The sequence below is a fragment of the Micromonospora haikouensis genome (assembly GCF_900091595.1).
GTDB lineage: Bacteria > Actinomycetota > Actinomycetes > Mycobacteriales > Micromonosporaceae > Micromonospora > Micromonospora haikouensis.
The window spans coordinates 252680-365133 of sequence record NZ_FMCW01000002.1 but is presented as its reverse complement, the minus strand read 5'-3'; the positions used below and the strand labels follow the sequence as shown (position 1 = coordinate 365133).

The following is a 112454-nucleotide window of genomic DNA, read 5'->3' as shown; positions in this document are numbered from 1 at the left end:
GTGATCCTGCTGGCCGAGGGGCACCCGCAGCGGGTCCGCGGTCTGCTGGGGCAGGAGAAGCGGCGGCTGGCCAAGGTGATCGGCTCCGCGCCGCTGCACGACTACGTGATCGGCCAGGGCGAGGGTGAGCTGCCGATCCGCAAGCTGCGGATGACGCTGATGCGGCTGCCGCGCGCCCTCAGCGGCAAGGACGTCAACGCCCTCGACAAGCGGCTCAAGGCGCTCACCGCCCGCCCGCAGATGCCCAAGGGCGCGATCCCGAAGAACATGCGCCCGCCGCGTGGCGCGTTCCGGCAGACCCGGGGCCGCTGACGCCCTACCCGCGCGGCGCGGCGGCGATCACCGAGCCGGTGAGGCGGTCGTGCAGGCCGCGGCGGTGCTCGTCCATGATCAGGGCTGGGACGACCAGGGCGAGCAGGAGGCCGCGCAGCAGCGCCCGGGCCAGGCCGATCCGGCCGCCGTCGGCCCAGGACAGGCAGCGGATCCGGGTGACGTACATGCCGGGGGTCTGCGCGAACAGGCCCAGGAAGAAGCCGTACTCGACGATCAGCACCGCGACGGGGGCCCAGCCGTCGCGGACCGGGTCGGCGAAGAAGTTGGACACCAGCAGGCAGAGCACCCAGTCGATCACCAGGGCGCCGAACCGGCGGCCCAGGGTGGGCGGCGCGAACGAGGGGTCGGCGGCGGGCGGCGCGGGGGGCTGCGGCATGGTCACGACCGCCAAGGGTAGTCAGGGGCCCGAACGTGGCCGGAAGCACACCCGGCGGCGAACCGGACAAAAGGCGTTAATCTGCGACACTTCGCCGCGCCGGGTATCGTCCGAACGGACATCCGACGGCGACTGACCGGCGCTTATGACGCAGCGCGAGCGACGTAACACGACAGAAACACAGCAGATACGACCGGGCAACCGCACGGCCATAGCGTCGCCAACAGCCAGCCACCCGTGGACGTGCCAGGAGGACGTGTGTTCGCCAATCCCGAGGAACTGCTGCGATACCTCAAGAACGAGGACGTGAAGTTCGTCGACGTACGTTTCTGTGACCTGCCCGGCGTGATGCAGCACTTCAACCTGCCGGTGGAGTCCTTCGACGACAGCGTCTTCAACGACGGTCTCGCCTTCGACGGATCGTCGATCCGCGGCTTCCAGGCGATCCACGAGTCGGACATGCTCCTGCTCCCGGACGTCGCGAGCGCCTTCATCGACCCCTTCCGCGCGCAGAAGACCCTCGCGCTCAACTTCTTCATCCACGACCCGTTCACCCGTGAGGCCTACTCCCGGGACCCGCGGAACGTGGCGAAGAAGGCCGAGGCGTACCTCGCCGCGAGCGGCATCGCCGACACCGCGTACTTCGGCGCCGAGGCGGAGTTCTACATCTTCGACTCGATCCGCCACGAGACCTCGGCCCACCAGTCGTTCTACTACATCGACTCGATCGAGGGCGCCTGGAACACGGGTCGCGAGGAGCCGGGCGGCAACCGCGGCTACAAGACCGCGTACAAGGGCGGGTACTTCCCGGTGCCGCCGGTCGACCACTACGCCGACCTGCGCGACGGCATGGTCCGCCGCCTGGTCGACGCCGGCTTCACCGTGGAGCGCTCGCACCACGAGGTCGGCACCGCCGGCCAGTCGGAGATCAACTACAAGTTCTCCACCCTGCTGCACTCGGCCGACCAGCTCCAGCTCTTCAAGTACCTGATCAAGAACGAGGCCTGGGTCAACGGCAAGACCGCGACGTTCATGCCGAAGCCGCTCTTCGGCGACAACGGCTCGGGCATGCACACCCACCAGAGCCTGTGGCTGAACGGCGAGCCGCTGTTCTACGACGAGACCGGCTACGCCGGCCTGTCGGACACCGCCCGCTGGTACATCGGCGGCCTGCTGCACCACGCGCCGTCGCTGCTGGCGTTCACCAACCCGACGGTCAACTCGTACCGTCGCCTGGTGCCCGGCTACGAGGCCCCGGTGAACCTGGTCTACTCGCAGCGCAACCGCTCCGCCTGCACCCGTATCCCGGTGACCGGCAGCAACGCGAAGGCCAAGCGCGTCGAGTTCCGCGTGCCGGACCCGTCGAGCAACCCGTACCTCGCCTTCTCGGCGATGATGATGGCCGGCCTCGACGGCATCAAGAGCAAGATCGAGCCGCCGGCGCCGATCGACAAGGACCTGTACGACCTGCCGCCGGAGGAGTGGGGCTCGGTCAAGCAGGTTCCGGGCTCGCTGCCCGAGGTGCTCGACGCCCTCGAGGCCGACCACGACTACCTGCTCGACGGCGGCGTCTTCACGCCGGACCTGATCTCCACCTGGGTGGAGTGGAAGCGGGCCAACGAGGTCGACCCGGTGCGCCTGCGCCCGACCCCGCACGAGTTCGCGATGTACTTCGACTGCTGAGCACTGCGGACTGCTGAGCCCTCGGGCCGGCACCTCCTTCAGCACCGGCCGGGCCGGTTCCGCCGCACGCGGAGCCGGCCCGGCCGCTTCGCGTCTGCCTGTGGGACGGGCGGGCGGGGGCACGGCAACCGATCGCCGGGGAGCTCCGGGTGGCACAGGGGCTGAGGCCGCCTAGGGAGCTGAGTCGTTTACGACATCAACCGGCCCCGGGCCCACCCGACGCCGTGATGTCCGAGCCCACCCCCGACGCCGTGATGTCCGAGCCCACCGGACGTCCTTGCTGCCGAGCCCACCCGACCGCGCGCCGGGGTGGCCCTCGCGGCGCTGATCGGGGCCAGCCACGAGGTGGGCACCGACACCGTGATGTCGCCGATGACTCAGCTCCCTAGGGGCCACACGGAGCCTTGCCATCCCCGTCCCCGCCAATCTCGCCCTCGCTGCCCACGCCGCTGTCTCCGCCACCTCCATGTCCGCCACCTCCGCCGCCACGGCCATGTCCGCCACCACGTCCGCCGCGCCGACCGCCGGTGGCACGGACCGCCGCCAGCGTCGCCGCTGCCGCCAACGCCACCAGCAACGCCGTCATCGCGATCGCGCCCGGGGCCTTCGTGGAGCGGGCCAGGTTGGTGCCGTCGGGCAGGGTGAGGACGGCGGCCACCGCGCTGGGCAGCGCGAACCACGTGGTCCGGGCGACCCGGGTGACCGAGACGGCGAGCAGCGTCAGCGGCCAGATGGCGTACCAGGGGTGGAAGACGGGCGAGAGGGCGACGGTGGCGGCCAGCGCCAGCCCCGCGCCGAGCAGGGCCACCCGGGGCCGGGCCGCCGCCGGGGCATCCGTCCCGGCGTCGAGCCGGCGCAGCGACCGCCACGCCCAGCACCACAGGGCCACCAGTGTCGCCGCGAGCAGCAGCAGGCCGGCGGCCCGGGTCACCGGCACGGCGTCGGGCCGCCGCCCGGCCCACTCCCCCACGTAGTCGACGACGAAGCCGACTGCCGTCGGCGGTGACGTCCACTGCGCGGAGTCGCCGCTGCGGGCCAGCCCCTCGACCCAGCCCAGGCCCAGCCCGGACGCCACGGAGGTCGCCAGTAGCGCGGCGAGGACGCCGCCGGCCAGCAGGGCCCCGGCGCGCAGCAGCGCCCGCCAGGTGCACCGGGCCCGTAGGGCGGCCAGCGCCGCGAACGGCAGCACCACCACGGCGGTCGCCTTGACGGCCACGGCCAGCCCGAGCAGCATTCCGGCCAGCAGGAGCACCCCGGCAGTCGGAGCCTGCCCGACCGGCGGCGGCCCGGCCGGCGGGACCAGCCCGGCCGGCCCGCTGACCAGCATGAGCAGGCCGGCCAGCAGCAGGCCGAGGGCCACCGCGTCGTTGTGCGCCCCGGCCACCAGGTGCACCCCGACCAGGGGCACGGCCAGCGCCAGCCAGGCGGCACGCCGGACCGGCACGCCCGCCGCGCGGGCCAGCCCCGGCAGGCAGTACGCGGCCAGCAGCACGCCCGCGACGGCGTACAACCGCAGGACGGCGATGGCACCGACCAGGCTGCCGCCGACGGTCACCGCGAGCGCGGCGAGCAGCACGAACACGGGCCCGTACGGCGCGGGGGTGTCCCGCCAGATCGGGGCGACCGAGTCCAGCCACGGGCAGCCGGCCGCCGCCACCCCCAACCGGTACGGGTCGCGCCCGTGCGCATACGACCAGCCCTGGCAGGCGTACGAGTAGACGTCGCGGCTGCCCAGCGGCGGCGTCGCCAGCAGCGGCAGCAGCCAGAGCCCGGCGGTCGTGTACGCCCACCGGCCCGACGGGGCGCCGTCGCGCAGCGCCCACCACGCCCCGACCATCAGCGCGGTGCCGACCAGCCAGCAGCCCAGCACCGCCGGGCCGTGCGGGCCCCGCCACACCTGGGCGGGAGTGCCGCCGGTCAGGTCGGGCAGCGCCCCGCCCAGCCAGCCGGCGACGGCGAGCAGAGCGGCACCGAGCAGTCCCGCCCAGCGGGCGACGACGGCCACGGCACACCCCTCGCTCAGTCGGCTCCCCGGATGGCGGGGTCCGGCGCGCGGTCCGCCGCGCGGTCCACCCTGGCCGACCGTACCAACCGCACGGCCGCCCAGATCAGCAGAAGCGTCATCAGCGGAGCCCCTGGCAGCTTGGTGTACCGGGCCAGCCCGGTGCCGTCCGGCAGCACCAGGAATGATCCGACCAGCGCGACCGCGGCGAACCAGAGGCCGTCGCGGGCGGTGGCGGCGAGCACCGTGAGCGGCCAGATCCAGTACCAGGGGTGCACGATCGGGGAGAGCGCGACGGTGGCCGCCAGCGCCAGGCCGGCGTGGAAGAACGGGTCGCGGGTGCGGGCCCGCCACCACAGCCACAGCAGCAGCGCGGCGAGCGCGAGCACCCCGATGGCCCGGGCCACCGGCAGGGCGTCGACGTGCAGCCCGAAGAGCAGCGCGACGTACCCGGCGGTCTGTCCCACGGCGGTCGGCGGCGAGGTCCAGGCGATCACCTCGCCCCCGCTCTCCAGCCCGCCGATCCACCCGAAGTCCAGCCCACCGGCGAAGGTCACCCCCATGACGGTGGCGACGGCCCCGGCGACCACCGGGCCACCGTCCCGCAGCAGCGCACGGAAGCGGTACGGCCCGCCGATCGCCGCCAGCGCCGCGAACGGGATCACCACCAGCCCGGTGATCTTGATGGACACGGCCAGCCCGAGCAGCACTCCCCCGGCCAGCAGCGGCACGGGGCGGCCCGGCCGGGCCGCCACCACGGCCAGGCCGGCGACCAGCAGGCCCACCATCAGCGCGTCGTTGTGCGCCCCGGCCACCAGGTGCACGCCGATGAGCGGGCTGGCCAACGCCAGCCACAGCGCCCGCCCGACGGGAACCCCGCAGCGGCGGGCCAGCACCGGCAGGCAGGCGGCGGTCAGCGCCACCCCGGCCACCGCCAGCAGCCGGAACGCGACGACCGCGCCGGTCAGCGACCCGGTCGCCTTGACCACGGCACCGGCGATCAGCACGAACAGCGGTCCGTACGGGGCCGGGGTGTCCCGCCAGATGTACGAGATGGTGTCCAGCCACGGGCAGGGCAGCGCCGACACGCCGTACTCGTACGGGCTGATGCCGTTGGCGAAGCTCGCGCCCTGGCAGGCGTACGCGTAGGCGTCCCGGCTGCCCATCGGTGGCACGAACAGCAGCGGCAGCAGCCAGAGCCCCACCGTCACCAGGGCCCACCGCGCGGACGGCACCCCGTCGCGCAGCGACCACCAGGCCCACGCCATGAGCGCGGTGCCGACCAGCCAGGACGCGATGATCAGCGGCCCGTGCGGGCCCTGCCAGATGCTGACCGGGGTGGGACGCAGGTCCCCGTCCGGGAACACGCCGCCGAGGAACGCGGACACGGCGAGCAGCAGGGAACCGGCCAACCCGGTCCAGCGCGCGAGGTGGTGAGGCACGCCCGCCATGCTGCCAGTACGGTGGTCGCGGTACGGAGGTGGGCATGCGTCGCAGTCGGGTGGTGGCGGTTGCCGCCGCGTCGGCGGCGGCCCTGGGCGTAACGTACCTGCTGCTGCCGAGGATGGGCTCGGACCTGTCCGCCCAGTTGGCCCGGGCCGACTTCTTCGCCGCGCACGGTGCCGCCCTGGTCGACCTCCGGTGGTACGGCGGCATCCACCCGCTCGGCTACAGCCTGGTCTCGCCGCCGGTGATGGCGGTCCTCGGGGTGCAGGGCACCGGCGCCCTCGCGTTGGTGGCCTCGGCGGCGGCCTTCGCGGCCCTGCTGGTGCGCACCGGCGTTCCCCGCCCCCTGCTCGGGAGTCTGGTCGGGGTGCTCACCATCGCCGGAAACCTCGTCTCCGGCCGGGTCACCTACGGCCTCGGCGTGGCGTTCGGGCTGGCCGCGCTGCTGGCCCTCACCATGCCGACGAGCGTGTCCCCTGGCCGGCGACGGCTACGTGTCGGGCTGGCCGTCGCCGCAGTGCTCGTGGCGTCGGCGACCAGCCCGGTGGCCGGCCTGTTCGTCGGGCTCGCCGGGGCCGCGCTGCTGCTCGCCCGCCGCTACGGCGACGGCCTGCTGCTGGGCGTCGGCGCAACCGTTCCCCTGGCGGTCACCGGGTTGTTGTTCGGCGAGGGCGGCTGGATGAACATCAGCCGCACCGACACGGTGCGGGCGGTGCTCGCCAGCCTGCTGGTGGCCGCGTTCGTGGCGTACCGGCCGGTCCGGGTAGGCGCCCTGCTGTCGGCGGGCGGGGTGCTGATCGCCTCCGTCGTGCACACGCCCGTCGGGCTGAACGCGACCCGGCTGGCGGTGATGTTCGCGCTGCCCCTGCTCGCGGCGGCCGCCCGCCTGCCCGATCCGGCGGCCGGGCGGGTGCCGCCGGGACTGCGCCGGGGCGGCGTGGCCGGCGTCGCCCTGGCCGTGCTGCTGGCCGCCGTCTGCTGGTGGCAGCCCCCGGTGGTGCCGGCCGACCTGCGCAGCGTCGGGGATCCGACCAGCGATCCGGCCTACTTCGCGCCGCTGCGTGCCGAACTGGCGCGGCGGGGGCTCACCGGCCGGGTCGAGGTGCCGCCGACCCGGAACTACTGGGAGGCGGCCCTCCTGGGCGACGTGCCGCTGGCGCGGGGCTGGCTGCGGCAGGCGGACGTCGACCGTAATCCCCTCTTCTTCGGCCAGGTGCCCGGCGCGCAGGGGACGGGCGTGCCGCTGACGGCGGCCACCTACCGGGACTGGCTGGCCGACAACGCCGTCCAGTACGTGGCCGTCCCGGACGCCCCGCTGTCCTGGGTCGGCCGGCCGGAGGCTCAGCTCGTCACCGACGGCCTGCCCTATCTCCGGCCGGTCTGGCAGGACGCGCACTGGCGCCTGTTCGCCTTCACCGAGGCCCAGCCTCTCGTCGGACAACCGGCCACTCTCGTCGGCCAGACGGCGTCAACCGTCACCTTCACCACCAGGTCGGACGAACAGGTGTTGATCAGGGTGAGGTACAGCCGGTGGCTGCGGACCACCGCCGGCGTCACGCTGCGGCCGGCGGACGGGTGGACGCTTGCGCATCCGCCAGGACCCGGGACCTTCACGCTGACCGGTTGACGCGGTTCGACGCGGTTAAGAGGGGGCCCCTGCTATGCAGAAAGTGATAAGAAGGGGCCCTTCCTTGCACCTCAGGCATCGAGGACGCGCTCCATGGCCGCGCGGGAGCGGCGGGCGGTGCGCAGGTATTCGTCGAGGAACTCGCCCGGGTCGTCGCGGCCGAGCAGCCGCACCACCCCGGCCAGTTCCACGCCGTGCCGGGGCAGCTGGTCGCCGGAGCGGCCCCGCACCAGCATCAGCGCGTTGCGGACCTGCGCGGCGAGGGTCCAGCCGGCGGCCATCGCGGTGGCGTCCGCCGGGTCGACCAGGTCCGCGTCGGCCGCCGCCGCGAGCGCGTCGAGGGTACGCGTGCCGCGCAGCGCCGGCAGCCGGCCGGCGTGCCGGAGCTGGAGCAGCTGCACCGCCCACTCGACGTCGGCGAGCCCGCCCCGGCCCAGCTTGGTGTGGGTGGCCGGGTCGGCGCCCCGGGGCAGCCGCTCGGTCTCCACCCGCGCCTTGATCCGGCGGATCTCGACGATCTGCTCCCGGGTGAGCCCGTCGGCGGGGTAGCGGACCGGGTCGACCATCGCCTCGAACTCGGCCCCCAGGTCGGCGTCGCCGCAGACGAACCGGGCGCGCAGCAGCGCCTGCGCCTCCCACACCTTCGACCAGCGGGCGTAGTACTGGGCGTAGGCGGCGAGGCTGCGCACGAGGGGTCCCTGCCGGCCCTCGGGGCGCAGGTCGGCGTCGACGCCGAGCGCCGGGTCGGGGGCAGGGGCAGACAGCAGCCGGCGCAGCTCCTCGGCGATGGCGTGGGCGGCGGAGCTGGCCGCGCCCTCGTCCGCCCCGGCGGGCGGGTCGTAGACGAAGAGCACGTCGGCGTCGGAGAGGTAGTTGGACTCGTACCCCCCGAGCCGGCCCATGCCGATCACCGCGAACCGCAGGCCGGGCAGGGCCGGCTGGGCGGCCCGGGCGGCGCGCAGCGCGGCGGCGAGGGTGGCGTCGGTGACGTCGGACAGGGCGGTGCCGACGGCGGTGACGTCGGCGAGGCCGAGCGCGGCCCGCCCGTCGGCGTCGGGGCGGCCACCGGCGGCGTCGGGGTTCCGGCCCGACGCCGCCCGGTCGGGGTTCCGGCCTGCGGCGGCCCGGTCGGCGTCCCGGCCGGGGGTGGGGGCCAGCGACCCGGCGCGGCTCAGCATGTCGGCGCAGGCGATGCGGACCAGTTCCCGGCGGCGCAGCGCGCGTACCGCCCGGGTCGCCTCGACGGGGTCGGCGGCGTGCCGGGCCGCCGCGGCGGCGAAGCCCTCGCAGAGGACGGCGCGCGGACGGGGGGTCAGCTCGTTCTCCTCGGCGAGCAGCCGCAGCGCCTCCGGCTCGCGGGCCAGCAGGTCGGCCGCGTACCGGGAGGAGGACAGGACGCGGGCCAGCCGGCGGGCCACCGGGCCGGAGTCGCGCAGCAGCCGCAGATACCAGGGGGTGCTGCCGAGGGAGTCGGAGACCTGCCGGTAGTTGAGCAGCCCCCGGTCGGGCTCGGGGGCGTCGGCGAACTCGCTGAGCAGCACCGGCAGCAGGGTGCGCTGGATGGCGGCGGTGCGGCTCACCCCGCCGGTGAGGGCCTGGAGGTGCCGCAGCGCCCCGGCCGGGTCGGCGAAGCCGAGGATCTCCAGCCGGTGCCGGGCCGCCTCGGGGGTGAGCCGCAGCCCGTCGGCGGGGACGCGGGCCACCGACTCCAGCAGGGGGCGGTAGAGCAGCTTGGCGTGCAGCCGGCGTACTTCGGTGGCGTGGGTGACCCACTCGGCGCGGAACTCCTCGACGGCGCTGCGGCCCGGCGTGGCCGCGTAGCCGAGGGCGGCGGCGAGCCAGCGCAGCGCGGCCGGTTCGGTCGGCACGGTGTGGGTGCGGCGCAGGCCCTGGAGCTGGAGCCGGTGCTCGACGCCGCGCAGGAAGCGGTAGCCGCGCAGCAGCGCCTCCCCGTCGGCGCGGCCCACGTAGCCGCCGGCGACGAGGGCGCGCAGGGCGGGGATCGTCCCGGGTACGCGCAGCGTCTCGTCGCCGCGGCCGTGCACCAGTTGCAGCAGCTGGACGGCGAACTCGATGTCGCGCAGCCCGCCGGGGCCGCGTTTGATCTCGCGTTCCAGCTCCTTCGGCGGGATGTTGTCGATGATCTTCCGGCGCATCGACCGGACGTCGTCGACGGCCTCGGGCCGCTCGGCGGCGGTCCACACCAGCGGGGCGAGCTGGTCGATCCACTCCTGGCACAGCGCCAGGTCACCGGCCGCCGGGCGGGCCTTGAGCAGCGCCTGGAACTCCCAGGTGCGCGCCCAGCGCCGGTAGTAGGCCAGGTGGCTGGCGAGGGTGCGCACCAGCGGGCCCCGGTTGCCCTCGGGGCGCAGCGCCGCGTCGACGGGCCAGGCGACCAGCCCGCAGACGTGGATCAGCCGGGTGGCGATCGTGGTGGCCGCCGGCAGCTCGTCGTCGTCGGCGCAGACGAAGATCACGTCGACGTCGGAGACGTAGTTGAGCTCGCCGCCGCCGCACTTGCCCATCGCGACCACGGCGAGGCGCGGCACGGCGGTGCCCTCGGGCAGCTCGCCCACCGCGATGTCGTACGCCGCCGCGAGGGTGGCGTCGGCCAGCGCGGACAGCGCGGCCATGGTCTGCTCCAGGGCCCGGCCGCCGGTCAGGTCGGCCGCCGCGATGCGCAGCAGGGCCAGCCGGTACGCCTGCCGCAGCACCGCCACCGGCTGGGTGGACGGGGTGAGGCGGGCGGCGGCGGCCAGGTCGAGCCGGCCCTCGGCGGCGGGGGCGAGCCCGTCGGGGGCGGTGGCGAGCACCGGCCACTGGTGGGGGTTGGCCACCAGGTGGTCGCCGAGGGCCGAGGACGCGCCGAGCACGGCGACCAGCCGGCGGCGCAGCCCCGGGTCGGCGTGCAGGGCGTCCAGCACGGCCGAGCCGGCGGCCCGGTCGCCAGCACCGCCCGCACCGCTGCCGTTGGTGGCGGGCGCGCCGTTGGTGGCGGGTGGGGCGGCGCCCCCGGTGGTGCGGCGCTCGGCCTCGACGAGGCGGTGCAGCTGGCGCAGGGCCAGGTCGGGGTCGGCGGCCCGGGACAGCGCGGCCAGCAGCTCGGCGGCCCGGTCGTCGACCGGCTCCTGCTCCTGCGGGTGCCACAGGTCGAGCCCGGCCGGGCCGAGCAGGTCGGCGGCGCGGGAGCCGTCGTCGGTGCCGAAGCCGTAGCGGGCGAGCCGGCCCCGCGCGGGTCTGCTCATCATCGCCTCAGTGCCCCAGCAGCGGCAGGGGACGCCGGACGCTGTCGTCGCCCAGCTCGCCGAGGGCGAGGGCGGCGAACCGGATCGCGAACGGCTGCCACACCTCCTCGACGTCGGCCATCACCCGGTCGCAGGCGGCGACGACCAGCTCGGTGTCGTAGCCCAGCTCGTCGAGCAGGGCGGAGCCGGCCGCCCAGTCGGCGATCATCGCGGTGTCGCACTCAATGTGGAACTGCAGGCCCCAGGCCCGGTCGCCGAGCCGGAACGCCTGGTGCGGGTAGCGGGTGGACGCGGCCAGCAGCGTCGCCCCGTGCGGCAGCTCGGTGATCTCGTCGGTGTGCCACTGGAGCACGTCGGGGATCAGCGGCACGTACCGGAACAGCGGGTCGGTCTCGGCGGCGTCCCGCCGGCCGACGACGGCCGGGCCGACCTCGGGCCCGGACGGGCTGCGCTCGACCAGGCCGGCGTGGGCGGTGGCGAGCAGCTGCGCGCCGAGGCACACGCCGAGGGTGGGCACCCGGTGCCGGACGGCCTTGCGGAGCAGCCCCTCCAGCTTGCCGAACCAGGGGGCGCCGGGGGTGCCGTCGGGTGTCGGGTAGGCGTGCTGGTCGCCGCCGAGCACCACCAGCGCGACGTACCCGTCGAGGTCGTCGGGGAGGTCGTCGCCGGCGTGCGGGCGCAGCACGCGCAGCTCCAGGCCCCCCTCCACCAGCCACTCCCCCAGGCGGCGGGGGTCGTCGGTCGGGTCGTTCTCGATCACCAGCGCGGTTCCCACGCCGTCGAGGCTATCGGGTGCGTCGACCGCCGCCCGGAACGCCTCGGCCCGCGCGCCGGGCGCGTCCGGTCCCGTGCAGGAGTGCCCGCTGCGGGGAGCCGGCCGGCGGCTAGGCTCTGCGGCTGTGACCGCCGACGACGCCGTGCCGCGCCCGGCCGCCGTGCTGCGTCCACCGGCCCTGCGCCCCGGCGACACGGTGCTGCTGGTGTCGCCGTCCGGGCCGACCCGGCCGGAGCGGGTGGCCCGGGGCGTGGAGCTGCTCACCGGCTGGGGGCTGCGGCCGGTGCCCGCCCCGCACGCGTACGCCCGGCGGGGTTACCTGGCCGGCGCGGACGAGCTGCGCGCCGCCGACCTGAACGCCGCGTTCGCCGACCCGCAGGTGCGCGGGGTGATCTGCACCCGGGGCGGCTACGGCGCGCAACGCGTCGTGGACGCCCTCGACATGGCGGCGGTGCGCCGGGACCCGAAGGTGGTGGCCGGCTTCTCCGACATCACCGCGCTCCAGCTTGCCCTGTGGCGGGGCGCGCGGCTGGCCGGCGTGCACGGCCCCGGGGCGGCCTGGCGGGACGAGCGCACCCCGCTGCGCTCCGCCGAGTCGCTGCACGCGGCGTTGATGACCACCGCGCCGGTCACCGTCGCCGCCGTCCCCGGCGAGGAGACCTTCGGGGTACGGGTGCCCGGTCGCGCCACGGGCACGCTGCTCGGCGGCAACCTGTGCCTGCTCGCCGCCACCCTCGGCACCGCCGACATGCCGGACCTGACGGGGGCGGTCCTGCTGGTCGAGGACGTGCAGGAGCCCCCGTACAAGGTCGACCGGATGCTCACCCAGCTGCGCCGGGCCGGGGCGCTGGACGGCCTGGCCGGGGTGGCCGTCGGCCAGTTCACCGACTGCGCGGACGGCTGGGACACCACGGTCGCCGACGTGCTGACTGACCGCCTCGGCGACCTCGGTGTGCCGGTCCTCGGCGGCCTGCCGATCGGCCACGGCCACGGCCAGCTCACCGTCCCCGTCGGCACGGAGGCCATCCTCGACGCCACCACCGGCACCCTGACCGCCGCCCCCGCCGTCCGCTAGGCCGGGGTGAGGTGGGCGATCGCGCCCGACTCCAGGGCGGCGTGGACCGTGCCGTCGGGCAGGACCGCCAGGCCGTGCGGCTCCGAGCCGGGGGTGGGCAGGTCGTACGCGTCGACGCGGCCGGCGGCCGTGACGTGGCCGATGCGGTTGGCCGCCCACTCGGTGAACCAGCAGCCGCCGGCCGCGTCGGCCACGATCGCGTGCGGGCGGGCGGCGCGGTCGGGCAGCGGGAACTCCTCGATCCGCCCGTCGGTGGTGATCCGGCCGAGCTGACCGGCGGCGATCTCGACGAACCACAGCGCCCCGTCGACGCCGAGGGCGATGCCGACCGGGCCGGCGGCGGCGGTGGGCAGCGGGTGCAGGGCCACCTCGCCGTCGCAGGCGATCCGGCCGACGGCGTTGGCCTGGTGGAGGGTGAACCAGAGGGCCTCGTCGGGCCCCGCCGTGATCATCGACGGGAACCCGCCGGAGGTCGGCAGCGGGTACGCCGTGTGGGCGCCGTCGACGTCGACCCGGCCGACGGTGTCGTTGCTCATCCCCGCGTACCAGAGGGCTCCGTCGGGGCCGGCGGCGATGCCGCCGGGGCCGGTGCCGGCCGGCAGCGCGACGGAGGTCGCCGCCCCGGCGGTGGTGATCCGGCCGAGCCGGTCGTCGCCGGAGCGGGTGAACCAGAGCGCGCCGTCGGGGCCGGCGGTGACGACGAGGGGCCGGCTCGCCGGGTCGCCGGGGTGGACCCGCACGGTGCCGTCGGCGCTCACCCGGGCGATGCCGCCGGAGTGGACCAGCGTCGCCCAGAGCGCGCCGTCGGGGCCGGCGGCGATCCCGTACGGCCCGCAGTCCGGGTCGGGCAGGGCGGTCTCGCGGATGGTGGGCTGCGGCACGGGCGTCCCGCCTCTCTGTGGGTCACGGGCCACCCTGCCGTGCCCGGTGTCCCCCGGCAACCGGTTTGTCCGCCCCCAAATGCCCGATTTTCAGCTCGCTGACAGGGTCGCCACGGCTCCGGCCCAGCTAGATCCGTCACTGTCGGTGACGTCATCGCATCCGAGCAACGAATCTGGAGGACACAGGATGTCCCGCAAGATGTCGAAGAAGCACGTGCTGGCCGGCCTCGCGGCGGCCGGCGTGCTCGGCGTGGGGATCGCGGCGCCGACCATCGCGTTCGCCGAGGAGGGGACTCCGTCGCCGAGCGCCAGCAGCAGCGAGCACACCGATCGGCAGGAGAAGCGGGCCGAGCGGCAGTCGGAGTTCGCCGAGGCGCTCGCCAAGGAGCTGGGCGTCTCCACCGACAAGGTGACCGCCGCCCTGGAGAAGGTCCGGGAGCAGCACAAGGCCGACCGTCCGGGGCTGGGCAAGCTCGGCGAGCGGGGCAAGGTCGGCGAGCGTGGTGAGCGCCCCGACGCCGCCGACCGGCAGGCCGCGCTGAAGGAGCGGCTGGCCCAGGCCGTCAAGGACGGCAAGCTCACCCAGGAGCAGGCCGACGCCATCACCAAGGCCGTCGAGGCCGGCGTCTTCCCCGGCGGGGGCGGCTTCCCCGGCGGCTGGGGCCGGGGCCACGGCGGCCCGGCCGGCGAGTGACGCCGCGCACCTGAGCAACACCAGGTCGCCGACATGGCGGGGTCCGGAGCACTCCGACCCCGCCATGTCGGCGTCATGGCGCGCGGCGCTCACCACCCACGCAAGGCGGCGCTCACCACGTGCGCAAGGCGGCGCTCACCACGTGCGCAAGGCGGCGCTCACCGCCCCGGGGGCGGCGTGAAGACGCCGAAGTGGTTGCCCGACGGGTCGAGCAGGTGGGCGAAGGTGAGCCCGCTCGGTGCGGTGAACGTGGGCACCAGCACCCGGCCGCCGGCCGTCTCCGCCCGCCGGACGGCGTCGGCCACGTCCGCCACCTGCGCGTAGAAGATCGCGTAGTTCGGCGTGCTGCCGTCGGAGGCGCGGATCGCCCCGCCGATCCCCTCGCCGCCCGCCCCGCCGCCGGTCACCCGGTACGACCGGCCCGGCGCGCCCTGCTCGGCGAACTCCCAGCCGAACAGCTCGCCGTAGAAGCGCTCGGCCTCGTCCGGCCGGTCGGTGCCGATCTCGAACCAGGTGATCGCGTTGGTCGTGGTCATGGACTGCCTCCCCTACGTCGCGCCGGCCGGTCGACCGGCGTCGCGGGACCCAGCCTCGCCTCGCGCCGCGACAGCGTCCTGTCGGTGTTTCCGACGGGATCGGGCGGGGGCGCGCGGCGCGGTTCAGGCGAGGGTGAGCTGGCGGACGACCTGACGCGGGATGTCCAGCACGTCGGGGTGCAGCTCCCGGGTCACCGGCTCGGCCAGCACGGTCACCGAGGAGATCCGGTCGAGGCGGAACGCGCGCGGGCCGTCGCGCAGCCGGCACCAGGCCAGCAGATACCAGTGCCAGGGGTTGCCGAGGAAGCCCAGCGGCTCCACGGTGCGCTCGGTGGCGGCGCCGGCCCGGTCCGCGTATCCGATGCGCAGGACCCGGGCGGCGGTGACCGCCCCGGCGACGGCGGCCGGGACGGGCGCGGCCGGCCCGCCCCCGACCAGGTGCACCCGCCCGGCGAGCCGGCGGGCCTCGGCGGCGTCGGCCGGCGGCATGACGGCGAGCAGCTTGCGCAGGGCCGTCGCGCCCGCCTCGGCGAACGGGCCGCCGTCGAGGCGGTGCAGCGCGACGGCCATCGCCACCGCCTCCACGGCGGTGAGGTTCACCGGCGGCAGGGTGTGCGCGCGGTCGACCACGTAGCCGCCGGTGCGGCCCGGCTCGGCCCAGATCGGCACCCCGGCCTGCTGCAACGCGGCGATGTCGCGCTCGATGGTGCGGGAGCTGACCTCGAAGCGGCCGGCGAGCCAGCGGGCGCTGCGCGGCCGGGGCGACACCGCCCGCAGCTCCTCCACCAGGGCGTAGAGGCGGTCGGTGCGGTTCACCCCGCGAAGCTAGCCGCCGGGTGTGACAGGCCGCTCAGGCGATGCAGGCGCAGACGATCAGCGCGGCCCCGAAGTGGGTGGCGGCGCTGACCCGGGCCGCCGGGTGCGGCTCGTCGGAGCAGATGATCTCGCCCAGCCGACCGGGGGTCAGCAGGTCGAGCACGAAGAACGCCAGCGCCATGATCAGCAGGCCGATCAGCCCGAAGACGACCGTGGACGCCAGGCCCTTCGCGAAGTCGCTGTAGCTGGTCAGGATCGCGGTGAACACGATGCCGGCGATGCCGAGCTGGTTCGCGGCGAGCAGCAACGCCGCGTTGCCGTTGCGCCGCACCCAGATCAGCTCGCGCAGCCTCCCGGGGGTGAGCAGGTCGACCAGGCCGAAGCCGGCCGCCATCAGCCCCACCCCGACGACCCCGAACACGACGCTCTGCCATGCTCCGCTGAGCAGGTCCTCCAGCACCGACTGCCTCCCACCACCTGCCGCCCGGCGGGGGTGCCGGCGCGGTGATCGAGACGATAGCGGCCCGCCGCAACTCCCCGACAGACCGCCGGCCTGCGGCGCCTAGAGCGACAGGTAGCGCTGCCGCTCGTAGGGGGTGACCTCGCGGCGGTACTGCTCCCACTCGGCCCGCTTGTTGCGCAGGAAGAAGTCGAAGACGTGCTCGCCGAGCACCTCCGCGACCAGTTCCGAGCCGGCCATCACGTCGATCGCCTCGGCCAGGTTCTCCGGCAGCGCCTCGTAGCCCATCGCCTTGCGCTCGGCGCTGCTCAGCGACCAGACGTCGTCCTCGGCGCCCGGGGGCAGCTCGTAGCCCTCCTCGATGCCCTTGAGGCCGGCGCCGAGCAGCACCGCGAACGCCAGGTAGGGGTTCGTCGCCGAGTCCAGCGAGCGGACCTCCACCCGGGCCGAGTTCGGCTTGCCGTAGGCCGGGACGCGGACCAGCGCCGACCGGTTGAGGTGACCCCAGCAGACGTACGCGGGGCTCTCGGTGATCCGGTCGGGCAGCGCCTGCGGGAACAGCCGCTTGTAGGAGTTGACCCACTGGTTGGTGACCGCCGTGTATTCCCGGGCGTGGGTGAGCAGCCCGGCGATGAACGACTTTGCCACCTTCGACAGCTTCATCGGGTCGCCGCCGTCGTGGAACGCGTTGCGCTCGCCCTCGAACAGCGACAGGTGGGTGTGCATGCCGCTGCCCGGCTGGTCGGTGAACGGCTTCGGCATGAAGCTGGCCTGCACGCCGGTGGAGAGCGCGACCTCCTTGACCACGTGCCGGAAGGTCATGATGTTGTCGGCGGTGGTCAGCGCGTCCGCGTACCGCAGGTCGATCTCCTGCTGGCCGGGGGCGACCTCGTGGTGGCTGAACTCCACCGAGATGCCGATGCGCTCCAGGGCCAGCACGGCCTGGCGGCGGAAGTCCCGCGCCACGGCGTGGGTGGTGTGCTCGAAGTAGCCGCCCGTGTCGACGGGGGTCGGCACCGAGCCGTCCTGCGGGCCGTTCTCCAGCAGGAAGAACTCGATCTCGGGGTGGGTGTAGAAGGTGAAGCCCTTCTCTGCGGCCTTGGACAGCATCCGGCGCAGCACATGCCGGGGGTCGGCCCAGGACGGGCCGCCGTCGGGCAGCAGGATGTCGCAGAACATCCGGGCGCTCTCGCCGCTGACGCCACCCTCGAAGGGGAACACCTGGAAGGTGGTCGGGTCGGGCATGGCCACCATGTCGGACTCGAAGACCCGGGCGAAGCCCTCGATCGCCGAGCCGTCGAACCCGATGCCCTCCTCGAACGCGGCCTCCAGCTCGGCGGGGGCCACCGACACGCTCTTGAGCGTGCCCAGCACGTCGGTGAACCACAGCCGGACGAACCGGATGTCCCGCTCTTCCAGCGTACGGAGGACGAACTCCTGCTGACGGTCCACTTCCACCCCTCGTGCCACTGTCTCCACCACCGGTGGGGCCTGGCCGCCCAGTCTCCACCGGCTCCTTTACGCAGACGTTACGCGACCGGCCCGGACCGCGTCCTGTCGTGTCCCGCCCCCTGGCGGACGGACCCCCGCCGGGCTGCCGGGCGTCGCCGCACGAGTGGCCGCCGTCTCCGCGCCGCCGCCGTGTCGGCGTCGGCCGGCTGGGGCAAGATGTGGACATGCCCACCCTGCGTCTCGCCCTGTCCCAGGTCAACCCGAGCGTCGGCGACCTCGCCGGCAACGCCGGCCTGGTCCGCCGGTGGACCCGCACGGCCGCCGACGCCGGCGCCCAGCTCGTCCTGTTCCCGGAGATGGTGCTCACCGGGTACCCGGTCGAGGACCTGGTGTTCCGCCGGTCCTTCGTCGCCGCGTCGCAGGCCGCGCTGCGCCGCCTCGCCGCCGACCTGGCCGCCGACGGCCTGAGCGGGGTGCCGGTGGTGGTCGGGTACCTCGACGCCGACGGCCCGCCGCAGGTCAGCTCCGACGCCGAGCCGGGCCGGGGGGCCCGCAACGCCGCGGCGGTGCTGCACGGCGGCGAGGTGGTGGCCACCTACTTCAAGCACCACCTGCCCAACTACGGGGTGTTCGACGAGGACCGCTACTTCGTCCCGGGCGACGCGCTGACGGTGGTCCGCGTCGGCGGGGTGGACGTCGCCCTGACCATCTGCGAGGACATGTGGCAGGCCGGGGGTCCGTTCGCGGCGGCCCGGCAGGCCGGCGTCGGCCTGGTCGTCACGATCAACGGCTCGCCGTACGAGCTGAACAAGGACGACATCCGGCTGCCGCTGGTGCGCCGCCGGGCCGCCGAGGCCGGTGCCGCCGTGGCGTACGTCAACATGGTCGGCGGCCAGGACGAGCTGGTCTTCGAGGGCGACTCGCTGATCGTCGGCGCGGACGGGACGCTGCTGGCCCGCGCCCCCCAGTTCGTCGAGCACCTGCTCGTGCACGACGTCGAGCTGCCGGCGGCCGAGGGTCGCGGCGGCGACGCGGCCATGGCCGGCGGGGCGGCGCCGGCCGGCGGCGAGCTGGCCGCGGGCATGCGGATCGTGCGGGCCGCGGTCGGCGACGTCCCGCCGGCACCCGGCGGCGCGGCGGCGGTGGGCGGGATCATCGAGCCGGTGGCCGACGAGGCGGAGGTGTGGCAGGCGCTGGTGCTGGGCCTGCGCGACTACGTCGACAAGAACCGGTTCCCGTCGGTGGTGCTGGGGCTCTCCGGCGGCATCGACTCGGCGGTCGTGGCGGCCCTCGCGGTCGACGCGCTCGGCCCGGACCGGTTGGTCGGCGTCTCGCTGCCCAGCCGGCACTCGTCGGAACACTCCCGGGCCGACGCGGAGGACCTGGCCAAGCGCACCGGCCTGGACTACCGGGTCGAGCCGATCCAGCCGATGGTGGACACGTTCCTGGCGAACATGTCGCTGTCCGGGGTGACGGTGGAGAACCTCCAGGCCCGGGTGCGCGGGGTGATCCTGATGGCGCTGTCGAACCAGGAGGGCCACCTGGTCCTCACCACCGGCAACAAGAGCGAGCTGGCGGTGGGCTACTCCACTCTCTACGGCGACTCGGTCGGCGGCTTCAACCCGGTCAAGGACGTGTGGAAGACGCTGATCTGGCGGCTGGCGAAGTGGCGCAACGCCGACGCCGCCCGCCGGGGCGAGACCCCGCCGATCCCGGAGAACTCGATCGGCAAGCCGCCGAGCGCCGAGCTGAGCCCCGGCCAGCTCGACAGCGACACGCTGCCGGACTACGACGTGCTCGACCCGATCCTGATCGGGTACGTCGACGGCGACCTGGGCCGCACGGGGCTCGTCGAGTCGGGGCACGACCCGGCGGTCGTCGACCGGGTGCTGCGGATGGTGGACACCGCGGAATACAAGCGGCGGCAGTCGGCCCCCGGCACGAAGATCTCGATGAAGGCGTTCGGACGGGACCGGCGGCTGCCGATCACCAACCGCTGGCGCGAGGACGGCTGAGCCCGGCCGGCGCCGGGGGCGCCGCCGGGCGGCGGGGGCGCGCCCGGTCCCGCCGGGGAGTGAAATCCTCCACTGCCTCCTGCCGTCGACCGTCGCGCGGTGCGACGCTTGCGACGGACCCGGGGACCGCGCACGCGGCCTCGAGGAAGGAGACAGTCATGGTGGAGTCCACCCCGACCGAGGTGACCGCCCTCTACGGCGGCCCGGCCACCCGGCGGGTGCGCACCCGCGACCTGCTCGCCGCCAAGGAGCGCGGCGAGAAGTGGTCGATGCTCACCTCGTACGACCAGTACACGGCGTCGATCTTCGACGCCGCCGGGATCCCGGCGCTGCTGGTCGGCGACTCGGCGGCGAACAACGTCTTCGGCTACGAGACGACGCTGCCGGTGACCACCGAGGAGCTGCTGCCGCTGGTGCGGGCGGTGGTGCGGGCGACGAAGCAGGCGCTGGTCGTCGGCGACCTGCCGTTCGGCTCGTACGAGGAGGGGCCGACGCAGGCGCTGCGCACCGCCGTGCGGTTCATGAAGGAGGGCGGCTGCCACGCGGTGAAGCTGGAGGGCGGCCGGCGCTGCGCCGACCAGGTCGCCGCGATCGTCGGGGCCGGCATCCCGGTGATGGCGCACGTCGGCTTCACCCCGCAGAGCGAGCACACCCTCGGCGGATACCGGGTGCAGGGGCGCGGCGACACGGCCGACGAGGTGTTCGCCGACGCCCTCGCGGTGGCCGAGGCGGGCGCGTTCGCGGTGGTGCTGGAGATGGTGCCGGGCGAGGTGGCCAAGCGCATCACCGGGGAACTGGCGATCCCGACGGTCGGCATCGGCGCCGGGCCGGACACCGACGCGCAGGTGCTGGTCTGGCAGGACATGGCCGGCCTGCGCACCGGGAAGGCCCCCCGGTTCGTGAAGCGCTACGCCGACCTGGCCGGGGCGTTGACCGAGGCGACCCGGCGGTTCGCCGACGAGGTCCGGGGCGGCGGGTTCCCGGCCGCCGAGCACACCTTCTGACACGTCCGGGGGCTGCGGTGGGCGGCGCGCCCCGCGTCGTCCACCGGCAGCGCCCCGGCGGCCCGCGTCACCACCCGACGGCGGTGACAGCCGGCGGGTGGTGACGCGGGCGTCCGGCCAGCGGACGCAGCGGCTAAGGTACCCGCTCGTGGATCATGTTCGTATCTCAACCGTTGTCCTGACCTGCGTCTCCGTGCTGGCGCTCGCGGCGTGCGGCGGGGAGGAGCCAGCCCCGACGGCCGCGCCCACCTCGGCCGCCGCCGCTGCCACCACCGCTGCCGCCGCCCCGACCACCGGCGCGGCCGCCCCGACGGCCGCCGCCCCCGCCTCCGCCGACCCGGCCGCCGACAAGAAGCTCTGCGAGACCGCGAAGAAGGTCGCGGACGACTCGAAGAAGGCGCTGATGAAGGCCGTCGTGGACGGCGGAGACCCGGCGGCGGCGATGAAGAAGGCGTTCACCGAGATGTCGGAGGTCGCGCCCGCGACGGGCGGCTCCGGCAGCGAGGTCGCCATCGCGCTGGCCGCGGTCGGCGCGGAGGCCCGCAGGATCGCGAACGCCGCGGACGTCGAGGCCGCGGCCGAGGACAGCGCCGCCCTGGAGAAGGCCGGCGCGAAGGCCAACGCCGCCTGCAAGAAGGTCGGCGTCGACCCGAACCTCTGACCCGAGCGCCGAACTGGGTGTGCCGGCGGCCTGCTACCGCCGCGGTGCCGCCCCGGCGCGGCAGCCCGTCCCACAGGTGGTGATCGACTCCACGTCGGCGACATGGCGCGGCCCGACCCGTCCGCCCGACCCGTCCGCCCGACCTGTCGGGCAGACGCCGGGCCCGGGGCGGGCCGTCGTCGCTCAGAGGTCGGTGACGCGGAGGCCGGCGTGGGCCTTGTAACGCTTGTTGATGGCGATCAGGTTGGCCGTGAACGCCTCGATCTGGTGGGCATTGCGCAGCCGGCCGGCGTAGATGCCCCGCATGCCGGGGATCCGGGCGGCGAGCGCGCCGACGACGTCCACCAGCTCGCGGTCCTCGGTGCAGATCAGCACGTCGAGGTCGATCCGGTCCACCTCCGGGTCGGCCAGCAGGGGGGCGCTGACGTGGTTGAACGCCGCGCAGACCCGCGAGTCGGGCAGCAGGGCGGCGGCCTGCTGGACGGCGCTGCCCTCGGCGACGGTCAACGCGTAGGGGCCCTGCCGGTCGAAGCCGAGCGGGTTGACGCAGTCGACGACGATCTTGCCGGCAAGCGGCCCGGCCAGGGCGCCGACGGTCGCCGCGTGCCCGTCCCACGGCACCGCGATCACGACCACGTCGCTGCGCCGCGCGACCTCCTCGTTGCCCGCGCCCGCCACCTCGGCGTCGGCCGGCACGCCCCGCAGGGCGGCGATTTCGGCGGCGGCCTCGGCGGCGTGCTCGGCCGACCGGGAGCCGATCAGCACGGACTGCCCGGCGCGGGCGAAGCGGTAGGCCAGGCCCCGGCCCTGGTCGCCGGTGCCGCCGATGATGCCGACGGCCAGCCCGGACACGTCGGGCAGCGTGCTCGCGTCGTATGCCATGGGCCCATCCTCGCAAACCAGCCGGTCCGGCAGCAGCGCCGGGCGCGCAGCCGGCCGTCAGGTCAGTGCGAACAGGACCTTCCGGGTGGCCGGGTCGGCGGTGACCAGCCGGACCCGGACCCGCTCGCCCAGCGGCAGCGCCCCCGTGCAGCGGGCCCGCACCGGCGGGGCGTCCAGCGCCACCGTGCCGCCGGGCTGCCGGCCCGGCCTCGGCTCGTCCACCTCCAGCGCCGCCGCGTCGAAGGTCTCGCCGACCCGGTGCGCCAGCAGCACCGCCTCGGCCAGCTCGACGGCGCCCCGGGTCGCCGCGCCGGCAGTCCGGTCGGTCGCGGCCATCACCTGCGGCAGCCTGGGCAGCGCCGCGCGGGCCCAGTCGGGCACCGGCCGGTCGGCGTGCAGGGCCAGGCAGACCTCGGTGGCGTACCGGTCGGCCAGCCGGCGCAGCGGGGCCGTGACGTGGGCGTACGCGGCGGCGACCCCGCCGTGTGCCGGCTGCTCGGGCGGCGCGCCGTCGAACGCCGTGTACGCGGCACCGCGCATCAGCTCGGCCGCCTGGTCGACGAACGCGGCGGCCCTGGGCTCGGAGGCGTCCAGCCCGGCCAGCACCTCACCGACGCCGACGCCGTCGGGCCAGTGCACGCCCAGCGGGGCGGCGGCGGTGCGCAGCCGGGCCACCGCCTCCGGCCTCGGCGGCGGCATCGTCCGCAGCAGGCCGATCCCGCCGGCGAGCATGATGTCGGCGGCGGCCATCCCGGTGAGCAGGGAGATCTGTGCGTTGTGCTCCTCCATCGGGACGGGGCCGCGCAGCACCAGCCGCCAGCCGTCGCCGTCCGGTTCGACGTCCTGCTCGGGCAGCGGCAGGTTGACCGCGCCCCGGCGCAGGCCGCGTGCGGTGAGCAGCGCGCCGAGCTCGGGGAGCAGGGCGATCGGCTCGGGCAGCCGACCGGCGTCGGCGGCGGCCTGGACGCCGACGTAGTCCAGCTTGGCGCGGCTGCGCACCAGGGCGCGTTCCAGCGCGACGGCGACCGTGCCGCCGTCGGCGTCGAGGTCGATCGTCCACACCACGGCCGCCCGGTCCTGGTCGGGCAGCAGGCTGGCCGCGCCCTCGCTGAGCGTCTCCGGGTGCAGGGGGACGTTGCCGTCGGGCAGGTAGACGGTCTGCCCGCGCCGCCAGGTCTCCTCCTCCAGCGCGCCGCCGGGGCGCACGTGGGCGGCGACGTCGGCGATGGCGTACCGGACCCGGAAGCCGCCACTCCGGCGGCGGGCGAGGTGCATCGCCTGGTCGAGGTCCCGTGAGGTGGCCGGGTCGACGGTGACGAACGGGACGTCGGTGCGGTCGACGTCGGGCCGGGGCGGCGCGGCGGCGGCCTCCTCGGCCTCGCGCTGCGCCGCGGGCGGGAACCGATCGGGCAGTTCCAGCTCGCGGCGCAGCGCACCGAAGTCGATGCGGGGCGCGAGGACGCGTCGGATCACCACGGCCCCATCCTGACACCTCCCACCCACCGCACCGCGGCGCCCCGCACCGCGGGGTCGGCCAAGAGGTTCACGTCGCCGGCCGGCGGGCCTTCGGCGCGAACCTCCTGGTCGACGGGGCGGGGTGGGCGGGATCAGGGGTTACGGGAGGGCGTCGACTTCCTCGCCGGGGCCTTCCTGGCGGTGGCCGTGCGGGTGGCGGTGGACCGGGACGACGTGGTCTTCCGTGCCGTGGTCTTCTTGGCGGCCGGGGCCTTCTTCGCGACCGTGGTCTTCCGGGCCGTGGTCTTCTTCGCCGCCGGGGCCTTCTTCGCGGCTGCGGCCGTGCGCTTCGCCGCCGTGGGCGCCTTCTTCGCCGCCGTCGTCGTGCGCTTCGCCGCCGTCGTCGTGCGCTTCGCCGCCGTCGCGCCGGTGCGCTTGGCCGTCGTGGTCGTGCGCTTCGCCGCCGTCGTGGTCGTCCGCTTCGCCGCCGGGGATGCCTTCTTGGTCGCCGCCGTCGTCCGCTTGGTCGCCGCCGCGCCGGTGGCGCTCCTCGCGGTCTTGGTGGCGGTGGTCTTCGCGGCGGTGGTCTTCCTGGCGGTCGTGGTCTTGGCGGCCGGGGCCTTCTTCGCCGACGTCCGCGTCGCGGGTGCCTTCTTCGCCGCGGTCCTGCTGCCGACCGGGGTCCTGCTGGTCGCCACCTTCGTCGCGGCGGCCTTCTTCGCGACCGCCTTCTTCGCCGGCACCCGGCCGGCCCCGGCGCCGGAGGCGTTCGGGGACGCCTTGGTCACGGTCGACCGCCGGGTCGCCGTGGTGGCGGCCCGGGTCGAGCCCGTGGCCCGTCCGGCCGCGGCGGTCTTCTTCGCGGTCGCACGTTGGGCGGCCGGGCGGGTGGTGGCCTTTTGTGCTTCGGCCATCGTGGTTCCCTCCTTGGGGACATGCGCTCGCGTGCCTCCTCTCGGGGCACGGAGTTCCTCGACGCGGGCCGTCCCGCGCCGTTTATCTGTCCTCCCCGGCCCAACGGGCGTCCTCGGCGTCCCACGCGTCGTTGCGCTCCCGCACCTGTTGCAGGGCGTTCTCCGCGTCGGCCGCCGAGGCGTACGGCCCGAGCACGTGCCGCGCCGCGCAGACGTCGGCCTCGGTCTCGACCCGGTGGTGTCGCGTGCACCAGTAGTAGTGCCCACCACTTCCGCTGTCGCTCATGGGATCACTGTGCACCGCGCACCGCCCGGCCGCCACCGGTTCAGGCAAATAGTCGCCGACGTCTTCCACAGTAGACGTGCCGACCGGCCGCCGGGCCGGAATGGCGGAACCCGACGACCGGGAGTCCGCGCCGCCGCGGGGCCCCGCCGGGACGGCCGCCACGACGGCGCGGCCGGCGCGGTGTCGGCGGAGACCGCGCGGCGGTCGGTAAGTGCGCTCCCGTCCCCTACCGCCCACCCTGGGGGGCTTCATATCAGCCTGGACGAGAACGGGCCATCCGTCACCGGGTCCCACTTACGGGACCGGCGAGCCGGCACGCCCCTCCGCTCAGGTCGATACGACTGCTTGCGGGTGCGCCCCGCCGCGCCGTGTGCGAGCCTCTGCGAAACCTTCTGCGCGGCGCGGCGCCCCTGTCACCGACAGGTGACCCACGGCAATGCACAGGCCGCCCGCGCGCCCGACCTGGGGGACAACACCGTGGCGAACCTTGACGTCGCACTCAAGAGCGCGATGAACATCGATGGCGCGATCGGCGCCGCGCTGGTCGACTACAACAGCGGGATGACGCTCGGCGTCGCCGGCGGCACCGGGGAGATCGACCTGACGGTCGCCGCCGCCGGCAACACGGACGTGGTCCGCGCCAAGCTGCGCACCATCGAGATGCTGAACCTGAACGACGAGATCGAGGACATCCTCATCACCCTCGGCTCGCAGTACCACCTGATCCGGCCGGTCACCAGCCGGACGGGCAAGGGCCTGTTCCTGTACCTGATGGTGAGCAAGAGCCGGGCCAACCTGGCGATGGCCCGCCACCAGCTGCGCGTCATCGAGGAGAGCCTGGAGCTGTGAGCGTGGTCGACAGCACCGGAACCGTCCTGCCCCGGCGCACCGCGCGGCAGCCGGGGGACCTGCCGGCGCCCCGGTCGTTCCCGCCCTCGCTGGCGGGCAACCCCGCGCTGCCGTACTCGGCGATCGGGCAGGAGCTGGCCGACCTGCGGTTGCAGATCCCCGGCGTGCACGGCTGCGTCCTCGGCGGCGTGGACGGCCTGCTCATCACCCACAACATGCAGACCGACGTCGACCCGAACGACCTGGCCGCGCTCGCCGCGACCACGTACGGCCTGGGCCGGCAGGTGGGGCTGCGGCTGGGCCAGGGCGAGTTCCAGCAGTCCACCGTCCGCAACGACCGCGGCTACCTGAGCGTCTACGCCGTCAGCCCGCAGGCGCTGCTCGCCGTGGTGGGTCAGGACAGCATCAACGTGGCCCGGTTGCACCTGCACGCGCCGTCGACGGCCGAGCGGCTCGCCGCCCTGCTGGAGCGGGACCGCCCCTGAGCGGGCCGGACCGCCACGATGCGACGGTGGACACGGAGGTGGAGCGCTACCTGACGGAGTTGGTCACCGCGGCCGGCGAGGTGCTCGGCGAGGACCTCGTCGGCGCGTCCGCGGCCGGGTCGGTGGCGCTCGGCGCGTACCAGCCGGGGCGCAGCGACGTGGACGTGGCGTTGCTGTGCGCGCGGGCCCTGCCCGCCGGACGCAAGCGGGAGCTGGTCGCCCGGCTGCGGCACGAGGCGCTGCCCTGCCCGGCGCGCGGGCTGGAGCTGGTCGTCTACCGCCGGGACGTGGCCCGGTCGGGCACCCCGGAGCCGGGCTTCGAGGTGGAGCTGAACACGGGCGCCCGGATGCCGCCCCGGGTGACCTGGTCCGGCGACGAGCGGCCGGCCGCCGACGGCCGGTTCTGGTACGGGCTGGACCGCAGCATCCTGCACGCCGGCGGGTCGGCCCTGCTCGGGCCGCCGGCCGGGGAGGCGTTCGCCGACCTGACGCCGGCCGACCTGCGCCCGGCTGCTGGTGGACGCGCTGACCTGGCGGTTGGCGCTGCCGACCCCGCCCGGCGACGCGCCGGCCGCCGGCGCCGAGGACGCGGTGCTCGGCGCGTGCCGCGCGCTGGTGCGCTGCCGCGACGGCGACTGGCTGCCGAAGGTGGCGGCGGGGCGGCGGCTGGTCGGGCGGGGGCACCCGGCGGCTGGCCTGATCGAGCGGGCGATCGCGGCCCGGGGCGGCGGCCCGCCACCGGGCGGCGTGGCGGCCCGCGCGTTCCAGCGGGGCGTACGCGACGAGATACGCGCGATGCTATGACCCATTCGATATATAGCTCACTGTGGATCTATGGATAGCCTGTCATCACGATCTCAGACCGCGTACCCGCAGCTTGACGCGGTCGACGACAGAGGAGACCGATAGATGACGCTCCCCCGCAAGGCCGCCACCCTCGGCGTGCTGACCGCGTCGGCGCTCGCCGCCACGATGATCGGCAGCCCGGTGTCCGCAGCGCCCGCGACCGGCGAGATCCGCCACGCCGGTGGTGCCACCGCCGTTCCCTCCAGCTACATCGTCGTCCTGAAGGACAGCGCCGTGGGCGGGAAGGCCGGCACCCGGGCCGCCGCCGTCGCCAGCTCCGCCGGCAGCCTGGCCAAGCGCTTCGGCGGCAGCGTCGCCCAGGTGTACGGCGCGGCGCTCAACGGCTTCGAGGTGCGGCTGTCCGAGGCCGCCGCGAAGCGCCTCGCGGCGCACCCGTCCGTCGCCTGGGTCGAGCAGAACCACGAGGTGGGCATCCAGACCACCCAGGCGAACCCGCCGTGGGGGCTGGACCGCACCGACCAGGCCGCCCTGCCGCTGAGCAAGTCCTACAACTACACCAGTGCCGGCACCGGCGTCACGGCGTACGTCATCGACACCGGCATCAACATCAACCACAGCGACTTCGGCGGCCAGGCCGTCGACGGGTACGACGCGGTCGACAACGCCCTACCGGCCGCCGACTGCAACGGCCACGGCACGCACGTCTCCGGCACCGTCGGCGGCACCACGTACGGCGTGGCCAAGGACGTCAAGCTCGTGGCCGTGCGGGTGCTCAACTGCCGGGGCCGGGGCACCAACGCCGGCGTCATCGGCGGCGTCAACTGGGTGACCTCCAACCACCAGGCCGGCCAGCCTGCGGTGGCGAACATGAGCCTCGGCGGCGGCGCGAACTCGTCGCTGGACACGGCCGTGGCGAACTCCATCGCCGACGGGGTCACCTACGCGGTGGCCGCCGGCAACTCCAACGCCAACGCCTGCACCTCCTCGCCGGCCGCCGTGCCCACGGCGATCACCGTCGGGGCGACGCAGAGCAACGACGCGCGCGCCAGCTTCTCCAACTTCGGCACCTGCCTGGACATCTTCGCCCCGGGCGTGGACGTGCTGTCCGCCTGGTACAGCAGCAACACGGCGACCAACACCATCAGCGGCACCTCGATGGCCTCGCCGCACGTGGCCGGCGCCGCCGCCCGCGTCCTGTCCAACAACCCGACCTGGACCCCGGCCCAGGTCGCCTCGTACCTGACCAGCACGGCCACCGCCGGCGTGGTCACCAGCCCCGGCACCGGCTCCCCGAACCGCCTGCTGTACGTCTCCCCCACCAGCTGATCACCCACCCCCAGGTGCGGCCCCGGAGCGCTCGATCGCCCCGGGGCCGCACCGCGTCCGGGCACGGATCACGACAGGACCCACAGCGCGCATTAATCCGTTAAAACGGGCGTAACCGGCAACGCGGGTCGGGAGATCTACGGTGTGGTGGCACGCGGTGTGCGTGCACGCGTACCGGCCTGGGGGTGAGCGGTGCAGCGCAGAACCGTCACCGTTCTCCTCGCCCCGCTGCTCGCCGGCGCGCTCGTGCTGCACCTCGGCCTCGCCTGCCGCTCCCCGCTCGACGCCGTCGCCGTCACCGTCGCGCCGCACCCCGCCGTCGCCACCGCGTCGGCCGCCGACCCGGGCACCCCGGTCCGCGCGACCGCCCGGCGGGTCGCCCTGGAGGCGTACCGCCTGGTGACCACGCTCGCCGCGCACACCGGCCAGCCGCCGGACCCCACCGTCGTGCCCCGCTTCGACGGGAAGGCGTGCGGGTCGGTCAGCCGCTCCGGGCGGGGCAACCAGGGCACCGACCGCCGCGACCCCGGGCCGCAGGCCGGGTCGGCCCTGCCCGACGCCGCCGTCCGCCGGGGCAGCACCGCCGACGGGCGCCCCGCCACCGCCGACGCCGGACCCGACCCGATCCGGCTGAGCGTCCTGCGCTGCTGAGCGCCGCCAGCCGGCACCCGGCCCGCCCGCCGTCGCGGGCGGCGCACGGCCGGCGGACGGCGAGGACGTCCCCCGGCCCGTCGGGCACCTTTCCGTACGCCTGACCACCACGCGTCACCCGCCGGCCACCGCGCCGCCGACACCCGTACCCCCGGCCCGGCCGGCGGTGCGACCAGCCGGCGGCCGGCGTCGGTGGCCGACCCGTCGCCCGCTCGCCCCGCCTTCCCCGGATGTGAACGATGTCGCCTCCCGCCCTGCCCTGGCGCACGCTGCGCGCCGACCTGTCCGCCTCCGTCGTCGTCTTCCTCGTCGCCCTCCCGCTCTGCGTGGGCATCGCCGTCGCCTCCGGCGTGCCGGCCGAACTCGGCCTGGTCACCGGCATCGTCGGTGGCCTCGTCGTGGGGTTCATGCCCGGCAGCAGCATGCAGGTCAGCGGCCCCGCCGCCGGCCTGACCGTGCTGGTCGCCGAGGCCGTGGACCGCTACGGCCTCGCCGGCCTCGGCACGATCGTCCTGGTCGCCGGGCTGCTCCAGATCGGCCTGGGGCTGCTGCGGCTCGGCCGCTGGTTCCGCGCCATCACCGTGGCGGTGGTGCAGGGCATGCTCGCCGGCATCGGCCTGCTGCTCATCGCCGGGCAGCTCTATGTCCTGGCCGGCGTCGCCGCGCCGCACACCGGGCCGGGCAAGTTCACCGGCCTGCCGGGGCTGGTGGGCGAGGTCGCCACGTCCACACCGGCGCGGGTCTCGCTCGCCGTGGGCGTGGCCACCATCGCCGTGATGGTGGGCTGGGACAGGCTGCCCGGTCGGCTGCGGACGGTCCCCGGCGCGCTCGTCGCCGTCGTGGCGGCGGCCGGGGTGACCGCCGCGCTCGGGCTGCCCGTCGACACCATCGAGGTCGAGGGGCTGCTCGCGGCGATGCAGCCGTCGCTCGGGCACTGGGGCACCCTCGCGGACGTCGGGGTGCTGGCCACCATCGCCACGTTCACCCTGGTTGCCTCGGCGGAGAGCCTGTTCAGCGCGGCGGCCGTCGACCGGCTGCACCGGGGCCCCCGCACCGACTTCGACCGGGAACTCGTGGCGCAGGGCACCGGCAACACGATCTGCGGCCTGCTCGGCGCCCTGCCGATGACCGCCGTCATCGTCCGCAGCTCCGCCAACGTGCGGGCCGGCGCGCGGACGAAGGCCTCCCGGGTGCTGCACGGGCTGTGGCTGCTGGTGTTCGCCGCCGCCGCGCCCGGCCTGATCGGGCTGATGCCGCTGCCCGCGCTCGCCGCCGTGCTCGTCCACGCCGGCGTCAAGCTGCTGCCGCTGCGCGCGCTGCCGCAACTGTGGCGGGAACACCGGGGCGAGGCGGCGGTGCTGGCGGTGACGGCCCTGGCCATCCTCACCACCGACATGTTCACCGGTGTGCTCGTCGGCCTCGGTCTGGCCGTGGTGAAGACCGCGTGGGAGACCTCGCACGTCCGGGTCACCGTGCGCGACGTTCCGGTGGCGCGCGACGCCGCGGCGGGCGGCCCCACCGGGCGGGACGCCGGCCCGGGGCCGGTCGAGGTCGCGATCACCGGGAACGCCACCTTCCTCCGGTTGCCCACCATCCTCACCACGCTCAACGACCTGCCGGCCGACCGGACCGTCCGGCTGGACCTGCGCGGGCTGCGGCACGTCGACCACGCCTGCCGCACCGCGCTGGACACCTGGATCGAGACGCACAACCGCAACGCGGGGGTGTCGGTGCACGTCGTCGCCCCGCGTCCGGCGGAGGACGACCGGCCCCGCACGGTCGACGCGACGGACTGACCCCGGTCCGGCCTGGCCCGGCGGGCCGGGTCCGGTTCGCGATGTCGGCGAGATGGGGGTATCCCGAACGGCCGGATGCCCCCATCTCGCCGACATGATCACGGCTGGATGGGTGGTGCTCACCCGCCGGCTGCGGCGGCCCCGCCCCAGCCGGCGGACGAATCCAGCCACGCCATCCGCTCGGTCATCCAGTCCCGCATGTACCGGACCTGCCCCTGCCAGGTGTCGGCGGTCGGGGTGACGATGGGCCCGATCTTCTCGGTGGTCAGGTTCGGCCACCGCTGGAAGTTCCGTTCGGCGGCGTTGACCAGCGGGGCCGTGATGGCGGCGAACCGCGCGTCGAGCTGCGCCCCGGAGAGCGGCCCCCGGCGCAGCTCGGCCCAGCGGGCCCGGACCAGCCCGACGAACGCGGGGTCCGTGACCAGCCGGTTGATCCAGTTGTTGGGCTTCGGCCAGCGCGGCTGCTCGTACTGCCAGCCGGCCGTCTCCAGGTTGTCCCCGCCGCCGACGCCGTAGGTGATGTCGAGGTCCCACAGCGGCCCGGCGGTGATCTTGCCGCCCCGGTCCTTGTAGAAGTAGGAGCTGCGGGCGTAGGCGTCGAAGTTGCGGGTCAGCTCGTTGAGGATCAGCGAGTCGACGAACGATCCGACGTCGATCCAGGCGGGATAGCCCGTCGTCGGGTCGGCGAAGCTTCGGGACTGCATCAGGTCGTTGAACTGCTGGAGGTGGCCGGTGAGCCAGGCCTGCTGCTCCGGTTGCAGCGGCGACGGGTCGACGACCTCCAGGTAGTGCCAGCAGGTCGCGGGCCGCCCCACGCACTCCAGGGTCGGCTCCTCGGCCGTCAGCCACTCGAACTTGAAGATGTACCCGCCGGAGATCGCCGGCAGGGTGACGTCGTCGGGATCGAGCTCCTTCAGGTCGAGCCGGTTCTTCGCGTTCTTGATGGTCTCCACGATCATGTAGACGCCCTGGTAGTCCTCGGCGCCCAACGGCCGGTCCGCGACGTTGAGATAGAACTCGACAAAGGCGTACCGGGGCGCCTGGTACCCCAGCTGGCGGGCCAGGTCGAAGGTCAGCGCCTCCCGGATCAGCGCCTTGTCGGTGTACGGGCCCCGCAGCACCCAGTCGGACTCCGCGGGCATCCCCAGCACCGGATAGTCGGCGTCGTCGTCCTCGTTGTCCCGGAACTCGACCCGGTACGGGGCCTTGTCGAACAGGGAACTCGACGTGCCGCGCAGGTGGTAGCCGATCCGGGTGGCGAGGGTCGGCGTCGCCGAGAGCGACGCGTATCCCCCGGTCGGCTCGAAGAGCAGGGCCGCCGAGTCGACGAAGTCCCGCCCCGGCTTGCCCTTTCCGTACCCGTCGATCACCAGAATCGGCAGGTCGAGGCTCACGTCCATGGCCCGCGCGACGTAGAGCGCCGTGCCGGGATCGCCGGCCGGTGCTCCACCCACGAACGGCCGCGCCCGCAGTTGGGTGGTGCCGGAGAGCAGCAGGGGCGTGTCGTCGTACCGGCGGGAGTCCGGCCCGGGGAGCGTCCCGTCGGTCGTGTAGCGGATCTCGGCACCGGTCACGCTCGTGCCCAGCGAGACGGAGAGCTCGCCCTGGAACGTGCCGCTCGGCACGGAGAAGTCGATGTCGCCGGTCAGGTCGGCAGGCGAGTCCGCCGCGGCGGTCGGCGCGCCCCGCACATCGGCCGCCCCCGCGGGGACCGGCGCGGTGCCGCCGACGGCGGCCAGCGAGATCGCGGTCGCGATGCCCAGCAACTGGGCCAGCAGGTTCCGCACCATCACTCCCATCAGGCCCGCCGAGCAGACCAACCCAAAATATCGAAGTAGTTGGATTTTACGCGCCGGACGGGCTGATCGGGGTGTCCGATGGGCGCACCGGGAACTCCACCGTCAGCGTGCGGGCTCCCGGTTGAACAGCCACCTCGACCAGAGGTAGCCGCCCAGCGCGATGGCCGCGCACCAGGCGAGCGCGAGCCACACGTCGTTGCCGACCGGCTCGTCCATCAGCAGGCCGCGCAGGGTCTCGATGATCGGCGTGAACGGCTGGTACTCGGCGAACCAGCGCAGCCCGGCCGGCATGGAGTCGGTGGGGACGAACCCGCTGCCGAGAAAGGGCAGCAGGACGAGCGGCATGGGCAGGTTGCTGGCGGTCTCGACGCTCCCGCTCACCTGGCCGAGCGCGACGGCCAGCCAGACGAGCGCGAAGGTCACCGCCGCCAGGAAGCCGGCCGCGGCCAGCCACCCGCCCGGCCCGGCGGCGGGCCGGAAGCCGACCAGCACGGCCACTGCGGTCACCACCACCACGCTGAGCATCGCCTGGATCAGGCTACCCAGGACGTGCCCGGTCAGCACCGAGACGCGGGCGATGTGCATCGTGCGGAACCGGGCGATGATCCCCTCGGTCAGGTCCATGGCGATGGTGATCGCCGTCCCCTGGACCGCCGCCGTCACGGTCATCAGGATGATCGCGGGGGCCACGTAGTTGGCGTACGCGGCCCGCCCGCCGGCCGCGCCGCCGGGCACCGCCCCGCCGAGCCCGGCGCCCAGCGTGCCGCCGAACACGTAGACGAACAGCAGCAGGAAGACGACGGGCATCGCGACGAGCGTCACGGTCATCGACGGGTACCGCAGCATGCGCCGGAGGCTGCGGCGCAGCATCGTCGCCGAGTCGCGCAGCGGGTGCAGGCGCAGGGCCGCCGGGGCGGGGCCGCTGAGGGCGGGGGTGCTCATCGGATGGTCACCTTCTCGTCGGTGGGGCCGCCGGTGAGGGCGAGGAAGACGTCGTCGAGGTCGGGGGTGTGCACGGACAACTCGTCGACCTGGACGGCCTGGTCGTCGAGCCGGCCGAGCAGGGTCCTGAGCGAGCGCAGGCTGCCGTCGCTGGGCACCCGCAGGGCGAGGGCGTCGCCGTCGCGCGTCACCTGGCCGAGCACGCGCCGGGCCGCGTCGAGGCCCTGCTCGTCGGCGAACCGCAGGCGGACGTGCCCGCCGGGGATGCGGCGCTTGAGTTCCTCCGCCGTGCCCTCGGCGATCACCCGGCCGCGGTCGAGGACCGCGATCCGGTCGGCCAGCTCGTCGGCCTCCTCCAGGTACTGGGTGGTCAGGAAGATCGTGACGCCGCCGGCCACCAGGTCCCGGACGAGCTGCCACATGTTGCGGCGGCTGCGCGGGTCCAGCCCGGTCGTCGGCTCGTCGAGGAAGATCACTCGCGGGTCGCCGACCAGGGTCATCGCCAGGTCGAGCCGCCGCCGCATGCCCCCGGAGTACGTCGACGCCGGCTTGCGCGCCGCGTCGGTCAGGTCGAACTGTCCGAGCAGCCGGGCGGCGAGCCGCCGGCCCTCGGCCCGGGGCAGGTGGTGCAGGTCCGCCATCAGCAGCAGGTTCTCCTCGCCGGTGAGCAGGTTGTCCACGGCGGAGAACTGGCCGGTGACCCCGATCGCGGCGCGCACCGCGTCCGGTTCGCGGGCGAGGTCGTGCCCGGCGACCCGGACGTCACCGGCGTCGGCCCCGAGCAGGGTGGACAGGATCCGGACGGTGGTGGTCTTCCCGGCGCCGTTCGCGCCGAGCAGCGCGAAGACCGTGCCGGCCGGCACGGACAGGTCGACACCATCGAGTACGACCTGGTCGCCGAACGACTTCCGCAGGCCGGTCGCGGCGATCGCCGGCCGGGTTCGCGTACTGGACATGGTTGTTCTCTCCTCGGGCCGAAAGGCGGGTCAGGAGCGGTGGATGGTGATGTCGCCGTAGGAGGTGGCGGCGCGGACCTCGACGGTCTGTTCGGTCCCGCCGGGCCGGCCGGTGTTCTCCAGCAGGTTGCGCACGTGCCCGTACCCGGTGTTGACCTCCAGCCAGGCGGCGGTGCCGTCGGCGATGCCGACGTCCAGGTTCCCGGCGGCGGTGCCGAGCACGATCGCGCCGCGGACCACCTCGCCGAGCCGGATGCTGCCGTTGGACGTCTTCGCGTCGACGCCGGCACCGGCCCGCTCGACGTGGATGTCGCCGTTGGCCGCGCGCACCCGCCCGTCGCCGGTGACCGCGTCGATGCTGGTGTCGCCGTTGGAGTTCTTGACCGACGCGGCACCCGCGACCTCGCCGAGCTCGACCCTGCCCGAGCCGGTGGAGACCTCGGCGTCGCCCGCGACGGCGTCGACGGTGACGTGACCGACCCCCGTGTGCAGGCGCAGCGGGCCGGTCCGCTCGATCCGGACGTCGCCGGTGGTCCTGATCCGGCACTCGCCGAGCCGGCCGGTGCAGCGGACGTCGCCCATCACCAGGTGGGCGGAGAGCGGGGAACCGCTGGGCAGTTCGATGGAGACCTCCACCGACCTGCTCTTCTTGGAGAAGTCGAACGTGCGCTTCGGGCCGGTGACCTGGAGCGCGCCGTTGGCGTAGTCGACCCGGACCTGCGCGGCGGCCTGCACGTCGGACTCGTCGGACTCGTCGCTGGGCCGGACCTCGACGACGGTGTCGGTCCGGTCGCTCGCGGCGACCCGCACGTGGGCCACGCCGAGTTCCAGCGTGACGGAGATCGGTTCGGGGGTCTCGAAAGTAGGCATGGTCGTCTCCACATCGTGGGTGGGTGAGTCGTCCCCGCAGGTCGGGGACGTGAGGCCGGGGCGGCGCGGCATGGCGTGGTGCCGCCCGGCGCGGCGTGGAGCGGGTGGGGTCAGCGCACCCAGCCGGTGAAGCTCTGCCGAGCGCGCCTGCCGCTGTCGCGGGGCTCGGGGCGCTGGTCGTGGTCGGGTCGTTGCAGGGCGGCGGCGGCGGCGCGGACCAGCCAGGCGTTGACCGAGCGGCCCTCGCGCGCCGCCGCCTCCTCGATCGCGGCCTTGAGCTGCTCGGGCAGGCGTACGTTGATCCGCGCGGCGGGGCCGTCCTCGGCGATCGACGGGACGGCGTCCGGTGTGCCGCCGCCCGTCGCCGCGGTGCCTCCCGCGGCGGGCTGGAGCGGCTCGGCGGGCGGCGGGGTGACGACGAAGTCGGGGTCGCGCCCGCGCAGGCGCAGCTCCACCGACCCCGGGGCCAGGTCCCGGGTGATCTCGTCGGCGGCGGCCGAGAGCGCTTCCAGCAGGGTCATCCGGATCGCCGATTCCAGCGGCCCGGTCAGGCGCTCGACCAGCAACCGCGACTCGTCGCCGCCGGCCTCGGCGAGGGTGGCGAACTCGCGTCCGAGGTTGCTCACGTAGGAGGTCAGGTCCATGGCACCACTATGGCACATCGATGGCACACTAACAAGCCAACTTGGCACAGCAGTGCCGCCAGGCATGGCACCACGGCGGCATAATCGGATCGAACGAGGTTCCCGCGCCGCATAGGTTGGTGCCGTGACGACGACAGCGGGGGCCACGCACCGACGTACCCGCATCGGGCTGCTCCAGGTCTGCGCGGCCGGCGTCCTGTGGGGCACCGGCGGGCTCGTGGTCACCGTGCTGCACCGCCGCGACGGCCTCGGCGCGATGACGGTCAGCGCGTGGCGGATGGCGCTGGCCGCCGTCGCCCTGGCCGGCTTCGCCGTGGTGACCCGCCGGTCGGGCGTCGTGCTCGCGACGCTACGCACCCACCCGGTGCTGGCCGTCGTGGTCGGCGTCGGCACCGCCCTCTACCAGGCCCTGTACTTCGGCTCCGTCCTGCTGGTCGGCGTGAGCGTCTCGACCGTCGTCTCGCTCGGGCTGGCACCGGTCCTGACCGCCGCCTGGGAGCACGCCGCCGCCCGGTCACGCCCGTCGCTGCGCGAGGTGGCCGTGCTGGCGGCGGCGCTCACCGGGCTGGTGCTGATCAGCGCGACCGCCGGACACGGCTCACCCGCCCCCGGCGGCCGGCCGGGGCTCGGGATCGTCCTCGCCGTCGCGTCCGGGGCCACGTACGCGGCGACGACGCTGCTCGGGCACACCCTGGCCCAGCGGGTCGACTCCGTGGCCCTGACCACGTGCGCCACCGCCGCCGGGACGCTGGCGCTGCTCCCCTGGCTCGGGATCGCCCTCACCGCAGGCGAGCCGGTGCTCACGGCCGCCCCCGCCTCGCTCGCCCTGCTGGCATACCTCGGGGTCGCGACGATGGCCCTGGCGTACGGCCTGCTCTACGCCGGGCTGCGGACCACGTCCGGGTCGGCCGCCACGGTGGCGACCCTCGTCGAGCCGCTCTCCGCCGCCCTCCTGGCAGCGCTGCTCCTGGGCGAGCGGCTCACCGCGCCCGCGCTGCTCGGCGGCGCGCTCATCCTCGCGGCGGTCGTCGCCCTGCAACCTGCGGGCCAGGACCGGACCGCCCCCGCAGCGGCGAGGCCCGGCCCGGCGCAGCCCGATCGGGCCGCCGGGCCGTGACCACCGTTCTCGCTCCCCTCGTCGGCCGCGCCCGCGTGGTCCTGCTCGACTTCGACGGGCCCGTGTGCGGCGTCTTCGCCCGACACCCCGCGCCGGCCGTCGCCCACGACCTGCGCCGGCTGCTCGCTGACCGGGGCGTGCCCCTGCCGGCCGGGATCCGGCACGAGCCCGACCCGCTCGCCGTGCTGCGCTTCACCGCCACGCTCGGTCGCCCCGCCGTCGTCCGCCTCGTCGACGAGGCGCTGACCCGCGCGGAGGTCACCGCGGCCCGCACCGCCGCGCCGACCCCGTACGGGCGGCAGGCCATCCTCGCCGCCCACCGCGCCGGCCGCCGGGTCGCCGTGGTGTCGAACAACTCCGCCGCGTGCGTCCGCGCCTACCTGAGCTCCCGTCGACTCACTTCGTACGTGCAGCCGGTCGTCGGCCGCCCCGAGGGCGCGCCGGGGCGGATGAAGCCGGACCCGTACCCGGTGCTCGCGGCCCTGCGGGAGTTGGCCGCCGAGCCGGCGGACTGCGTCCTGGTCGGCGACTCGGCCACCGACATCAAGGCCGCCCACGCCGCCGGGGTCGCCGCCATCGGGTACGCCAACAAGCCCGGCAAGCGGGCCCGGCTCGCCGCGGCGGACGCCGTCGTCGACAGCATGGCGGAGCTGGTGACCGCCCTCGGCGAGGGCTGACGGCCCGCCCGGCCCCGGTCCTGATGCCCCCCGCGCGTGCCGCCGCCCGGCCCGGTCAGCCCGATGCCCCCGCGCGTGCCGCCGCCCGGAGGATGCCGTCGAGGCCCTCCTCGAACAGCAGGTCGTCGTCCCACCGGGTGTCGCCCAGATGGCCGGAGGCGTGGAGGGTCGGATAGGTGTCGGCGCGCGCGGCGACGTGGTCGCGGGCGGCGGCCCTCGCCCCGGGGTCCGCGTGCTGCCGCCAGGTGGCCTCCGTGAGCGACGCGCCGATGACGTAGTTGGCCAGCATCCGCGTGGCCACCGCGAGCCGCAGCCCGCCACAGCCGCCGCGCACCAGCGCCGCCTGCAGGAACTCGGTGCGGGCCAGGACGTTGGGCCCGAGCATCGGCCGCCCGATCAGCCCTGGCGCCCAGGGATGGCGCAGCATGGCGGCGCGCCAGGCACGGACGAGGACGCGGGCGTCCTGTCGCCAGTCGTCGGTCACCTCGGGGATCGGCACGTCGCCGAAGACGCCATCGACGGCCAGGTCCAGGACGTCGTCCTTCGTCTTCACGTGCCAGTACAACGCGGTGGCCGTCACGTCGAGCCGCTGGGCGAGGCGGCGCATCGTCAGGCCCTCGATGCCGTCGGCGTCGAGCAGGTTCACCGCCGCGCCCACGATGCGGTCGAGGGTCAGCGGCGGCTTCCGCCGGGCGCGCGCCGGCTCGGCGCGCAGCCAGACGGGCGGCGGCGTGGTGGTCATGGAGTTCATTCTAGTACGGTGGACAGGCAACTTAACGGTGGTAAGTTGGGCTCGGAATCGGGGAGGGGGTGGCGTCATGCCCCTGCTGCGGGTCCACCTCGACAGCGACCGGGTCACCGCCCGACGCATCCTGCAACTGCACCAGGAGGGCACGACCCACCACGAGTCGCGGGAGGCGGCGCGGGACGCCGTGTGGCGGCAGGGCCGGACGCCGGCGGGCGAACCGGTCTTCGTCGGCATCACGAACGGCCGGCGCAACGTGCAGTTGCTCTACGACGTCGAGGTCTACTCCGACACCGCGCCCTGAGCGCCCGCCCAACTGGCAGACTTACGTCCGCGTCTGCAGTCTGGGCCTCCTCGGTTGCGTCGGGACGGTTGGTCGTTGCACCGTCAGCCCCGCCCGCAGGACGAATATCTCCCGTCGGGCCACCGCCTCGCCGTTGGCATCGAGTTGGTAGCCGTCGAGCCAGATCCAGTGGTCGTAGGTCACCAGGTCATGCCGGACCTTGATCAGGCGGAACAGCATCGGCTTCGCGAACTGGACGCTGCACGCGGCGGTGATGTGGAGGACGTCGCCGGCCCTCAGCTCGATCATCGGCGAGGGCCGTAGCGTCGCCATGCCCTGATCCGATTCCGGGCCACCTCGACCAGAGAACAGCCGCCGCTTGGACGGCAGAGTGGACACCGTCGGTGCTTGTGCCAGTCGAGGGTGCGCCAGGCGTCCAGGATCAGCGGGGGCAGCCGACGCCCGATCATGATCGGCCACCGGGCCGATACCCTGCGCTGGTCGGGACGCGGCGTTTAGCCCGGCATGGCAGCTCTGAGCCGCATCGGCAGACCCGCCGCCACCTGATCCAGGACCACACCGGCCGATGCCGTCGGGCGAGGGTTAGAGCTGCGGCCAACAGGTATTCGTCGGAGCGGACCATCGGCACCTCACAACCTACGTTACTAGGTGTACCTGGTGCACCAACGATACCCCGTGTCGCCCGTCGTAGTGCCTTACGTGTTCCCTTGCGTGGGGAGGGCATCGGATGGCTGAGCCGCTGTACCAACAGATCGCCGACGACATCACGCGCCAGATCGAGTCTGGCGTGTTGAAGCCCGGCGACCGCCTACCCAGCACCCGCCAACTGTGCGAACAGTACGAGGTGAGCGAGACGGTCATCCGGTTCGTGATGATCCAACTCAAGGCGCGGGACCTCGTCTACGGGCAGCCCGGCCGAGGTGTCTACGTCAAACCCCCGGCAACATGACCAAGGTCAACCAACAGCACCAAACAAGCGACCAGCTCAGAGCCATGATCATGACTCTGAGCTGGTGGGCGACGGACGAGTCGACCTGTACGCCGGATTCTGTGCCCGGCGCGTACCCCTCGCGGGCCACGCGCCAGCGGCGGCCATCCATCTAGGCCTGCCGTCGCCGGCAGGCTCCAGCGGCCTACCCGCAGACATCGGGCGGGCAGCCCTCAGGCGTCTGCGCAGGTCGTCATCTTGCGGTGACGGCCCATTTTGGCCTTGCTCCGGGTGGGGTTTACCGAGCCATCCCGGTCACCCGGGATGCTGGTGGGCTCTTACCCCACCGTTTCACCCTTACCGTCCCCGTTGGGGGCCGGCGGTCTGTTTTCTGTGGCACTGTCCCGCGGGTCGCCCCGGGTTGCCGTTAGCAACCACCCTGCCCTGTGGAGTCCGGACGTTCCTCGGCGACGGGCACCTGGCCCGCCGACGCGACCGCCCGGTCGACTCGTCCGTCGCTCCCCCATCCTAACGACGCGATCTCCCGGGCTATTGCCGGCCCGGTCCGTCGCAGCGGCCGAACGCGGTCAGCTCACCGCAGGTGGGCAGCAGGAGATTCTGCGCCCACTGGACGGCTCCCAGCAGGGCACCGTACCCGAGGACCACGAGGGAGCCGGTCAGCGCGAACAGCCAGCCCGTCCGGGGCGGGTGCAGGGGGCCCACCGCGGCCAGGGACGTGCTCACCAACGTCAGGAACAGCAGGTTCAGCAGCGGTACGACGACACCGAGGGCAGCCAGCCGCCGCGCCCGGTTCCGTCGCGGCCGGTCGTGGAGGAGACCGCCGAGCGCCCAGAGGTCTCTCGTGACGACGACCGGTGCCAGGACCACCGAGACGAAGAGCACCACCGACGCCCAGGCCCGGAGTGGTCCTCGGCCCCGGGCACCTGCCCGCAAGGTCCCCTCGATCTGCCTCGTCGTCTTTGCCAGCCGGTGCCAGGAGCCGGCGACGAGCCAGGGCAGGAAAGCGGGAACCACGACCTCCAGTGCGCTGGCCACCGCGTTCTCCACGTAGTAGAACGGCCGGATCACCACGACGTTGAGGACGAACGGCACCAGGATCGCGGCGAGCACGGGCAGGGCCGCGACCTCCGGCACGGCCCGGCCCTCGACATGCCGGCCGCCGGCCACCCGCGCCACGAACGGAGGGTTCGCCCCGACGGCGCCCGCGCCGCCGCCGACGGGTGCGGCGAGGTTCCGGCCGCGCCTGCACGTGTCGAGCCACCGGGCCCGCAGCGCGGCGGCCGCGAGGAACCAGCTCGACACGGTGAGCGGGTAGAGGAAGCCCGCCTCGAAGCGCACGTAGCCGACGGCGATGCACAGCAGCAGGATCGGCGGCCCGGCCAGGATGATCAGGTCCACCGGCCATTCGGCTGGCGGCCGGGCACCGGCGGCGCGGAACACGGCGCGCTCCCGCGCGTACGCCCCGACCGACTTGTCGACGAACCATCCGGTGGCGGTGTCCCGTACGCCGAACTCGGCCTGGTCGGCGAGACACAGCAGTTGGCGTTTGAGGCGGAAGGCCGGAACCAGCATCCGCGTCGTCACGTAGACCACGAAGACCGCGGCGGCCAATGCCACGAATCCCGTCAGGACCGACATGTCCATGCTGCGGTCGACGACGTCCACGAGGGTGGCGGGGCTCCCGCTCACGGTCTTCGCGGCGAGGCCGAGCGTCTCGCGGGCGAGGTCCGTGTCGACCTGCTCGAACTCGGCCGCGTGGACGGCGACGATCCAGGCGAGGGTGTCCTCGAACTCCTCCGACTTCGAGACCAGCACCTGTGCGATCACGAGGGCCGCCATCCCGTACGCCAGGACGGCCACCAACTGGCTGGGGATGCGCAGCGAGCGTCGGTAGGCGGCGCAGAGGTCGCGGTCCCGCTGCATGGCGTCGTCCAGCGTGCCCAGTGCCTCCCGGGCGTTGTAGCCGCGCACCAGTGCGCCGAGGCTGCGGTCGATGTGCCGGCTGAGGTAGAAGCGGGTCAGGAGCGTGGAGCGGGGCAGCCGCAGGGACCACCAGGCGCACGGGCGGCTCCGCGTCCACACCAGCGGGCCCAGTTCGTCGGCCGCCGCGCGGGCCCGGTCGTAGGCGCGCACGAGTCCGCGTACGGAGGCGGGGTCGTCGCACGTCTCGTCCGTGGTCACGACCCTCTCCCCACCCGGTTGGACGGCCGGCTACCCGGCGGGGTGATCGTCAAACCTGGGTCTCGCCGGTGAACGGCGACGCATGTCGGCGACGTGGCGGGGTCCGGGGCGCTGGGATACCGCCATGTCGCCGACATGCAGATGATCAAGGGGGAAGGCCGAGCGGGGCGGGGCAAGGGCAGCCGCCCGGGGGCGGGACGGGGGCGGGACGGGGGCGGGGCGGCCGGGCGGGCTAGCCTCGGCGGCGTGGAACTCTCCGACGCCGCGCTGCTGGTCACCGCCGGTCTCGCCGCGGGCACTGTCAACGCGGTGGCCGGCGGCGGCTCGCTGATCACCTTCCCGGCCATGATCGCGGCGGGGCTGCCGCCGGTGCCGGCGAACGTGAGCAACTCCGTGGCGGTGTTCCCCGGGTACGTCGCGAGCGTGGCGGGCAGCCGCACGGACCTGCCGCGCGGCCGGGCGCTGTGGGCGCTGCTGCCGACCACGGTGGTGGGCACGATCGTCGGGTGCCTGCTGTTGCTGGGCACCCCGGCGCGGGCGTTCGAGCTGGTGGTGCCGTTCCTGGTGCTCGGGGCGACCGCCGTGCTCGCGTTCCAGGATCCGCTGCGCCGCCTCGTCGGGCATCCGGCCGAGTTGGGGCCGCGCCGCCGTACGGTCACCGTGCAGGCCATGGTCGCGGTCGGCGCGGTGTACGGCGGCTATTTCGGCGCGGCCCTGGGGGTGATGCTGGTGGCCGGTCTGGCGCTGGTGCTGGACGCGACGCTGGCCCGGGTGTCGGCGGTGAAGAACCTACTCTCGGCGACGGTGGGGCTGACCACGCTGGTGGTGTTCGCGCTGTTCGGCCCGGTGAACTGGGCGGCCGTCGCGGTGGTGGCCCCGGCGACCCTGGTCGGCGGGTACGTCGGCGCGCGGCTGGTGCGCCGGCTGCCGCCGGTGGTGCTGAAGACGCTGATCGTGGCGTTCGGCACGGCCATCGGCCTGTACCTGCTGTGGCGCGCGATGCGCTGAGCGGCACCGCGCACGAGCCGGCTCAGTACGCCTCGCCGACCGGCTCCTCCGGGGCGTGCTCGTTGCGCGCGGCGGCCCGGTTCCAGCGGGCCCAGAGCACCCGTTCGCCGTGGCCGGCGGCCATCCGGTGGGCGGTGGCGAGGTAGACGAGCGCGCCGGCGGCGAGGACGCCGAGGCCGACCCAGAAGGGCAGGGCCGGCCCGTGCTCGGCGAGCTTGCCGGAGATGATCGGGGCGGGCGCGGCGGCGCCCCAGCGGACCAGGTTGAACGCGCCGGTGGCGACCCGGCGGTCGGCGGCGCCGAGGCCGAGGGCCAGGTCGGTGAGGTTGGCGTTGGCCAGGCCCATGAACAGGCCGGCGACGACGAGCACGACCAGCGACATGGCGGTGCCGGTCGAGGTGGCGAAGAGGACCATGCAGGCCAGCAGGCCGGCGACGGCCACGCCGACGGTCTGCACCGCGCCGATGCGGTGGGCGAGCCGGTGGCCGACCACGAGGATGCCGGCGGCGAGGCCGAGGCCCCAGCCGGTGAACGCGAGGCCGAGCGGGATGACGTCGAGGCCGAGGAAGAGCGGCGTGTAGCCGAGCACGACGAAGAAGACGAAGTTGTAGGCGGCGGTGACGGCGCACAGGGCCACGAACGCGGGCCGGCGGTAGGTGGCGAAGATCGCGCCGAGGCGTACCCGAGGTTGGGGGTTTGCCGGCTCGCGGAGCCGGCGGGACGCGACGGCGAGCGCGAGGACCATGAAGATCCCGCAGACGAAGAACGGCAGTCGCCAGCTCACCTCGCCGAGCAGGCCGCCGAGCAGCGGGCCGACGGCGAAGCCGAGGCCGAGCGCGGTCTCGAAGAGGCCGACCACCCACTCGCGGTCGTTGGCGAGGTTGACCAGCACCACCATGGCGGTGGCGAAGAACATGGCGTTGCCCAGCCCCCACACGCCGCGCAGCACCGACAGTTGCACGATGTCGTTGCTGAACGAGGCGCCGATGGCGGCGAGGCCGACCACGGAGACGCCGGTGATCAGCACGGGCTTGAAGCCGAACCGGCCGCTGGCCAGGGTCGCGGGGATCATGCCCAGGGCCATGACCGCGATGTACGCGGTGAACAGCAGCTCGACCTGCCAGGCGGTGACGCCGATGGCCTCGCCGATGGCGGGCAGGATGGGGTCGACGACGGCGATGCCGGCGATGGCGAGGAAGGCCACCAGCGTGGTGGCGTAGATGGCACTGCGGTGGGGTTCGTTGCGCCGGTCCACTCCGCCTCCCGGATAGCTGTATCGTACAGTTAGTTTCCCTGTATCCTACAGCTATGAGCGAAGACGGCACTGCGGAAGGCACTGCGGAAGAGGTCACACTCGGGCGGATCGAGACCGAGGTGGCGCTCCTCATGCGACTCGGCGAGGCGACCCGGCGCGCCACCGGCACGGCCGAGCACCGGGTGCTGGACCGGGCGGCGTACGTGATCCTGCGGCACCTCGACAGCGCCGGCCCGCAGAACGTCTCGGCGCTCGCCGCCCGGCTCAACCTGGACGGCTCCACCGTCACCCGGCAGGTCTCCGCCATGCAGCGCGACGGGTTGATCGCCCGCGCCCCCGACCCGAGCGACGGCCGGGGCACGGTGGTCTCCCCCACCCCGGCCGGGCTGCACCGCATGGCCGCCGTCCGGGCGGCCCGCACCCGGCTCTACGGCGACATCCTCGCCGACTGGGCCCCGGCCGACCGCGACACCCTGGCCCACCTGCTGCACCGGCTCAACGAGGCGCTGGAGACCCGCACCCGCCGCTGACCGGCGCGCCGGGCCGCCGCCGAGCGCCCGCGCTCCGCTCCCCCGCTGCGGCGGGCGCGCGCCTGGCGGCGGCCTTGTTAGCAGGGGCCCCCTGTACAACAAAATGCGTTAACAGGGGGCCCTTCCTTACGCCACCGGTTCCGGGGCGGCGTCGGCGTCGCGGGCCGGGCCCGGGGTGACGCGCGGGTCGCCCTCGTCGGCGAAGTAGTCGTCCGGCGTGGTGCCGTCGCGGCCCGCGTCCACCTTCGCCGCCCGCAGGACCAGGGTCACCAGGGCGGCGACCAGCAGGTTCACCAGCACCGCCACGATCCCGACGTAGATCGTCTTCTTCGTGTCGAAGCCGAAGTCGCTCAGCGGGAACGCCGAGCCGCCGAAGTGGGCGCGCTTCGTCGCCGGGTTGGGGATCTGGTAGAGCATCCACATGCCCAGCCCCATGCCGGCCGCCCAGCCGGCGATCAGCGCGCCCCGGTGGAACCAGCGGGTGTAGAGGCCCAGCGCCACCGCCGGCAGCGTCTGGAGGATGATCACGCCGCCGATGAGCTGCAGGTCGATGGAGAACTGCGGGTCGAGGAAGACGATGCAGGCCACCGCGCCGACCTTCACCACCAGCGAGGTGATCTTCGAGACGTTCGCCTCCTGGGCCGGGCTGGCGTCCCGCTTGAGGTACTCCTTGTAGATGTTGCGGGTGAACAGGTTCGCCGCCGCGATCGACATGATCGCCGCCGGCACCAGCGCCCCAATGCCGATGGCCGCGTACGCGACCCCGGCGAACCAGTCGGGGAACTGCTGGTCGAACAGCACCGGCACGACCGTGTTCGCGTCCGCGCTGCCGGGCGTCGACCCGGGCAGCGGCTTCACCCCCGCCGCGATGGCCATGTAGCCGAGCAGCGCGATCAGCCCGAGGACCAGGCTGTACGCGGGCAGCGCCGACATGTTCCGCTTGATCACGTCCCGGTTCCGGCTGGCCAGCACGCCGGTGATGCTGTGCGGGTAGAGGAACAACGCCAGCGCCGAGCCGAACGCCAGGGTGACGTACTGGAGCTGGTTGTTGGCGTTGAGCAGGATCCCGTCGTTGGGGTTCTGCGCCGTGGCCTGGAACTTCGCCTCGGCGGCGTCGAAGATCGAGCCCCAGCCGCCCAGCTTCTGCGGCAGCCACAGCACCGCCACCAGGATCACCACGTAGATCAGTGTGTCCTTGACGAACGCGATCAGCGCGGGCGCGCGCAGCCCCGACTGGTACGTGTAGGCGGCCAGGATCGCGAACGCGATGATGATCGGCAGGTGCCGCGCGAGGGCGCTCTCGCCGGTCACCCCCATGGTCTTGAGCACCGCTTCGATGCCGACGAGCTGCAGCGCGATGTACGGCATGGTGGCGACGATGCCGGTGACCGCGACGACCAGCGCCAGCACCGGCGAGTCGAACCGGCTGCGGACGAAGTCGGCGGGGGTGACGAAGCCGTGCCGGTGCGACACCGACCAGAGCCGGCACAGCACCAGGAACACCATCGGGTAGATCACGATCGTGTACGGCACCGCGAAGAAGCCCATCGCGCCCGCGCCGAACACCAGCGCCGGCACCGCCACGAACGTGTACGCCGTGTAAAGGTCACCGCCGACGAGGAACCAGGTGATCCAGCCGCCGAAGCTGCGCCCGCCCAGCCCCCACTCGTCGAGGTGGGCCATGTCCCTCGGCGCCCGCCACCGGGCCGCCACGAAACCCATGGCACTGACCAGCAGGAACAGCACCGTGAAGACGATGATCTCGGTCAGATGGTCGCGCCACATCACCGGTCACCCCGCTTCTTGGTCAGCTGGTAGACGAGCGTGGTGGTGGCCACGCCGAGCAGGATGTAGGCCAGTTGCAGCCAGTAGAAGCGCGGAAACCCGAACACGCGCGGCGCGTCGGCGTTGAAGAACACCGGGATCAGCGGCACCACGATCGGGACGAACAGCAACCAGTTCCAGGGGCTGTGGTCCTTCGCCCTGGACGACGCCGAGCCGGGTTCCTCCGGTTCGGATGCGGTCATACGACACACCTCCGGTGGTCTTGTCTCCCCATGACGGCCGGACGTTACGGCCCGGTGACGGGCGTCACGTTCAACCGACGCGGGGCGGTGCGCCGAGCGGGCCGCCGGATGCGCCGAACGGCATGTCCGTCGATGTCTCCCCGGTCGTGGGCAGACGAAGGAGCGGCCGTCCCCACGGGGACGGCCGCTCCTTCGCGGTGGGTCAGAGCGCGGCGAGGTGGGCGGTGTCGTTGACCGAGCGCACCGCGACGCCGCCGTCGGACCACCGGTCCAGCACCGAGATGCCGGCCGCGTCGAGGTAGAGCCGGTGCAGGAACGCGTCGTCGGCGGCGAGGGCCTCGCGCAGCACCAGCTTGATCGGCGAGACGTGCGAGACCACCACCACGGTCTCCCCGGGGTACGCCTCGACCAGCGCGTCCGTGGCCCGGGTCACCCGGGCGGCGACCTCGGTGAACGACTCCCCGTCGGGCGGGGCGACCCGGGTCGAGGCGAGCCAGGCGTCCAGCTCGCCCTGCCAGCCGGCGCGCACCTCGGCGAAGGTGCGCCCCTCCCACGCCCCGAAGTCGCACTCGATCAGGTCGTCGTCGGTGCGGAGCGGCACGGTGCCGCGCAGCGCCCCGGCGATCGCCCGCGCGGTGGCCGTACACCGGGACAACGGCGAGCTGACCACGGCCGCGACGGTCGGGGCGAGGGCGGCCACCCGGGCGGCCGTGGCCCGCACCTGGGCGCGGCCCCGGGCGGACAGCGGCACGTCGCCGCGGCCGGAGTAGCGGCGCTGCTCGGTGAACTCGGTCTCGCCGTGGCGGACCAGGATCAGCCGGGTCGCGGTGTCGCTGGGGCGCGGCTCCCAGGAGGCGGGGGCGGTCGCCGGGTCGGTGCCGGCCCGCTTCGTGGCGGCGCGGGCGGCGGCCTCCCGGGCGAGGGCGCGGGCGGGCGAGTCCGGTGCGGCGACCTCGCGGGGCGGCTCGGCGGCGGGCCGGGCCGCCCCGCCCGCGTCGGCCTTCCGGGCCTTCCCGCCGGTGGCCGCCGCGTCCATCGCGGCGTTGGCCAGGGCGTCGGCGTGCCGGTTGCGCTCCCGGGGGATCCACTGGAACCGCACCGCCGCGAACCGGCCGACCAGCTCTGCGGCCTGCGCGGCGAGCGGGCGCAGCCCCGGGTGCTTGATCTGCCAGCGGCCGCACATCTGCTCGACCACCAGCTTGGAGTCCATCCGGGCGTTTACCTCGGCCGCGCCCAGCTCGGCGGCGGCCTCCAGGCCGGCGATCAGCCCCCGGTATTCGGCGACGTTGTTGGTGGCCGTGCCGATCGCCTCGGCGCGTTCGGCGAGCACCTCGCCGCTGGCCGCGTCCCGGACCACCGCGCCGTAGCCGGCCGGGCCGGGGTTGCCCCGGGACCCGCCGTCGGCCTCGACGACGACCGCGCGCACCGCCATCGGAGTTACAGCCCCGACTCGTTGGTGCGGACCATGATGCGGCGACACTCCTCGCAGCGCACCACGTCGTCCGGCGCGGCCTTGCGGATGCGGGCCATGTCCGCGCCGTAGAGCTCCAGCCGGCAGCCGCCGCAGCGCCCGCCGGTGAGCAGTGCCGCGCCGAGCCCGGTGTCGGCGCGGATCTTGTCGTAGAGGGTGACCAGCTCCGCCGGGAGGTCACCGGCGAGGGGCTGGCGGGACTGCCGCTTGAACTCCTCCTCCTTGGCGATCTCGGCGAGGGCGTCGTCGCGACGCCGCTCGGCCGCCGCCCGCCGCTCGCGCGCGTCGGCGGCCCGCCGCTCGATCCCGTCGAGTACGCCCTGGGCGGTCTCCCGCTGCTCCATCAGCTCCAGCTCGGCGTCCTCCAGGTCGCTCTGCCGGCGGTTGAGCGAGACCAGCTCGTGCTGCAGCGCCTCCAGCTCCCGGGCCGGGCCGCTGCCGGCGGCCAGCCGCGCCTCGTCCTTGCTCTTGCGGGCCCGGACCTGCTCGACGTCCTTCTCGATGCGGGCGATGTCGCGGTCCAAGTCGTCGACGGCGACCTGGGCGCGGACCCGCTCGTCCTCCAGCGCGGACAGCTCCCGGGCGAGGGTCTCCAGCTCGGCCAGCTCGGGCAGGGTGCGGCGGCGGTGGGCGAGCTGGGCGAGGGTGGTGTCGATCGCCTGGAGGTCGAGCAGGCGGCGCTGGACCTTCGGGTCAGCCTTCACGTCGGGGCTCCTTGTCGTCCGCGGCGGGGGCGGGGTCGGCGGGGTCGGCGGCGGGTCCCGGGGCGGTGCCGCCGGGCACGGTGCGGGTGGCTGCCGGGGTGGCAGCCGTGGGGGCGGCGGCGTGCACCGTCCACGGGTCGGTGTCCAGGTCGGACACGATGGTCTCGACGCCCAGCTCGGCCCGCAGGGCGGCGGCCAGGTCGTCGAGCCAGGGCCGCTCGGTCGCCCAGTGGGCGGCGTCCAGCAGGGCGGGGCCGCCGGCGGCGAGGTGCTCGCCGGCGGGGTGGTGGCGCAGGTCGGAGGTCAGGTAGGCGTCGACGCCGGCCGCGGTCGCCGCGCCGAGGAACGCGTCGCCCGAGCCGCCGCTGACCGCGAGGGTACGAACCATACGCCCGGGATCGCCGGCGGCGCGAACGCCCCAGGCGGTGGCGGGCAGCACGGTGGCGGCGTGCCGGGTCAGCTCGGCGAGGGTCATGGGCCGGGGCAGCTCGCCGATGCGGCCGATGCCCCGCCCCGCGCCCGCGGCCGGCGAGCCGGGGGCCGGCGGGTGCAGCGGGCGCAGGCCGGTCAGCCCGAAGCGGGCCGCGAGGGCGTCGGAGACGCCCGGGTCGGCCACGTCGGCGTTGGTGTGCGCCACGTACAGCGCCACGTCGGCCTTGATCAGGTCGTGGACGATGCGCCCCTTGAACGTCGTCGGGGCGACGGAGGAGACCCCGCGCAGCAGCAGCGGATGGTGGGCGACGATCATGTCGGCACCGGCGGCGAGGGCCTCGGCGACCGTCTCGGGGACCACGTCGACGACGCAGGACACCCGCCGCACCCGGGCGGTGGGCTCGCCGAGCACCAGCCCCACCCGGTCCCAGTCCTCGGCCCAGGTCGTCGGGTAGCGGCGCGCGAGCGCCGCCACCACGTCGGCCACGGTCGTCGGCTGCGGCGGTGTCGCGGTTGTGCTCACGGCGGGCCAGCTTACCGGCGTCGGCCGCGCGTCACGGCCTCGGCGGTGGACAGGGGCCCCTCGGCTCACGGAATCCGCTGACAAGGGGCCCCTGCTTCCCGGCTGGGCTCAGGCGGCCGGGCTCACCGGGCAGCGCAGGCCGCGTACGGCCGCCAGGACGGCGGCCCAGGGGAACGTGTGCAGGTGGTGCTCGCCGGTGCCGGGCGGGTGCAACGGGAGGACGTGGTCGCCGAAGAGGACGTCGACCCCCCACTCGGCCAGTCGGGCCAGGCTGGCCCGGAAGGCCGGGTGCCCGGCCATCGCGACGTTGGTGAACGGCACCGCCACGATCGGCACCCCCTTGCCCTGCCCCTCGACCAGCAGGCCGAGGGCGAGGGTGTCCGTGATCCCGGCGGCCCACTTGTTGACCGTGTTGGACGTCGCCGGGCAGACGACCATCGCGTCGGCCGGGGGCAGCACGTCCGGGTCGCCCGGGAACTTGTAGCGGCTGCGGACCGGATGACCGGTCTGTCGGGCCAGCGCCGGCCGGTCGACGAACTTCGCGCCGTCCGGCGTGGTGACCACGCACACGTCCCAGCCGTCCTGCTGGGCCAGGTCCACGAGCCGGCCGACGTGGCTGGCCAGCGGCGACCCGCAGGCGATGACGTAGAGCACCTCGCGGCGCTCGCTGCTGCGGTGCGGGTCGGTGATCCCGACCCCCGCCGCGCTCATACTCCCACTCCCATGTGCTCAGCCAACTCCGCGATCAGCGAAGGCGGCGCACCCCTTGTGCGACGCAGGACGTCCGACATCACCTCGTGGGCGATGGGGCGGCAGCGGATCTCCGAGGGGGCGAGCCGGTCGCCGCGCAGCAGCATCTCCCCGGCGTTGGCCACGTCGCCGATCTGGGCGAAGCCCCGGGCCAGGTCGAGCAGGTGGTGGGCGCGGCGCTCGGGCAGCAGGGTGTTGAACATCGGCTCGGCGATGCGCTGGCGGTGGACCTCCACCGCCCGCCCCCCGTCGCCCAACTCGACGGCGGCGGCGGCCCGGTGCAGCTCCACGTTGGTCGGGCCGAACGACGTCCAGTAGTGGTTCTGGTCGCTGCCGAGCTGCAGGGCCGCCTCGTGGGCGCCGTTGACCAGGTCGTCGACGGTCGCGGTGTCGCCGAGCCGGGCGGCGGCCATCGCGCCCTGCAGCAGCAGCAGCCCGTAGACGGAGAGCCGCCCCGGGTCGCTGTCGTTGTCGCCGCCGGGGGCGAGCCGGTTGGCGATGGTGAGGTTGAGCTCCAGCGCGGGGCGGGGCCGGCCCATCGCGACCATCGCGTTGCACACCCGGGTGGTGGCGATGCCGGCCAGCAGCGGGTCGTCGGCCCGCTGGGCGACGGCCATCGACCGGTCGGCGGCCAGCCAGGCCAGGTCGCACTCGCCGAGCTTGCGCAGCACCGAGGAGGCGATCTGGTAGACCTGGCCGAGCAGGTGGGCCGCCTCCCGGGAGTGGTCGCCGTCGTGGCCGGCGTCGGCGGCCTGGGCGTCGCGCAGCAGCTTCGGCAGCGCCCGGGTCAGCATCCCGTAGCGGCCGTACTGGTAGGTGAGCCAGGCGTGGTTGACCGCCTTGCGCATGTCCATCAGGGGCGGCGGGAACGGGGCCGCGTCGAAGTAGGCGCTCATCGAGTCGTACCGCTCCAGGGCCGCCCGGATCTCCTGGACCTCGACCTGGTCGATGCAGTTGAGCGCGTCGGCGCGGCGTTCCGGGTCCTTGCCCAGCAGCAGCTGCACGTCGACTTCGAGGATGTAGGCGATCTCGTAGAGGACGGAGAACTTGTCGAGCCGGCGCACCCCGCGCTCGACCTTGTCCACCCAGCTCTTGGACTTGCCGAGCCGGTCGGCGAAGACCTGTTGGGACAGCTTGCGCCGCCCGCGCCAGTAGGCCACCCGCCGGCCAATGGGTAACTCGTCCATCTCCCCATCCCTCCCCTGCCGGGGCCCGACCGGCCACCGGCGACCGCCTGCGCGGGTGGCGCGGCAGTCCGTTCGTTCTCAGGTTTTCGCTAGTCGCACAGCCTGTACGTCGGCCGTACGGGTGACCCTCATAGCTTTCGTGCAAGTTGCACCAACCGTTCCGTCAGGTCAACGACGGCGGCCTGCGGCAGTGACGGCGCTCAACATGTGACCTGACATCTAGCGTCAGGCGGAGGGAGTACGAACGGATGTGGGGGAACGTCGGCCCACGGGTCGCACAACTGTCGCCGCTGGAACGGGTCCGGCTGCGGAGGGTCGCCGTCCGCTACGCCGCGCACGGCTGGGAGGTGACGCCCGGCGCCTGCCTCGCCCGCAGTCGCTTCGTGTGCGGCCGGGCCGGCTGCCCCACCGTCGGCTGCCACCCCGCCCTCCAGGAGTGGGAGCGGGCCGCCACCGCCGACCCGGCCCGGGTGGCGACCTGGTGGCGCAGCCGCCCGCACGGCGTGCTGCTGCCCACCGGGCGGGCCTTCGACGTCCTCGAGGTGCCGGCCCACCTCGGGCGGCACGTGCTCGACTCCATCGGGACGCACCCGGCCGGCGCCGGGGTCCGGGGGCCGGTGGTGGTCACCCCGACCGGGCGCTGGATGTTCCTGGTCCGCCCGGGCGACCCGCTCCGCCCCGAGTTGGAGCACTGCTTCCACGTGGTCCGGCACGGCCCCGGCTCGTGGATCGCCGCCCCGCCGACCCGGCTGCCGGAGGGCCCGGTCCGCTGGGCGGTCGCCCCGGAGCAGGCGCGCTGGCAGCTTCCGGACTCCTACCTCATGCAGAACGTGCTGGTCGACGCCCTGCGGGCCACCGGCGTGTCGCTCCCGGCCGAGCTGCTCCCCGGTCACCTGCCGCTGCCCCGGCGCGGCTGGTGAGGGCCACCGTCGGCAGGCGGCCGGTGAGCCGCCCCGTCGGCAGGCGGCCGGTGAGGGCCACTGTCGGGGAGCGGACCCCGGGCGGGCAGCGTCCCGACCGCCACGGGCGTCGTTGACCCGGACGAGGGCGCGACAGCGCCCCGATCGGGGGTCTGATGTCCAGGGATGACGCGACGCGCCGACCCGACGGGGCGGAGCCGCCGCCGCACCACCGCCGGCCCCGGCGCTGGCCGCCCACCCGTCCGCCGGGCTCGCGCCCGGGCCGCCCCCGCCCGCTGGGCTCCCACCCGGCCGGCACCCGCCGCCCCACCGCCTGACCCCGCCCCCGGTGCCGGCGCCCGCGCCCGCGCCCGCGCCCGCGCCCGCGATCTTGCACTTTGGGCCCCGACAAGGCGGGAGAAAAGCCACGTGTCGGGGGCCGCAACTGCAAGATCGCGGGGGCATGGGCGGTCAGGGGGCCGTGGGGAGGGCGGGGAGGTGGGCAGAGTGCAGGAGGCGGGCGTCGTCGGTGACGATCGCGTGCTCGTGGCCCGCCAGGCGATCCAGCCAGCCGATGCCGGCCACGCCCATGGCCACCGCCGCCGTGGCGTACGCGTCGGCGACACCGAGGTCCGACCCGACCACGGTGACCGAGCGCAGCCCGGTCGCCGGGGCACCCCGGCGCGGGTCGAGCACGTGGTGGCCGCGCTCGTACACCCCGGAGGTGGCGATCGCCAGGTCGGTGCCGGTGAGCACCAGGCACGTCGAGGTCTCGTCCCACGGGTGCCGCACGCCGATCCGCCACGGCCGGCCGCCCGCCGACAGTCCCCGCACCCGCACGTCCCCGCCCGCGTTCACGCAGTGGTTCGGCGCGCCGGCCGCGAGCAGCCGGTCGGAGGCGACCTGCGCCGCCCAGCCCTTCACGTAGCCGGACGGGTCCAGCGCCCCCGTCGCGTACGCGTCGAAGAAGCCGTCGGTGTCGCCCCACAGGTCGGCGCAGCGCGCCAGCACGGCCCGCAGATCCGGCGACGCCTCCGACAGCAGCACCTCGCCCCGGTCGAAGCGGCGCAGCTCGCTGTCGGCCCGGAAGGTGCTGAACCGGGCGTCGACCTCCCGCAGCCACACGAACGTCTCCTCGGCCAGCTCGTGCAGCCGTCCCCCGGGCAGGTCGTCGGCGAGGTCGAGGCTGATCGCCGTACCCATGATCTGCTCGACCCGGCGCAGGCCCGGCCGGGTCGGTGCCGCCGCCATCTCAGCGGGCCCGGTCGATGGCGGCCTGGAGCGACCGCCGGTAGGACTCGCTGGTGGCGGTCGCCCCGGAGACGGTGTCCAGGTCGGCGCTCTGCCGCTGCACGACCTGCCCCGAGGTGCCGCTGTAGCGGCCGTCGACCTGGTCGCTGCGCCGGTCGGACTGCGCCGTCTCCTGCGGCAGCTCCAGGGCCACGGCGTCGACGATCCGGGTGCCCGAGAGGACGATCTGCACCTGCACGTTGCCGTACTCGTTCTCGACGACCGGCCCGGTGACCCGGCGGGTCGTCGCGCGCGGCGCGGCGGTGGTGGCACGCGGGGCCGAGGTGGGCCGGGCCGTGGTGGCGCGGGCCGTCGGGGTGCGGGTGGCGGCCGGGGTGGTGGCGCTGGCGCGGGGCTTCGCGCCGAGGGTGGCGCGGTCGGCCGACGGGGTGGCCCCGCCCGACGGGGAGGCGGCGGCCGGCGGGCCCTGGGCGGCCTGGACGGCCCCCGGGGAGCCCTTGAGCACCACCAGGGCGGTGGTGCCGGCGGCGAGGCCGGTGATCGCGAGGAGCGCACGACGCATGGGCAGGGACCTCTCGGCGAAGGACTACAGCTCGAAGGTGGCGAGGCGGATCTGGCGGCGGGGCACGCCGGCCGCCCGCAGCGCGCGGACCGACTGCTCGACCAGGCCGGGCGGCCCGCACAGGTAGACGTCGCGGCGGGCCACGTCGGGCACCAGCTTGCGCAGCCCCGGCGCGCTGAGCACCTGCCGGGGGCCGGGGTCGTCGCGGGAGCCGACGACGTACCAGACGTCGGTGCCGCGTTCCTGGGCGAGCCAGTCCAGCTCCCGGTGCAGCAGCACGTCGTCGGGGGTGCGGGCCCGGTAGATCAGCGCCGCGCCCGGCGGCAGCTCCTCCAGCATCGCCCGCAGCGGGGCGATGCCGCTGCCACCGGCGATCAGCAGGGCCCGCTCCCGGCGACGGTGGGCGGCGGTGAACGTGCCCGCCGGGCCCTGCGCCCAGACCCGGGTGCCCTGCTCGACCTCGCGCAGGTCGGCGGTGTGCCCGCCGACCACCTTGACGGTCAGCCGCAGCCAGCGGCCGTTCGCGGCGGCGGAGACGGAGAACGGGTGCGACTGCCACCAGCAGCCCGGGGCGAGGAACCGCCAGCGCAGGAACTGCCCGCCGAGCAGGTCGAGCCGGTGCAGCCGCCGGCCCGTCAGGTAGATCGACACGGTGTCGCGGCTCTCCGCCACGACGTCGGCCACCCGCAGCCGGTGGCGCAGGTTGAACCGCAGCGGGGCGACCACCCGCCCCCAGAGCAGGGCGGCGACCACCAGCGCGTACGCGGCGATCCAGCCGGTGCGCACCGGCCCCGGCGGAAAGAGCTGCGCGCCGTTGCTGAACTGGTGGCCGAACCCGAGCGCGACGGCGAGGTAGCTGGCCAGGTGCAGGTGATACCACAGCTCGTAGGGCAGCGCCCGGCGCAGCGCGCGGACCCCGGTGAGGCCGAGCAGCACCAGGATGCCGGCCGCGGCGAACGCGCCCACCATGTCCTCGTAGTCGGCCAGCAGCTCGCCGGCCTGGCCGAGCACCGACCGGCCGCCCTCGGCGGCGTAGCCGACCACGATCAGCGACAGGTGGGCCAGCACCGCGACCAGCAGGGTCGCGCCGACGTCCCGGTGCCAGCGGGAGACCCGTTCCGCGCCGGCCGACCGCTCGAACGCGCCGAGGCGGCTCATCATCAGCACCTGCACCAGCAGCAGGTAGCCGGCGACGAGGCCGGTGATGCGGCCGGCGGCGGTCAGCGCGGCGGCGCTGCCGTCCAGGGAACCGGCGGGGGTGTCCAGCCACCACGGCAGCACGGCGGCGACCAGGCCCGCCCAGAACAGGCCCACCAGCGCCCGCCGGCCGCCGGGCCCGCGCCGGGGCACCGCCGCTGGGGGTACGGGCGCAGCCGACCGGCCGCCGTGCGGGGCGGGGTTGCCCGTACGGCGGCCGGCGGTGTGGGTGTGCGGGTGGGTCACGCGTACAGCTTCATGGGGGTGAACTTCTGCCGGGGGAAGATCTTGTCGACCTCGGCGGTGGTGAGCCCGAACCGGCCCTGCGCCACGGAGCCGTACACGTCGAACATGTTGTTGTACTCGGGCACGTCGCCGGAGTCGAGGTCGCTCAGGCCGTTCCACGCGCCCAGCAGCGAGCCGGCGAGCTTACGGCCGGACAGGACGGTGACCACCCCGCCGTGGCCGTGGTCGGTGCCGCCGCCGTTGGAGGCGACCCGGCGGCCGAACTCGCTGGACACCATGACGGTGACGTCGGCGGCGGCGTCGCCCAGGTCGGTGAAGAACGCGGCCAGCGCGGCGGCCAGCTCGCCGAGGCGGCGGTGCAGCTGCCCGCCGGGGCGGGTGCCCTGGTTCTCGTGGGTGTCGTAGCCGCCCATCCCGACGGTGGCGACGCGGACGTTCGCCCCGCCCTTGATGAGCTGGGCGAGCTGCCCGAACGCGTAGCCGACGCCCTCGTACTTGACGCCCTCGGCCGGCTGGTACGGCTTCGCCGCGAGCTTCTGGGCGGTGGCCAGCGCGCCGAGGCCGTCCTGCACCGCCTCCTGGACGGGGTGGTTGATCCCGGTGAACAGGCCCCGAATCGCCTTCTCGGTGGCCGCCCGGTATTTCTCGTCGCCATTGAGCCGCAGCGAGCCGACGCTGTTGATGGCCAGCGCGCCGTTGGTGCCGACCAGCGACCGGGGCAGGGTGCTGCCGATGCCGACGCTGCGGAACGCCGTGCCCTTGCCGAGGTTGTCGACGAGGCTGTCCAGCCAGCCCCGGCCGCCCGTCTCGCTGGGCAGCCCGCCGAGGTTGCAGGCGTCGGCGGCCTGGAAGTGGCTGCGGGACAGCCGCTCGTCGGAGACCGCCGGGACGAAGCCGAGCTGCCCGGCCTTGAGCCACTTCTCCAGCGGGGCGAACGCGCTGGTCAGCTTGAAGCCGCGGCCCAGGGCCAGGGAGTCGTCGCCGAGCAGCAGGTCGGGGCGGGCCTTGGCGAGCACCGGGTCGTCGGCCGGGGCGACCAGGCTCAGCCCGTCCAGCCCGCCATAGAGGAAGACGTGGATCAGGGTGCCGGTCTTCGTCGCCGCGAACGAGGCGGAGGTGGTGACGAACTGGGCGGTGGCCAGGGCGGTCGCGGTGGCGGCGGCCCCGGCGACGAAGGTGCGCCGGGTGACGCCCCGGCCGTCCTGCTGGGCCTCCTCCAGCGCCTCCAGCCGGCGGTAGCGGTCGGCCTCGGCGGCGTTCTCGGCGGCGACGATGTCGGCCTCGGCCCGCAGCAGCGCCTCGGCCGGGTCGTCGGCCAGGCGGCGCAGGTCGGGGCATTCGGGGTGCAGGGGGAACGGGTGCACGGTCTTCTCCATCGGGTGCCTCGTCGGCTTCTCCATCGGGTGCCTCACCGCAGGTGGTGCTGGGGGGACGCGAGGATCGCCCGCGCGACGGCGGCGACGGCACCGTCGAACGTGGCGTCGACCCGGGTGCCCGCCGGGACGCCGGCGACATCGAGGATCAGCTCCCGCTCGCGGGCGCTGAGCTTCTGGTGCACCAGGCGCTGGGCCAGCGCGTCCACGTACGCCCCGGCGGTGGCGGGCGGCTTCGCGACCAGCTTCTCCGGCGGGGTGTAGGTGAACTGGGTGCGCCGGCCGCCGACCAGCTCGCCGGCCTCGTTCCAGCCGTTGACCATCGTGCCGGCGGAGGTCCAGGCGACGTAGACGTCGGGGTAGCCGTCCGGGGTGGGCTGGCCCATCGGATACTGGCCCAGCTCGCGCATCTTGTCCTGGACCTGCCGCAGCCCCTGGGCGAACGCGGTGCGCCGGCTGTCGCGCTGCTCGAACGCGGGCGACGCCTGCGGGGAGACGCCGAGGGTGCGGTACGTGGCGACGAGGTACTCCATCGGGCGGCGCACCTTCTGGCCGACGGACGCCCAGAACTCCGAGGAGCTGAACAACGTCATCAGCATCGGCTTGATCATGCCCTTGTTCGCCGCGTACGTCTTGGCGAGCCGGTCCACGAGGGACTTCGGCGGGGTGTCCGAGACGAACCGGGTGGCGAGGCTCTGTGCCACGTACTTCGCGGTCGACGGGTGCAGCGCGATGTACGCGATGTACGCGTCGATGGCCGCGTCGGCCTTCTTCGGGTCGTCGGAGTTGTTGGCGTGGGTGAAGCCGAGGATCTTCACCTTGCCCAGGTAGTGCCGCTCGGGGCGGAACACGTACTGCCCGTCGTTGACGCCCCGGCCGGTCTGCAGCAGGGCGGCCTGCCGCACGTCCTTCTCGGTGTAGCCGCCGTCGACGCCGACGGAGTACAGCTCCAGGTTCTCCCGGGCCAGGTTCTCGTTGACCGCGTCGGCGCGGGAGTCGTTCTGGTTGAGGTAGAGCAGCAGCGCGGGGTGCTTGTTCGCGGCGACCAGCATCTCCGGGTAACTGCTCAGCGCGTGCTTGCGCACCACGTCGGTGTCGAAGGACGCCCGGTAGACCTCGCCGCCGTCGAAGTCGGCGGCGACGTGCAGGAAGTCGTTCCAGAAGTCGACCATCACCTCGAAGAGCTGGCGCTCCGACCAGATCTGCCGGGCGATGGTGGCGTCGACCAGCTCCCGTTCCGGCTGCGCGCCGCGCTCGTTGAGCGCGTCGCGCTGGTCGCGCAGCTGCTGCGGGCTGAGCTTGAGGGTGGGCAGCTCGGACAGCTTCAGCTCGGCCGCGCTGGGGGCGATCTTCTCGGGCTCGAGCTGCTGGCGGACCCACGCGTCGATGCCCATCCGCTTGATGTCGGCCAGCAGCTTCGGCGTGGCGCCGAAGGTGGCCCGGCTGGCCAGGTGCCGCACCGGGTCCTTGGCGAGCACCGTCTTGACCGTCACCTCGGTCGCCTCGGCGGCGGCGGCCGGGCCGGAGAAGGTGCGGCCACCGGTGGGCGTGTTCCGCTTCAGCGCCGCGCCGGCCCGGGAGCCCATGTAGCTCTCGTTCTGCTCCGTGTAGGTGCGCACGGTGCTGGGCTGCTGGCCGCCGGGGCGCACGGAGCTGCCGTCGGTGACGGTGGTGCCGGTGGCGTCGCCGATCGGGGCGTCGCCACCGAGGTCGAGCAGGCCGCGTACCTGCGGGGTCATGGCCAGGGCCGCGCCGCCGGCCACCACGGCGGCGGTGCCGCCGATCGCGGCGAGGGCGCGGCGGCGGCCCACCCGGCGGCCGGGGTCGCCGTCGTCGTCCAGGTTGGGCAGTCCGGGCCCGCCGGGGCCGGTGGGCCCGCCGAGGCCGTCGGGGCCCACCCAGCGCGGGCCGCGCCGGGCCGGGTCGTGGCCGGGGCCGACGACCGTCGGGTACGCGGACTGCGGGCGGCCCGGCTGCGGCCCGGCGGGGTACGGGGCCTGGTGGTACGGGAGTTGGCCCGGCTGGTGGCCGGTGGGTCCGTAGGCGGTGGATGGTCCGTGCTCGCGGTAGGCGTCCGGGCTGGGGTCCTGTCGCCCGTCCCAGGCGCGGTCGTCCCGCGGTCGGCGCGGTGGCACGTTCTGGTCGGCCATGTACCAATCCGTTTTCGTCTGGCGCCGGCGGGGCCCAGCCCGGGGGTGGGGCGGGTGCGGCGACTGTTGCCTGGAGGAGTTGCCAGGGAAGTTAACGACGGGTGGAGGCCGCTTCAAGGCGCTGCGGGCGGGCCGGGGAGGGCACTTAAGACGGCGCTCAACGCCGATGCCGGATGATCCGGTTCGGGCCCTGCCGGCGACGGTGTCCCGAGCAGGGCGGACGCGCACCCCGCAGGCCCGGGCTGCGACATTTCGCCCCGGCCGGCCACCGGCCGCGCCGTTGCTTGCCACAGGGAAACTTAAGGCGGGGATAACCGGGCTCTCAGGTGCCGCGCGGACCGGCGGCGGACCCGCCCATCGAAAGTAGCAGCAGCAGGAGCGCGTGAGCCGCCACCGCAGCGGGTATGCCGCCGAACCGCTGAACGCGTGAGGGGAAGGCACCGCCATGCTCAGCAAAGAGGATCAGCGCAGGTTCGAACAGATCACCCGTCAGCTCCGGGAGAGCGACCCGGAGTTCTTCGCCCGCCTGGACCATCGGGCCCGGGCCCGTCGCGGCCGGTACCTGATGCTGTTGACCGTCGTGCTGTGGGCCTCGCTGCCGGCGGCGACCGTCCTGGCCGGCCGACCGGCCGGGGCGATCTTCGCGGCGGTGCTGCTGGCCAACGCCGCCGTCATGTGGCGGTTCCGCCGCCGCTGGTGGTAGCCGCGCCGTCGCCGTCGGCCTCCGCGCCGTCGCCGTCGGCCTCCGGGCGGTCGGCCTCCGGGCGGTCGGCCTCCGGGCGGAACCGGCCGAACTCCCGGTACGCCCGGCCCAGCCGTTCCGTCAGGCCGGGGCCGCCGAGCGCGGCCGCCGGGGCGCCGAGCTGCCGCAGCAGCAGGTCCGGCCCGGTCGCCAGGCTCGGCGGCCGGTCCGGCAGCGGCACCGGCGGGACCCAGAACCGGTCCAGCGCGTCGGCGAGCGGCGCGGCGGGCAGCGGGGCGAGCGCCCGCGCGGCACCGACGGCCGGCACGGCCCGGCCGTCGTCGTCCGCCGCGGCGACCGCTTTCCGGCCGTCGCCTGTGGACGGTGTGCCCGGGTCGCCCGGCGTGGCTGCCGCGTCCCGGCCGTCCCCGGTGGACCCCGGCGCGACGGTGCCGCCGTCGTCGCCTCCCCGGTCGGTGGTCGCGGCGCGCAGGGCCCGCAGCCGGTCCAGCAGGTCGGCGCGGCGGCGGCCCCGCCAGTGCAGCAGCTCGAACGGGTCCGCGTCGAACGCCTCCGCGAGCAGGTAGAACGTCGCGGCCAGGTGCTTGCACGGCACCGCGTGGTCGGGGCAGGAGCAGTGCTGGTCCAGCTCGCCGACGCCGGCCGGGAACAGCGGCACGCCGGTGGCCGCGAACAGCTCCTCCAACTCGGCCGGCAGGTCGCCGGCGAGCAGCCGGGCGCTGAAGAACGCCTGCGCCGCCAGCGCCGCCTCCACCTGTTCCCACCGCGCCGCCGGGAACGGCTCCACCGCGATCCGCACCTGGTAGGGCCGGGGGCGGGAGCCCTGCACGCGCGCGGTCACCACGCCGGGGGCGACGTCGAGGTCGAGCACCTGCCCCGCCCGCGCGTACGACCGGCCACGGGTGAGCCGGGTGCCCAGCGCGAACGACTCCAGCACCTCCAGGAAGCGGCGGGACCACCAGGACCGGCCGATCGCGCCCCGGGTGCTGCGGGCGCGCAGCCCGCCCTCGACCCGGCGGGGCCTGCCGTAGTCGGCGAACGGGCCGGTCACTCGACCACCGCCCCCGCCTCCAGGGCGAACAGCTCGCGCAGCCGCTCGGTGGACAGCTCGGTGACCCACTGCTCGCCGGTGCCCACCACGGACGCGGCGAGGCTCCGCTTCTCCGCGATCATCGCGGCGACCTTCTCCTCCACCGTGCCGGCGCAGACGAACTTGCGGACCTGCACCCGCCGCCGCTGGCCGATGCGGAACGCCCGGTCGGTGGCCTGGTCCTCCACCGCCGGGTTCCACCACCGGTCGACGTGCACGACGTGGTTGGCGGCGGTGAGGGTGAGCCCGGTGCCGCCGGCCTTGAGGGAGAGCACGAACAGCGGCGGTCCCGCGTCGGACTGGAACCGGGTCACCATCGCGTCCCGGTCGGCCTTGCCGACCCCGCCGTGCAGGAAGAGCACCTCGCGGCCGAACCGGGCCGACAGGTGGCCGCGCAGCATCCCGCCGAACTCGGCGTACTGGGTGAACAGCAGGGCCTTCTCCCCCGCCGCGAGCACCTCGTCGAGGATCTCCTCCAGCCGGGCCAGCTTGCCGGAACGGTTGGGCAGGGCGGAGCCGTCGTGCAGGAGCTGGGCGGGATGGTTGCAGACCTGCTTGAGCCGGGTCATCGCCGCCAGCACCAGGCCGTGCCGCTCGATGCCGTCGGTGGACTCGATGCGGGCCAGCATGTCGTCCACGACCGCCCGGTAGAGCGCCGCCTGCTCGGCGGTGAGGTTGCACAGCACCTCCATCTCCAGCTTCTCGGGCAGGTCGGAGATGATCGAGGAGTCGGTCTTGAGCCGGCGCAGCACGAACGGTCCGGTCATCCGGCGCAGCCGCTCGGCGGCGTCGGCGTCGCCGTGCCGCTCGATCGGTTCGGCGTACGCCTTCTTGAAGCTGGCGGCCGGGCCGAGCAGGCCCGGGTTGGCGAACTGCATGATGGACCACAGGTCGGCGAGCCGGTTCTCCACCGGCGTGCCGGTGACCGCGATCCGGTGCCGGGCCGGCAGCGCCCGCACGGCCTCCGCCTGCCGGGTGGAGGCGTTCTTGATCGCCTGGGCCTCGTCGACGACGACCCGGTGCCAGTCGATCCCCGCGAGGTCGACGGCGTCGCGGGCGGCCACCGAGTAGGTGGTGAGGACCAGGTCCGCCGCGTGCACGGCCGCGACGAAGTCGTCGCCCCGCGCCCGCTCGGCACCGTGATGCACGTGTACGCGCAGCTTCGGGGCGAACCGGGCGGCCTCCCGCTGCCAGTTGCCGACCAGCGACATCGGACAGACCAGCAGGGTCGGGCCGGCGTCGGGCGGGTCCCCGGCGAACAGGGCGAGCAGCTGCACCGTCTTGCCCAGCCCCATGTCGTCGGCGAGCACCCCGCCGAGGCCCAGCGACTGGAGGAACGCCAGCCAGGCCAGCCCGCGCCGCTGGTACGGCCGCAGCGTCCCGGCGAAGGCCGGCGGCGGGTCCAGCGGGACGAGCCGGCGCTCGGCCTGCCCGGCGAGCAGGTCGCCCAGCGCTCCGTCGGCGACGACCTCCAGCACCGGCAGCGCGTCGGCGGAGTCGGCCTCGGCCAGCCCGAGCCGCAGCAGGTCGGCCACCGTCAGCTCGCCCGCCGAACGCAGCAGCCGCAGGCCGGCGGCCAGCCGCCCCGGGTCCAGCTCGACCCAGCGCCCGCGCAGCCGCACCAGCGGGGTCTTCAGCTCCGCCAGCGCGGCCAGCTCCTCGGCGGAGATCGGCTCGTCACCGAGGGACACCTCCCACCGGTAGTCGACCAGGGCGTCCAGGCCGAACCCGCCGTCGGCGGCGACCGTGCCGGGGGCGGTACGGCTGCGCGCCTGCAACCGTGCGCCCAGCCGCGCCGACGGCCGTCGCCACCAGCCGGGGAGCAGCACCCCGAACCCGGCGGCGTGCAGCACCGGCGCGCCCTCGCGCAGGAACCGGTGCGCGCCCTCGACGTCCAGCTCCAGTGCCTCCGGCGTCGCCGTACGCAGGGCGGTGTCCAGCTCCGGCCAGAGCCGGCTGGCCCGGCCCAGCTCCGCAAGCAGGGTCTCCTGGGGCGAGTCGAGCCGGCCGGCGAGCCCGGACGGGGCGTGCGGGGACCGCCAGATGTGCCCGGCGTCCACGACGAGGCCCGGCTCGTCGGCGGCCTGGAGCCCGAACTCCACCCGCCAGCGGCCGGCGTCGGCGGATCCGGTCTCCGCGCCGCTGCCCGGCCCACCGGAGTCGGCGGTGGCGTCGGCGGTGGCGGTCGCAGCGGTGGCGTCGGTGTCGGTGGCGGCGGTCGGGTCGAGCGCGGCGGCCAGGGCGTCGGCGATCGGGTCGACGGCCGGCTCCACCAGGCGGAAGCTGGCCCGGACCGCGCCGCCGGCCGCGTCCCGCTGCCAGTCGTCCAGCTCGGCGGCGAGCGCGTCGAGGGCGACCCGCTCGGCGGTGAACCCGCCGTCCGGCGCGGTGAGCGCCGCCAGCCAGGCCGGCACCGCGCCGCTTCGGCGGCCACCCTGGGTGAGCGCGGTCCGGGTCAGCGCCGCCCGCGCGGCGGCGTCGGTGAGCGCGTCGAGGGCGTCGGCGACCAGTTCACCGGCCGGCACGTCGGCGGCAGCGGCCCGCCCGGCCGGGGGCAGGGCCAGGGCGAGCGAGCGGGCCCAGGCGGCGTCGGCGCCGGTGAGCAGGGGCCGCCACACCGCCCGCGCCCCGGCCTCGTGGGCGCGACCCGGGCCGGCGGCGCGCGGCGCGGCGGAGGCACCGGCGAGTGGGCGGAAGGCGGTCGGTCGGGGCTCGGATGATCCGGCCACGCCGGGCAGGACCCGGCCCCGGCGGACCAGGTCGACGGCGAACCCGGCCAGCTCCGCGAGGTGCCGCAGCGTCGCGCCGGGCACCCCGGCCCGGTCACCGGCAGCGCGCAGCAGCGCGAGCGCGTCCGCCGGGGCGTACCGGAGGGCGGGAGCGCGCCAGCCGGCGAGGGTGACCGTCCCCCGGGCCGGTTCGGTAACGGCCGGGCGGACCAGTTCCGGGGAGTCGGCCGGCGAGCCGGCCCGGGTGGGCAGGCGCAGCAGCACCGACCCGGGCTCGGCGGCGGTCGGGGCCTGCGGTCCCGTGCTCTGTGGCGGTGCGCTCGGCGACCCCGAGCGCTGCGGCCCGGCGCTCGCCGGGCGGGCGGAGGGGGCGACGGTCTGCGGCACGGCGCCCGCCAGGGCGGCGGCGAGGGCCGCGTGGTCGGCGGCGAACGGGTGGGGGCGCTCCCGGGGGGCCCGGCCCGGCCGGCGGGGCGCCTGCGGGGGCAGGGCGCTGTCCTCCGCCCAGATGACGAGCCCCGCGCCGGGCAGCCACGCCCCGTGGACGACCAGCACCGCTCCCCCTCCGCCGACGACCCCCGAGGATAGCCGGGCCCGGCGGGGCCACCGGGGCACCGGGCCGGGCCGCTACGGTCGGGGGATGTTCGACCTGCTGGTGCTCGGAGGGCTGGGAGTGGATCTGCGGGTACGTGTGCCGCAGCTCCCCCTGCCGGCCGCCGACTCGCTCACCGTGCCCCCGATCGACCTGCGGATCGGCAACACCGGGGCGGGGGTGGCGCTGGCCGCCCGCGCACTGGGGCTGCGGGTCGCGGTCGTCGACGTGCTCGGCGCCGACCCGGCCGGCGAGGTGGTGCGCCGGGCGCTGGAGCGGGCCGGGGTGCACGCCGAGCTGGTCGTCGACCCCGGCGGCACCCGCCGGTCGGTGAACCTGGTCGACCCCGCCGGCCGGCGGATGTCGCTCTACGACCCCCGCCCGTGGCAGGGGCCGCCGCCGTTTACGCCGCAGCGGTTGGCCGCGCTCGCCCGGGACGCGGCGCACGTCCACGTCTCGATCATGGACTGGGTGCCGCCCCTGCTGCCCGGCCTGCGCGCCGGGCTGCCCGCCGGGGTGGGCCTCTCCACCGACCTGCACGACTGGGACGGCGATAACCCTTATCACCGGCCGTTCGCCGAGGTCGCCGACCTGGTCTTCGTCAGCGGGGTGCGGCTGGGCGACCGGGCCGGGGCGCTCGCCGCCGCCCTCGCTCCCCGGACGACGGCGGTCACCCGGGGCGCGGACGGGGCGGAGCTGTTCGCGGGCGGGGCCCCGCCCGTACGGGTGCCGGCCGCCGTCGCACCCGCGCCGGTGGTGGACACCAACGGCGCCGGGGACGCCTTCGCGGCCGGCCTGGTCGCGGCCCGGCTGCGCGGCGCGGGGCTGGCCGACGCGGCGGCGTACGCGGCCCGGGTGGCCGCCGCGGCCTGCGCCCACGACGGCATGGAGTACCCGCCGGGGCTGCTGCCGGCCCGGTGAACGCAGCGGCGGCAGCCCCGGCGAGCGGGGCGGGCGGCGAGCGGGGCGGGCGGTGAACGGGGCGGGCAGTGAACGGGGCGGGCAGTGAACGGGGCGGGCCGGTTCGCCGCCGGGGCCGCTCGTGGTCAGATCGCGCCGGTGGAGCCGTCGGTCAGCTCGCGCAGGATGTCGGCGTGCCCGGCGTGCCGGGCCGTCTCCTCGATCATGTGCGTCAGGATCCAGCGCAGGGAGACCTCGCCGAGCTGCGGCTGCGGCACCACGTGGTCGAGGTCGAAGCGCGCCGCGACCTCCCGGGACCGGGCGCACGCCCGCTCGTAGCCGGCCACCAGGGACTCGATGGTGTCGGATCCGTCGAGGGTGAAGCTGTCCGCCGCATCCGCCTCGCCGGTGACGTGGACGTCGCCCGGCCCGGGGGCGAGCAGGGCCGGGAACCAGTTCCGCTCCACCAGCGTCAGGTGCTTCACCAGGCCGGCGAGGGTGGTGCGGGAGGGCACCAGCCGGCGACGCGCGTCGGCGTCGGAGAGCCCGGCCACCTTGCGCAGCACGATGCCCCGGTGGAAGTCGAGGAAGGATTCGAGCACCGCGCGCTCGTCGCCGGTGCGCGCCAACACGGGGCCGAGGGTCGGGTCGATCTTGATCTCCGCCATCCCCGCACGCTACTTGTCCGATTCTGGTCGCGCTGCCCCGCACGGCGGCCCCGCCGGGCGTAGATCTTGGTACGAAAGTGCCCCCAGGGGGGCCGAAAATCACCAAGATCTCCGGGTGACGGCCCTGCGGGGCGTCCGGTGCCGGGGCAGGATGGCCCCATGGCAGCAACGGCAGAGATCCCGCTGACGGGCGGCAGCGCCGACGGGCAGACGGTCAGGGTGGAGCTCGACAGCAACGGCCGACCGCCGCTGACCCACCACCACCTCGGCGGGCACGGGCTGGCCGAGGCCGAGATCTACGAGTTGGAGTCGACCGTCGGCGGGGATCAGGGGTGGCTCTACCGCTGGCGGGGGCCAGCCGTCTGACCGCCATCCGCCACCGCGGCGGTGGGGTAAGGCCGCCCCCGACGCGCTTCACGCCACCCGGCGCAGGTCAGGACGCCCCGGCGCGGGTCAGGGTCCGCGACCGCAGGCTCGCCAGCACCGCGCCCGTGACCTGGGAGGTCCCCCGGGCCTGGTCGCAGACCTCCGCCACCCGGCGGGCGGTCTCCGCGGCCCGCGCGTGCCGCTCGTCCCACAGGCGGTCGACCTCGGCCAGCAGCGGCCCCTCGACCTCGCGTTCCACGCCGCGCAGCGCGGGCACGCCGAGCCGCTGGGCGAGGTCGAAGACCTTCCCGGCGTACGGCAGGGGCAGGAACGGGGTGCCGACCATCGCCGAGAAGATCAGGAAGTGCAGTCGCATGCCGACGGCGAGGTCGAAGTGCCGCATCAGCCCCAGCACCTGCCGGGGCGAGTAGTCGCCGTGCAGGATGCGGCCCCGGTCGGCGGCGGTCATGTGCGACATCACGCCGTGCGAGTGCCGGATGTCGTCGCGTTCCATCGGCACGAAGAGCACGTGCGCGTCGATCCGGTGGATGAGGAAGTCGGCGATCTGCGCGATCAGCCGGTGGTAGCCGTCGACGTCGAGCCGCTCGGCGGCCCGGCCCGGCTCCCGCACGCTGAGCCCCACCAGCCGCTTGCCGTTCGGCACGCCCTCCTCGCGCAGCAGGTGCGCGGGGAACTCCTCCGGCTCCAGCAGGAACGCGGGGTCGGCGGTCACCGTGATCGGGTTGAGCAGCCCGGCCTCCTCCAGCACCATCCGGGACTCCTGGTCCCGCACGGTGACCTCGGTGGCGCCGGCCAGGGTCTCCCGCACCATGCCGGTGTCCACCCCGTCGCTGAGCGGGCCCACCCCGACCGCGTACGTGAGCAGGGGCAGCCCCCGCTCCTGGGCGACCCGCACGACGCGCAGGTAGCGGCGGGCCTCCCGGTCGTACAGGATGCCGCCGCCGCCGAGGATCAGCAGGTCCAGCTCGGCCAGCACCTCGGCCGAGTCGACCCGGCTCACCCCCTCCCACGGCACGGCCTCGACGTCGGGGTGCGCCTGGGCGGTGTGCGCCGGATTGCGGGAGAAGACGATGATCCGTGCGTCGGGCTCGTGTGAGCGCAGGTCGGCCAGCAGGCCGCTCAGGATCGCCTCGTCGCCGAGGTTGCGACCGCCGTACGAGCCCAGCACGCCGATCGTCGGTGCGGTGCGGTCCCTCATTGGCCTCGCTCCTCCCCGCAGGATGCGCGTTCCGGGTGGGTTTCCCGCTGTTCGCGGGGGCACACGTCCCGGGTCGGGGCGGCGGGGACGGGGCGGTCAGCCCGGCGGCGGCAGCGGCTTGACCATCTGCTGGGCGGCGACGCGGAAGCCGAGGCTGTCGTAGAGCCGGATCGCCACGGTGTTGTGCCCGAACACGTTCAGCCCGAGCCGGTCGACGCCGAGCCGGGCGAGTTCGGCCTCGGCGAGCTGGATCATCCGCCGCGCGTGCCCCTGCCCCCGGTGGGCGGGATGCACCTCGATGTTGTGGATCCAGGCCATCGTGGGCCGGTCGGCGTCGGGCAGGGTGGTCCAGATCCAGCCGACCTCCTCGCCGTCGAGCAGGGCCACCCGCAGCAGGACGCCGGGGCTGGCCACCCCGTCGGGCAGCGACCGGCCGATCTGGGCCAGCGCCTCGGCCCGGGCCGCCTCCGGCGACAGTCCCCGGGCTTCGGCGAGGTTCTCGGCGTACGACAGTTCGAGCCCGACCCGCAGGCGGGCGAGCTGGTCGTCGGTCATCGGGGCCAGGGTGAGCGACACGCGACTCCTTCGGTTCTTCGGGACGGCCGGGGGCGCGTCGCCCGTCGCGCCCAGGCGGACGCCGTCAGTCGTGGGCGGCCCCGGTTCGCGGGGCGGCGCCGCCGACGAGGCGGGACACCAGGGCGGAAACCACCTCGTCGACGTCGAAGCCGGCGTCGATCGACGTGGTGAGCAGGTCGAGCAGCAACCCGTCCACCGCATAGTGGAGCAGGGCGATCTCGAACGCGCCACCCGGTAACCCGGCGGCGGCGTGGAACGCGACGTCGTCGGCGTACCCCCGGCGGAGCACCTCGGCCAGGCCCCGGCCCAGCTCGGGGTGGCGGGCCGCCTCCAGCCGCAGCTCGATCAGCGCCCGGGTGACGTACGGCTCGCGGGTGGTGCGTTCGACGATGTAGCGGACGTAGTCGGTGGTGAGGTCGATCGACGGGTCGCGGGCGGCGAGCCGGGCGAGGACGGCCTCGTCGGGGGCGTACCGCTCGAAGACCCGCTCGCCGAGCGCGCCGAGCAACGCCTCGCGGGTCGGGAAGTAGTTGGAGGCGGTGCCGGTGGGCACGCCCGCCTCGGCGTCGACGGCGCGGTGCGTGAGGCCCCGCGCCCCGGCGGCGGCGAGCACGCGCAGCCCGGCGTCGGCGAGCAGGGCGCGTCGTTGCGGGTTCCGGGCCATGCCGAACACCCTAGCAACAACCACGACAGGTGTAGTACGTTCCAACCACGACAGCAGTAGTGGTTGATGGGAGTCCCCTTGCGCAAGCTCGTGTACTACGTGGCCAGCACCCTCGACGGCTTCATCGCCGCCCCCGACGGGTCCTACGACTTCTTCCCCCTGGAACCGGACGTGGCCGCCCACCTCACCGCCGGATGGCCGCAGACCTTCCCCACGTTCAGCCACCCGCAGCTCGGCATCGACCGGCCCACCGGCCGCTTCGACGCGGTGCTGATGGGGCGTGCCACCTACGATCCGGCGCTGCGCGTCGGCGTCACCAGCCCGTACGCCCACCTGCGGCAGTACGTCTTCTCCCGGTCGCTGCCGCCGTCGGCCGACCCCGGGCTGGAGGTCGTCGCCGGCGACCCGGTGGCCTTCGTCCGCGAGCTGAAGGGGCGACCCGGGGGCGACATCTGGCTCTGCGGTGGCGGGGACCTCGCCGGGCAGCTCCTGCCCGAGGTGGACGAACTCGTCGTCAAGCTGCACCCGATCGTGGCCGGCAGCGGCATCCCGCTGGCCGCCCGGGGCTTCGCGGCGCACCGGTTCACGCTGACCGGCACGCGGTCGTTCGACAGCGGCCTGGTCCTCCTGCACTACGCCGCCGAGCCGGCCCCGTCGTCGGCGTCGACCGGCGCAGCGGACCCGGCGGCAGCGGACCGGGCGGGCGTCACTGCGGAGGGCGTCACTGCGGAGGGCGTCACTGCGGAGGGCGCGCCGGGGCGGTGAGGAACGGCAGCACGGCGGCCGGCAGCGCGGGCGAGTCGAGCATCTCGTAGTGGGTCAGCCCCGGCAGGACGGCCAGCCGCGACGCGGGACGGTCGCTGCCGTCCCAGCCGGCGTCGCGGTGGCCGCCGCCGAGCAGCCCGAAGAACTCCGCCACGTGGCTGGTCGGGACCGAGTCGGCGTCGGCGAAGACCAGCAGGGTCGGGTTGGCCAGGGCGGCGACCTGCGCCGACCAGTCGTAGTCGCGGCGCAGCAGCTCCCCCGTCTTCGCCCACAGCGCCGGCCAGTCCTGCGGGCGGGGGGCGATCCGGGCGTACAGCTCGTGCGGCGGGGTGCCCCGCATCCGCTCCCCCGTCGCCGCGTCCTGGGCCGCCATCGCGGCCAGCACCTGCGGATACCACCCCCCGCTGCGGCACGGCGCGGAGACCACCACGAGGCGGCGCACCAGCGCGGGATGCTGGATCGCCAGGCGCAGCGCCACCCCGCCGCCCAGCGAATAGCCCAGCACGTCGGCCTCGCCGAGGCCCAGGTGGCGGATCAGCGCGGCGACGTCGTCGGCCATCGACTCGAACCGCAGGGGACGGTCGACGTCGGCGGTGCGGCCGTGCCCCTGGAGGTCGACCGTCACCACCCGCCGCCGGCCGGCGAACGCCGGCAGGAGCGGGGCGAACGACTCCGCCGCGCCGTATCCCCCGTGCAGCAGCACCAGCGGGCGGCCCGAGCCGTGCGCCTCGTGCCACAGCCGCAGGCCGTTGACCTCCGTGTAGCTCACCCCGGGCACCTCCGGCTCCGTCGACCGTCCCGCTTCCGATCCAACCCCAGCGGTACGACGTTCCGGCCCGGAAACTTCTCCGGAGTTTTCTGTTGGCGGCCCGCCCCCTCGCCACTCCCACCGGTGTCAACGCACACACACCCTCGGCCGGATCGCCCGCCGAGCTTCTCTGAGAGGTCGAACAGCATGCGAGAAGGATCGAACCGGAGCCGGTGGACGCGTCGCACGACCGCCGTGGGCGGGGCGGCGCTGAGCGCGCTCGTGCTCGGCCAACTGGCCCTCACCGGGCCCGTGGCGGCGGTGCCCGGCCTGAGCATCAGGACGACGACCGGCCCCAGCAACTCCGTCGCGAAGTCGCAGAGCGCGACCTGCCCGACGGGCACCACGGTCATCGGCGGCGGCGGGGCGATCACCGGCTCCGGTCTCGGGCAGGTCGGCATGGACATCATGCTGCCGCTGGCCGGCGGAAGCGCGTACTCGGTGACCGGCCGCGAGGACGAGAACGGCGTCGCCGGCAACTGGGCGGTCACCGCGAGCACGCTGTGCGCCCCCGCCCCCAGCGGCCTGGTGACCGTCTCCGGCAGCTCCGCGCCCAGCTTCGGCACGTCCAACTGGTTCGAGAAGTCCTGCCCCGCCGGCAAGCACGCCATCGGGGTCGGCGGCGCGGTCGTCGGGGCGTCCAACAGCGAGGTGATCCTGGAGGACCTGCGCATCCAGCAGAACAGTGTCGTGGTGGCCGGCGTCGAGGACGGCACCGGCTTCGCCGGCAGCTGGTGGCTCGACGCCACCGCGATCTGCGCCGATCCGCTCCCCGGCGAGCAGCGCGTCGTCGACGACAGCTCCTACAGCTCCGCCGCCGTCCAGTCGGTGGTGGCCACCTGCCCGGCCGGGACCCGGGTGCACGGGGTCGGCGGCGAGATCCTCGGCGGCGAGGGCCAGGTGCGCCTGACCGAGATGCGGGCCACCTCCTCGACCGCGGTGACCGTCCGGGCCATGGAGGACGAGAACGGCTTCAGCAGCAACTGGAAGGTGCGCGCGTACGCGGTCTGCGCGAACTGACCCGCCCGCGGCGGGCCGCCGGTCTCACCCCCGGCGGCCCGCGCCGTCGCGGCGGCGGGCGTAAACCGCTTGCCGTACGCCGGGGGCGCGGCAAGATGACGGTGGAGTCGCCGCGTGACTTCGTCCACAAACCGGGGAGCATCAGCAATGGCGGACAAGGCGTATCAGGTCATCGTGCGCGGCAGGTTCGCGCCGCTCGACGCCGGGCAACGGGCCGCGCTGCTCGCCCGCGCCGACGAGCACGACGTGTTCGCGGCGCGGTTCACGGAGGAGGGCACGGTGACCTACGAACGCTCCCTGCTCGGGTTCACCTTCCGCTGCGTCGTCCGGGCCACGGCGGAGGACGCAGCGGAAGTGGTGACCGGCCGGGCGGAGGCGCTGGCCGCAGCCGCCGTGCGCGGGCTGGGCGCCGACCACGGCGACCTCACGTCGGTGGCGACGGACCTCGACAGCATCAAGGTCCGCCCCCGGGGACGCTGACAAGAACGACAGCGGGCCGGCTGCCTCTCGGCGCCCCGCCCGCCTTACGAGCCCGCCCGCTCCGAGGTCACCGGGGCGGTGAAGAACTCGGCGAGCGCGTCGACCAGGTGGCGCGGGGCACGGTTGAGCGCGTCGTGACCGGCGCGCGGCACCACCAGGGTGTGGGCGTGCGGCAGGGCTCCCGCCAGGGCCTCGTTGGTCGGACGGTAGTAGGGCGGCCCGGCCCCGCCGCAGGCCAGTAGCACCTCGGCGTCGACGCCGGCCCACTGCTCCGGCGGGCCGTCGTGGCGGAAGATCAGCGTCGTCTCGTCGAGAGTGGTGGGCAGCAGCTCGGCCATGGTGCGACCGATGGGCGTACGGATGAACAGCCGGCACATGGCGACCTGCAGGCCCAGCGGCAGGCGCGACGTGGCGGACTGGGTGTTGAGGCCGGCACCGGTGAGAGCCATGGCGCGGGCGAGGTCTCCGGCCCGCGCCGCGTCCCGGGCGGCCGGCAGCCACGCGGCCGGGAACAGGCCGTCGACCTGGACCGCCGCGTCGTAGAGGGCGAGCCGGCCGATCGGCAGGCGCCGCGCGGCGGCCCGCAGGGCGATGAAGCCGCCGCCGCTGTGGCCGATGACGTTGCGGGCCCCGGTGTGGGTCAGCAGCGCCGCGAGATCGTCGATGTCCTGCTCGCCGTCGTAGGGCTCGGCGCGCGCGGCCGCGTCGGCCCGCCCCCGGCGGTTGTAGAGGTGCACGGTGAGACGGTCGGCCAGCCGGATGGCCAGGCGTCGGTAGATCTCGATGGTGACACCGCCGCCGTGCACGACGACGATGCCCGGCCCAGCACCGATGGAGTGGAGCACGATCCCGGCCCCGTCGGCTGCGGGCACCCGTTGCACGGTCCAACCCTGTTCCACGTCACCCTCCCCTAAACCGCGAACGGCGTTCGCAGTTTAGAGTGTAGCGGTGACCTCATCCGCCGAACCAGTGCGGCCGTCGATCTGGTCCCGCCCGGCCCGGGGCACGCGGGGCCCGGCACCGACGCACACCCGGGACGAGATCGTGGCCGCCGCGATCGCGATGGCGGACGCCGACGGCCTCGGCGCGGTCTCGATGCGGGCCGTCGCCACCGCGCTCGACACCGGCGCCGGATCGCTCTACCGCTACCTGACCTCCCGCGACGACCTGCTCGACCTGATGGCCGACCGGGCGGCGGGAGAGCTGCGCCCCTACCCGGAGGCCACCGGCGACTGGCTGGACGCGATGCTGCACATCGCCCGCCGGCAGCTGGAGCTGCACCGCAGGCACCGGTGGCTGGTGGAGATCCTGCCCCGGCCGACCGCCTTCGGCCCGGAGAGCCTGGCCTTCTTCGACCACTGCCTGGGGGCCCTGCGGCCGGTGCCGGCCGCGACCACCACCAAGTTCGAGGCGATCGCGATGACGACCGGCGTGGTGTCGCTCTTCGCGCGCAGCGAAGCCGCCGGCCCACCGGCCCGCTTCGACGGGATCGACCTGGCGGCGTTCCCCAACCTGGCCTCCGCCCTCACCGCGCCGCAGGCGCCACCGGCGCAGCGCGATCTGTTCGAGGCGACCGTGCGCGGCGTCCTGCGCGGACTGCTCGGCGACGCCGGGTGAGACCCGAGGGGCAGCCCGGAGGCTGAGCCGGGGCGCAGCGGGCCGCCGGTCCGTCGCCGACTGGCTTGCCGCGCCATCGATAAAGCCCTATGGTTACTGGAAAGCGCTTTCCGTAACAGGGTGTTCATGATTGAAAGGCGGATCAGATGAAACGCAAAGTCGCTACCCGGTGGCTGGCCGGCGGTGCCACTGCGGTCGCAGGTGCCGTCGCCGCGCTGGCGCTGCAGGTCCCCCACGCCTCGGCCGCCACGAACCTGAGCATCGGCGCCGGCGCCGACGGCTCCAGCAAGGCCAGTGGCACCAGCTACGGCAACGTCATCGACGGCAACACCAGCACCTTCTGGTCGCCGAGCAGCTCCACCGGCACGATCTCGGTCAAGTGGGGCGGCGCCACCACGGTGTCCTCGGCCGTCATCGTGCAGGCCTCGGGCGGCGGCTCGATCAGCGGCTGGCAGCTCAAGAACCACGACACGGGCGCCGTCCTGGCCAGCGGCAGCAGCGCCCCGAGCACCATCAACTTCTCCTCGACGTCGCTGAAGAAGCTCTCCTTCGTCATCACCAGCGCGTCCGGCGCCCCGCGGATCGCCGAGTTCGAGACGTACTCCGGCGGCGGGTCGACCCCGACCACCAGCCCCACCAGCGGTCCGACGTCCGGCCCGACCAGCAACCCGGGCGCGCCGACCGGCGCGTGGCCGTCGTCGGCCGGCTCGGTGAGCATCTCGGGCACGGTCAACGTCTCCGGCACCTTCGACGGCGGGATGAAGACCTACTGCTGCATCGGTGACGGCGGGCAGGGCGAGTCGCAGGACCCGATGTTCAAGATCGCCAACGGCGGCACGCTGCAGAACGTCATCCTCGGTTCGCCCGCCGGCGACGGCGTGCACTGCGAGGGCACCTGCACGCTGCGCAACGTGTGGTGGAACGACATCGGTGAGGACGCCGCCACCTTCAAGCAGACCAACGGCGGCACCTCCTACGTCATCGGTGGCGGCGCGCGCAGCGGCAGCGACAAGACCTTCCAGCACAACGGCAACGGCACGGTCAACATCTCCGGCTTCTACCTCAAGGGGTCCGGCAAGCTGTACCGCGGCTGCGGCAACTGCACCACCTCGTACACCCGCCACGTGCGTATCGACAACGTCCTCGTCGACGACATCGACATGCTGGCCGGCATCAACAGCAACTGGAACGACACCGCGACGATCACCCGCGTGGTCGTCATCGGCTCGGCCACCATCTGCGGCAAGTACCAGGGTGTGCCCAAGGGCAGCGAACCCAGCTACCTCGGTGAGGGCTGGAACGACGCCAACTGCAAGGTCAACAGAAGTGACGTCACCTTCCGGTAGTCACTGCCAGCGGCCGGGGTCTCGATCTTCGGAAGAGTTTCCGCGCTGGTGGTGATGGGTGGGCGCGGCAGGTTTCGAACCTGCGACCCCTCGCTTGTAAGGCGAGTGCTCTCCCACTGAGCTACGCGCCCCGAACGCCCGCACGGCGGGCCGGAGTCCGGCAAGCTTACCCTGCCGACTCCGGCCCGCCGCGCCGGTGTGCCCGTGGTGGGATCAGGCGGCGACGGCGTCGGCCAGCGCCTTGCGCCAGCCCTGCTGGTCGCGTGCCTCGCCCGGCATGTTCATCTCGGCGAACCGGACGGCGCCGGCCTTGTCGATCACGAACGTGCCCCGGTTGGCGATGCCCGCGACGTCGTTGAAGACGCCGTACGCCTGGGCGACCGCACCGTGCGGCCAGAAGTCGGCCAGCAGCGGGAACTGGTAGCCCTCCTTCTCGGCCCAGATCTTGTGGGCGTAGACCGAGTCCACGCTCACGGTGAGCACCTGGACGTCGTCGTTGACGTACTCGTTGAGGTTGTCCCGCACCTCGCACAGCTCGCCCTGGCAGATGCCGGTGAAGGCGAGCGGGTAGAAGACCAGCAGCACGGTGCGCTTGCCGCGGAAGTCCGACAACCGGACCTCCTGGTTGTTCTGGTCCTTGAGCACGAAGTCCGGCGCCTCGGCGCCAACCTCGATCGGCATGCGAGCTCCTTGGGTCGATTCTGGAGGTGGCATCAGCCTGCCACACCCGAGGGCCGGGGCCACCGAGTGTGGCCGGCCCCACGGGCGGGGGGGCAGGTTCGGCTACTTCTTGGCCTTGGCGCCCCGGCGCAGCACGAGGCGGGCACCGCTCCAGTCCCGGCCGGCGTTGACCGTGGACGTCTGTTGCAGGCCCGCGGTGGGCGCGGACTCCGCGATCTCGCTCGGCTCGACGTGGCCCTCCCGCCCGGCCTTGGGGGTCAGCAGCCACACGACGCCGTTGTCGGCCAGCGGGCCGAGGGCGTCGACGAGCAGCTCGAAGAGGTCACCGTCGCCGTCGCGGTACCAGACCAGCACCGCGTCGACCACCTCGTCGGTGTCCTCGTCGACCAGCTCTCCACAGCGGTCGGTCAGGGCGTCCCGGAGATCCTGGTCGACGTCCTCGTCGTACCCCATCTCCATGACGACCATCCCCGGCTCGATACCGAACCGGTCCGCCAGGCTGCGTACCCCGTCGGCGGCCTGACCAGCGGTCGCGCTCACTGTCGCGTGCCTCCTCATCTCGTCCCTGCTCGCGGCGTCGCGGTGACGCCGTCAGGCAAAGTCCACACACTCGCGGCCCCCCGCGCAAGTGGCGCACCGGGTGGAACGGAATTTACCGTGCCAGCAGCGTACGGGCACCCTGGGTGATGGCATCCTCGGTGACCAGCACCGCACGCGCTGCCGGACCTAATGGTACAAACGAGTCAACTGAGGCCACCCGGCGTGCGGCACCGACGAACCCGCCGTCGACCAGCGCCGCGAGCACCCCCTCGCCGACCCCGCCGGAGCGGCGGGTCTCGTCCACGACCAGCACCCGGCCAGTCACCGACGCCTCCCGGACGATGTCCGCGACCGGCAGCGGGGCGATCCAGCGCAGGTCGACGACGCGGCTGCCGATCCCCTCGTCGGCGAGGGTGGCGGCCGCGCGCAGCGACATCGGCACCCCGTTACCGAACGTGACGATCGTGACGTCCTCGGCGGAGCCGACGCCGTACACCCGGGCCCGGCCGACCGGCGCGTGGCCGGCGGCCCACGCGCCCGGCCCGGCGTAGTCGGCCAGCCATTCGCCGTCGCCCTCCGTGTAGAGGTCGCGGGTGTGGTAGAGCGCGATCGGCTCCACCAGCACGCAGACGCTGCCGTCGACGGCCGCGCTCGCCAGGCAGGTACGCACCATCGCGGCGGCGTCGTCCGGCCGCGCCGGCACCGCGATCACCAGCCCGGGCACGTCCCGCAGCACGGCCAGGGAGTTGTCGTTGTGGAAGTGCCCGCCGAAGCCCTCCTGGTACGCCAGCCCCGGCACCCGCACCACCATCGGGTTGCGGAACGCCCCCGAGGAGAAGAACCGCATCGTCGCCGCCTCGCCGCGCAGCTGGTCCTCGGCGTTGTGCAGGTACGCCAGGTACTGGATCTCCGGCACCGGCAGCAGCCCGGCCAGCCCGGCGCCCAGCCCGAGCCCGAGGATCGACGTCTCGTCGAGCAGCGTGTCGAAGACCCGGGCCGCGCCGTACCGGTCGCGCAGGCCCTTCGTCACCCCGTACACCCCGCCCCTGGCGGCGACGTCCTCGCCGAAGACGACCATCCCGGGGTGGTCGAGCATACCGTCGGCGAGGGCGGCGTTGATGCTCTGCGCCAGGGTGAGCGGGCCGGCCGCCTCGGGCAGCCGGCCGCCCAACACGTCCGCGCGGGCCGCCGCGCCGGGCCCGCCGGCCCGGGTCGCCGCGTCGGCGACCGCGCGGGCCACCCGGGCCGGGCGGCGGGGCGCGGTCTCGGCGACCACCTCGGCCGCGGAGGCGAGTTTCGGTTCGCCGAGCACCTCCTCGGCGATGCGGCGTACCTGCCAGCCGCGCTCGTCGTAGCGGGCCAGCAGCTCGTCGGTCGTGGCGACGCCCGCCGCCACGAGCAGCCGGGCGGTGGCCAGCAGCGGGTCCCGGTCCAGGTCCGCGGCGATCTCGCCGGAGCTGCGGTACGCGGCCTCGGCGTCCGCGCCGGCGTGCCCCATCAGCCGTACGGTGCTCAGGTGCAGCACGGCCGGCCGCCGGTGCCGGCGCACCCAGCCGGCCGCCTCCACGGCCGCCTCGTACGCCTGCACGGGGTCGGTGCCGTCGGCGGAGAAGTAGCGGATGCCCGGCTTGGACCGCAGGGTCGCCTCCACCCAGCCCTTCGGGGACCGGACGCTGATGCCGAGCCCGTTGTCCTCGCAGACGAAGAGCACCGGGATGCGCAGGCCGGTGTGGTCGTACCAGCCGGCGGTGTTGAACGCGGCGGTGGCGCTGGCGTGGTTGACCGAGGCGTCGCCGAACGAGCAGACCACGATGGCGTCCGGCGGCCACGGCGAGCGGGGCGGCTGCCCGACGTCGCCGAGCGGGTCCGCGCCGGCCCGCCGCCCGGCCGGGTCGCGGCGGCGCAGCCGTTCCAGGGCCAGCCCCGCGCCGACCGCCCGGGGCAGGTGCGAGGCGATGGTGGAGGTGGTCGGGACGATCGCGAGGTCGGCCCGGCCGAAGACCTTGTGCCGGCCCCCGGCGATCGGCTCCCGGGCCGAGGCGACCATCCCGCGCAGCACGTCCCGGGCGGCACCGGCGTACGCGTCCGCCCGCCCGGCCGCACCGTCGCGGCCCGCCGCCGGCCCGCCGGCCGTGCCGTCCGCGGCCTCGCCACCTGTCCCCGCCTCCGCCCCGGCCTCGACCTCGGCCGGGGTCCCGGCCGCGGGCGGCGTTCCCTCCGCGTCGGACGGCGTGGGTTCCGCCTCGGGCCCCGCGGGTGCCGCCTCGGGCGGCGCGGCCTGCGCCCCGGGCGTCGGCGCGTCGGTCTCCCCCTCCGGCCCGGGGAAGGCGACCTCCCCGGCGGCCTGGGCGGCGCGGAGGCAGTAGAACGCGCCCGAACGGTAGTGCAGCAGGGCCGGGTCGCCGGGGCGCAGCGCGGCGGCGACCGCGGCGTTGCCCTCGTGGCCGGCGGAGCCGATGGTGTAGAAGCCCTCGCCGAAGCTGCGCAGCCACCGCCCGGCGAGGTCCAGCTGCCGGCTGGTGACCTGGGCGTCGAAGAGGTCCAGCAGTTGCGCCCCGGTCAGCGGCGCGCCGTCGTGGACCCGCTCGGCCGGGTCACGTCGCCGGGGTGCGGCGGCGAGCCCGGCGAGGGCCTCCCGGAACCGGTCGTCGAGATCTTGCGGGGTGGTCACGTCCGACAGCATTACCGACGCGGCGGCCGGTCGCCCACTCAGACACGTCCGCCCGGGGCGGGTCACCGTCGCCGCCGGCCCCGGCGGCGCGTCACCGCGAGGCGCGCTCCCCTGGGCAGTCGCCGTCGGCGACCTTCCACACCAGCTCGTGCAGGGTGGCCAGCTCGGTGTCGGTGAGCCCGGCGAGGAGTCGGGAGTCCGACATCACCCGCTCGACGCGGTCGCGCATCCGCCGGCCCGCCTCGGTGACCACGAGGGTCTTCTGCCGCCGGTCGGTCGGGTCGGCCCGGCGCTCCACGAGGCCCGCCTGCTCCAGCTTGTCGACCAGGGTGGTGACGTTGGAACGGTCGCAGCGCAGCTGGTCGGCCAGGTCGCGGGCCGGCAGCGGGCGGTCCGGGTCCAGCACGTGCAGCGCCCGGGCGACGGCCGGGGTCAGGCCCAGCCCGGCCACCCCGGCCTCCTGCCGGTGCCGGATGGCCGAGGCGACGTGCATGATCCGGCGTACGGCGGCACCGGCCAGGTCGACGCGGCCACCCGAGGGAGGCCCCGCCTCGGTGGGGATGCGCTGCGCCATGCCGCAATCGTACGCCCAGCGCAACTGTTGACCACCTCCATCAGTTTGGCCGCCCGACCGCCCGGCGGGTGTTAACAGGGGGCCCTTGTTCGACAAAAGGCGATAACAAGGGGCCCTTCCTTTCACCTCACGGCCATCGGCGGGCGCGACGCTCCCCGGAGTCGAACAACACGGACTCTGGGGAGGAAACCGTGACACTGTCCCGACGTACGATCCTGCTCTCCGGCGCGGCGGTCGGCGCGGTGGCCGGGCTGCCCGTGGCGGCCGGCGCGGCGGCGGCCCGCCCGCTGCGGCAGGACCCGTTCACCCTCGGGGTGGCCTCCGGCGACCCGGACCACGAGGGTTTCGTGCTGTGGACGCGGCTGGCCCCGCAGCCCCTCGCGGAGGACGGCCTGGGCGGCATGCCGGCGCGGCCGGTGGCGGTGACCTGGGAGGTCGCCGCCGACGAGGGGCTGCGGCACGTGGTGCGGCGCGGCATGGCGCAGGCCCGACCCGAGTCGGCGCACAGCGTGCACGTGGAGCTGGGCGGGCTGCTGCCGGGCCGGGAGTACTTCTACCGGTTCCGGGCCGAGGGGTACGCGTCCCCGGTCGGGCGCACCCGCACCGCGCCGGCGCCGGGGACCCTGCCGTCGGCCCTGGCGATGGGCTTCGTCTCCTGCTCGCAGTACGAGCACGGGTACTTCACCGCGTACCGGCGGCTGGCCGAGACCGAGCCGGAGCTGATCCTGCACCTGGGCGACTACCAGTACGAGTACGAGAAGGGCACGTACACGGTGCCGGGCGGGAACCCGCGCGACCACGAGGGCCCGGAGACCCGGACGCTGGCGAACTACCGGCAGCGGCACGCCCAGTACAAGACCGACACCGACCTGCAGGTGGCGCACGCGGTAGCCCCCTGGGTGGTGGTCTTCGACGACCACGAGGTGGAGAACAACTGGGCCGACGAGGTGCCGGAGGCCCCCGACCCGGACTTCCTCGCCCGGCGGGCGGCGGCGTTCCAGGCGTACTACGAGAACATGCCGCTGCGGCGGACCTCGCTGCCGCGCGGCATCGACATGCAGTTGTACCGGCGGGTGCGCTGGGGCCGGCTGGCCACGTTCCACATGCTCGACACCCGGCAGTACCGCGACGACCAGGCGTGCGGCGACGGATACAAGGAGTGCGCCGCGGCGGCCGACCCGGCCCGGTCGATCACGGGGGCGGAGCAGGAGGCGTGGCTGCTCGACGGGTTCCGCCGCTCCGACGCGCGCTGGGACATCCTGGGCCAGCAGGTCTTCTTCGCGCAGCGGGACAACAACTCGGGGCCGCTCACGGTCACCAGCATGGACGCCTGGGACGGGTACGTGGCCTCCCGGGACCGGATCACCCGGGGCTGGCTGGCCGCCGGGGTGCGCAACCCGGTGGTGCTCACCGGCGACGTGCACGCCCACTGGGCCAGCGACCTCAAGCTCGACTACGCCGACCCCACGTCGCGCACGGTCGGCAGCGAGCTGGTCTGCTCCTCGGTCACGTCGACCGGCGACGGCGCGGACTCGCCGACGGGCTCCCACCCGTGGTTCGCGTTCAACCCGCACCTGCGCTTCCAGAACAACCTCCGGGGGTACGTCCGCACGACGATCACCCCGGCGCAGCTGGCGGCCGACTTCGACGTGGTGCCGTACGTGAGCCGGCCGGACGCCCCGGCGTACACCCGGGCGACGTTCGTGATCGAGGACCGGGTGGCGGGCCTGCACCAGACGTACGACCGGCCGCCGGCACCGGCCGCGCGCACCGCCCCGGGGGCCGGGGCGGACCTGGGCCGGCAGACGGTGGAGGCGGAGACCCTGCGGCCCTGACCGGGCGGCCGGCGCGGGCCGACGCGCGGTCAGCGGCCGGCGCGCGGTCAGCGGCCGGCGCGCGGTCAGCCGGGCAGGAACGAGAAGCGGACCTTGCGGGTGGGGTTGTCGCCGTTGGTGTCGACCAGGCAGATGGACTGCCAGGTGCCGAGCGCGAGCCGCCCGTCGATCACCGGCAGGGTCGCGTACGGCGGGACGAGGCCGGGCAGCACGTGGTCGCGCCCGTGGCCGGGCGAGCCGTGCCGGTGCCGCCAGCGGTCGTCGGTGGGCAGCAGGTCGTCCAGCGCCCGGAGCAGGTCGTCGTCGGAGCCGGCCCCGGTCTCGATGACGGCGAGCCCGGCGGTGGCGTGCGGCACGAAGACGTGCAGCAGGCCGTCGCCGGCGCCGGAGACGAACCGTTCCGCCTCGGCGGTGATGTCCCGGACGGTCGGTCGGGAGCCGGTCTGGACGGTGATCACCTCGGTGCGCATACGGCGCATTCTGCCGCCGGAACCCGGGGCCTGTCAGCCGGGACCCGGGTCGCGGCCGGGCTTTCGTCAGCCGGGAGCCGGCCGGGCCTGCCTCAGCCGGGACCCGGGTCGCCGGACCAGCCGGTGCCGGCGTCGCCGGCGTGGAAGTCGGCACCGGGCTGGCCCGCGCCCGCGCCGTACGCGCCGGAGCCGTACGAGGCGGCGGGGTCGCCGGTGGTGGTGGCGTAGCCGTAGCGGGCGCTCCGGCCGCCGGTGCGGTTGAGCAGCACCAGGCCCGCGGCGAGCAGGGCCAGGCCGAGCAGCCCCACGGGGGCGGCGTCGAGTCGGCCGCCGGCGAGGCCGAGCACCGACAGCAGCAGGGTGAGCGCTCCGGCCAGCACGAGTGCGCTCGCCACGGCTCGCAGCATCGTCATGGGTCGACGGTAGGAGATGGCCGCAAGCAGCCATAAGTTACCGACGGGTACCTGTGTTGAGCGTCGCGTCTGGGGGAGGCAGACGTGACGAAAACCGTCGGTAGAAGGCAGGATGAACGTCTAGAGACCTATCCCACACACAACCGAGGGAACGCCTGTGGCCACGGAACGCAAGCGCCCGGTGATCACCGCCGGTCTGCCGAGCCAGCTTCCGGACATCGACCCCGAAGAGACCGGCGAATGGGTCGAGTCGCTGGACGGTGTCATCGACGAGCGCGGAACCAAACGCGCCCGGTACGTGATGCTGCGCCTGCTGGAGCGCGCGCGGGAGCGTCAGGTCGGGGTGCCGTCGCTGACCACCACCGACTACATCAACACCATCCCGCCGGAGCGCGAGCCGTGGTTCCCGGGTGACGAGCACATCGAGCGGCGGATCCGGGCGTACATCCGGTGGAACGCGGCGATGCTGGTGCACCGCGCGCAGCGCCCCGAGATCGGCGTCGGCGGGCACATCTCGACGTTCGCCAGCTCCGCGTCGCTCTACGAGGTGGGCTTCAACCACTTCTTCCGGGGCAAGGACCACCCGGGCGGCGGCGACCACATCTTCTACCAGGGTCACGCCTCGCCGGGCATGTACGCGCGGGCGTTCCTGGAGGGGCGGCTGAGCGAGAACCAGCTCGACGGGTTCCGCCAGGAGCTGTCCCACCCGGGCGGCGGGCTGCCGTCGTACCCGCACCCGCGGCTGATGCCGGACTTCTGGGAGTTCCCGACCGTCTCGATGGGCCTCGGCCCGCTGAACGCGATCTACCAGGCCCGGTTCAACCGCTACCTGCACCACCGGGGCATCAAGGACACCTCGCAGCAGCACGTGTGGGCGTTCCTCGGCGACGGCGAGATGGACGAGGTCGAGTCGCTCGGCGCGATCGGCGTGGCCGCCCGCGAGGAGCTGGACAACCTCACCTTCGTGATCAACTGCAACCTGCAGCGGCTCGACGGGCCGGTCCGGGGCAACGGCAAGGTCATGCAGGAGCTGGAGGCGTTCTTCCGGGGCGCCGGCTGGAACGTCATCAAGGTGGTCTGGGGCCGCGAGTGGGACCCGCTGCTCGCCGCCGACACCGACGGCGCGCTGGTCAACCTGATGAACAGCACGCCCGACGGTGACTACCAGACCTACAAGGCGGAGTCCGGGGCGTACGTGCGGGAGCACTTCTTCGGCCGCGACGCGCGCACCCGCAAGATGGTCGAGGGGCTCACCGACGACGAGATCTGGAACCTCAAGCGGGGCGGGCACGACTACCGCAAGCTCTACGCGGCCTACAAGGCGGCGATGGAGCACACCGGCCAGCCGACGGTGATCCTGGCCAAGACGATCAAGGGCTGGACGCTCGGCTCGCACTTCGAGGGCCGCAACGCCACGCACCAGATGAAGAAGCTGACGCTGGACGACCTGAAGCTCTTCCGCGACCGGCTCTACCTGGACATCTCGGACTCCACGCTGGAGGAGAACCCCTACCTCCCGCCGTACTTCACCCCGGGCGAGAAGTCCGAGGAGATCGCCTACCTGCGGGAGCGCCGGGAGCAGCTCGGCGGCTACCTCCCGTCGCGGCGGACCGCCGGCCGGACGCTGGCGATCCCGGGCAGCGAGCGGTTCTCCGACGTCAAGCGGGGCTCGGGCAAGCAGAAGGTGGCCACCACGATGGCCTTCGTCCGCCTGCTCAAGGACATCATGAAGGACAAGGAGTTCGGCAAGCGCTGGGTGCCGATCATCCCGGACGAGGCCCGCACGTTCGGCATGGACTCGCTCTTCCCGACGGCGAAGATCTACTCGCCGCACGGCCAGCGCTACACCTCGGTCGACCGGGAGCTGTTCCTGTCGTACAAGGAGGCGACGACCGGTCAGATCCTGCACGAGGGGATCAACGAGGCGGGCTCGGTGGCCTCGTTCACCGCCGCCGGCACCGCGTACGCCACGCACGGCGAGCCGATGATCCCGCTGTACATCTTCTACTCGATGTTCGGCTTCCAGCGCACCGGCGACGGGTTCTGGGCGGCGGCCGACCAGATGGCGCGGGGCTTCGTGCTCGGCGCGACCGCCGGGCGCACCACGCTCAACGGTGAGGGCCTCCAGCACGAGGACGGCCACTCGCTGCTGCTCGCCGCCACCAACCCGGCGGTGGTCGCCTACGACGCGGCGTTCGCGTTCGAGCTGGCGCACATCATGGAGAACGGCCTGCACCGGATGTACGGCGAGCAGCCGGAGAACATCTTCTACTACCTGACTGTCTACAACGAGCCGATCCACCAGCCGGCCGAGCCGGCCGACGTGGACGTCGAGGGGCTGCTCAAGGGCATCTACCGCTACTCCCCAGCCCCGAAGGTCGAGGGCGACGGGCCGAGGGCCAACATCCTGGCCTCCGGCACGGGCATGCAGTGGGCGCTCAAGGCGCAGCAGCTGCTCGCCCAGGACTGGGGGGTGGCCGCCGACGTGTGGTCGGTGACCTCCTGGACGGAGCTGCGCCGCGACGCCGTGGAGTGCGAGGAGCACAACCTGCTCCACCCGGGCGCGGAGCAGCGGGTGCCGTACATCCAGCGGAAGCTGGCCGACGCCGACGGGCCGAAGGTCGCGGTCAGCGACTGGATGCGCGCCGTACCGGACCTGATCGCCCGCTGGGTACCGGGCGACTACACCTCGCTCGGCACCGACGGGTTCGGCATGTCCGACACCCGGCACGCGCTGCGCCGGCACTTCCACGTCGACGCCGAGTCGGTGACGGTCGCGACGCTGCGGCAGCTCGCCCTGCGCGGCGCGGTGCCGGCGCAGGTCCCGGCCGAGGCGGCGAAGAAGTACGCCATCGACGACGTCAACGCGGCACCGGTCGGCGAGACCGGCGGCGACAGCTAGGTCGCGGCAGCGACCCGAGGGGCCCGGCGCGGAGCGCCGGGCCCCTCGGCGTGTCGGGGACGATATGACCCGACCGGTATCCCCCACCACCTTGTCCCGACCACCGAGGCGCAACCATCCTTCTCGATAAAATCGCTGACGGTAGGAGACGCCATGCGAGTCGTCCGAATCGGAGTCGCCCTGGCGGTCGGCGCCCTCGCGGCGTCACTGCTCGGGTCGGGCCAACCCCTGGTCGCGCACTCGCCGGACACCCCGGCCGGGCGCGCCTCGGCGCAGGAGTTCATGGCCCAGCGGGAGCCGACCCACCGGTTGGCGGCCCAGGCGGCGGCGACCTGCACCAACGGTCAGGCCGCCGGCTACCCCTGCCGCAACGTTGACCTGCTGTCGTTCCTGCCGCTGGCCGACATCGGCGGCAGCCAGGCCAACGACATCTGGGGCTGGACCGACAGCCTGACCGGCCGGGAGTACGCGCTGGTGGGGCGGCGCAACGGCACCTCGTTCGTCGACGTGTCCAACCCGACGGCCCCCGTGTACCTGGGCAACCTGCCCGCCTACCAGAACCGCACCGCGATCTGGCGCGACATCAAGGTCTACCGCGACCACGCGTACGTGGTGGCCGACGTGTCGGGCCACGGGATGCAGGTGTTCGACCTGACCCGGCTGCGCGGCGTCACCGCCCCGCAGACCTGGACGGCGGACGCGCGGTACGGCCAGTTCGGCAACGCGCACAACATCGCCATCAACGAGGAGACCGGGTACGCGTACGCGGTCGGCACGAACACGTGCAGCGGCGGGCTGCACATGATCGACATCCGGACGCCGAAGTCGCCGGCCTCGGCCGGCTGCGTCAGCACCGACGGATACACCCACGACACCCAGTGCGTGGTCTACCGGGGCCCGGACACCGCCTACACCGGGCGGGAGATCTGCGTGAACTCCAACGAGGACACCGTGACCGTGGTGGACGTGACCACCAAGTCGGCGCCGCGGCAGCTCTCCCGCATCGGTTACACCGGGCGGGCGTACACCCACCAGGGGTGGTTCACCGGGGACCAGCGGTACTTCCTCCTCGACGACGAGCTGGACGAGTCCCGGCGCGGGGTGAACACCCAGACGTACCTGTGGGACCTGGCCGACCTCGACGCGCCCCGGCACATCGGCACCTACAGCGCGCCCGCCGGGGTGACTGCCACCGACCACAACCAGTACGTCAAGGGCAAATACAGCTACCAGGCCAACTACCGGGCGGGGTTGCGCATCCTGGACCTGGCCGAGGTGGCCAGTGGGCGGGCGACCGAGGCCGGCTACTTCGACATCTACCCGTCGAGCAACAGCAACTCGATGAACGGGGCGTGGAGCACATACCCGTACTTCCCCAGCGGGATCATCGTGGTCAGCGGCATCGAGCAGGGCCTCTTCGTCCTCGCGCCCCGGCTGCCGTGACGACGACGCAACGCCGGCTGGTCCTGCTGGGGGCGCCCCCACCCGGGCGTCCCCGGCAGGGGGACGCACAGGCCCCACCCCCGGCCGGTCGGGCCGCCCGGGCCGTGGCGGCGGGGCTGATCCTCGCCCTCACCCTCGCGGTCGGCTTCGCGGCGGGCCGGTTCGGCGGCCCGCCCGCCACCGTACGGTCGGCGACGCCCGGTCCGGTCGGGCACGCCGACCACGAGCCAGCCGGGTTGCAGCTGTCCCGGGACGGCTACACCCTCGCCCTGGACACCACCACCCTGACCGCCGGCCGGGCCGGGAAGCTGGCGTTCCGGATCACCGACGCGGCGGGCCTGCCGGTGACCGCCTTCCAGCCCGTCCACGAACGGCTGATGCACCTGGTGCTGGTGTCGCGGGACCTGACCGACTACCAGCACGTGCACCCGGAGCTGGACGCGGACGGCACCTGGCGGGCGGCGGTCGGCCCGGCGGCTGCCGGGCCGTTGCGGGCGATCGCCGACTTCTGGCCGGTCGGCGCGGCGCGGCAGGTGACGCTCGGGGCGGACGTCGCGGTGCCCGGCCGGTACGCGCCGAGGCCGCCGGAACAACCCCAGGAGACCGTTGTCGTCGACGGGTACACCGTCACCCTCGACGGCGGCCTACGCCCGGGCGAGGCGAACCAGGTCCTGGTGTGGCTGGGGCGCGACGGCCGGCCGGTGAACGACCTGCAACCGCACCTGGGCGCGTACGGGCACCTGGTCGCGTTGCGCCACGGGGACCTGGCCTACCTGCACGTGCACCCGGCGGCGGCGAGCCGGCCGAGCTCCGTGGTGGCGTTCGGGATGCAGGTGCCCTCGGCGGGCACGTACCGCCTCTTCTTCGAGTTCCGGCACCTCGACGAGGTACACGTGGCCGCGTTCACGGTGACGGCCTGACGGCCCGCGCCGGGCAGTGTGACGGCGGTGGTCCGTCGCGCCCCTGGCCGGGACGGGTCGGGCCACCGCCGTCGCGGATGGCGCGGTGAGACGTGCCCCGCTCAGCCGACGGCGGCCAGGTCGGTCAGCCGGGCCAGCGAGTCCTCCAGGTCGGCGCCGACCCGCCGCAGCCCGAGCCGGAGGAGGGCGGCCTTGACCGGGCCGGCGGGCCAGCGTACGACGATGAGCCGCACGATGGTCCCGCCCTCCTCCTCGTCTGCGGTGAGCTGGACGTAGATCTCGGTGCGGGCCTCGGCTCGGGCACCGGCGCCCTTGGCGCGCTCCCGCCAGCCGATCAGGGTCGGCTCCTGGAAGGCGATCACCTCGGCCTCGTGCGCCGACCCGCGCCCGGCCTGGACCAGTTGTCGCCGGCCGAAGCCCTCCCCCGAGAGGACCTCCGCCGCGCGAACTCCCGCCAGCCAGGCCGGCAACTGCTCGGCCCGCTGCACGACTTCCCAGACCGCTTCCACCGGCGCCATCACGTGCGCACTGCGTTCCACGAGGATCATTTTCGTTCTTTCCCCCACTGAGGACATCCGCGATATTCGGCACTCTATGCGCTAAATCGGACGCAATCGGACAACTTTGGAAAAGACACGCCGAAAACCCTTGCGCCCCGATCGCCGCCGGCCTATGGCGCAAACTCCCGCCGCGGCCTAGAGTCCGAACACGTTTCACGTTCGCTGGCTGCCTAGCCGGCATCGTGGGACGTCGCGCGTCCCGCGCCCGCGGACGCGCCGGCCCCTGCCGCCTGGAGAGCGCATGACCACCGAGCCGCTGCCCGAGTTCCCGGCCGGATTCCGCTGGGGAGTCTCCACCTCCGCGTACCAGATCGAGGGCGGGGCGACCGCCGCCGGCCGGGGGCCCTCCATCTGGGACACGTTCGCGCACACCCCCGGGCTGATCGCCGACGGCAGCACCGGCGACGTCGCCTGCGACCACTGGCACCGGCACGCCGAGGACGTCGCGCTGATGGCCGGGCTCGGGGTGTCGGCGTACCGGTTCTCGGTGGCCTGGCCCCGGGTCCAGCCGGGCGGCACCGGGCCCGCCAACGCCGCCGGCCTCGACTTCTACGACCGGCTCGTCGACGACCTGGCCGCCGCCGGGATCGACCCGGTCGCCACGCTCTACCACTGGGACCTGCCGCAGCCCCTCCAGGACGCCGGCGGCTGGCTGCACCGGGACACCGCCGCCCGGTTCGCCGAGTACGCCGACCTGGTCGCCGCCCGGCTCGGCGACCGGGTGAAGCTGTGGATCACCCTCAACGAGCCGTTCATCCACATGAGCCTCGGCTACGGCACCGGCGAGCACGCCCCCGGCCAGACGCTGCTGTTCGACGCGTTCCCGGCGGCCCACCACCAGCTCCTCGGGCACGGGCTGGCCGTCGCCGCGCTGCGCGCCCGCACCGGCAGCCCGATCGCCATCGCCAACAACTACTCGCCCGTGCGCCCGGCCGGCGACACCGACGCCGACCGGGCCGCCGCCGCCGCGTACGACGCGCTGCACAACCGGCTGTTCACCGACCCGCTGCTCGGCCTCGGCTACCCCGACCTGCTCGACCTCGACCCAAGGCTCGTGCGCGGCGACGACCTGGCCGTCATCGCCGCGCCGCTCGACGTGCTCGGCGTCAACTACTACAACCCCTCGGGGGTACGCGCGCCCGAGCCCGGCTCGCCGCTGCCGTTCGAGCTGGTGGAACTCGCCGGGTACCCGCGCACGGCCTTCGGCTGGCCGGTGGCCCCCGACGGGCTGCGCGAGCTGCTCACCGGCCTGCGCGACCGCTACGGCGACCGGCTGCCCCCGATCCAGGTCACCGAGAACGGCTGCGCCTACGACGACGTACCCGATGCCGACGGCCGGGTCCACGACCCGGACCGGATCGCCTACCTCGACGCCCACCTGCGCGCCCTGCGGGCGGCGATCGACGACGGCGTGGACGTCACGGGCTACTTCGTCTGGTCGCTGCTGGACAACTGGGAGTGGGCGGAGGGCTTCACCAAGCGCTTCGGCCTCGTGCACGTCGACTTCGGCACCGGGGCGCGCACGCCCAAGTCGTCGTACGCCTGGCTGCGCGACGCCGTGACGCGGCCCGGCACGGCCGCCGCCGCGCCCGCCGCCCGCCGCGTCACATCCGACGCGGAGTAGCGCCGTGACCACCGTCGACCCGACACCGGCGTCGCTGCCCGCCGCGCTCGCCGAGCCGACCGTCCCGGTGCGGCGGAGCTGGATCGCGCTGATCTTCGCGGCGAACCTCGGGGTGTGGATGGCCTTCTTCACCCCGATCCAGGTGCTGCTGCCCCAGCAGATCGAGCGGATCGCCCCGGGCGACAAGGAGGCCATGTTCGCCGTGGTCACCGGCCTCGGCGCGCTCGCCGCGGTGCTGGCCAACCCGCTCGCCGGGGCGCTGTCGGACCGCACCTGCCTGCGGGTGGGCGGCCGGGAGCTGGGCCGCCGGCACGTCTGGACGGCCGGCGGCGCGGTGCTCGGCGCGCTCGCCCTGGTGCTGCTGGCCCGGCAGGACACCATCGCCGGGGTCGCGGTCGGCTGGGTGGCCGCCCAGGTCTGCTTCAACGCGATGCTGGCCAGCCTCACCGCCGGCATCCCCGACCGGGTGCCGGTGCTGCAGCGCGGCGGCGTCTCCGGCTGGGTGGGCATCCCGCAGTCGCTGGGCCTGGTGCTCGGCGCGGTGCTGGTGACGGCGGTGGTGACCGGCAACGCCGCCGGGTACGCCACGATCGCGCTGGCCGTGCTGCTGCTGTCGCTGCCGTTCGCGCTGCTCACCGCCGACGACCCGCTGCCCCGGGCGCACCGGCCGCCGCTGCGGGTGGGCGCGCTGCTCGCCTCGATGTGGATCAGCCCGCGCCGGCACCCGGACTTCGCCTGGGCCTGGCTCACCCGGTTCCTGGTGCAGCTCGGCAACGCGCTGGGCACGCTGTACCTGCTGTACTTCCTCGCCGACGGGGTGCGCTATCCCGACCCCGAGGGCGGGCTGCTGGTGCTGATCCTGCTCTACACGCTCGGGATGATCCTCACCGCCGTGGTCTCCGGCCGGCTCTCCGACCGCTCGGGCCGGCGCAAGGTCTTCGTGATCACCTCCGGGCTGGTGATGGCCGTGGCCGCGCTGCTGCTGGCCGTCGCGCCGGTCTGGCCGACGGCGATGGTCGCGGCGGTGCTGCTCGGCGCGGGCTACGGCGTCTACCTGTCGGTGGACGCGGCGCTGATCACCGAGGTGCTGCCGGCGGCCACGAACCGGGCCAAGGACCTCGGGGTGATCAACATCGCGAACAGCGCGCCGCAGGTGCTCGGTCCGGCGCTGTCCGCCCCGATCGTGGTGCACCTGGGCGGCTACCCCACCCTGTACGCGGCCACCGCGGCGGTCACCCTGCTCGGCAGCGCGCTCGTCGTCAAGATCCGTGGCGTGGCGTGACGGGTGATGGCGTGACGGGTGATTGCAGGGGGCCCTTCCTATACAGAATGCGTTAACAAGGGGCCCCTCCTTAAACCTCTTCCCGGCGGCCGTAGGCTGGGGACGTGACGGTACGTGTACGCTTCGCCCCCTCCCCGACCGGAATGTTCCACGTCGGCGGCGCCCGCTCGGCCCTGCAGAACTGGATCTTCGCCAGGCAGCAGGGCGGGGTGTTCGTCCTCCGCGTCGAGGACACCGACGCGGCCCGCAACAGGCCCGAGTGGACCGAGGGCATCCTGTCGGCGCTGGACTGGATCGGCATCGCCCGGGGCAGCTACGAGGGCCCCTACTTCCAGTCGTCGTACGCCGCCGAGCACCGGGCCGCCGCGCAGCGGCTGCACGAGGGCGGCCGGGCGTACTACTGCGACTGCACCCGCGAGGCCGTGCAGGCGCGCACCGGCTCGCAGTACGCCGGCTACGACGGCTTCTGCCGCGACCGGGGCCTGCCGGCCGGCGAGGGGCGCGCGCTGCGGTTCCGCACCCCGGACACGGGCGAGACCATGGTGGTCGACCTGATCCGGGGCGAGCCGACGTTCGAGAACAGGCTGATCGAGGACTTCGTCATCGCCCGGGGCGACGGCTCCCCGGTGTTCCTGCTGGCCAACGTGGTCGACGACATGACCATGGGGATCACCCACGTGATCCGGGCCGAGGAGCACCTGCCCAACACGCCGAAGCAGCAGCTGCTGTGGGACGCGCTGGGCGTCAAGCCGCCGGTCTGGGCGCACGTGCCCGTGGTGGTCAACGAGAAGCGGCAGAAGCTGTCCAAGCGGCGCGACAAGGTCGCCCTGGAGGCGTACCGGGACGAGGGCTACCTCGCCGCCGCGATGCGCAACTACCTGATGCTGCTGGGCTGGGCCCCGTCGGGCGACCGGGAGATCGTGCCCTGGTCGGTGATCGAGGACGAGTTCCGGCTGGAGGAGGTCAACCCCTCCCCCGCATTCTTCGACGAGAAGAAGCTGCGCGCGTTCAACGGCGACTACATCCGGGCGCTGCCGGTCGACGAGTTCGTGGCCGCGTGCCGGCCGTGGCTGACCGGCACCGACACCATCGCCCCGCCGCCGTGGCAGCCGGCGGAGTTCGACGAGGCCGCGTTCGCCGCCGTCGCCCCGCTGGCCCAGACCCGCATCGCGGTGCTCAGCGAGATCGTGCCCAACGTCGACTTCCTCTTCCTGGCCTCGCCGAGCATCGAGGAGGCCGCGTGGGCGAAGGCGATGAAGGAGGGCGCGGCGGAGCTGCTCGACGCGACGGTCGCCGCGTACGAGGGGCTCGCGTCGTGGGACGCCGAGTCGCTGAAGGCGACGCTGGAGGCGGTCGGCGCGGAGCGCGGCCTCAAGCTCGGCAAGGCCCAGGCGCCCGTCCGGGTGGCGGTCACCGGCCGCACCGTCGGGCTGCCGCTGTTCGAGTCGCTGGAGGTGCTGGGTCGCGAGCGCACCCTCGCCCGGTTGCGCGCCGCCCGCCTGCGCCTGCCCTGATCGGGTACGCGACCGTAGGGGCCCGCCGGTGGACCGGCGGGCCCCTACGCGTCCTGCCCGGGGTCGGTCAGGTGCCGGCGCGACGGCGGCGCACGGCGAACCCGACGGCAGCGGCGGAGACCAGCAGCACGCCACCGCCCAGCGCCCAGAGCCAGCCGGGCGGGCCCCCGTCGGTCGACTCGCTGGCGGCCGGCACGGCGCTGCCGGCGCCCTCCGGGGTCGCGGCGGCCGACGACGGCGCGGCGGCGGACGGGGCGTCCGACGGTGGGACGGACTCCGGCGCGGCGGCCGACGGCGACGGGGACTCGGCCGGGGTGCCGGTGGTGAGGGTGAACCGCACCTCGCCCTTGATCGGGTGGCCGTCGGCGGATCCGAGCTGGTAGCCGACGATGTAGAGGCCGGCCTTGCCGGGCGCGAACGGGATCCGCACCCGCGTTCCGGAGAAGGTCGGCTCCCCGTCGAGGGCGGCCACATTGTCCGGCCCGGTGACTGTGATCTTCGTCGTACCCGGGTTCGGTTTCGCCAGGAACCGGAGCTCGATCAGCTCCGGCGCGGTGGCGATCCGCGCGCCGTTGGCCGGGTTGCTGCCGCTCAGTGAGTTGTGCGCGGCGGCCGGCGCAGCCGGGAGCACGAGCGACACACCGAACGCCACGCCGAGCACGGCCAACCAGGTACGCGCCACTCGTGGGAACCTGCCCCCCATGTACACCTCCGTAAAGGTACTATCCGCCCGCTGATCTACGGCCGATTGATTAGTCGAGCTGAGATCGCAGATAGTTCCAATTCCCGATCCAACAGCTGCAACCGATCGACGTTCTGCGCAGTCTTTCAGGTGGGCGCCCCGCCCTGTGGGCATGGTCACCGCCATCGACCGACCAACGCGTGACCTGCAGCGAAGCCATCCAAATCGAACGGGGCGAGGAGGCGGCGATGGTCCGACAGGTGAGGCGGCTGAGCCGGGCGGCAGCGGGAGCGCTGCTGGCGACGGCGCTGGCGACGGCAGTGGCGGGGCCGGCCCGGGCGGCCGGCACGGCCACGGGTCCGGCGACGACGGGTCCGGCGACGACGGGCGCGGCGCTGGCCGACGCGGCCGCCGCCGCCAGCGCGGCGCTGGCCCGCAAGGTGCCGAAGAAGACCCTCCCGGCCGGGGTGGACATCACCGGCGAGGGGCTGGCCGAGCCGCTGCGGCTACGGGCCACCGCCCACCCCGTCGAGGTGGTCGCGGTCGTCGACCAGGTGAGCTGGCTGGGCCCCACCGGGGCGGCCAGCGGGCCGAAGCCCGCCGACCTGGGTCCGAAGTACACGGTGGTGGTGCTGGTCGGGGAGATCGCCACCCAGACGTACGACCTCTACCCGCTGGCCAAGGGCGGCCCCCGGGTCTACCGGCCGGCGAAGCAGCCGGACCCGGCCCGCAAGGAGAAGGCCGGCTGGTTCCTCGGCCGGCTCAGCATGTCCGAGACGCTGCGGACGGTCGGGGTGCCGCTGGAGCGGCAGGTCGACACGGTCAGCGGCGGCGTCGGGGGCGGCGAGCGGGTGCTGCCCGACGATTCGCTGAACCCGGCCGGCGACATCGACGAGGCGCTCGACGAGTTGCAGCGGCTGCTGCTGCTCAACGTCGGGGTGATGCTGGTGATCACCCTCGGGCTGGCCGGGATCGCGCTGCTGATCCGCCGCCGTACCCGCTGACGGGCCCGGCCCCGTGCCGCTCGGCGCGGGGCCGACGTGCTCTCGGCACCGGCGGCGCGTGCTCTCCCCGCACCGGCGGCGCGGAGCTCAACACCAGCGGCGCGGCCTCAGCACCAGCGGCGCGGCGGGCGCTCCCGGCGCACGACCCGGTGCCGGGGGCGGACCGGGCCGTGCCGGTGCGCGCCGGCCCAGCCGGGCAGGTCGCTGCGGCAGGCAGCGGCCCGGCCGGACTCGTCGTCGGCGGGCGGCTCGGCGGCGCGCTGGCGGGGCACCGGGGCGTCCTCGTCGGCCGGCGCGGCGCCCCGGCCGCAGGTCGGTTCCACGGCCCGGCCGCAGGTCGGCTCGGCAGGATGGGTCGTCCCGGTGAGCCGGCGGGGATGCTTCGCCGCCGGCTCGTGGTGGCCCGGCCGGCAGGACTCCCCCTGGGCGCAGCCCGGCTCGGCCTCCCCGTGCGCCATCGGCGGTCTCCTCACGCTCTTCCTCGCCCGCCGGCCGGCCCCTGGCCCGCGTGCTCTGTCACCGTACTGGGGCGGGCGGACGCGCCGTGCGGCGCGTACCCCACCTCAGCGGCGGGGGCGGCGCGGGAAGATCGTCTCCCAGACCGGGAACGCGACCAGCCAGATCACCAGGGCGACGGTGAGGGTGCGGGCGAAGTCCCACAGGGCCCGGGTGCGTTCGGCGTCACCGACGAAGGCGATCGCCGCCACGAGCAACGCGCAGGCCACGGCCCAGCCGAGCAGGCCCTTGGCCCACTCCCGCCACTCGTGACGGGCGCGGGCCCAGCCGTGGCGCGGCGGCCGGACCGGCGGCGGGCCGCCGGCGAAGCGGTGGGCGAAGCGCTGGTCGGCCCAGCGGATCAGCGAGTGCCCGAAGGCCACCGAGAACCCGAGGTAGGCGGCGGCCAGGCCGTGGGTGGTGTCCGCGGTGGCCCCGCGCCGCAGGTCCAGCGCGGCCGCCGCGAGCAGCACCAGGTCGACCAGGGGTACGCAGACCAGCAGCGCCGCGCCGAGGCGGGGGCGACGCAGCGGGTAGCGGGCGACGAGTCCCGCCACGAGCAGCACCCAGAACCCGATCTCGCACCCGACGATGACCGCGACCAGCACGACGACCTCCCCTGTCCGTGGGTCCAGCGTGCCGCCCGCCGTGCGCCCCGCCCTCGACCCGGGCGACGAGATCCGGGTACGCCGAACGATGGACCGCGTCGGGGCGTACCTCCTTCGGGGGACGCGGCCTCGTGCCCTGGTCGGAGCCGGCGCGGCGGCGGGTGTGGTGGGATCGGAGGATGCGACTGCCGCCCTGGCTCCGGTCCGGCACCGCGGGGCGGGACGTGGCGCTGGCCGGCGTGGCCCTCGCGGGCGGGCTGGCGCTGCTCGGCCTCGGCACGCACCTGGCGATCACCCCGCGGCCCGGCGTGCCCACGGCGGCCTTCCTGCCGTCGCTGGTGGCCGTGTCGGCGGCGGTGGCCCTGCGGCGGGTGGCCACCCGCACGGGGCTGGCCCTCGGCACGGCGGCGCTCGGCGTCGACGTCGCGCTCGGCACCACCCTCGGCACCGCGCTGATCTACACCCAGGTGCTCTACGACTCCTGCGTGTACGGCCCGCCCCGGCTGTGGCGCTGGCTGCTGCGGGGCAGCGTGGCGCTGAGCCTGCTCGCCGCCGTCGGCGGGGTGGTGGCGTTCGGCCACTGGCGCGGGGTCGCGCTGGGCGTGCCGGTGGTGCTGGTCGGCGTCGTGCCGGTGCTGACCGGGATCAGCGTGCGGCAGTACCGGGACCAGGCGGCGGCCGAGCGGGCACGGGCCGCGGAGGAACGGGCCCGGGCCGAGCAGACCGCCCGGCTGGCCGAGCTGGACCGGCGCGAGGCGGTCCGCGCCGAGCGGTCCCGGATGGCCCGGGAGCTGCACGACGTGGTCGCCAACCATCTCGGCGCGGTGGCCATCCACGCCACCGCCGCGCTCACCGTCCCCGGGCTGGACCGGGAGCAGGTGGCCTCGTCACTGCGGGTCATCCGGGAGAACAGCGTGCAGGGCCTGGCGGAGATGCGGCAGCTCATCGGGCTGCTGCGGGAGCCCACGACGGGCGTCGGGCCCGCGCCGGACGACGCCGTGGATCCGGCCGAGGAGGCGACCCGGGTACGCCTCGCCGAGCTGGACCGCCTCGTGGGCCGGATGCGCGCCGCCGGGCTGGCCGTGCGGACCGAGGTGACCGGCGGGGCGCGTCCGCTGCCGGTGGGGGTGGACCTGGCGGCGTACCGGATCGTGCAGGAGTCGCTGACCAACGCGCTCAAGCACGGCGCGGGCGAAGCGGAGCTGGTCGTGACGTACGGGCCGACGGAGGTGGTGGTGGCCGTGGCGAACCCGCTGCGGGCGGGCGGCGCGGCGGCGCCCGGCGCGGGCGCCGGGCTGGTCGGGATGCGCGAGCGCGCGGTGCTGCTGGGCGGCGGCTTCACGGCGGGCCCGGCGGACGGGCGGTGGCGGGTCCGGGCACGGCTGCCCACCGGGGAGCCGGCGTGACCGGCCGGGCCACCCCCGGGCGGGCCGAGGCCGGGACGGACCCGGCGGGGCCGGTGGGTGCCGACGGGCGGGGCGACGGGCGTGCTGACGGGCGGGGCGGCGCGGCGGGGCCGGTGCGGGTGGTGCTCGCCGACGACCAGCCGGCGGTGCGGGCCGGACTGGCGCTGATCCTGGCCGCCGCGCCCGGCGTCGAGGTGGTCGGCGAGGCCGCCGACGGCGAGGCGGCGGTGCGGCTCTGCGCCGAACTGCGCCCGGACGTCGCCGTGCTGGACGTCCGGATGCCCCGGCTCGACGGCATCTCCGCCACCCGGGAGATCGTCGCCGGCCGGCTCGCCGACGTGCTCGTGCTGACCACCTTCGACCTCGACGAGTACGTCTTCGGCGCGCTGCGCGCCGGGGCGGCCGGCTTCCTGCTCAAGGACACCGACGCCGACGCCCTGGTCGCCGCCGTGCGCACCGTGGCCCGGGGCGAGGGGATCATCGCCCCGGCGGTGACCCGGCGGCTGATCAGCGCGTTCGCCGCCACCGCGCCGGGGGCGCCCGCCGCCACGCGGGCCGCGGTCGCCACGCTCACCGCGCGGGAACGCGACGTGCTGGCCTGCCTCGGGCTGGGCCTGTCCAACCAGCAGCTCGCCGACCGGCTGGCGATGGCGGAGAGCACCGCGAAGACCCACGTCAGCCGGGTGCTGGCGAAGCTCGACCTGCGCAGCCGCGTGCAGGCCGCGATCGTGGCCCAGGAGCTGTCCCTGCCCGCGCCGCCCCCGCCGCCGCCCGTCCCACCGCTTTCCCGCCGCGCCACCCGCCGGTGCCGCCGCCGGGTGGAGCGGGGTGAGCGGGGTACCCCTCTCTACCGGGGGCGTTAACAAGGGGCCCCTCCTTCTCTGCAAGGCTGGTGGGGTGAGCGAGCCGGGCGGGATCGAGCTGTCGGCCACGCTGCGCCGCATCGAGCGGGCGGCGGGGGCCCTGGCCACCGCCAGCGTGGCCCGGATGGACGAGACGCTGCCCTGGTTCCGGGCGCTGCCGGCCGACCAGCGGTCCTGGGTGATGCTGGTGGCCCAGGCCGGCGCGCGGTCGCTGGTGCAGTGGCTGCGCGACGGCGGCGGCACGGCGGACAGCACCCAGGAGGTCTCCGACGAGGTCTTCGCCACCGCCCCGCTGGCCCTGGCCCGCTCGATCAGCCTCCAGCAGACCGTGGCGTTGATCAAGGTGACGATCGACGTGGTCGAGGAGCAGGTGGGCACCCTCGCCGCCGAGGGCGAGGAGCAGCAGTTGCGGGAGGCGGTGCTGCGCTTCTCCCGCGAGATCGCCTTCGCCGCCGCCCGGGTCTACGCGCGGGCCGCCGAGTCGCGCGGCTCCTGGGACGCCCGGTTGCAGGCCCTGCTGGTCGACGCGCTGCTGCGCGGTGACTCCCCGGACGTGCTGGCCAGCCGGGGCGCGGCGCTGGGCTGGTCGGACGCGCCGCCGGTGGCGGTGGCGGTGGGCCGGTCCCCGGGCGGCGAGGTGGCCGCCGTGCTGCACACCGTCCACCGGCTGGCCCGGCGCGTCGGCGTCGAGGTGATCGGCGGGGTGCACGGCGACCGGCTGGTGATCGTGCTCGGCGGCGCGGCCGACCCGATGGCGGCGACGGGGAAACTGCTGCCCGCGTTCGGGGAGGGGCCGGTGGTGGTCGGGCCGGCGGTGCCGAGCCTCGACGAGGCGACGGACTCGGCCCGCGCCGCGCTCGCCGGCTACCGGGCGGCTCCCGCCTGGCCGACCGCGCCGCGCCCGGTGCCGGCCGGTGACCTGTTGCCCGAGCGGGCCCTCGCCGGGGACGCCGAGGCCCGCCGCCGGCTGCGCCACGACGTGTACGCGACGCTGGTCCGGGCGGGCGGCGAGCTGCTGGAGACCCTGGACGCCTTCTTCGCGGCCGGCGGCACGCTGGAGAGCGCGGCGCGGGCGCTGTTCGTGCACCCCAACACGGTGCGCTACCGGCTGCGGCGGATCGCCGACGTGACGGGGCTGTCGCCGCTGACCCCCCGGGACGCGTTCGCGTTGCAGGTGGCGCTGACCGTGGGGCGGCTCGACCCGGTGGTGCCCGTCGTGGCACCTCCGCCCATAACGCCATCAAACCGGCAAATCCCCGCAAAGAGATGATCACGGTCACCTATTTCTGTAGGGTTCCTCCAAAGGTTCTAGTGCGGTTTGGTTGCGGCCGGTAACAACGTGACCGGCGAGTATCCGGAAGAGTCATAGGCGTGCTCGCCGTACTCTCACCGGGGCAGGGTTCCCAGAAACCCGGCTTCCTGACACCGTGGCTCGACCTGACCGGCGCCGAGGCACGGCTGCGCTGGTGGTCGGCGCTGGCCGGCGTCGACCTGGTCCACCTGGGCACCACAGCCGGCGCGGAGGAGATCCAGGACACCGCCCGGACCCAGCCGCTGCTGGTCGCCGCGGCCCTGCTCGCCGCCGAACACCTGCCGATGCACGACGTCACCCTCACGGCCGGGCACAGCGTCGGCGAGTTGGGCGCGGCGGCGCTGGCCGGGGTCCTGCCGGCCGAGACCGCGATCACCCTCGCCGGGGTGCGCGGCCGGGAGATGGCCGCCGCCTGCGCGATCGAGCCGACCGGCATGGCCGCCGTGCTCGGCGGCGACACCGACGAGGTGCTCGCCGCCCTCGACAGGCACGGGCTGCACGCGGCCAACCGCAACGGCGCCGGCCAGATCGTGGCCGCCGGGTCGATCACCGGCTTGGACGCGCTCGTCGCCGAGCCGCCCACGAAGGCACGGGTCGTCCGGCTGAAGGTGGCCGGCGCGTTCCACACCCCGTACATGGCCCCCGCCGAGGCCGCCCTGGCCGGCGTGGCCGCCGGGATCACCCCGGCCCGCCCGGCCCGGATCCTGCTGTCCAACCTCGACGGCACGGCCGTCGACCACGGCCCGGAGCTGGTGCAGCGGCTGGTCCGCCAGGTCACCTCGCCCGTGCGGTGGGACCTGTGCATGCGCACCCTGGCCGACCTCGGCGTGACCGGGGTGGTCGAGCTGCCGCCGGCCGGCACCCTCGCCGGCCTGATCAAGCGGGAGCTCGCCGACGCGCTGCCCGAGATCGTCACCCTGAAGACGCCGGACGACCTGCCCGCCGCCCGCGACCTGATCGCCCGGCACGGCTCGGCCGCCCGCCCCACGCCGACCGCCCGGTTCCGGGTCGTGACGGCCCCCGCGCCGGGCGTCTTCCAGCCCGCCCAGGGGCTGACCGAGGGCCAGGCGCTGAAGATCGGCCAGGTCATCGGCCACGTCGTCACCGGGCGGGGCCCGGTCGAGGTGACCGCGCACGACGGCGGCCCGCTCACCGAGTGGCTCGCCCACCACGACGCCCCGGTCGCCCCGGGTCAACCGCTCGCCCGGATCGGGGGTCACTCATGACAGGTAGCCGGATTCTCGCCCTGGGGCACTACCAGCCCTCCCGGATCGTCACCAACGACGACATCGCGCAGTTCGTCGAGACCAACGACGAGTGGATCAGGGACCGCGTCGGCATCGCCAGCCGCCGCATCGCCGGCGACGAGACGGTGTCCGACATGGCCGCCGCCGCCGCCGGCAAGGCGCTGGCCAACTCCGGCCTCACCGCCGCCGACATCGACCTCGTCGTCGTCGCCACCTGCACCTCCATCGACCGCAGCCCGAACGTCGCCTGCCGGGTCGCCGCCAAGCTCGGCATCACCGCGCCCGGCGCGTACGACATCAACACCGCGTGCTCGGGCTTCGCGTACGCGCTGGGCACCGTCGACCACGCCATCCGGGCCGGGGCGTCGCGCAACGCGATCGTCATCGGCGCGGAGAAGCTCTCCGACTTCACCGACTGGACCGACCGCTCCACCTGCATCATCTTCGGCGACGGCGCCGGCGCCGCGGTGGTCACCGCCACCGCCGAGGGCGAGCCGGCCGGGGTCGGCCCGGTCGTCTGGGGCTCGGTGCCGGACAAGAGCGACGCCGTACGCATCGAGGGCTGGCGGCCGTACGTGAAGCAGGAGGGCCAGACGGTCTTCCGCTGGGCCACCACGGCGCTGGCCCCGCTGGCCCTGCAGGCGTGCGAGCGGGCCGGGGTCGCCCCGTCCGAGCTGGCCGCGTTCGTGCCGCACCAGGCCAACGGGCGGATCATCGACGGCATCGCCAAGCGGCTCGGCATCCCCGACGCGATCATCGCGAAGGACATCGTCGAGTCCGGCAACACCTCGGCGGCGAGCGTGCCGCTGGCCCTGTCCAAGCTCATCGAGCGGCGGGAGGTGCCCTCGGGCGCCCCGGTGCTGCTCTTCGGCTTCGGCGGCGGCCTGACCTACGCCGGTCAGGTCGTCCGCTGCCCCTGACGTCCGGCCCCCATCGGGGCCGTTCGCACGCCGCGCGGCACGCGCCGCCGGCGATTCCACACCCAGGAGAGGAACGCACCAACCATGACCCGTGACGAGATCACCGCCGGCCTCGCCGAGATCCTCGAAGAGGTTGCCGGGGTGAACCCGGACGACGTGGCCGAGGGCAAGTCCTTCACCGACGACCTCGACGTCGACTCCCTCTCGATGGTGGAGGTCGTGGTCGCCGCCGAGGAGAAGTTCGGCGTCAAGATCCCCGACAACGAGGTGCAGAACCTGAAGACCGTGGGCGACGCCGTCAGCTACATCGAGGCGCAGTCCTGACATGAGTCGTTCCGACGTCGTCGTCACAGGGCTCGGCGCGACCACCCCGTTGGGCGGGGACGTCGCGTCGACCTGGGACGCCATGCTCGCCGGCCGCTCCGGGGTGGGTCCGCTCACCCAGGAGTGGGCGGCGCAGCTCCCGGTGCGCATCGCCGCGCAGCTCGCCGTCGACCCGTCCGAGGTGCTGGACAGGGTGAAGATGCGCCGGCTCGACCGCTCCGAGGCCATCGCGATCATCGCCGCCCGGCAGGCGTGGGCGGACGCGGGCCTCGCCGGCTCCGGGCTGGACGGGGAGCGGCTGGCCGTCAGCGTCGGGTCCGGCATCGGCGGGGCCACCACCCTGCTCGCCCAGGACGACATCCTGGAGGCGTCCGGCCCCCGCCGGGTGTCCCCGCACACCATCCCGATGCTGATGCCGAACGGGCCCGCCGCCTGGGTGGGGCTGGAGCTGGGCGCGAAGGCCGGCGTGCACACGGTGGCGAGCGCCTGCGCCACCGGCGCGGAGGCCATCGCCCTCGGGCTGGACATCATCCGCTCCGGCCGGGCCGACGTGGTGGTGGCCGGCGGCACCGAGGCGGTCATCCACGCGCTGCCGATCGCCGGGTTCGCCTCGATGCGGGCCATGTCCACCCGCAACGACGAGCCCGAGCGGGCCTCCCGCCCGTGGGACACCGGCCGCGACGGCTTCGTCCTCGGCGAGGGCGCGGGCGTGCTGGTCCTGGAACGCGCCGAGCACGCCGCCGCCCGGGGCGCCCGGGTGTACGCGCGGCTGGCCGGCGCGGGGATCACCTCCGACGCGTACGACATCGTGCAACCGCACGCGGAGGGCGAGGGCGCGATCCGCGCGATCAAGAAGGCCATCGCGGACGCCGACATCGCCCGTGAGGACATCGTGCACGTCAACGCGCACGCCACCTCGACGCCGGTCGGCGACATGCTGGAGATCGGCGCGCTGCGCGCCGCGCTCGGCGACCACCCGGTGCTCACCGCCACCAAGTCGATGACCGGTCACCTGCTCGGCGCGGCCGGCGCGCTGGAGTCCATCGCCACCATCCTGTCGATCCGCGACGGCGTCGTGCCGCCGACGATCAACCTGGACGAGCCGGACGCCGGGCTGGACATGGACGTGGCCGCGCACAAGGCACGGCACCTGGAGATCCCCGCCGCGCTGAACAACGCGTTCGGCTTCGGCGGCCACAACGTGGCCCTGGTCTTCACCCGCCCCTGAGGTGCAAGGAAGGGCCCCCTGTTAACGCTTTCCGCATAGCAGGGGGCCCTTCTTAACGCCCGCACCCGTCTTGACGTGGCGGGCCTGGCGGCGGCGGCCCGCAGCGTCTCGAGGTGCATGATCGACTTCATGTCGGTGACATGGCGGTGTCACGGTGGCTCGGATGCCGCCATGTCGCCGACATGAAGTCGATCATGGCCGCCACGGTGACCTCCCGGATCCGGCTGGGCACCCGCGCCCACACCCGCACCACGCTCGCACCACACCCGCGCCCACACCCACACCCACACCCACGCTCGCACCACACCGGCGCCCACGCCCGCACCGGCGACACCCAGGCCCGCACCACACCGGCGCCCACGCCCGCACCACACCGGCGCCCGCACCGGCGGCGCCCAGGCCGACCCGCGGCGTGACGGTCGGCAGCAGCGTCGCGCCGCTGCGTGCCGGTCGGTGACGGTCTTCCCGGCATGCGGTCGCGACCAGTGGGTTCACGCGATGCTAGCCAGTCGGCAATGTGCGGGAAATCGGTGCTCCCTAGCTTTCCGGCATGCCCCCCACAGCAAATCCACTGTCGACGCCGGAAAGCGGCGACGACCATACAACGACAATTGTCGACGACTGCGGACGGCCCGTTCCCGCGCATTCGGTCGGCCGCCGCGCGCTGCTCGCCGCCGCCGGTGCCGCCGCCATCGCCCCGCTCGCGTTCGGCGCTCCGGCCGCCGCCTCCTCCCCCGGCCCACACGCCCCCAGCGGGAAGCCCGGCCGACGCCCGGAACGGGGACACTACCTGATCAAGGGCGCCGCGCTGGTCTCCGTCGACCCCGCCATCGGCAACCAGGCCAAGGCCGACATCGAGGTGTGCGACGGGCGCATCGTCCAGGTCGGCCCGAACCTGAAGGCGCGCGGCGCGCGGGTCATCGACGCGTCGAAAATGATTGCGATGCCCGGTTTCGTGGAGACCCACTATCACATGTGGAGCGCTCTCGGCCGCAATTTCGTCTCCACCGGATTCGAGTACTTCGCGGCAAAGTCGGCCACCGTCGCCGCGTATCAGCCGGACGATTTCTACCACAGCGTGCTGCTCGGCCTCGTCGAGTGCGCGAGTGCGGGCATCACCACCGTCAACAACTGGTCGCACAACGTACGCGGGCCGGAGTACGCCGACGCGGAGCTGCACGCCCACGCCGACGGCCTCGTGCGGGCGCGCTACTCGTACGGCCACCGGGACGGCCAGCCGGCCACCCAGCCGATCGACTTCGCGGACATCGACCGGGTCGCGGCCACGTGGTTCGGCAAGAAGTCGCCGTTCGACGGCCTGGTGCACCTCGGGGTGAACCTGCGCGGGCCCGGCCAGCTGCCGACGTTCCTGGCGGAGATGGCGGAGGTCAGCAAGCGGAAGCTGCCGATCTCGGTGCACTCCGGGCAGGGACCGACCACGGCGGTGCACGCCGCCGACCTGGAGAAGATGGGCTTCCTCGGCCCGGACTTCCTGCTCTGCCACGCGCTGCCGTTCGACGAGGCGGACCGGCAGGCGATGGTGCGGACGAACGCGCCGGTCAGCTTCTCCGTCCACTCCGAACTGCGCCTCGGCACGGCCGGTGGGTTCCACGGGCAGTTGCTGCGGATGCTGGCCGCCGGGGTCACCGTCTCGCTGTCGTTCGACGCCAGCTCGCTCGCCCCGATCAACATGTTCGAGTCGATGAACGTGGCCTGGAACCTGGGCATCCCGTGGGTGGGCTCGGACACCGCCGAACTGCCGCCGGTGGTGTTCCGGCAGGCGATCGAGATGGCCACGATCAACGGCGCGAAGGCGCTCGGCCTGCAGGCGGTGACCGGGTCGATCACCCCCGGCAAGCGGGCCGACATCGTCCTGATCCGGGCGGACGACCTGAACATCGCCCCGATCGGCGACCTGGAGTCGACCGTGGTGCGGTCGGCGACCCCGGCCAACATCGACACCGTGTTGATCGACGGCCGGATCGTCAAGCGAAACCGGGAGATGGTCAGCCACGACGCCGGCACGATCGTGCGCAACGCGGCGGCTGCGGCGCACGCCGTCCGTACGCGGGCCGGCGGCGTCCTCACCCCGGCCAGCCCCACCCCGCCCCGGTTCTGAGCACCGCCGCCGTGCACCCGACCGCGACCGGGTGCACGGCGGCACCGGCTCCACATCCGGGGCGCGGTCGGGAGGGCTAGGTGCGGTTGCGGGGGTGCCGGCGCGCCTGACGTTCGTTGCCCCGGCGGTAGTTGCCCGTCCACCTGGCCATCACCAGTTGCGGGTCGTCGTCGACCTCGGCGAGGAACTGCGCCGCCCGGCCGCCCCGCAGCGTCCCCGCGACCCGCCCATGGTGCGTGATCACCACCGTGCCGTCCGCCCGTTCGGCGTACGCGAATCCCTGCGCCTCTGCCACGCCCGGCACCCTCCCATCCCCGCCTGCGCCGCGCATCCGATTTCGGCGGCGCAGGCGTTGGGCAGACGGTGCTGCTGAAGCGCCATCATCCGGCTCCGATGACTCGCCTCACGCAGCGACCTGCGCAGAGCCGACGAACCAGAAACCCGACTCGACAACGATGGACTCGTCAACCCAGGGCTGCACGACGGCGGCGAGCTGCGCTGTCATGGGCCACATGTCCACGACCCACCCGTCGGGCGTCACCTCGACCTGCGCGCGCAACGGCTCGATGACTTCTGCTGGCAGATCCCATGAGCGTTCGAGGAGATCGTCCACGCCGAACTTCTCCACCACGTTGACCACAACCACGGCGAGACTCTGGCCAAGACGCCTACCGCACCGTTCCATGATCGGGCAGGACAGGCCCTAGGCGGGGGTGCGGAGGTCGGCGACGAAGGCGCGCCACGCCGACGGGGCGAAGGTGAGGGTGCCGGCGTCGCGGGCCTTGGAGTCGCGCACCAGCACGACGCCCGGCAGGTTGTCGGCGACCTCGACGCACTCGCCGCCGTTGGTGTTGCTGCGGGTGGGGGTGCGCCAGCGGGGGTGGGGGGTGCTCACAGCTCGTTCACCTGCTTCAGGATCAGGTCTCTCGACTGGTCGCGCGGCAGGGCGACCGCACGGACAGCTTCCCACGCACCCACAGCCACGGCCCACCCGATGGACGATGCCCCTCTCCGGGGGACCGCAACTGCAAGATCGCGGGCGAGATTGGGAGATCTTGGAGCGAAACGGCCCCTCCAGGCGATGAACGTCAATCGTTCAAGATCTCGCGCGCACCCCGGAAGCGCCCCGGAAGCGAACGCGCGGCTCGCGTCGCCCCGACCGATCCAGTTGAGGCGGGTCGGCGCAGGCTGGAGGTCGCAGATCGACCCACGCGCAGCAACAGGGCAGGCGGCGTGTCAAAACCAACGATGATCGTCTGCTGAATATCGAGACGAACGGCGGCGTGTCGTCTCCATGCACGACAGACGATCATGGCCGGACTGGACGTGACACCGCGAGGAGACGCAGGCCGACTGACAGCCTCCTCGGTCGCCGCGATCTTGCACTTACGGCCCCCGCAAAAGGGGGTGAAACACCCATCTGCGGGGCCCAAAGTGCAAGATCGGCGCTGGGGGCGGGGGGCGGGACGGCGCGGGCGGGGGCGGGGGCGGGGGCGCGGGACAGCGCGGGGCGGGGGCGAGGGCGGGAGGGCGGGGCGTTGGCTGCTGGGTTCGGGAGTGCTCGTCTAGGGTGAGGTTCGCCGAGATCGCGCTAGGAGCATGCCGTGGAAGCGACCGAGATCCGCAAGCTCGCCGCGCTGGAGGACACCCACTGGTGGTACCGGGAGCGGCGGGTCCTGCTGGCCCGGGCGCTCCGCCGGCTGGCCGCCGCCGGCCACGTCCCCGGGCGGGCGCTCGACGTCGGCGCGGCCGGCGGCGGTAACACCCGAGTCCTGCGGGCGCACGGCTGGCAGCCCGTGGCGCTGGAATACAGCGCGGAGGGCGCCGGGGTCGCCCGGGAACGCGGCCTCGACGTGATCCGGGCCGACGCCCGGCACCTGCCGCTGCCGTCGGCGAGCCTGGGCCTGGTCACCGCGTTCGACATCCTGGAGCACTTCGACGAGGACCACCTGGCCGCCGCCGAGATCCGCCGCACGCTGCGCCCCGGGGGCGTGGCGCTGATCGCCGTGCCGGCCGACATGGCGCTGTGGTCGGCGCACGACGTTGCGGTCGGTCACGTCCGCCGCTACGACCGGGCGTCACTGCGGGCCGTGGTGGAGAAGGCCGGGCTGGTGGTCGACGAGCTGTGGAGCTGGAACGTGCTGCTGCGGCCGGTCGCGGCCTGGCGGCGGCGCAAGTCCACCGGCAGCGACCTGGACGAGCTGAACCCGCTGGTCAACCTCGGGCTGCGCGCCGTCGTCACCGCCGAGCGGCACCTGCCGGTGCGGGCGCTGCCGGGGGTGTCGCTGATGCTGCGCGCCCACCGCCCCGCCGCCGACTGACCGCTCCGCCGGGCCCCGCCGACGACTGACCGTCACGCGGACCGCCCCGCCACCGACCAACCTGGCCACCCACCGTTACCATCCATCGGCCCGTCCGGGGTGGACCGGGCGGGTGTGGACGACCACGGGGGATTTCGAGCGGTGTTGCGACGGATCGGGGCGGTCCTGCTGGCCGTCCTCTGCACGGTGCCGGCGGCGGGCTGCGCCGACGAGGGGACGCGGGCGGCGACAAGCTACGGCCCGTCCCCGGTGGTGACGGGCCCACCCTGGTACGACGAGGTGGCCCCCGCCGAGGCCGGCCTCACCGTCGGCGCTCCCGGCAGCCCCTGCGAGCTGCCGGTCACGTTCTCGCTGCCGACCGGGTGGACGCCCGAGGCGGTGGCGGAGGAGGCCACGATCACGCTGGGCGGGGCCCGGCTGCGCTGCGAGGTCGACGCGAAGCCCGCCGGCAGCGTGGGCTTCCTGCGGGTGTGGGCGGCCGACGGGTCCACCGGGGACGGCCGCGCCACGCTGGAGGGGTTCCTCGCCGACTACGGCCGGGTCAGCGAGATCGAGTACCGGCGGGTGCGGCGCGGCCCGCTGGACCTGGTCGAGGCGACGTTCCTGCAGCGCAGCGAGTTCAGCGGCCCGAACCGGCAGCGGGCGCTGGTGGCGGACACCCCGGCCGGCGGGCCGGTGCTGCTGACCCTCGGCGGGATGGACACCGACGAGTTCGAGGACATGTTCCCGGCCTATCAGCTCGCGACGCGGACGTTCCAGGTCAACTGACCGCCGGGGCCGTCGAGGCTGCCGGGGCCGTCGGAGCCGTCGGGACCGCCTCCCTGGCCAGCACGACCGCGCCGAGCAGCGCGGCGTCGTCGGCGAAGCCGGAGAGCACCACCTCCGGCCGGTACGGCAGCACGGCGGCGAGCCGCTCGACGAGCAGGCCACGGATCAGGTCGCTGCCGGCCACCCCGCCGACCAGCACCACCCGCTGCGGGTCGACCAGCAGGCAGCAGGTGACCAGGTGGCGGGCCAGCTCGTCGACGCGGGCGGTCAGCGCGTCCCGGGCCGGGCCGGGCGAGGCGGCGGCGGCGGCCAGCCCGGCGGCGGCCCCGGGCACGCCGAGGTCGACGGCGAGCCGGTCCAGCGCCCGGCCGGAGAAGTCCAGCTCCAGCATGGTGCCGGGCCAGGGGCCGCCGGCCACGGCGTACCCGATCTCGCCGGCCGCCCCGTGGTGGCCGGGCAGCACGGCACCGCGCACGGTGAGCGCCGCCGCGACGCCGGTGCCGATGCCGACGACCAGGCCGGGGTCGGCGTCGCGGAGCGCGCCGAGGCGCAGCTCGGCCAGGGCGGCGGCGTTCAGGTCGTTGTCGACGGCGACGACGGGCGCGCCGAGCCGGTCGCGCACCGCGTCGGCCAGCCGCAGCCGGTCCCAGCCGGGCACGTTCGGGGCCAGGTCGATGCCGTCGGGCCGGACCACCCCGGGCGAGGCGACGCCCGCCGCCGCGAGCGGCCCGCCGGCCTGCCCCACCAGCTTCGCGGCCAGCTCCAGGGCGCGGTCCAGGGCCTGCGGGGCACCCCGTTCGGCGTACGTGGGCACCCGCTCGCGGGCCAGCAGCCGGCCCGCCGCGTCGGCGACCCCGACGGCCATCTTGGTGCCGCCGAAGTCGATGCCGAGCAGCACGCCGTCGTCGCCGGTCACCTGCGCAGCGCCGGTCACCTCCGCGTCGCCGGTCAGCGGGGCGGGCGGGGTGGCGGGGCCGTCCAGCCGCAGGTTCACGCGCCGGTCCCCTCGGTCGTGGTGGCGCGCGCGCTCACCGGGCGGCCCGTTCGGGGGCGACGGCGTCGAGCGCCGTGTCGGCGGCGGCGAGCCGGGCCCGTACGGCGGCGAGCCGGCCGGCGACGGTGTCGAAGTGGCCGCGCAGCGCCGCCACCTGGTTGCGGACGGCGCACCGGCCGGGGCCGTCGACCTGCGCCCGGTCGAGCACCAGCTCGGGGCGGACGGCGGCGGCGAGCAGGTCGGCGATCGCGTCGTCGTCGAGCCGGTCGGTGATGCCCTGCGCCGCCGCGCGGACGCCCTCGGCGGTCCACGTGTCGGGGGCACCGGCGCGGACCAGCCGGCCGACCACCGAGTGGGCGGCCCGGAACGGCACGCCGTGCCGGGTCAGCGCGTCCGCGGCGGCGGTGGTGGTGGCCCCGGAGGCGACGATCTCCCCCGCCGACGGCGGCTCCAGCGGCTCGATCTCGGCGAGGAAGCCGCCGAGCAGGGCGAAGAACCGGTCGGTGCGGTCGTTGCTCTCCCAGAGCCGCACCTGCACGTCGGTGGTGGCGTTGTTGGAGTCCTCCCACCAGGCCGCGCCGACGTTGTTGAGCACGCTCGCGGCGTCGGCGGCGGTCGCGCCGGCGTACGAGACGAGGTGCTCCAGCACCACCGGGTTGCGCTTCTGCGGCATGATGCTGCTGCCCTGGGTGAAGTCGCCGGGGGTGGTCACCCAGCGCCAGCTCAGCCAGTCCATCAGGGTGCGGGCCAGCCGCGCCCCGGTGGCGAGGGCCTGCGCGTTGAGCGTGCCGACCCGGACCAGGTGGTCCGCGCCGGCCACCGCCTCGTACGAGTTGGTGACCAGGCCGGCGAAGCCGAGCAGTTCCGCCACCCGGGCCGGGTCGATGTCCAGGTCGGTGCCGGCGAACGCGCAGGAGCCCAGCGGCGAGACGTTGAGCGCGTCGATCAGGTCGGCGTAGGCGGCGGCCTCGCCCGCGAGGGCCTCGGCGTACCCGGCGAGGGCGTGGCCGATGGTGGTGGGCTGGGCGGGCCGGCGGTGGGTGTAGCCGGTGATCACCACGTCGGCGTACCGGTCGGCGGCGGCCAGGGCGGTGGCCCCGGTGGCGAGCACCCGGTCGAGGACGCCGACGAGCTGGTCGCGCAGCAGCATCCGGAACACCCCGGCGTCGAGGTCGTTGCGGCTGCGGGCCATCTGCACGTCCAGCTCGGACGCCGGCACGCCGCACGCGGCGGCCAGCCGCTTCTCCAGCAGGTAGTACGTGTCCTCGAAGGTGCCGTCGAACGGCGGCGCAGCGCTGGTGTCGGCGCGCAGCTCCGCCAGCCCGCGCAGCAGCCGGGCGCCCCGCTCGGCGGGGATCAGCCCCTGCTCGGTCAGCATCACCACGTGCGCCTGGCTGGCCCGCACCATCGCCGGGAAGAGCCGCCCGACGTGGTGGTCGTACGTGGGCCGCAGGTGGTGCCGCTGGTAGGTGGTCAGCGCGGGTGTGCTCATCAGGGTCTCTGCTTCCTTCCGGTGCCGGCCGCGGACGTGGGGCAGGCGCGACGCCGCTCGCCGCGCCCGGGACGTCAGCCGGTCGTGGTGTCCAGGCCGAGCAGGCGCTCGGCGTTGCCGGCGAAGATCGCACGCAGGTGGTCGTCGGGCAGGCCCAGCTCGTGGCAGACGCGGAGCTGGTCGTCGAGGTAACGGGTGACGTAGCCGCGCGGGAACCACGACGAGTCGCTGCCGTAGACGATGCGGTGCGGGCCGATGGTCTCGTAGCAGCGCCGGAACAGGTCCTCCAGCGTCAGCTTGTAGGGCATCCAGCGCACCCACTGGTTGGAGCCGGACGTGTCGACGTGGATGTTCGGGCAGCCCCAGGCGGCGAAGAGCAGGTCCTGCACGTGCTGGACGCCGAAGTGCGGCACCACGACGGCCAGCTCGGGAAAGCGCCGGGCCATCCGGGCCAGCTCGTCGGGGCCACCGTGCCGGCCGAAGCTCAGCCCGCCCGCGCTGCCGTAGTGCCCGATGTGGATCAGCACGGGCACGCCGAGGCGCTGGGCGGTCGCCCAGAGCGGGTCGAGGTCGGCGTGGTCGAGGGGGCCGCGCAGCAGCGGGGCGAACAGCTTCAGCCCGCGCAGGCCGCATTCGGTGACGGCGCGTTCCAGCTCGGCGGCGGCCCCCGGGGAGTACGGGTCGTGGTGGGCGAGGCCGAGCAGCAGGTCGGGGTGGCGGTCGACGACGTCGGCGACGGTGTCGTTGCCGCCGCCGGTGACGAACACGGCCCGCCGCACGTTGACCCGGCGCAGCTCCTCGGCCCACCGGTCCGCCTCGTCCTCCCAGCGCTGCGCCGGGGGCTCCGGGTCGGCGAAGGCCCACGCCCGCCGCCACTTCGCCGCGTACGGGGCGGAGCCGGCGGCGCGGACGGCCCGCTCGTGCTCCCCGCCGGGGTGCATCCCGGCGGCGTGCTCGCACGCCTGGATCGTCGGGTCGGCCGCGATGCGGAAGTGCAGGTGGAAGTCGACGATGTCGAGTCCCCGGTCGACGGTCACGACGGCTCCCCCTCGGCGGGCGGCGAGTCCGGCAGCGGACCGACGTCGGGCGGCGAGTCCGGCAGCGGGTCGGCGGTGGGCGGGGCGGGCGGGGCGGCGGCCACCCAGGCGGCGACGACCTCCCGCAGCCGCGTCCCGGCCAGCTCGCGCACCCGCCGGCCGGCGGGCTCGTCGGCCAGCGAGACGTGCCCGGACCAGCCCTGCCACGGGTCGGGCCGGGACTCCACCAGCACGTACGGGTGGGTCACCGGCAGCTTCGGCTTCGGCGGGAGGTCGTCGACCGCGCCGAGCCGGACCGCGCCGGGGTCGAACCCGAGCACCCCGGACGTCTCGTACGCGCCGCCGTGGCCGCGGGAGACCTGCGGCCCGTACAGCTCGGTGGTCTCGGCGGGGGTGACGAGCTGGAACCAGTTGACCAGCAGCAGGCTCGCCGTGCGCCGGCCGGACACCCACTCCATGGCGGCCCGGACGGTGGACATGTTGGCGTCGTGCCCGTTGACGATCAGCAGCCGGGGGAAGCCGGCCGCCACGATGCCCTCGATCACGTCGGCGAGGTAGCCCACGGCGATCTCCGGCCGGATCGCCACGGTGCCGGGCCACGGCCGGGTCTGGCCGGGGCAGGCGGCGTACGCGACGGCGGGGAAGAGCACCCCGCGCGGGCCCGCCGCCGGGGGCGCGGCCTCGTCCGGGGTCCCGCCGCCGGACGAGGCCGCGCCGTCTGCGGAGGCCTGCGCGCTCTCGGCGGCGAAGCCCTCGGCGAGGATCAGGTCGGTGCCCAGCGGCAGGTGCGGGCCGTGCCACTCGACCGCGCCGACCGGCAGCACCGCGAAGTCGGCCGCGGCGGCGACCGCCGCCAGCTCCCCGCCGGGGACCCGGGCGACCGGGACCAGCCCGCCGTGGGCGAGCCAGGCGGCCACGTGGTCGCCGGCCGGTGTCGTCACGCCGTCCATCGCGCCGCCTCCCGGGTCGAGCGTCGGCCGCCCTCCAAGCGGCCGGAGACCACCATCACCACGAAGATCAGGACCACCTGGAGCATGCCGTACGCGGCGGCGGTGCCGACCTCGAACGAGTACATCCGGTTGTTGATCTCCACAGAGATGGGCGCGGTCTCCGAGGTGTAGATGAGCACCGAGGCGACGAACTCGCCGACCCCGTGCACGAAGGCGAGCAGCGCGCCGGCCAGCACGCCCGGCAGCATCAGCCGCAGGGTGACCGTGCCGAACGCCCGCCACCAGGACGCCCCGAGGTTGCGGGCGGCCTCCTCCAGCGACGGGTCGAGCTGCGCCAGGGCGGCCGAGCTGGAGCGGAAGACCAGCGGCAGGAACCGCACGAAGTACGCCAGCGGCATGATCCAGAAGGTGCCGATGAGCACCTGCCCGAA

At 74.5% G+C, this 112454-nt stretch carries 106 protein-coding genes, 1 tRNA gene, 1 other RNA gene and 2 pseudogenes (2 of these 110 running past the window's edge); 47 read left to right on the top strand and 63 right to left on the bottom strand.

From position 1 onward, the window contains the following. A protein-coding gene (locus tag GA0070558_RS03370) for a DUF4191 domain-containing protein (RefSeq protein ID WP_091275485.1) crosses the window boundary here: on the top strand, positions 1–312 show its end. Its footprint begins 378 nt before the window's first position; the window shows 312 of its 690 coding nt (coding positions 379–690); its start codon lies off the left edge, out of view; it ends in the stop codon at positions 310–312. Positions 313–316: 4 nt separating this feature from the next. Here GA0070558_RS03370 and GA0070558_RS03365 read toward each other — a convergent pair whose 3' ends face one another. Continuing rightward, positions 317–709: an RDD family protein gene (locus tag GA0070558_RS03365; RefSeq protein WP_091275654.1), complete on the bottom strand. Its 393-nt coding sequence runs from the start codon at positions 707–709 to the stop codon at positions 317–319. Positions 710–967: 258 nt separating this feature from the next. On the opposite strand from GA0070558_RS03365, the gene glnA (GA0070558_RS03360) reads away from it, so the two are divergent. Next, complete coding sequence (glnA, locus tag GA0070558_RS03360) at positions 968–2392, top strand: type I glutamate--ammonia ligase (protein WP_043967093.1); 1425 nt, start codon at positions 968–970, stop codon at positions 2390–2392. 385 nt (positions 2393–2777) lie between these two features. On the opposite strand, the gene mptB (GA0070558_RS03355) is transcribed toward glnA (GA0070558_RS03360), so the two are convergent. Beyond that, complete coding sequence (gene mptB / locus GA0070558_RS03355; protein ID WP_256091735.1) at positions 2778–4397, bottom strand: polyprenol phosphomannose-dependent alpha 1,6 mannosyltransferase MptB; 1620 nt, start codon at positions 4395–4397, stop codon at positions 2778–2780. Between the two features lie 14 nt (positions 4398–4411). After that, a complete protein-coding gene (gene mptB / locus GA0070558_RS03350; protein ID WP_176734073.1) occupies positions 4412–5836 on the bottom strand; it encodes a polyprenol phosphomannose-dependent alpha 1,6 mannosyltransferase MptB in 1425 nt (474 codons plus the stop codon). A gap of 44 nt (positions 5837–5880) precedes the next feature. Here mptB (GA0070558_RS03350) and GA0070558_RS03345 point away from each other — a divergent pair, with 44 nt between their 5' ends. Beyond that, the gene (locus tag GA0070558_RS03345) at positions 5881–7467 is read left to right on the top strand and encodes a hypothetical protein (protein ID WP_091275480.1); all 1587 of its coding nucleotides are present in this window, start codon (positions 5881–5883) and stop codon (positions 7465–7467) included. Between the two features lie 71 nt (positions 7468–7538). Here the strand turns inward: GA0070558_RS03345 and GA0070558_RS03340 are convergent, their stop codons facing one another. Together GA0070558_RS03340 and GA0070558_RS03335 are read right to left on the bottom strand one after the other, a co-directional pair. Further along, positions 7539–10712: a bifunctional [glutamine synthetase] adenylyltransferase/[glutamine synthetase]-adenylyl-L-tyrosine phosphorylase gene (locus GA0070558_RS03340; protein ID WP_091275650.1), complete on the bottom strand. Its 3174-nt coding sequence runs from the start codon at positions 10710–10712 to the stop codon at positions 7539–7541. Positions 10713–10719: 7 nt separating this feature from the next. After that, complete coding sequence (locus GA0070558_RS03335) at positions 10720–11487, bottom strand: type 1 glutamine amidotransferase (protein ID WP_091275477.1); 768 nt, start codon at positions 11485–11487, stop codon at positions 10720–10722. A 124-nt stretch (positions 11488–11611) separates the two neighbouring features. On the opposite strand from GA0070558_RS03335, the gene GA0070558_RS03330 reads away from it, so the two are divergent. After that, the gene (locus GA0070558_RS03330) at positions 11612–12562 is read left to right on the top strand and encodes a S66 peptidase family protein (RefSeq protein WP_256091734.1); all 951 of its coding nucleotides are present in this window, start codon (positions 11612–11614) and stop codon (positions 12560–12562) included. Here the strand turns inward: GA0070558_RS03330 and GA0070558_RS03325 are convergent. Further along, a complete protein-coding gene (locus GA0070558_RS03325) occupies positions 12559–13443 on the bottom strand; it encodes a Vgb family protein (protein WP_091275475.1) in 885 nt (294 codons plus the stop codon). The genes GA0070558_RS03330 and GA0070558_RS03325 overlap by 4 nt on opposite strands. 187 nt (positions 13444–13630) lie before the next feature. On the opposite strand from GA0070558_RS03325, the gene GA0070558_RS03320 reads away from it, so the two are divergent. Next, positions 13631–14137, top strand: a complete 507-nt coding sequence (locus GA0070558_RS03320; protein WP_091275472.1) for a hypothetical protein — start codon at positions 13631–13633, stop codon at positions 14135–14137. Between the two features lie 158 nt (positions 14138–14295). Here the strand turns inward: GA0070558_RS03320 and GA0070558_RS03315 are convergent, their stop codons facing one another. The 4 genes from GA0070558_RS03315 to glnA (GA0070558_RS03300) all read right to left on the bottom strand — a co-directional run bounded on the left by GA0070558_RS03315 (position 14296) and on the right by glnA (GA0070558_RS03300) (position 17401). After that, positions 14296–14673 carry a VOC family protein gene (locus GA0070558_RS03315; RefSeq protein ID WP_043967083.1) on the bottom strand — a complete coding sequence of 126 codons (378 nt, stop codon included), beginning with the start codon at positions 14671–14673 and terminating at the stop codon, positions 14296–14298. A gap of 123 nt (positions 14674–14796) precedes the next feature. Further along, positions 14797–15489 (bottom strand): helix-turn-helix transcriptional regulator, encoded by a 693-nt coding sequence (locus tag GA0070558_RS03310; protein ID WP_077938942.1) that lies wholly within the window; start codon positions 15487–15489, stop codon positions 14797–14799. A gap of 34 nt (positions 15490–15523) precedes the next feature. Further along, positions 15524–15949, bottom strand: a complete 426-nt coding sequence (locus GA0070558_RS03305; protein WP_077938941.1) for a DUF350 domain-containing protein — start codon at positions 15947–15949, stop codon at positions 15524–15526. Positions 15950–16051: 102 nt separating this feature from the next. Then, positions 16052–17401, bottom strand: a complete 1350-nt coding sequence (gene glnA / locus GA0070558_RS03300; protein ID WP_043967078.1) for a type I glutamate--ammonia ligase — start codon at positions 17399–17401, stop codon at positions 16052–16054. Between the two features lie 224 nt (positions 17402–17625). Here glnA (GA0070558_RS03300) and GA0070558_RS03295 point away from each other — a divergent pair, with 224 nt between their 5' ends. The 3 genes from GA0070558_RS03295 (at position 17626) to GA0070558_RS33250 (ending at position 21081) form a co-directional block, all read left to right on the top strand. After that, a complete protein-coding gene (locus GA0070558_RS03295; RefSeq protein ID WP_091275468.1) occupies positions 17626–19416 on the top strand; it encodes an NAD+ synthase in 1791 nt (596 codons plus the stop codon). A gap of 158 nt (positions 19417–19574) precedes the next feature. After that, positions 19575–20420: a 3-methyl-2-oxobutanoate hydroxymethyltransferase gene (gene panB, locus GA0070558_RS03290; protein ID WP_077938939.1), complete on the top strand. Its 846-nt coding sequence runs from the start codon at positions 19575–19577 to the stop codon at positions 20418–20420. A gap of 148 nt (positions 20421–20568) precedes the next feature. Next, positions 20569–21081, top strand: a complete 513-nt coding sequence (locus tag GA0070558_RS33250) for a hypothetical protein (protein ID WP_176734071.1) — start codon at positions 20569–20571, stop codon at positions 21079–21081. Positions 21082–21264: 183 nt separating this feature from the next. Here GA0070558_RS33250 and npdG read toward each other — a convergent pair whose 3' ends face one another. The 4 genes from npdG to GA0070558_RS03265 form a co-directional block, all read right to left on the bottom strand. Beyond that, complete coding sequence (npdG, locus tag GA0070558_RS03280) at positions 21265–21963, bottom strand: NADPH-dependent F420 reductase (RefSeq protein WP_091275464.1); 699 nt, start codon at positions 21961–21963, stop codon at positions 21265–21267. Between the two features lie 57 nt (positions 21964–22020). Further along, on the bottom strand, positions 22021–23439 hold the full coding sequence (locus GA0070558_RS03275; RefSeq protein WP_091275460.1) for an RNB domain-containing ribonuclease: 1419 nt from the start codon (positions 23437–23439) through the stop codon (positions 22021–22023). A 131-nt stretch (positions 23440–23570) separates the two neighbouring features. Further along, positions 23571–24332, bottom strand: coding sequence for a hypothetical protein (locus tag GA0070558_RS03270; protein WP_091275455.1), 762 nt, complete (start codon positions 24330–24332; stop codon positions 23571–23573). Between the two features lie 82 nt (positions 24333–24414). Next, positions 24415–24618, bottom strand: a complete 204-nt coding sequence (locus tag GA0070558_RS03265; RefSeq protein WP_036372683.1) for a hypothetical protein — start codon at positions 24616–24618, stop codon at positions 24415–24417. A 477-nt stretch (positions 24619–25095) separates the two neighbouring features. On the opposite strand from GA0070558_RS03265, the gene GA0070558_RS03260 reads away from it, so the two are divergent. From GA0070558_RS03260 to GA0070558_RS03235, 6 genes are all read left to right on the top strand, one after another. After that, positions 25096–25467, top strand: a complete 372-nt coding sequence (locus GA0070558_RS03260; RefSeq protein ID WP_043967064.1) for a hypothetical protein — start codon at positions 25096–25098, stop codon at positions 25465–25467. Further along, on the top strand, positions 25464–25952 hold the full coding sequence (locus GA0070558_RS03255) for a roadblock/LC7 domain-containing protein (RefSeq protein ID WP_077938935.1): 489 nt from the start codon (positions 25464–25466) through the stop codon (positions 25950–25952). The genes GA0070558_RS03260 and GA0070558_RS03255 overlap by 4 nt, the downstream gene beginning before the upstream one ends. 26 nt (positions 25953–25978) lie before the next feature. Further along, the gene (locus tag GA0070558_RS03250) at positions 25979–26794 is read left to right on the top strand and encodes a nucleotidyltransferase domain-containing protein (RefSeq protein ID WP_256091733.1); all 816 of its coding nucleotides are present in this window, start codon (positions 25979–25981) and stop codon (positions 26792–26794) included. A gap of 67 nt (positions 26795–26861) precedes the next feature. After that, on the top strand, positions 26862–28085 hold the full coding sequence (locus tag GA0070558_RS03245) for a S8 family peptidase (RefSeq protein WP_091275453.1): 1224 nt from the start codon (positions 26862–26864) through the stop codon (positions 28083–28085). 192 nt (positions 28086–28277) lie between these two features. Then, positions 28278–28736 (top strand): hypothetical protein, encoded by a 459-nt coding sequence (locus tag GA0070558_RS03240; RefSeq protein WP_091275450.1) that lies wholly within the window; start codon positions 28278–28280, stop codon positions 28734–28736. 239 nt (positions 28737–28975) lie between these two features. After that, positions 28976–30532: a SulP family inorganic anion transporter gene (locus tag GA0070558_RS03235; protein ID WP_091275447.1), complete on the top strand. Its 1557-nt coding sequence runs from the start codon at positions 28976–28978 to the stop codon at positions 30530–30532. A 119-nt stretch (positions 30533–30651) separates the two neighbouring features. Here GA0070558_RS03235 and GA0070558_RS03230 read toward each other — a convergent pair whose 3' ends face one another. From GA0070558_RS03230 to GA0070558_RS03210, 5 genes are all read right to left on the bottom strand, one after another. Further along, positions 30652–32319, bottom strand: a complete 1668-nt coding sequence (locus GA0070558_RS03230; RefSeq protein ID WP_256091732.1) for a CotH kinase family protein — start codon at positions 32317–32319, stop codon at positions 30652–30654. A gap of 114 nt (positions 32320–32433) precedes the next feature. Continuing rightward, positions 32434–33273 carry an ABC transporter permease gene (locus tag GA0070558_RS03225; protein ID WP_091275440.1) on the bottom strand — a complete coding sequence of 280 codons (840 nt, stop codon included), beginning with the start codon at positions 33271–33273 and terminating at the stop codon, positions 32434–32436. Next, positions 33270–34229: an ATP-binding cassette domain-containing protein gene (locus GA0070558_RS03220; protein WP_091275437.1), complete on the bottom strand. Its 960-nt coding sequence runs from the start codon at positions 34227–34229 to the stop codon at positions 33270–33272. Before GA0070558_RS03220 ends, GA0070558_RS03225 begins: the two co-directional genes overlap by 4 nt. A gap of 30 nt (positions 34230–34259) precedes the next feature. Next, entirely contained in the window at positions 34260–35099 is an 840-nt protein-coding gene (locus tag GA0070558_RS03215; RefSeq protein WP_091275640.1) for a DUF4097 family beta strand repeat-containing protein, read from the bottom strand. Between the two features lie 110 nt (positions 35100–35209). Then, entirely contained in the window at positions 35210–35743 is a 534-nt protein-coding gene (locus GA0070558_RS03210) for a YlcI/YnfO family protein (protein WP_091275434.1), read from the bottom strand. A gap of 124 nt (positions 35744–35867) precedes the next feature. Between GA0070558_RS03210 and GA0070558_RS03205 the strand changes: the two genes are divergently transcribed. Together GA0070558_RS03205 and GA0070558_RS03200 are read left to right on the top strand one after the other, a co-directional pair. Further along, complete coding sequence (locus tag GA0070558_RS03205; protein WP_091275430.1) at positions 35868–36860, top strand: DMT family transporter; 993 nt, start codon at positions 35868–35870, stop codon at positions 36858–36860. Then, positions 36857–37537, top strand: coding sequence for an HAD family hydrolase (locus GA0070558_RS03200; protein ID WP_091275427.1), 681 nt, complete (start codon positions 36857–36859; stop codon positions 37535–37537). The genes GA0070558_RS03205 and GA0070558_RS03200 overlap by 4 nt, the downstream gene beginning before the upstream one ends. A gap of 55 nt (positions 37538–37592) precedes the next feature. On the opposite strand, the gene GA0070558_RS03195 is transcribed toward GA0070558_RS03200, so the two are convergent. Then, positions 37593–38279: a TetR/AcrR family transcriptional regulator gene (locus tag GA0070558_RS03195; RefSeq protein WP_091275424.1), complete on the bottom strand. Its 687-nt coding sequence runs from the start codon at positions 38277–38279 to the stop codon at positions 37593–37595. A gap of 76 nt (positions 38280–38355) precedes the next feature. Here GA0070558_RS03195 and GA0070558_RS03190 point away from each other — a divergent pair, with 76 nt between their 5' ends. Continuing rightward, complete coding sequence (locus GA0070558_RS03190; protein WP_091275421.1) at positions 38356–38586, top strand: hypothetical protein; 231 nt, start codon at positions 38356–38358, stop codon at positions 38584–38586. Positions 38587–38607: 21 nt separating this feature from the next. On the opposite strand, the gene GA0070558_RS03185 is transcribed toward GA0070558_RS03190, so the two are convergent. Further along, positions 38608–38898: a hypothetical protein gene (locus GA0070558_RS03185; protein WP_439709556.1), complete on the bottom strand. Its 291-nt coding sequence runs from the start codon at positions 38896–38898 to the stop codon at positions 38608–38610. A gap of 415 nt (positions 38899–39313) precedes the next feature. Here GA0070558_RS03185 and GA0070558_RS03180 point away from each other — a divergent pair, with 415 nt between their 5' ends. Then, positions 39314–39535, top strand: coding sequence for a winged helix-turn-helix domain-containing protein (locus GA0070558_RS03180; protein WP_091275418.1), 222 nt, complete (start codon positions 39314–39316; stop codon positions 39533–39535). A gap of 72 nt (positions 39536–39607) precedes the next feature. On the opposite strand, the gene rnpB is transcribed toward GA0070558_RS03180, so the two are convergent. Further along, an RNA gene (rnpB, locus tag GA0070558_RS03175) (RNase P RNA component class A) lies at positions 39608–40025 on the bottom strand. Positions 40026–40063: 38 nt separating this feature from the next. After that, positions 40064–41716 (bottom strand): hypothetical protein, encoded by a 1653-nt coding sequence (locus tag GA0070558_RS03170; protein WP_091275416.1) that lies wholly within the window; start codon positions 41714–41716, stop codon positions 40064–40066. A 246-nt stretch (positions 41717–41962) separates the two neighbouring features. Here GA0070558_RS03170 and GA0070558_RS03165 point away from each other — a divergent pair, with 246 nt between their 5' ends. After that, entirely contained in the window at positions 41963–42724 is a 762-nt protein-coding gene (locus tag GA0070558_RS03165) for a sulfite exporter TauE/SafE family protein (RefSeq protein WP_077938920.1), read from the top strand. A gap of 22 nt (positions 42725–42746) precedes the next feature. On the opposite strand, the gene GA0070558_RS03160 is transcribed toward GA0070558_RS03165, so the two are convergent. Continuing rightward, on the bottom strand, positions 42747–43979 hold the full coding sequence (locus GA0070558_RS03160; protein ID WP_043967030.1) for an MFS transporter: 1233 nt from the start codon (positions 43977–43979) through the stop codon (positions 42747–42749). 53 nt (positions 43980–44032) lie between these two features. On the opposite strand from GA0070558_RS03160, the gene GA0070558_RS03155 reads away from it, so the two are divergent. Continuing rightward, positions 44033–44509, top strand: coding sequence for a MarR family winged helix-turn-helix transcriptional regulator (locus GA0070558_RS03155; RefSeq protein ID WP_091275412.1), 477 nt, complete (start codon positions 44033–44035; stop codon positions 44507–44509). A 126-nt stretch (positions 44510–44635) separates the two neighbouring features. On the opposite strand, the gene mctP is transcribed toward GA0070558_RS03155, so the two are convergent. The 7 genes from mctP to GA0070558_RS03120 all read right to left on the bottom strand — a co-directional run bounded on the left by mctP (position 44636) and on the right by GA0070558_RS03120 (position 51603). After that, on the bottom strand, positions 44636–46294 hold the full coding sequence (gene mctP / locus GA0070558_RS03150) for a monocarboxylate uptake permease MctP (protein ID WP_091275408.1): 1659 nt from the start codon (positions 46292–46294) through the stop codon (positions 44636–44638). Next, entirely contained in the window at positions 46294–46536 is a 243-nt protein-coding gene (locus GA0070558_RS03145) for a DUF3311 domain-containing protein (RefSeq protein WP_077938916.1), read from the bottom strand. The genes mctP and GA0070558_RS03145 overlap by 1 nt, the downstream gene beginning before the upstream one ends. 202 nt (positions 46537–46738) lie before the next feature. Further along, complete coding sequence (locus GA0070558_RS03140; RefSeq protein ID WP_091275404.1) at positions 46739–47968, bottom strand: bifunctional RNase H/acid phosphatase; 1230 nt, start codon at positions 47966–47968, stop codon at positions 46739–46741. 5 nt (positions 47969–47973) lie between these two features. After that, complete coding sequence (locus GA0070558_RS03135) at positions 47974–48711, bottom strand: zinc ribbon domain-containing protein (protein WP_091275401.1); 738 nt, start codon at positions 48709–48711, stop codon at positions 47974–47976. After that, the gene (locus GA0070558_RS03130; RefSeq protein WP_091275397.1) at positions 48701–49666 is read right to left on the bottom strand and encodes a Nif3-like dinuclear metal center hexameric protein; all 966 of its coding nucleotides are present in this window, start codon (positions 49664–49666) and stop codon (positions 48701–48703) included. The genes GA0070558_RS03135 and GA0070558_RS03130 overlap by 11 nt, the downstream gene beginning before the upstream one ends. Positions 49667–49774: 108 nt before the next feature. After that, on the bottom strand, positions 49775–50377 hold the full coding sequence (locus GA0070558_RS03125; protein ID WP_077938912.1) for a flavoprotein: 603 nt from the start codon (positions 50375–50377) through the stop codon (positions 49775–49777). Next, complete coding sequence (locus GA0070558_RS03120; protein ID WP_077938911.1) at positions 50374–51603, bottom strand: helix-turn-helix domain-containing protein; 1230 nt, start codon at positions 51601–51603, stop codon at positions 50374–50376. Before GA0070558_RS03120 ends, GA0070558_RS03125 begins: the two co-directional genes overlap by 4 nt. 248 nt (positions 51604–51851) lie before the next feature. Between GA0070558_RS03120 and GA0070558_RS03115 the strand changes: the two genes are divergently transcribed. After that, a complete protein-coding gene (locus tag GA0070558_RS03115) occupies positions 51852–52523 on the top strand; it encodes a bifunctional DNA primase/polymerase (protein ID WP_043967016.1) in 672 nt (223 codons plus the stop codon). Positions 52524–52973: 450 nt separating this feature from the next. Here GA0070558_RS03115 and GA0070558_RS03110 read toward each other — a convergent pair whose 3' ends face one another. The 5 genes from GA0070558_RS03110 to GA0070558_RS03090 are packed head-to-tail and all read right to left on the bottom strand — an operon-like array spanning position 52974 to position 59281. Next, complete coding sequence (locus tag GA0070558_RS03110; RefSeq protein WP_091275634.1) at positions 52974–53705, bottom strand: FAD:protein FMN transferase; 732 nt, start codon at positions 53703–53705, stop codon at positions 52974–52976. Positions 53706–53754: 49 nt separating this feature from the next. After that, complete coding sequence (locus tag GA0070558_RS34815) at positions 53755–54315, bottom strand: FMN-binding protein (protein WP_091275393.1); 561 nt, start codon at positions 54313–54315, stop codon at positions 53755–53757. Between the two features lie 24 nt (positions 54316–54339). Beyond that, a complete protein-coding gene (locus tag GA0070558_RS03100) occupies positions 54340–55758 on the bottom strand; it encodes a ferredoxin reductase family protein (RefSeq protein WP_091275389.1) in 1419 nt (472 codons plus the stop codon). Then, on the bottom strand, positions 55755–57134 hold the full coding sequence (locus GA0070558_RS34810) for a DUF1501 domain-containing protein (protein ID WP_091275384.1): 1380 nt from the start codon (positions 57132–57134) through the stop codon (positions 55755–55757). The genes GA0070558_RS03100 and GA0070558_RS34810 overlap by 4 nt, the downstream gene beginning before the upstream one ends. 32 nt (positions 57135–57166) lie before the next feature. Then, positions 57167–59281, bottom strand: a complete 2115-nt coding sequence (locus GA0070558_RS03090; protein WP_091275379.1) for a DUF1800 domain-containing protein — start codon at positions 59279–59281, stop codon at positions 57167–57169. 445 nt (positions 59282–59726) lie between these two features. Between GA0070558_RS03090 and GA0070558_RS03085 the strand changes: the two genes are divergently transcribed. After that, entirely contained in the window at positions 59727–59984 is a 258-nt protein-coding gene (locus tag GA0070558_RS03085) for a DUF3040 domain-containing protein (RefSeq protein WP_043967006.1), read from the top strand. On the opposite strand, the gene GA0070558_RS03080 is transcribed toward GA0070558_RS03085, so the two are convergent. Both GA0070558_RS03080 and GA0070558_RS03075 read right to left on the bottom strand, forming a co-directional pair. After that, complete coding sequence (locus GA0070558_RS03080) at positions 59953–61035, bottom strand: SWIM zinc finger family protein (protein WP_091275376.1); 1083 nt, start codon at positions 61033–61035, stop codon at positions 59953–59955. The genes GA0070558_RS03085 and GA0070558_RS03080 overlap by 32 nt on opposite strands. Beyond that, the gene (locus tag GA0070558_RS03075) at positions 61032–64358 is read right to left on the bottom strand and encodes a DEAD/DEAH box helicase (protein WP_091275374.1); all 3327 of its coding nucleotides are present in this window, start codon (positions 64356–64358) and stop codon (positions 61032–61034) included. The genes GA0070558_RS03080 and GA0070558_RS03075 overlap by 4 nt, the downstream gene beginning before the upstream one ends. A gap of 85 nt (positions 64359–64443) precedes the next feature. On the opposite strand from GA0070558_RS03075, the gene GA0070558_RS03070 reads away from it, so the two are divergent. Then, entirely contained in the window at positions 64444–65316 is an 873-nt protein-coding gene (locus tag GA0070558_RS03070) for a carbohydrate kinase family protein (RefSeq protein ID WP_091275368.1), read from the top strand. 125 nt (positions 65317–65441) lie between these two features. Here GA0070558_RS03070 and GA0070558_RS03065 read toward each other — a convergent pair whose 3' ends face one another. Continuing rightward, entirely contained in the window at positions 65442–65963 is a 522-nt protein-coding gene (locus tag GA0070558_RS03065) for a DinB family protein (protein WP_091275365.1), read from the bottom strand. 159 nt (positions 65964–66122) lie between these two features. Here GA0070558_RS03065 and GA0070558_RS03060 point away from each other — a divergent pair, with 159 nt between their 5' ends. Continuing rightward, on the top strand, positions 66123–66329 hold the full coding sequence (locus GA0070558_RS03060) for a DUF8847 domain-containing protein (protein ID WP_043966998.1): 207 nt from the start codon (positions 66123–66125) through the stop codon (positions 66327–66329). A gap of 67 nt (positions 66330–66396) precedes the next feature. Here the strand turns inward: GA0070558_RS03060 and GA0070558_RS03055 are convergent, their stop codons facing one another. From GA0070558_RS03055 to GA0070558_RS34805, 3 genes are all read right to left on the bottom strand, one after another. After that, positions 66397–67548, bottom strand: a complete 1152-nt coding sequence (locus tag GA0070558_RS03055) for a polysaccharide pyruvyl transferase family protein (RefSeq protein ID WP_091275361.1) — start codon at positions 67546–67548, stop codon at positions 66397–66399. Between the two features lie 96 nt (positions 67549–67644). Next, positions 67645–68124, bottom strand: a complete 480-nt coding sequence (locus GA0070558_RS03050; RefSeq protein ID WP_091275357.1) for a GNAT family N-acetyltransferase — start codon at positions 68122–68124, stop codon at positions 67645–67647. A gap of 64 nt (positions 68125–68188) precedes the next feature. Continuing rightward, the gene (locus GA0070558_RS34805) at positions 68189–68788 is read right to left on the bottom strand and encodes a TetR/AcrR family transcriptional regulator (RefSeq protein WP_091275630.1); all 600 of its coding nucleotides are present in this window, start codon (positions 68786–68788) and stop codon (positions 68189–68191) included. 66 nt (positions 68789–68854) lie between these two features. Between GA0070558_RS34805 and GA0070558_RS03040 the strand changes: the two are divergent. Next, positions 68855–69433 (top strand): annotated as a pseudogene (locus GA0070558_RS03040) (dihydrofolate reductase family protein); the annotation flags it as partial. A gap of 91 nt (positions 69434–69524) precedes the next feature. On the opposite strand, the gene GA0070558_RS03035 reads toward GA0070558_RS03040, so the two are convergent. Next, positions 69525–70322 carry an alpha/beta fold hydrolase gene (locus tag GA0070558_RS03035; RefSeq protein WP_091275348.1) on the bottom strand — a complete coding sequence of 266 codons (798 nt, stop codon included), beginning with the start codon at positions 70320–70322 and terminating at the stop codon, positions 69525–69527. A 186-nt stretch (positions 70323–70508) separates the two neighbouring features. Between GA0070558_RS03035 and GA0070558_RS03030 the strand changes: the two genes are divergently transcribed. Together GA0070558_RS03030 and GA0070558_RS03025 are read left to right on the top strand one after the other, a co-directional pair. Beyond that, positions 70509–71381 (top strand): hypothetical protein, encoded by an 873-nt coding sequence (locus tag GA0070558_RS03030; RefSeq protein ID WP_141722155.1) that lies wholly within the window; start codon positions 70509–70511, stop codon positions 71379–71381. A gap of 147 nt (positions 71382–71528) precedes the next feature. After that, positions 71529–71861 carry a DUF6204 family protein gene (locus tag GA0070558_RS03025; RefSeq protein WP_077938892.1) on the top strand — a complete coding sequence of 111 codons (333 nt, stop codon included), beginning with the start codon at positions 71529–71531 and terminating at the stop codon, positions 71859–71861. Between the two features lie 44 nt (positions 71862–71905). Here GA0070558_RS03025 and GA0070558_RS03020 read toward each other — a convergent pair whose 3' ends face one another. Then, positions 71906–72760 (bottom strand): alpha/beta fold hydrolase, encoded by an 855-nt coding sequence (locus GA0070558_RS03020; RefSeq protein ID WP_091275339.1) that lies wholly within the window; start codon positions 72758–72760, stop codon positions 71906–71908. Between the two features lie 49 nt (positions 72761–72809). Here GA0070558_RS03020 and GA0070558_RS03015 point away from each other — a divergent pair, with 49 nt between their 5' ends. Then, a complete protein-coding gene (locus GA0070558_RS03015) occupies positions 72810–73478 on the top strand; it encodes a TetR/AcrR family transcriptional regulator (RefSeq protein WP_091275336.1) in 669 nt (222 codons plus the stop codon). A gap of 146 nt (positions 73479–73624) precedes the next feature. After that, positions 73625–74824, top strand: coding sequence for a pectate lyase (locus GA0070558_RS03010; RefSeq protein ID WP_091275331.1), 1200 nt, complete (start codon positions 73625–73627; stop codon positions 74822–74824). A 59-nt stretch (positions 74825–74883) separates the two neighbouring features. On the opposite strand, the gene GA0070558_RS03005 is transcribed toward GA0070558_RS03010, so the two are convergent. The 5 genes from GA0070558_RS03005 to GA0070558_RS02985 form a co-directional block, all read right to left on the bottom strand. Beyond that, a tRNA-Val gene (locus tag GA0070558_RS03005) sits at positions 74884–74955 on the bottom strand. An 82-nt stretch (positions 74956–75037) separates the two neighbouring features. Next, on the bottom strand, positions 75038–75505 hold the full coding sequence (locus tag GA0070558_RS03000) for a peroxiredoxin (protein WP_077938888.1): 468 nt from the start codon (positions 75503–75505) through the stop codon (positions 75038–75040). A gap of 102 nt (positions 75506–75607) precedes the next feature. Beyond that, positions 75608–76045: a DUF3052 domain-containing protein gene (locus GA0070558_RS02995; protein WP_043966983.1), complete on the bottom strand. Its 438-nt coding sequence runs from the start codon at positions 76043–76045 to the stop codon at positions 75608–75610. Between the two features lie 112 nt (positions 76046–76157). After that, entirely contained in the window at positions 76158–78728 is a 2571-nt protein-coding gene (locus GA0070558_RS02990) for a transketolase C-terminal domain-containing protein (protein WP_091275327.1), read from the bottom strand. Positions 78729–78807: 79 nt separating this feature from the next. After that, on the bottom strand, positions 78808–79290 hold the full coding sequence (locus GA0070558_RS02985) for a MarR family winged helix-turn-helix transcriptional regulator (RefSeq protein ID WP_091275323.1): 483 nt from the start codon (positions 79288–79290) through the stop codon (positions 78808–78810). A gap of 191 nt (positions 79291–79481) precedes the next feature. Here GA0070558_RS02985 and GA0070558_RS02980 point away from each other — a divergent pair, with 191 nt between their 5' ends. Then, a complete protein-coding gene (locus tag GA0070558_RS02980) occupies positions 79482–81125 on the top strand; it encodes an alkaline phosphatase D family protein (RefSeq protein WP_091275319.1) in 1644 nt (547 codons plus the stop codon). Between the two features lie 65 nt (positions 81126–81190). Here the strand turns inward: GA0070558_RS02980 and GA0070558_RS02975 are convergent, their stop codons facing one another. Beyond that, complete coding sequence (locus GA0070558_RS02975; protein ID WP_176734070.1) at positions 81191–81595, bottom strand: secondary thiamine-phosphate synthase enzyme YjbQ; 405 nt, start codon at positions 81593–81595, stop codon at positions 81191–81193. A gap of 92 nt (positions 81596–81687) precedes the next feature. After that, positions 81688–82008, bottom strand: a complete 321-nt coding sequence (locus tag GA0070558_RS02970) for a hypothetical protein (RefSeq protein ID WP_077938883.1) — start codon at positions 82006–82008, stop codon at positions 81688–81690. Positions 82009–82165: 157 nt separating this feature from the next. Here GA0070558_RS02970 and aceE point away from each other — a divergent pair, with 157 nt between their 5' ends. From aceE to GA0070558_RS02955, 3 genes are all read left to right on the top strand, one after another. Next, entirely contained in the window at positions 82166–84910 is a 2745-nt protein-coding gene (aceE, locus tag GA0070558_RS02965; protein WP_091275316.1) for a pyruvate dehydrogenase (acetyl-transferring), homodimeric type, read from the top strand. 153 nt (positions 84911–85063) lie between these two features. Then, entirely contained in the window at positions 85064–86353 is a 1290-nt protein-coding gene (locus GA0070558_RS02960) for a choice-of-anchor B family protein (protein WP_091275312.1), read from the top strand. Further along, positions 86350–87273: a DUF8832 domain-containing protein gene (locus GA0070558_RS02955; protein WP_077938880.1), complete on the top strand. Its 924-nt coding sequence runs from the start codon at positions 86350–86352 to the stop codon at positions 87271–87273. The genes GA0070558_RS02960 and GA0070558_RS02955 overlap by 4 nt, the downstream gene beginning before the upstream one ends. A 101-nt stretch (positions 87274–87374) precedes the next feature. Here the strand turns inward: GA0070558_RS02955 and GA0070558_RS02950 are convergent, their stop codons facing one another. Beyond that, a complete protein-coding gene (locus tag GA0070558_RS02950) occupies positions 87375–87821 on the bottom strand; it encodes an SRPBCC family protein (RefSeq protein WP_043966977.1) in 447 nt (148 codons plus the stop codon). A gap of 253 nt (positions 87822–88074) precedes the next feature. Here GA0070558_RS02950 and GA0070558_RS02945 point away from each other — a divergent pair, with 253 nt between their 5' ends. From GA0070558_RS02945 to gltX, 3 genes are all read left to right on the top strand, one after another. After that, positions 88075–89457 (top strand): GH1 family beta-glucosidase, encoded by a 1383-nt coding sequence (locus GA0070558_RS02945; RefSeq protein ID WP_091275308.1) that lies wholly within the window; start codon positions 88075–88077, stop codon positions 89455–89457. A 4-nt stretch (positions 89458–89461) separates the two neighbouring features. Next, positions 89462–90739 carry an MFS transporter gene (locus GA0070558_RS02940; RefSeq protein ID WP_091275305.1) on the top strand — a complete coding sequence of 426 codons (1278 nt, stop codon included), beginning with the start codon at positions 89462–89464 and terminating at the stop codon, positions 90737–90739. A gap of 104 nt (positions 90740–90843) precedes the next feature. Further along, the gene (gene gltX / locus GA0070558_RS02935; RefSeq protein WP_091275301.1) at positions 90844–92253 is read left to right on the top strand and encodes a glutamate--tRNA ligase; all 1410 of its coding nucleotides are present in this window, start codon (positions 90844–90846) and stop codon (positions 92251–92253) included. A gap of 67 nt (positions 92254–92320) precedes the next feature. Here gltX and GA0070558_RS02930 read toward each other — a convergent pair whose 3' ends face one another. Next, a complete protein-coding gene (locus GA0070558_RS02930) occupies positions 92321–92956 on the bottom strand; it encodes a copper resistance CopC family protein (RefSeq protein ID WP_091275626.1) in 636 nt (211 codons plus the stop codon). 227 nt (positions 92957–93183) lie between these two features. Between GA0070558_RS02930 and GA0070558_RS02925 the strand changes: the two genes are divergently transcribed. Further along, the gene (locus tag GA0070558_RS02925) at positions 93184–93939 is read left to right on the top strand and encodes a hypothetical protein (protein WP_091275298.1); all 756 of its coding nucleotides are present in this window, start codon (positions 93184–93186) and stop codon (positions 93937–93939) included. Between the two features lie 107 nt (positions 93940–94046). On the opposite strand, the gene GA0070558_RS02920 is transcribed toward GA0070558_RS02925, so the two are convergent. Continuing rightward, complete coding sequence (locus tag GA0070558_RS02920; RefSeq protein WP_091275295.1) at positions 94047–94397, bottom strand: hypothetical protein; 351 nt, start codon at positions 94395–94397, stop codon at positions 94047–94049. 105 nt (positions 94398–94502) lie between these two features. Then, positions 94503–95042, bottom strand: a complete 540-nt coding sequence (locus GA0070558_RS02915; RefSeq protein ID WP_091275293.1) for a hypothetical protein — start codon at positions 95040–95042, stop codon at positions 94503–94505. A 179-nt stretch (positions 95043–95221) separates the two neighbouring features. Between GA0070558_RS02915 and GA0070558_RS34800 the strand changes: the two genes are divergently transcribed. The 8 genes and pseudogenes from GA0070558_RS34800 to GA0070558_RS02875 all read left to right on the top strand — a co-directional run bounded on the left by GA0070558_RS34800 (position 95222) and on the right by GA0070558_RS02875 (position 104461). After that, on the top strand, positions 95222–96448 hold the full coding sequence (locus GA0070558_RS34800) for a sensor histidine kinase (protein ID WP_091275290.1): 1227 nt from the start codon (positions 95222–95224) through the stop codon (positions 96446–96448). A 113-nt stretch (positions 96449–96561) separates the two neighbouring features. Next, on the top strand, positions 96562–97311 hold the full coding sequence (locus GA0070558_RS02905; RefSeq protein ID WP_091275622.1) for a response regulator: 750 nt from the start codon (positions 96562–96564) through the stop codon (positions 97309–97311). Next, positions 97247–98581 (top strand): annotated as a pseudogene (locus GA0070558_RS02900) (PucR family transcriptional regulator); the annotation flags it as partial. The gene GA0070558_RS02905 and the pseudogene GA0070558_RS02900, both read left to right, overlap by 65 nt. Before the next feature lie 101 nt (positions 98582–98682). Then, a complete protein-coding gene (locus GA0070558_RS02895; RefSeq protein ID WP_091275283.1) occupies positions 98683–99849 on the top strand; it encodes an acyltransferase domain-containing protein in 1167 nt (388 codons plus the stop codon). Then, positions 99846–100790, top strand: coding sequence for a beta-ketoacyl-ACP synthase III (locus GA0070558_RS02890; protein WP_091275280.1), 945 nt, complete (start codon positions 99846–99848; stop codon positions 100788–100790). The genes GA0070558_RS02895 and GA0070558_RS02890 overlap by 4 nt, the downstream gene beginning before the upstream one ends. A gap of 84 nt (positions 100791–100874) precedes the next feature. Then, positions 100875–101114, top strand: coding sequence for an acyl carrier protein (locus GA0070558_RS02885; protein ID WP_007072348.1), 240 nt, complete (start codon positions 100875–100877; stop codon positions 101112–101114). 1 nt (position 101115) lies between these two features. After that, positions 101116–102342 (top strand): beta-ketoacyl-ACP synthase II, encoded by a 1227-nt coding sequence (fabF, locus tag GA0070558_RS02880; RefSeq protein WP_077938868.1) that lies wholly within the window; start codon positions 101116–101118, stop codon positions 102340–102342. Positions 102343–102892: 550 nt separating this feature from the next. Beyond that, positions 102893–104461: an amidohydrolase family protein gene (locus GA0070558_RS02875; protein ID WP_091275277.1), complete on the top strand. Its 1569-nt coding sequence runs from the start codon at positions 102893–102895 to the stop codon at positions 104459–104461. Between the two features lie 76 nt (positions 104462–104537). On the opposite strand, the gene GA0070558_RS02870 is transcribed toward GA0070558_RS02875, so the two are convergent. The 3 genes from GA0070558_RS02870 to GA0070558_RS02860 all read right to left on the bottom strand — a co-directional run bounded on the left by GA0070558_RS02870 (position 104538) and on the right by GA0070558_RS02860 (position 105356). Continuing rightward, a complete protein-coding gene (locus tag GA0070558_RS02870; protein ID WP_077938872.1) occupies positions 104538–104756 on the bottom strand; it encodes a hypothetical protein in 219 nt (72 codons plus the stop codon). A gap of 108 nt (positions 104757–104864) precedes the next feature. After that, positions 104865–105107, bottom strand: coding sequence for a hypothetical protein (locus GA0070558_RS02865; RefSeq protein WP_091275275.1), 243 nt, complete (start codon positions 105105–105107; stop codon positions 104865–104867). A gap of 57 nt (positions 105108–105164) precedes the next feature. Continuing rightward, a complete protein-coding gene (locus GA0070558_RS02860; protein WP_091275272.1) occupies positions 105165–105356 on the bottom strand; it encodes a DUF397 domain-containing protein in 192 nt (63 codons plus the stop codon). Between the two features lie 709 nt (positions 105357–106065). Here GA0070558_RS02860 and GA0070558_RS02855 point away from each other — a divergent pair. Beyond that, entirely contained in the window at positions 106066–106782 is a 717-nt protein-coding gene (locus GA0070558_RS02855; RefSeq protein WP_077938864.1) for a class I SAM-dependent methyltransferase, read from the top strand. Between the two features lie 141 nt (positions 106783–106923). Beyond that, positions 106924–107550 carry a lipoprotein gene (locus tag GA0070558_RS02850; RefSeq protein WP_091275269.1) on the top strand — a complete coding sequence of 209 codons (627 nt, stop codon included), beginning with the start codon at positions 106924–106926 and terminating at the stop codon, positions 107548–107550. On the opposite strand, the gene GA0070558_RS02845 is transcribed toward GA0070558_RS02850, so the two are convergent. The 5 genes from GA0070558_RS02845 to GA0070558_RS02825 form a co-directional block, all read right to left on the bottom strand. Further along, positions 107543–108544 carry an ROK family protein gene (locus tag GA0070558_RS02845; RefSeq protein WP_256091726.1) on the bottom strand — a complete coding sequence of 334 codons (1002 nt, stop codon included), beginning with the start codon at positions 108542–108544 and terminating at the stop codon, positions 107543–107545. The two genes, GA0070558_RS02850 and GA0070558_RS02845, sit on opposite strands and share 8 nt — an antisense overlap. A 34-nt stretch (positions 108545–108578) precedes the next feature. Next, positions 108579–110036 carry a lyase family protein gene (locus GA0070558_RS02840; RefSeq protein WP_091275265.1) on the bottom strand — a complete coding sequence of 486 codons (1458 nt, stop codon included), beginning with the start codon at positions 110034–110036 and terminating at the stop codon, positions 108579–108581. Between the two features lie 74 nt (positions 110037–110110). Further along, positions 110111–111073 (bottom strand): amidohydrolase family protein, encoded by a 963-nt coding sequence (locus GA0070558_RS02835; protein ID WP_091275262.1) that lies wholly within the window; start codon positions 111071–111073, stop codon positions 110111–110113. Beyond that, positions 111070–112023, bottom strand: a complete 954-nt coding sequence (locus tag GA0070558_RS02830; RefSeq protein WP_091275258.1) for a creatininase family protein — start codon at positions 112021–112023, stop codon at positions 111070–111072. The genes GA0070558_RS02835 and GA0070558_RS02830 overlap by 4 nt, the downstream gene beginning before the upstream one ends. After that, positions 112011–112454, bottom strand: the 3' portion of a protein-coding gene (locus GA0070558_RS02825) for an ABC transporter permease (RefSeq protein WP_256091725.1). It continues 1350 nt past the right edge of the window; the window shows 444 of its 1794 coding nt (coding positions 1351–1794); the start codon falls outside the window, past its right edge; its stop codon occupies positions 112011–112013. The genes GA0070558_RS02830 and GA0070558_RS02825 overlap by 13 nt, the downstream gene beginning before the upstream one ends.

What these genes read in the sequence shown, in the direction of transcription:
- GA0070558_RS03365 (WP_091275654.1), bottom strand. Translation starts at nt 709, where the DNA reads ATGCCGCAGCCCCCCGCGCCGCCCGCCGCCGACCCCTCGTTCGCGCCG.
- GA0070558_RS03345 (WP_091275480.1), top strand. Translation starts at nt 5,881, where the DNA reads ATGCGTCGCAGTCGGGTGGTGGCGGTTGCCGCCGCGTCGGCGGCGGCC.
- GA0070558_RS03340 (WP_091275650.1), bottom strand. Translation starts at nt 10,712, where the DNA reads ATGAGCAGACCCGCGCGGGGCCGGCTCGCCCGCTACGGCTTCGGCACC.
- GA0070558_RS03320 (WP_091275472.1), top strand. Translation starts at nt 13,631, where the DNA reads ATGTCCCGCAAGATGTCGAAGAAGCACGTGCTGGCCGGCCTCGCGGCG.
- GA0070558_RS03315 (WP_043967083.1), bottom strand. Translation starts at nt 14,673, where the DNA reads ATGACCACGACCAACGCGATCACCTGGTTCGAGATCGGCACCGACCGG.
- GA0070558_RS03295 (WP_091275468.1), top strand. Translation starts at nt 17,626, where the DNA reads ATGCCCACCCTGCGTCTCGCCCTGTCCCAGGTCAACCCGAGCGTCGGC.
- panB (WP_077938939.1), top strand. Translation starts at nt 19,575, where the DNA reads ATGGTGGAGTCCACCCCGACCGAGGTGACCGCCCTCTACGGCGGCCCG.
- npdG (WP_091275464.1), bottom strand. Translation starts at nt 21,963, where the DNA reads ATGGCATACGACGCGAGCACGCTGCCCGACGTGTCCGGGCTGGCCGTC.
- GA0070558_RS03270 (WP_091275455.1), bottom strand. Translation starts at nt 24,332, where the DNA reads ATGGCCGAAGCACAAAAGGCCACCACCCGCCCGGCCGCCCAACGTGCG.
- GA0070558_RS03265 (WP_036372683.1), bottom strand. Translation starts at nt 24,618, where the DNA reads ATGAGCGACAGCGGAAGTGGTGGGCACTACTACTGGTGCACGCGACAC.
- GA0070558_RS03245 (WP_091275453.1), top strand. Translation starts at nt 26,862, where the DNA reads ATGACGCTCCCCCGCAAGGCCGCCACCCTCGGCGTGCTGACCGCGTCG.
- GA0070558_RS03235 (WP_091275447.1), top strand. Translation starts at nt 28,976, where the DNA reads ATGTCGCCTCCCGCCCTGCCCTGGCGCACGCTGCGCGCCGACCTGTCC.
- GA0070558_RS03225 (WP_091275440.1), bottom strand. Translation starts at nt 33,273, where the DNA reads ATGAGCACCCCCGCCCTCAGCGGCCCCGCCCCGGCGGCCCTGCGCCTG.
- GA0070558_RS03220 (WP_091275437.1), bottom strand. Translation starts at nt 34,229, where the DNA reads ATGTCCAGTACGCGAACCCGGCCGGCGATCGCCGCGACCGGCCTGCGG.
- GA0070558_RS03215 (WP_091275640.1), bottom strand. Translation starts at nt 35,099, where the DNA reads ATGCCTACTTTCGAGACCCCCGAACCGATCTCCGTCACGCTGGAACTC.
- GA0070558_RS03210 (WP_091275434.1), bottom strand. Translation starts at nt 35,743, where the DNA reads ATGGACCTGACCTCCTACGTGAGCAACCTCGGACGCGAGTTCGCCACC.
- GA0070558_RS03195 (WP_091275424.1), bottom strand. Translation starts at nt 38,279, where the DNA reads ATGACCACCACGCCGCCGCCCGTCTGGCTGCGCGCCGAGCCGGCGCGC.
- GA0070558_RS03190 (WP_091275421.1), top strand. Translation starts at nt 38,356, where the DNA reads ATGCCCCTGCTGCGGGTCCACCTCGACAGCGACCGGGTCACCGCCCGA.
- GA0070558_RS03185 (WP_439709556.1), bottom strand. Translation starts at nt 38,898, where the DNA reads ATGGCGACGCTACGGCCCTCGCCGATGATCGAGCTGAGGGCCGGCGAC.
- GA0070558_RS03180 (WP_091275418.1), top strand. Translation starts at nt 39,314, where the DNA reads ATGGCTGAGCCGCTGTACCAACAGATCGCCGACGACATCACGCGCCAG.
- GA0070558_RS03155 (WP_091275412.1), top strand. Translation starts at nt 44,033, where the DNA reads ATGAGCGAAGACGGCACTGCGGAAGGCACTGCGGAAGAGGTCACACTC.
- mctP (WP_091275408.1), bottom strand. Translation starts at nt 46,294, where the DNA reads ATGTGGCGCGACCATCTGACCGAGATCATCGTCTTCACGGTGCTGTTC.
- GA0070558_RS03145 (WP_077938916.1), bottom strand. Translation starts at nt 46,536, where the DNA reads ATGACCGCATCCGAACCGGAGGAACCCGGCTCGGCGTCGTCCAGGGCG.
- GA0070558_RS03140 (WP_091275404.1), bottom strand. Translation starts at nt 47,968, where the DNA reads ATGGCGGTGCGCGCGGTCGTCGTCGAGGCCGACGGCGGGTCCCGGGGC.
- GA0070558_RS03125 (WP_077938912.1), bottom strand. Translation starts at nt 50,377, where the DNA reads ATGAGCGCGGCGGGGGTCGGGATCACCGACCCGCACCGCAGCAGCGAG.
- GA0070558_RS03120 (WP_077938911.1), bottom strand. Translation starts at nt 51,603, where the DNA reads ATGGACGAGTTACCCATTGGCCGGCGGGTGGCCTACTGGCGCGGGCGG.
- GA0070558_RS03115 (WP_043967016.1), top strand. Translation starts at nt 51,852, where the DNA reads ATGTGGGGGAACGTCGGCCCACGGGTCGCACAACTGTCGCCGCTGGAA.
- GA0070558_RS03110 (WP_091275634.1), bottom strand. Translation starts at nt 53,705, where the DNA reads ATGGGTACGGCGATCAGCCTCGACCTCGCCGACGACCTGCCCGGGGGA.
- GA0070558_RS34815 (WP_091275393.1), bottom strand. Translation starts at nt 54,315, where the DNA reads ATGCGTCGTGCGCTCCTCGCGATCACCGGCCTCGCCGCCGGCACCACC.
- GA0070558_RS34810 (WP_091275384.1), bottom strand. Translation starts at nt 57,134, where the DNA reads ATGGAGAAGACCGTGCACCCGTTCCCCCTGCACCCCGAATGCCCCGAC.
- GA0070558_RS03090 (WP_091275379.1), bottom strand. Translation starts at nt 59,281, where the DNA reads ATGGCCGACCAGAACGTGCCACCGCGCCGACCGCGGGACGACCGCGCC.
- GA0070558_RS03085 (WP_043967006.1), top strand. Translation starts at nt 59,727, where the DNA reads ATGCTCAGCAAAGAGGATCAGCGCAGGTTCGAACAGATCACCCGTCAG.
- GA0070558_RS03070 (WP_091275368.1), top strand. Translation starts at nt 64,444, where the DNA reads ATGTTCGACCTGCTGGTGCTCGGAGGGCTGGGAGTGGATCTGCGGGTA.
- GA0070558_RS03065 (WP_091275365.1), bottom strand. Translation starts at nt 65,963, where the DNA reads ATGGCGGAGATCAAGATCGACCCGACCCTCGGCCCCGTGTTGGCGCGC.
- GA0070558_RS03060 (WP_043966998.1), top strand. Translation starts at nt 66,123, where the DNA reads ATGGCAGCAACGGCAGAGATCCCGCTGACGGGCGGCAGCGCCGACGGG.
- GA0070558_RS03055 (WP_091275361.1), bottom strand. Translation starts at nt 67,548, where the DNA reads ATGAGGGACCGCACCGCACCGACGATCGGCGTGCTGGGCTCGTACGGC.
- GA0070558_RS34805 (WP_091275630.1), bottom strand. Translation starts at nt 68,788, where the DNA reads ATGGCCCGGAACCCGCAACGACGCGCCCTGCTCGCCGACGCCGGGCTG.
- GA0070558_RS03030 (WP_141722155.1), top strand. Translation starts at nt 70,509, where the DNA reads ATGCGAGAAGGATCGAACCGGAGCCGGTGGACGCGTCGCACGACCGCC.
- GA0070558_RS03025 (WP_077938892.1), top strand. Translation starts at nt 71,529, where the DNA reads ATGGCGGACAAGGCGTATCAGGTCATCGTGCGCGGCAGGTTCGCGCCG.
- GA0070558_RS03010 (WP_091275331.1), top strand. Translation starts at nt 73,625, where the DNA reads ATGAAACGCAAAGTCGCTACCCGGTGGCTGGCCGGCGGTGCCACTGCG.
- GA0070558_RS03000 (WP_077938888.1), bottom strand. Translation starts at nt 75,505, where the DNA reads ATGCCGATCGAGGTTGGCGCCGAGGCGCCGGACTTCGTGCTCAAGGAC.
- GA0070558_RS02990 (WP_091275327.1), bottom strand. Translation starts at nt 78,728, where the DNA reads ATGCTGTCGGACGTGACCACCCCGCAAGATCTCGACGACCGGTTCCGG.
- GA0070558_RS02985 (WP_091275323.1), bottom strand. Translation starts at nt 79,290, where the DNA reads ATGGCGCAGCGCATCCCCACCGAGGCGGGGCCTCCCTCGGGTGGCCGC.
- GA0070558_RS02975 (WP_176734070.1), bottom strand. Translation starts at nt 81,595, where the DNA reads ATGCGCACCGAGGTGATCACCGTCCAGACCGGCTCCCGACCGACCGTC.
- GA0070558_RS02970 (WP_077938883.1), bottom strand. Translation starts at nt 82,008, where the DNA reads ATGACGATGCTGCGAGCCGTGGCGAGCGCACTCGTGCTGGCCGGAGCG.
- GA0070558_RS02960 (WP_091275312.1), top strand. Translation starts at nt 85,064, where the DNA reads ATGCGAGTCGTCCGAATCGGAGTCGCCCTGGCGGTCGGCGCCCTCGCG.
- GA0070558_RS02950 (WP_043966977.1), bottom strand. Translation starts at nt 87,821, where the DNA reads ATGATCCTCGTGGAACGCAGTGCGCACGTGATGGCGCCGGTGGAAGCG.
- GA0070558_RS02945 (WP_091275308.1), top strand. Translation starts at nt 88,075, where the DNA reads ATGACCACCGAGCCGCTGCCCGAGTTCCCGGCCGGATTCCGCTGGGGA.
- GA0070558_RS02930 (WP_091275626.1), bottom strand. Translation starts at nt 92,956, where the DNA reads ATGGGGGGCAGGTTCCCACGAGTGGCGCGTACCTGGTTGGCCGTGCTC.
- GA0070558_RS02925 (WP_091275298.1), top strand. Translation starts at nt 93,184, where the DNA reads ATGGTCCGACAGGTGAGGCGGCTGAGCCGGGCGGCAGCGGGAGCGCTG.
- GA0070558_RS02920 (WP_091275295.1), bottom strand. Translation starts at nt 94,397, where the DNA reads ATGGCGCACGGGGAGGCCGAGCCGGGCTGCGCCCAGGGGGAGTCCTGC.
- GA0070558_RS34800 (WP_091275290.1), top strand. Translation starts at nt 95,222, where the DNA reads ATGCGACTGCCGCCCTGGCTCCGGTCCGGCACCGCGGGGCGGGACGTG.
- GA0070558_RS02890 (WP_091275280.1), top strand. Translation starts at nt 99,846, where the DNA reads ATGACAGGTAGCCGGATTCTCGCCCTGGGGCACTACCAGCCCTCCCGG.
- GA0070558_RS02885 (WP_007072348.1), top strand. Translation starts at nt 100,875, where the DNA reads ATGACCCGTGACGAGATCACCGCCGGCCTCGCCGAGATCCTCGAAGAG.
- fabF (WP_077938868.1), top strand. Translation starts at nt 101,116, where the DNA reads ATGAGTCGTTCCGACGTCGTCGTCACAGGGCTCGGCGCGACCACCCCG.
- GA0070558_RS02875 (WP_091275277.1), top strand. Translation starts at nt 102,893, where the DNA reads ATGCCCCCCACAGCAAATCCACTGTCGACGCCGGAAAGCGGCGACGAC.
- GA0070558_RS02840 (WP_091275265.1), bottom strand. Translation starts at nt 110,036, where the DNA reads ATGAGCACACCCGCGCTGACCACCTACCAGCGGCACCACCTGCGGCCC.
- GA0070558_RS02830 (WP_091275258.1), bottom strand. Translation starts at nt 112,023, where the DNA reads ATGGACGGCGTGACGACACCGGCCGGCGACCACGTGGCCGCCTGGCTC.